General features: G+C 49.7%; 112 protein-coding genes, 6 tRNA genes and 1 other RNA gene (2 of these 119 cut by a window edge). 50 read left to right on the top strand and 69 right to left on the bottom strand.

What is annotated here, in order from left to right; translation table 11 throughout:
* The 32 genes from rplX to dacB form a co-directional block, all read right to left on the bottom strand.
* Window positions 1–181: the 5' portion of a 50S ribosomal protein L24 gene (gene rplX / locus BRW83_RS00320; RefSeq protein ID WP_005882607.1), read on the bottom strand. 134 nt of this gene lie to the left of the window's left edge; the window shows 181 of its 315 coding nt (coding positions 1–181); it begins with the start codon at window positions 179–181; its stop codon lies beyond the left edge, outside the window.
* A gap of 10 nt (window positions 182–191) precedes the next feature.
* The gene (gene rplN / locus BRW83_RS00325) at window positions 192–560 is read right to left on the bottom strand and encodes a 50S ribosomal protein L14 (protein WP_005882604.1); all 369 of its coding nucleotides are present in this window, start codon (window positions 558–560) and stop codon (window positions 192–194) included.
* Between the two features lie 183 nt (window positions 561–743).
* On the bottom strand, window positions 744–1,016 hold the full coding sequence (gene rpsQ, locus BRW83_RS00330) for a 30S ribosomal protein S17 (protein ID WP_005882602.1): 273 nt from the start codon (window positions 1,014–1,016) through the stop codon (window positions 744–746).
* Window positions 1,016–1,207: a 50S ribosomal protein L29 gene (rpmC, locus tag BRW83_RS00335; RefSeq protein ID WP_005882600.1), complete on the bottom strand. Its 192-nt coding sequence runs from the start codon at window positions 1,205–1,207 to the stop codon at window positions 1,016–1,018. Before rpmC ends, rpsQ begins: the two co-directional genes overlap by 1 nt.
* Before the next feature lie 11 nt (window positions 1,208–1,218).
* Entirely contained in the window at window positions 1,219–1,638 is a 420-nt protein-coding gene (rplP, locus tag BRW83_RS00340; protein ID WP_005882598.1) for a 50S ribosomal protein L16, read from the bottom strand.
* 2 nt (window positions 1,639–1,640) lie between these two features.
* A complete protein-coding gene (rpsC, locus tag BRW83_RS00345) occupies window positions 1,641–2,489 on the bottom strand; it encodes a 30S ribosomal protein S3 (protein WP_005882596.1) in 849 nt (282 codons plus the stop codon).
* Between the two features lie 10 nt (window positions 2,490–2,499).
* Window positions 2,500–2,832, bottom strand: coding sequence for a 50S ribosomal protein L22 (gene rplV, locus BRW83_RS00350; protein WP_005882594.1), 333 nt, complete (start codon window positions 2,830–2,832; stop codon window positions 2,500–2,502).
* A gap of 5 nt (window positions 2,833–2,837) precedes the next feature.
* Window positions 2,838–3,113, bottom strand: a complete 276-nt coding sequence (rpsS, locus tag BRW83_RS00355) for a 30S ribosomal protein S19 (RefSeq protein WP_036603357.1) — start codon at window positions 3,111–3,113, stop codon at window positions 2,838–2,840.
* 10 nt (window positions 3,114–3,123) lie between these two features.
* A complete protein-coding gene (gene rplB, locus BRW83_RS00360; RefSeq protein WP_005882590.1) occupies window positions 3,124–3,951 on the bottom strand; it encodes a 50S ribosomal protein L2 in 828 nt (275 codons plus the stop codon).
* A complete protein-coding gene (rplW, locus tag BRW83_RS00365; RefSeq protein ID WP_005882588.1) occupies window positions 3,951–4,268 on the bottom strand; it encodes a 50S ribosomal protein L23 in 318 nt (105 codons plus the stop codon). Before rplW ends, rplB begins: the two co-directional genes overlap by 1 nt.
* A complete protein-coding gene (gene rplD / locus BRW83_RS00370; protein ID WP_005882586.1) occupies window positions 4,265–4,885 on the bottom strand; it encodes a 50S ribosomal protein L4 in 621 nt (206 codons plus the stop codon). Before rplD ends, rplW begins: the two co-directional genes overlap by 4 nt.
* A 3-nt stretch (window positions 4,886–4,888) precedes the next feature.
* Window positions 4,889–5,557, bottom strand: a complete 669-nt coding sequence (rplC, locus tag BRW83_RS00375; RefSeq protein ID WP_005882584.1) for a 50S ribosomal protein L3 — start codon at window positions 5,555–5,557, stop codon at window positions 4,889–4,891.
* A 133-nt stretch (window positions 5,558–5,690) separates the two neighbouring features.
* Entirely contained in the window at window positions 5,691–6,002 is a 312-nt protein-coding gene (gene rpsJ, locus BRW83_RS00380) for a 30S ribosomal protein S10 (protein ID WP_086131723.1), read from the bottom strand.
* Window positions 6,003–6,076: 74 nt separating this feature from the next.
* Window positions 6,077–7,267: an elongation factor Tu gene (gene tuf, locus BRW83_RS00385; RefSeq protein WP_086131724.1), complete on the bottom strand. Its 1,191-nt coding sequence runs from the start codon at window positions 7,265–7,267 to the stop codon at window positions 6,077–6,079.
* Between the two features lie 59 nt (window positions 7,268–7,326).
* The gene (gene fusA / locus BRW83_RS00390) at window positions 7,327–9,429 is read right to left on the bottom strand and encodes an elongation factor G (RefSeq protein WP_036603351.1); all 2,103 of its coding nucleotides are present in this window, start codon (window positions 9,427–9,429) and stop codon (window positions 7,327–7,329) included.
* 133 nt (window positions 9,430–9,562) lie between these two features.
* Window positions 9,563–10,033 (bottom strand): 30S ribosomal protein S7, encoded by a 471-nt coding sequence (gene rpsG / locus BRW83_RS00395; RefSeq protein WP_005882581.1) that lies wholly within the window; start codon window positions 10,031–10,033, stop codon window positions 9,563–9,565.
* A gap of 90 nt (window positions 10,034–10,123) precedes the next feature.
* Window positions 10,124–10,507: a 30S ribosomal protein S12 gene (rpsL, locus tag BRW83_RS00400; RefSeq protein ID WP_005882579.1), complete on the bottom strand. Its 384-nt coding sequence runs from the start codon at window positions 10,505–10,507 to the stop codon at window positions 10,124–10,126.
* A gap of 289 nt (window positions 10,508–10,796) precedes the next feature.
* The gene (rpoC, locus tag BRW83_RS00405) at window positions 10,797–15,032 is read right to left on the bottom strand and encodes a DNA-directed RNA polymerase subunit beta' (RefSeq protein WP_005882577.1); all 4,236 of its coding nucleotides are present in this window, start codon (window positions 15,030–15,032) and stop codon (window positions 10,797–10,799) included.
* Between the two features lie 86 nt (window positions 15,033–15,118).
* Window positions 15,119–19,225: a DNA-directed RNA polymerase subunit beta gene (gene rpoB / locus BRW83_RS00410; protein ID WP_005882575.1), complete on the bottom strand. Its 4,107-nt coding sequence runs from the start codon at window positions 19,223–19,225 to the stop codon at window positions 15,119–15,121.
* A gap of 209 nt (window positions 19,226–19,434) precedes the next feature.
* A complete protein-coding gene (gene rplL / locus BRW83_RS00415) occupies window positions 19,435–19,815 on the bottom strand; it encodes a 50S ribosomal protein L7/L12 (RefSeq protein WP_005882573.1) in 381 nt (126 codons plus the stop codon).
* 77 nt (window positions 19,816–19,892) lie between these two features.
* On the bottom strand, window positions 19,893–20,390 hold the full coding sequence (gene rplJ, locus BRW83_RS00420; protein ID WP_036603348.1) for a 50S ribosomal protein L10: 498 nt from the start codon (window positions 20,388–20,390) through the stop codon (window positions 19,893–19,895).
* A 277-nt stretch (window positions 20,391–20,667) separates the two neighbouring features.
* Window positions 20,668–21,363 carry a 50S ribosomal protein L1 gene (gene rplA / locus BRW83_RS00425; RefSeq protein ID WP_005882569.1) on the bottom strand — a complete coding sequence of 232 codons (696 nt, stop codon included), beginning with the start codon at window positions 21,361–21,363 and terminating at the stop codon, window positions 20,668–20,670.
* The gene (gene rplK / locus BRW83_RS00430; RefSeq protein ID WP_005882567.1) at window positions 21,364–21,795 is read right to left on the bottom strand and encodes a 50S ribosomal protein L11; all 432 of its coding nucleotides are present in this window, start codon (window positions 21,793–21,795) and stop codon (window positions 21,364–21,366) included.
* A gap of 94 nt (window positions 21,796–21,889) precedes the next feature.
* Window positions 21,890–22,477 (bottom strand): transcription termination/antitermination protein NusG, encoded by a 588-nt coding sequence (gene nusG / locus BRW83_RS00435; RefSeq protein WP_086131725.1) that lies wholly within the window; start codon window positions 22,475–22,477, stop codon window positions 21,890–21,892.
* On the bottom strand, window positions 22,477–22,860 hold the full coding sequence (secE, locus tag BRW83_RS00440) for a preprotein translocase subunit SecE (protein ID WP_036603345.1): 384 nt from the start codon (window positions 22,858–22,860) through the stop codon (window positions 22,477–22,479). The genes nusG and secE overlap by 1 nt, the downstream gene beginning before the upstream one ends.
* Before the next feature lie 32 nt (window positions 22,861–22,892).
* Window positions 22,893–22,968: transfer RNA gene (locus tag BRW83_RS00445), tRNA-Trp, on the bottom strand.
* 61 nt (window positions 22,969–23,029) lie between these two features.
* Window positions 23,030–24,220 (bottom strand): elongation factor Tu, encoded by a 1,191-nt coding sequence (gene tuf / locus BRW83_RS00450; RefSeq protein WP_086131724.1) that lies wholly within the window; start codon window positions 24,218–24,220, stop codon window positions 23,030–23,032.
* 92 nt (window positions 24,221–24,312) lie between these two features.
* Window positions 24,313–24,387, bottom strand: a tRNA-Thr gene (locus BRW83_RS00455).
* A 22-nt stretch (window positions 24,388–24,409) separates the two neighbouring features.
* Window positions 24,410–24,483 (bottom strand) — tRNA-Gly (locus tag BRW83_RS00460).
* Window positions 24,484–24,512: 29 nt separating this feature from the next.
* Window positions 24,513–24,598 (bottom strand) — tRNA-Tyr (locus BRW83_RS00465).
* 192 nt (window positions 24,599–24,790) lie between these two features.
* The gene (locus tag BRW83_RS00470) at window positions 24,791–25,093 is read right to left on the bottom strand and encodes a hypothetical protein (protein ID WP_081442208.1); all 303 of its coding nucleotides are present in this window, start codon (window positions 25,091–25,093) and stop codon (window positions 24,791–24,793) included.
* Window positions 25,094–25,399: 306 nt separating this feature from the next.
* Complete coding sequence (dacB, locus tag BRW83_RS00475) at window positions 25,400–26,821, bottom strand: D-alanyl-D-alanine carboxypeptidase/D-alanyl-D-alanine endopeptidase (RefSeq protein WP_005882562.1); 1,422 nt, start codon at window positions 26,819–26,821, stop codon at window positions 25,400–25,402.
* A 130-nt stretch (window positions 26,822–26,951) separates the two neighbouring features.
* Between dacB and BRW83_RS00480 the strand changes: the two genes are divergently transcribed.
* From BRW83_RS00480 to groL, 5 genes are all read left to right on the top strand, one after another.
* The gene (locus BRW83_RS00480) at window positions 26,952–27,254 is read left to right on the top strand and encodes a FeoA family protein (RefSeq protein ID WP_005882561.1); all 303 of its coding nucleotides are present in this window, start codon (window positions 26,952–26,954) and stop codon (window positions 27,252–27,254) included.
* A 23-nt stretch (window positions 27,255–27,277) separates the two neighbouring features.
* Window positions 27,278–29,110, top strand: coding sequence for a ferrous iron transporter B (gene feoB, locus BRW83_RS00485; RefSeq protein ID WP_036603343.1), 1,833 nt, complete (start codon window positions 27,278–27,280; stop codon window positions 29,108–29,110).
* A gap of 2 nt (window positions 29,111–29,112) precedes the next feature.
* A complete protein-coding gene (locus BRW83_RS00490; protein WP_036603340.1) occupies window positions 29,113–29,379 on the top strand; it encodes a hypothetical protein in 267 nt (88 codons plus the stop codon).
* Between the two features lie 257 nt (window positions 29,380–29,636).
* Window positions 29,637–29,927 (top strand): co-chaperone GroES, encoded by a 291-nt coding sequence (gene groES / locus BRW83_RS00495; RefSeq protein ID WP_005882559.1) that lies wholly within the window; start codon window positions 29,637–29,639, stop codon window positions 29,925–29,927.
* 64 nt (window positions 29,928–29,991) lie between these two features.
* Window positions 29,992–31,638 carry a chaperonin GroEL gene (groL, locus tag BRW83_RS00500; RefSeq protein ID WP_005882558.1) on the top strand — a complete coding sequence of 549 codons (1,647 nt, stop codon included), beginning with the start codon at window positions 29,992–29,994 and terminating at the stop codon, window positions 31,636–31,638.
* 56 nt (window positions 31,639–31,694) lie between these two features.
* On the opposite strand, the gene BRW83_RS00505 is transcribed toward groL, so the two are convergent.
* Window positions 31,695–32,195 (bottom strand): MarR family winged helix-turn-helix transcriptional regulator, encoded by a 501-nt coding sequence (locus BRW83_RS00505; protein ID WP_005882557.1) that lies wholly within the window; start codon window positions 32,193–32,195, stop codon window positions 31,695–31,697.
* Between the two features lie 42 nt (window positions 32,196–32,237).
* Between BRW83_RS00505 and BRW83_RS00510 the strand changes: the two genes are divergently transcribed.
* A complete protein-coding gene (locus BRW83_RS00510) occupies window positions 32,238–33,629 on the top strand; it encodes a chloride channel protein (protein ID WP_232451492.1) in 1,392 nt (463 codons plus the stop codon).
* A gap of 69 nt (window positions 33,630–33,698) precedes the next feature.
* Here BRW83_RS00510 and fur read toward each other — a convergent pair whose 3' ends face one another.
* A complete protein-coding gene (gene fur, locus BRW83_RS00515; protein ID WP_005882555.1) occupies window positions 33,699–34,127 on the bottom strand; it encodes a ferric iron uptake transcriptional regulator in 429 nt (142 codons plus the stop codon).
* A gap of 109 nt (window positions 34,128–34,236) precedes the next feature.
* Between fur and BRW83_RS12100 the strand changes: the two genes are divergently transcribed.
* The 9 genes from BRW83_RS12100 (at window position 34,237) to BRW83_RS00560 (ending at window position 46,261) form a co-directional block, all read left to right on the top strand.
* Window positions 34,237–35,487, top strand: coding sequence for an outer membrane protein assembly factor BamE (locus BRW83_RS12100; protein WP_005882553.1), 1,251 nt, complete (start codon window positions 34,237–34,239; stop codon window positions 35,485–35,487).
* Window positions 35,484–36,290: a 4-hydroxy-tetrahydrodipicolinate reductase gene (dapB, locus tag BRW83_RS00525; RefSeq protein WP_005882552.1), complete on the top strand. Its 807-nt coding sequence runs from the start codon at window positions 35,484–35,486 to the stop codon at window positions 36,288–36,290. The genes BRW83_RS12100 and dapB overlap by 4 nt, the downstream gene beginning before the upstream one ends.
* 190 nt (window positions 36,291–36,480) lie before the next feature.
* The gene (leuS, locus tag BRW83_RS00530) at window positions 36,481–39,123 is read left to right on the top strand and encodes a leucine--tRNA ligase (protein ID WP_086131726.1); all 2,643 of its coding nucleotides are present in this window, start codon (window positions 36,481–36,483) and stop codon (window positions 39,121–39,123) included.
* 31 nt (window positions 39,124–39,154) lie between these two features.
* A complete protein-coding gene (locus BRW83_RS00535) occupies window positions 39,155–39,754 on the top strand; it encodes an LPS-assembly lipoprotein LptE (protein ID WP_005882550.1) in 600 nt (199 codons plus the stop codon).
* Window positions 39,755–39,759: 5 nt separating this feature from the next.
* Window positions 39,760–40,770 carry a DNA polymerase III subunit delta gene (holA, locus tag BRW83_RS00540; protein WP_005882549.1) on the top strand — a complete coding sequence of 337 codons (1,011 nt, stop codon included), beginning with the start codon at window positions 39,760–39,762 and terminating at the stop codon, window positions 40,768–40,770.
* A 62-nt stretch (window positions 40,771–40,832) separates the two neighbouring features.
* Window positions 40,833–42,098 carry a glutamate-5-semialdehyde dehydrogenase gene (locus BRW83_RS00545; RefSeq protein WP_005882548.1) on the top strand — a complete coding sequence of 422 codons (1,266 nt, stop codon included), beginning with the start codon at window positions 40,833–40,835 and terminating at the stop codon, window positions 42,096–42,098.
* Window positions 42,099–42,134: 36 nt separating this feature from the next.
* Window positions 42,135–43,358: a THUMP domain-containing class I SAM-dependent RNA methyltransferase gene (locus BRW83_RS00550; protein WP_186447491.1), complete on the top strand. Its 1,224-nt coding sequence runs from the start codon at window positions 42,135–42,137 to the stop codon at window positions 43,356–43,358.
* A 19-nt stretch (window positions 43,359–43,377) separates the two neighbouring features.
* A complete protein-coding gene (gene pabB / locus BRW83_RS00555) occupies window positions 43,378–45,465 on the top strand; it encodes an aminodeoxychorismate synthase component I (RefSeq protein WP_005882546.1) in 2,088 nt (695 codons plus the stop codon).
* Window positions 45,466–45,481: 16 nt separating this feature from the next.
* Complete coding sequence (locus tag BRW83_RS00560; RefSeq protein ID WP_231284527.1) at window positions 45,482–46,261, top strand: aminotransferase class IV; 780 nt, start codon at window positions 45,482–45,484, stop codon at window positions 46,259–46,261.
* Window positions 46,262–46,273: 12 nt separating this feature from the next.
* Here the strand turns inward: BRW83_RS00560 and pmbA are convergent, their stop codons facing one another.
* Window positions 46,274–47,626 (bottom strand): metalloprotease PmbA, encoded by a 1,353-nt coding sequence (gene pmbA, locus BRW83_RS00565; protein ID WP_005882541.1) that lies wholly within the window; start codon window positions 47,624–47,626, stop codon window positions 46,274–46,276.
* 87 nt (window positions 47,627–47,713) lie between these two features.
* Here pmbA and yjgA point away from each other — a divergent pair, with 87 nt between their 5' ends.
* The 3 genes from yjgA (at window position 47,714) to BRW83_RS00580 (ending at window position 49,649) form a co-directional block, all read left to right on the top strand.
* Window positions 47,714–48,322, top strand: coding sequence for a ribosome biogenesis factor YjgA (gene yjgA / locus BRW83_RS00570; protein ID WP_005882539.1), 609 nt, complete (start codon window positions 47,714–47,716; stop codon window positions 48,320–48,322).
* On the top strand, window positions 48,306–48,905 hold the full coding sequence (mog, locus tag BRW83_RS00575; RefSeq protein WP_036603337.1) for a molybdopterin adenylyltransferase: 600 nt from the start codon (window positions 48,306–48,308) through the stop codon (window positions 48,903–48,905). The genes yjgA and mog overlap by 17 nt, the downstream gene beginning before the upstream one ends.
* A gap of 72 nt (window positions 48,906–48,977) precedes the next feature.
* A complete protein-coding gene (locus BRW83_RS00580; RefSeq protein WP_036603336.1) occupies window positions 48,978–49,649 on the top strand; it encodes an alpha/beta hydrolase in 672 nt (223 codons plus the stop codon).
* Window positions 49,650–49,692: 43 nt separating this feature from the next.
* Here the strand turns inward: BRW83_RS00580 and BRW83_RS00585 are convergent, their stop codons facing one another.
* Entirely contained in the window at window positions 49,693–50,241 is a 549-nt protein-coding gene (locus BRW83_RS00585; protein ID WP_005882533.1) for a YaeQ family protein, read from the bottom strand.
* 110 nt (window positions 50,242–50,351) lie between these two features.
* Between BRW83_RS00585 and BRW83_RS00590 the strand changes: the two genes are divergently transcribed.
* A complete protein-coding gene (locus BRW83_RS00590; protein WP_005882530.1) occupies window positions 50,352–51,425 on the top strand; it encodes a mechanosensitive ion channel family protein in 1,074 nt (357 codons plus the stop codon).
* On the opposite strand, the gene BRW83_RS00595 is transcribed toward BRW83_RS00590, so the two are convergent.
* From BRW83_RS00595 to BRW83_RS00615, 5 genes are all read right to left on the bottom strand, one after another.
* A complete protein-coding gene (locus BRW83_RS00595) occupies window positions 51,411–53,123 on the bottom strand; it encodes an ABC transporter ATP-binding protein (protein ID WP_036603334.1) in 1,713 nt (570 codons plus the stop codon). The two genes, BRW83_RS00590 and BRW83_RS00595, sit on opposite strands and share 15 nt — an antisense overlap.
* Window positions 53,120–54,253 (bottom strand): ABC transporter permease, encoded by a 1,134-nt coding sequence (locus tag BRW83_RS00600; RefSeq protein ID WP_005882527.1) that lies wholly within the window; start codon window positions 54,251–54,253, stop codon window positions 53,120–53,122. The genes BRW83_RS00595 and BRW83_RS00600 overlap by 4 nt, the downstream gene beginning before the upstream one ends.
* 5 nt (window positions 54,254–54,258) lie before the next feature.
* Window positions 54,259–55,197 carry an ABC transporter permease gene (locus BRW83_RS00605; protein ID WP_005882525.1) on the bottom strand — a complete coding sequence of 313 codons (939 nt, stop codon included), beginning with the start codon at window positions 55,195–55,197 and terminating at the stop codon, window positions 54,259–54,261.
* A gap of 80 nt (window positions 55,198–55,277) precedes the next feature.
* Window positions 55,278–57,299 carry a M3 family metallopeptidase gene (locus tag BRW83_RS00610; protein ID WP_005882523.1) on the bottom strand — a complete coding sequence of 674 codons (2,022 nt, stop codon included), beginning with the start codon at window positions 57,297–57,299 and terminating at the stop codon, window positions 55,278–55,280.
* A gap of 57 nt (window positions 57,300–57,356) precedes the next feature.
* A complete protein-coding gene (locus BRW83_RS00615) occupies window positions 57,357–58,979 on the bottom strand; it encodes an ABC transporter substrate-binding protein (protein WP_231284526.1) in 1,623 nt (540 codons plus the stop codon).
* A gap of 423 nt (window positions 58,980–59,402) precedes the next feature.
* Here BRW83_RS00615 and BRW83_RS00620 point away from each other — a divergent pair, with 423 nt between their 5' ends.
* A complete protein-coding gene (locus BRW83_RS00620) occupies window positions 59,403–60,188 on the top strand; it encodes a peptidylprolyl isomerase (RefSeq protein WP_036603332.1) in 786 nt (261 codons plus the stop codon).
* Between the two features lie 82 nt (window positions 60,189–60,270).
* On the opposite strand, the gene nudB is transcribed toward BRW83_RS00620, so the two are convergent.
* The 9 genes from nudB to BRW83_RS00665 all read right to left on the bottom strand — a co-directional run bounded on the left by nudB (window position 60,271) and on the right by BRW83_RS00665 (window position 69,015).
* On the bottom strand, window positions 60,271–60,756 hold the full coding sequence (gene nudB / locus BRW83_RS00625) for a dihydroneopterin triphosphate diphosphatase (RefSeq protein ID WP_005882516.1): 486 nt from the start codon (window positions 60,754–60,756) through the stop codon (window positions 60,271–60,273).
* Between the two features lie 35 nt (window positions 60,757–60,791).
* Window positions 60,792–62,609 carry an aspartate--tRNA ligase gene (gene aspS, locus BRW83_RS00630; protein ID WP_005882514.1) on the bottom strand — a complete coding sequence of 606 codons (1,818 nt, stop codon included), beginning with the start codon at window positions 62,607–62,609 and terminating at the stop codon, window positions 60,792–60,794.
* Window positions 62,610–62,727: 118 nt separating this feature from the next.
* The gene (locus tag BRW83_RS00635) at window positions 62,728–62,985 is read right to left on the bottom strand and encodes an FmdB family zinc ribbon protein (RefSeq protein ID WP_005882512.1); all 258 of its coding nucleotides are present in this window, start codon (window positions 62,983–62,985) and stop codon (window positions 62,728–62,730) included.
* A 55-nt stretch (window positions 62,986–63,040) separates the two neighbouring features.
* Complete coding sequence (locus BRW83_RS00640; protein WP_005882509.1) at window positions 63,041–64,480, bottom strand: high affinity choline transporter 1; 1,440 nt, start codon at window positions 64,478–64,480, stop codon at window positions 63,041–63,043.
* 157 nt (window positions 64,481–64,637) lie between these two features.
* Window positions 64,638–66,200, bottom strand: coding sequence for a ubiquinone biosynthesis regulatory protein kinase UbiB (gene ubiB, locus BRW83_RS00645; protein WP_005882507.1), 1,563 nt, complete (start codon window positions 66,198–66,200; stop codon window positions 64,638–64,640).
* A gap of 188 nt (window positions 66,201–66,388) precedes the next feature.
* A complete protein-coding gene (locus tag BRW83_RS00650) occupies window positions 66,389–67,306 on the bottom strand; it encodes a Tim44 domain-containing protein (RefSeq protein WP_005882506.1) in 918 nt (305 codons plus the stop codon).
* 9 nt (window positions 67,307–67,315) lie between these two features.
* Window positions 67,316–68,050: a bifunctional demethylmenaquinone methyltransferase/2-methoxy-6-polyprenyl-1,4-benzoquinol methylase UbiE gene (gene ubiE, locus BRW83_RS00655; RefSeq protein ID WP_005882504.1), complete on the bottom strand. Its 735-nt coding sequence runs from the start codon at window positions 68,048–68,050 to the stop codon at window positions 67,316–67,318.
* 15 nt (window positions 68,051–68,065) lie between these two features.
* A complete protein-coding gene (locus tag BRW83_RS00660; protein ID WP_005882501.1) occupies window positions 68,066–68,500 on the bottom strand; it encodes an HIT family protein in 435 nt (144 codons plus the stop codon).
* A gap of 23 nt (window positions 68,501–68,523) precedes the next feature.
* The gene (locus BRW83_RS00665; protein WP_005882499.1) at window positions 68,524–69,015 is read right to left on the bottom strand and encodes a YqaA family protein; all 492 of its coding nucleotides are present in this window, start codon (window positions 69,013–69,015) and stop codon (window positions 68,524–68,526) included.
* A 145-nt stretch (window positions 69,016–69,160) separates the two neighbouring features.
* Between BRW83_RS00665 and ilvA the strand changes: the two genes are divergently transcribed.
* The 5 genes from ilvA (at window position 69,161) to rapZ (ending at window position 74,047) form a co-directional block, all read left to right on the top strand.
* A complete protein-coding gene (gene ilvA / locus BRW83_RS00670; protein WP_036604117.1) occupies window positions 69,161–70,693 on the top strand; it encodes a threonine ammonia-lyase, biosynthetic in 1,533 nt (510 codons plus the stop codon).
* A 23-nt stretch (window positions 70,694–70,716) separates the two neighbouring features.
* Window positions 70,717–71,556, top strand: a complete 840-nt coding sequence (gene queF / locus BRW83_RS00675) for an NADPH-dependent 7-cyano-7-deazaguanine reductase QueF (protein WP_005882495.1) — start codon at window positions 70,717–70,719, stop codon at window positions 71,554–71,556.
* Between the two features lie 91 nt (window positions 71,557–71,647).
* Window positions 71,648–72,124, top strand: coding sequence for a PTS sugar transporter subunit IIA (locus BRW83_RS00680; RefSeq protein WP_005882492.1), 477 nt, complete (start codon window positions 71,648–71,650; stop codon window positions 72,122–72,124).
* A 25-nt stretch (window positions 72,125–72,149) separates the two neighbouring features.
* Complete coding sequence (hprK, locus tag BRW83_RS00685; protein WP_005882490.1) at window positions 72,150–73,097, top strand: HPr(Ser) kinase/phosphatase; 948 nt, start codon at window positions 72,150–72,152, stop codon at window positions 73,095–73,097.
* Window positions 73,098–73,174: 77 nt separating this feature from the next.
* Window positions 73,175–74,047 (top strand): RNase adapter RapZ, encoded by an 873-nt coding sequence (gene rapZ, locus BRW83_RS00690; protein ID WP_005882487.1) that lies wholly within the window; start codon window positions 73,175–73,177, stop codon window positions 74,045–74,047.
* Between the two features lies 1 nt (window position 74,048).
* Here the strand turns inward: rapZ and mutY are convergent, their stop codons facing one another.
* Complete coding sequence (gene mutY / locus BRW83_RS00695; RefSeq protein ID WP_005882485.1) at window positions 74,049–75,182, bottom strand: A/G-specific adenine glycosylase; 1,134 nt, start codon at window positions 75,180–75,182, stop codon at window positions 74,049–74,051.
* 154 nt (window positions 75,183–75,336) lie between these two features.
* On the opposite strand from mutY, the gene lolB reads away from it, so the two are divergent.
* The 7 genes from lolB (at window position 75,337) to BRW83_RS00730 (ending at window position 80,055) form a co-directional block, all read left to right on the top strand.
* Entirely contained in the window at window positions 75,337–75,978 is a 642-nt protein-coding gene (gene lolB / locus BRW83_RS00700) for a lipoprotein insertase outer membrane protein LolB (RefSeq protein ID WP_005882483.1), read from the top strand.
* A 12-nt stretch (window positions 75,979–75,990) separates the two neighbouring features.
* Complete coding sequence (ispE, locus tag BRW83_RS00705; RefSeq protein WP_005882481.1) at window positions 75,991–76,878, top strand: 4-(cytidine 5'-diphospho)-2-C-methyl-D-erythritol kinase; 888 nt, start codon at window positions 75,991–75,993, stop codon at window positions 76,876–76,878.
* Between the two features lie 53 nt (window positions 76,879–76,931).
* Window positions 76,932–77,008 (top strand) — tRNA-Gln (locus BRW83_RS00710).
* A 117-nt stretch (window positions 77,009–77,125) separates the two neighbouring features.
* Entirely contained in the window at window positions 77,126–78,085 is a 960-nt protein-coding gene (locus BRW83_RS00715) for a ribose-phosphate pyrophosphokinase (RefSeq protein ID WP_005882479.1), read from the top strand.
* A 104-nt stretch (window positions 78,086–78,189) separates the two neighbouring features.
* The gene (locus tag BRW83_RS00720; protein ID WP_005882477.1) at window positions 78,190–78,819 is read left to right on the top strand and encodes a 50S ribosomal protein L25/general stress protein Ctc; all 630 of its coding nucleotides are present in this window, start codon (window positions 78,190–78,192) and stop codon (window positions 78,817–78,819) included.
* Between the two features lie 154 nt (window positions 78,820–78,973).
* A tRNA-Gln gene (locus BRW83_RS00725) sits at window positions 78,974–79,050 on the top strand.
* A 36-nt stretch (window positions 79,051–79,086) separates the two neighbouring features.
* Window positions 79,087–80,055 carry a ribose-phosphate pyrophosphokinase gene (locus BRW83_RS00730; RefSeq protein WP_005882475.1) on the top strand — a complete coding sequence of 323 codons (969 nt, stop codon included), beginning with the start codon at window positions 79,087–79,089 and terminating at the stop codon, window positions 80,053–80,055.
* Between the two features lie 65 nt (window positions 80,056–80,120).
* Here BRW83_RS00730 and pth read toward each other — a convergent pair whose 3' ends face one another.
* The 4 genes from pth to BRW83_RS00750 are packed head-to-tail and all read right to left on the bottom strand — an operon-like array spanning window position 80,121 to window position 83,374.
* The gene (gene pth / locus BRW83_RS00735) at window positions 80,121–80,708 is read right to left on the bottom strand and encodes an aminoacyl-tRNA hydrolase (protein ID WP_005882473.1); all 588 of its coding nucleotides are present in this window, start codon (window positions 80,706–80,708) and stop codon (window positions 80,121–80,123) included.
* Window positions 80,709–80,747: 39 nt separating this feature from the next.
* A complete protein-coding gene (locus tag BRW83_RS00740) occupies window positions 80,748–81,059 on the bottom strand; it encodes a DUF2288 domain-containing protein (protein ID WP_005882471.1) in 312 nt (103 codons plus the stop codon).
* A 15-nt stretch (window positions 81,060–81,074) separates the two neighbouring features.
* Complete coding sequence (locus tag BRW83_RS00745) at window positions 81,075–81,281, bottom strand: SlyX family protein (RefSeq protein ID WP_005882469.1); 207 nt, start codon at window positions 81,279–81,281, stop codon at window positions 81,075–81,077.
* A 35-nt stretch (window positions 81,282–81,316) separates the two neighbouring features.
* Window positions 81,317–83,374, bottom strand: a complete 2,058-nt coding sequence (locus BRW83_RS00750; RefSeq protein ID WP_005882467.1) for a UvrD-helicase domain-containing protein — start codon at window positions 83,372–83,374, stop codon at window positions 81,317–81,319.
* Window positions 83,375–83,576: 202 nt separating this feature from the next.
* Between BRW83_RS00750 and hslV the strand changes: the two genes are divergently transcribed.
* Together hslV and hslU are read left to right on the top strand one after the other, a co-directional pair.
* Window positions 83,577–84,113 (top strand): ATP-dependent protease subunit HslV, encoded by a 537-nt coding sequence (gene hslV / locus BRW83_RS00755; protein ID WP_005882465.1) that lies wholly within the window; start codon window positions 83,577–83,579, stop codon window positions 84,111–84,113.
* Between the two features lie 41 nt (window positions 84,114–84,154).
* On the top strand, window positions 84,155–85,486 hold the full coding sequence (gene hslU, locus BRW83_RS00760; protein ID WP_005882462.1) for an ATP-dependent protease ATPase subunit HslU: 1,332 nt from the start codon (window positions 84,155–84,157) through the stop codon (window positions 85,484–85,486).
* A 53-nt stretch (window positions 85,487–85,539) separates the two neighbouring features.
* Here the strand turns inward: hslU and BRW83_RS00765 are convergent, their stop codons facing one another.
* From BRW83_RS00765 to tkt, 3 genes are all read right to left on the bottom strand, one after another.
* Window positions 85,540–86,199 carry an NAD(P)H-dependent oxidoreductase gene (locus tag BRW83_RS00765; RefSeq protein WP_086131729.1) on the bottom strand — a complete coding sequence of 220 codons (660 nt, stop codon included), beginning with the start codon at window positions 86,197–86,199 and terminating at the stop codon, window positions 85,540–85,542.
* A gap of 137 nt (window positions 86,200–86,336) precedes the next feature.
* Window positions 86,337–87,350, bottom strand: coding sequence for a type I glyceraldehyde-3-phosphate dehydrogenase (gene gap / locus BRW83_RS00770; protein ID WP_005882458.1), 1,014 nt, complete (start codon window positions 87,348–87,350; stop codon window positions 86,337–86,339).
* A gap of 74 nt (window positions 87,351–87,424) precedes the next feature.
* Window positions 87,425–89,422, bottom strand: coding sequence for a transketolase (gene tkt, locus BRW83_RS00775; protein WP_005882456.1), 1,998 nt, complete (start codon window positions 89,420–89,422; stop codon window positions 87,425–87,427).
* A gap of 124 nt (window positions 89,423–89,546) precedes the next feature.
* Here tkt and BRW83_RS00780 point away from each other — a divergent pair, with 124 nt between their 5' ends.
* On the top strand, window positions 89,547–90,275 hold the full coding sequence (locus BRW83_RS00780; RefSeq protein ID WP_005882454.1) for a 16S rRNA (uracil(1498)-N(3))-methyltransferase: 729 nt from the start codon (window positions 89,547–89,549) through the stop codon (window positions 90,273–90,275).
* A 21-nt stretch (window positions 90,276–90,296) separates the two neighbouring features.
* Window positions 90,297–90,860, top strand: a complete 564-nt coding sequence (locus BRW83_RS00785; RefSeq protein ID WP_005882452.1) for a sugar O-acetyltransferase — start codon at window positions 90,297–90,299, stop codon at window positions 90,858–90,860.
* Between the two features lie 14 nt (window positions 90,861–90,874).
* Here BRW83_RS00785 and BRW83_RS00790 read toward each other — a convergent pair whose 3' ends face one another.
* Window positions 90,875–92,557, bottom strand: coding sequence for a peptide chain release factor 3 (locus tag BRW83_RS00790; RefSeq protein WP_005882450.1), 1,683 nt, complete (start codon window positions 92,555–92,557; stop codon window positions 90,875–90,877).
* Between the two features lie 155 nt (window positions 92,558–92,712).
* On the opposite strand from BRW83_RS00790, the gene ssrA reads away from it, so the two are divergent.
* Together ssrA and BRW83_RS00800 are read left to right on the top strand one after the other, a co-directional pair.
* Window positions 92,713–93,072: a transfer-messenger RNA gene (ssrA, locus tag BRW83_RS00795) on the top strand.
* A gap of 553 nt (window positions 93,073–93,625) precedes the next feature.
* A complete protein-coding gene (locus tag BRW83_RS00800) occupies window positions 93,626–93,898 on the top strand; it encodes a helix-turn-helix domain-containing protein (RefSeq protein ID WP_005882447.1) in 273 nt (90 codons plus the stop codon).
* Here the strand turns inward: BRW83_RS00800 and BRW83_RS12050 are convergent.
* A complete protein-coding gene (locus tag BRW83_RS12050; protein ID WP_257789316.1) occupies window positions 93,881–94,003 on the bottom strand; it encodes a hypothetical protein in 123 nt (40 codons plus the stop codon). The genes BRW83_RS00800 and BRW83_RS12050 overlap by 18 nt on opposite strands.
* A gap of 59 nt (window positions 94,004–94,062) precedes the next feature.
* Here BRW83_RS12050 and BRW83_RS00805 point away from each other — a divergent pair, with 59 nt between their 5' ends.
* The 4 genes from BRW83_RS00805 (at window position 94,063) to BRW83_RS00820 (ending at window position 96,462) form a co-directional block, all read left to right on the top strand.
* Window positions 94,063–94,317, top strand: a complete 255-nt coding sequence (locus tag BRW83_RS00805) for a hypothetical protein (RefSeq protein WP_005882445.1) — start codon at window positions 94,063–94,065, stop codon at window positions 94,315–94,317.
* 36 nt (window positions 94,318–94,353) lie between these two features.
* The gene (locus BRW83_RS00810) at window positions 94,354–95,301 is read left to right on the top strand and encodes a tetratricopeptide repeat protein (RefSeq protein ID WP_005882443.1); all 948 of its coding nucleotides are present in this window, start codon (window positions 94,354–94,356) and stop codon (window positions 95,299–95,301) included.
* Between the two features lie 130 nt (window positions 95,302–95,431).
* On the top strand, window positions 95,432–95,770 hold the full coding sequence (locus BRW83_RS00815; protein WP_005882441.1) for a CidA/LrgA family protein: 339 nt from the start codon (window positions 95,432–95,434) through the stop codon (window positions 95,768–95,770).
* On the top strand, window positions 95,767–96,462 hold the full coding sequence (locus tag BRW83_RS00820; RefSeq protein WP_005882439.1) for an LrgB family protein: 696 nt from the start codon (window positions 95,767–95,769) through the stop codon (window positions 96,460–96,462). Before BRW83_RS00815 ends, BRW83_RS00820 begins: the two co-directional genes overlap by 4 nt.
* A 19-nt stretch (window positions 96,463–96,481) precedes the next feature.
* Here the strand turns inward: BRW83_RS00820 and BRW83_RS00825 are convergent, their stop codons facing one another.
* A complete protein-coding gene (locus tag BRW83_RS00825; protein ID WP_036603324.1) occupies window positions 96,482–97,492 on the bottom strand; it encodes an MBL fold metallo-hydrolase in 1,011 nt (336 codons plus the stop codon).
* 71 nt (window positions 97,493–97,563) lie between these two features.
* Between BRW83_RS00825 and BRW83_RS11835 the strand changes: the two genes are divergently transcribed.
* Complete coding sequence (locus BRW83_RS11835; RefSeq protein ID WP_005882435.1) at window positions 97,564–97,740, top strand: hypothetical protein; 177 nt, start codon at window positions 97,564–97,566, stop codon at window positions 97,738–97,740.
* On the opposite strand, the gene BRW83_RS00830 is transcribed toward BRW83_RS11835, so the two are convergent.
* The 3 genes from BRW83_RS00830 to BRW83_RS00840 form a co-directional block, all read right to left on the bottom strand.
* Entirely contained in the window at window positions 97,734–98,393 is a 660-nt protein-coding gene (locus BRW83_RS00830) for a GNAT family N-acetyltransferase (RefSeq protein ID WP_005882433.1), read from the bottom strand. The two genes, BRW83_RS11835 and BRW83_RS00830, sit on opposite strands and share 7 nt — an antisense overlap.
* A gap of 105 nt (window positions 98,394–98,498) precedes the next feature.
* Window positions 98,499–99,785 (bottom strand): multifunctional CCA addition/repair protein, encoded by a 1,287-nt coding sequence (locus BRW83_RS00835; RefSeq protein ID WP_050757755.1) that lies wholly within the window; start codon window positions 99,783–99,785, stop codon window positions 98,499–98,501.
* 196 nt (window positions 99,786–99,981) lie between these two features.
* On the bottom strand, window positions 99,982–101,931 hold the full coding sequence (locus BRW83_RS00840; RefSeq protein WP_005882430.1) for a lytic transglycosylase domain-containing protein: 1,950 nt from the start codon (window positions 101,929–101,931) through the stop codon (window positions 99,982–99,984).
* A gap of 3 nt (window positions 101,932–101,934) precedes the next feature.
* Here BRW83_RS00840 and BRW83_RS00845 point away from each other — a divergent pair, with 3 nt between their 5' ends.
* Window positions 101,935–102,531 (top strand): 5-formyltetrahydrofolate cyclo-ligase, encoded by a 597-nt coding sequence (locus BRW83_RS00845; protein ID WP_005882428.1) that lies wholly within the window; start codon window positions 101,935–101,937, stop codon window positions 102,529–102,531.
* Between the two features lie 29 nt (window positions 102,532–102,560).
* Window positions 102,561–103,544: a lipopolysaccharide heptosyltransferase I gene (gene waaC, locus BRW83_RS00850; protein WP_036603319.1), complete on the top strand. Its 984-nt coding sequence runs from the start codon at window positions 102,561–102,563 to the stop codon at window positions 103,542–103,544.
* Between the two features lie 57 nt (window positions 103,545–103,601).
* Here waaC and BRW83_RS00855 read toward each other — a convergent pair whose 3' ends face one another.
* The 3 genes from BRW83_RS00855 to BRW83_RS00865 are packed head-to-tail and all read right to left on the bottom strand — an operon-like array spanning window position 103,602 to window position 105,275.
* A complete protein-coding gene (locus BRW83_RS00855; protein ID WP_050757803.1) occupies window positions 103,602–104,288 on the bottom strand; it encodes a BON domain-containing protein in 687 nt (228 codons plus the stop codon).
* Entirely contained in the window at window positions 104,275–104,871 is a 597-nt protein-coding gene (locus BRW83_RS00860) for a phosphoheptose isomerase (protein WP_005882423.1), read from the bottom strand. The genes BRW83_RS00855 and BRW83_RS00860 overlap by 14 nt, the downstream gene beginning before the upstream one ends.
* Window positions 104,872–104,891: 20 nt before the next feature.
* Window positions 104,892–105,275, bottom strand: coding sequence for a YraN family protein (locus tag BRW83_RS00865; protein ID WP_036603318.1), 384 nt, complete (start codon window positions 105,273–105,275; stop codon window positions 104,892–104,894).
* Between the two features lie 126 nt (window positions 105,276–105,401).
* Here BRW83_RS00865 and rsmI point away from each other — a divergent pair, with 126 nt between their 5' ends.
* Both rsmI and BRW83_RS00875 read left to right on the top strand, forming a co-directional pair.
* Entirely contained in the window at window positions 105,402–106,268 is an 867-nt protein-coding gene (gene rsmI / locus BRW83_RS00870) for a 16S rRNA (cytidine(1402)-2'-O)-methyltransferase (RefSeq protein WP_086131730.1), read from the top strand.
* Between the two features lie 113 nt (window positions 106,269–106,381).
* Window positions 106,382–107,164, top strand: coding sequence for an EFR1 family ferrodoxin (locus BRW83_RS00875; protein ID WP_036603315.1), 783 nt, complete (start codon window positions 106,382–106,384; stop codon window positions 107,162–107,164).
* Between the two features lie 108 nt (window positions 107,165–107,272).
* On the opposite strand, the gene BRW83_RS00880 is transcribed toward BRW83_RS00875, so the two are convergent.
* On the bottom strand, window positions 107,273–109,693 hold the full coding sequence (locus tag BRW83_RS00880; RefSeq protein ID WP_005882414.1) for a sensor domain-containing diguanylate cyclase: 2,421 nt from the start codon (window positions 109,691–109,693) through the stop codon (window positions 107,273–107,275).
* A 216-nt stretch (window positions 109,694–109,909) separates the two neighbouring features.
* Complete coding sequence (locus BRW83_RS00885; protein WP_005882412.1) at window positions 109,910–111,787, bottom strand: potassium transporter Kup; 1,878 nt, start codon at window positions 111,785–111,787, stop codon at window positions 109,910–109,912.
* 228 nt (window positions 111,788–112,015) lie between these two features.
* Here BRW83_RS00885 and ettA point away from each other — a divergent pair, with 228 nt between their 5' ends.
* From ettA to mlaE, 3 genes are all read left to right on the top strand, one after another.
* Window positions 112,016–113,683 carry an energy-dependent translational throttle protein EttA gene (ettA, locus tag BRW83_RS00890; protein ID WP_005882410.1) on the top strand — a complete coding sequence of 556 codons (1,668 nt, stop codon included), beginning with the start codon at window positions 112,016–112,018 and terminating at the stop codon, window positions 113,681–113,683.
* An 88-nt stretch (window positions 113,684–113,771) separates the two neighbouring features.
* A complete protein-coding gene (locus BRW83_RS00895; RefSeq protein WP_036604109.1) occupies window positions 113,772–114,575 on the top strand; it encodes an ABC transporter ATP-binding protein in 804 nt (267 codons plus the stop codon).
* Window positions 114,572–115,343 carry the 5' portion of a lipid asymmetry maintenance ABC transporter permease subunit MlaE gene (mlaE, locus tag BRW83_RS00900; protein ID WP_005882405.1) on the top strand. 5 nt of this gene lie beyond the right edge of the window, so 772 of the gene's 777 nt are visible here — the first part of the coding sequence; it begins with the start codon at window positions 114,572–114,574; its stop codon lies off the right edge, out of view. Before BRW83_RS00895 ends, mlaE begins: the two co-directional genes overlap by 4 nt.

Genomic DNA, 115,343 nt, shown 5'->3' on the forward strand with positions numbered 1-115,343 from the left:
TCAGCTTGTCAACGATACCACCTGTCGCACCCGTCATTGGATTTGGCTTGGTCGTTTTTTTGGCAACGTTCACGCCAGCAACAACAACCCTGTCTTCAAGACATTGTTGCACCGCTCCACGCTTGCCCTTGTCCTTGCCAACCAGGACAATCACTTCGTCGCCTTTACGTATTTTGTTCATAAAGATCCCCTTACAATACTTCTGGCGCAAGTGAAACGATTTTCATAAATCTTTCAGTACGCAACTCACGAGTTACCGGCCCGAAAATACGGGTACCGATTGGCTCCAATTTACTGTTGAGCAAAACTGCAGCGCCTTCGTCGAATTTAACCAGCGAACCATCCTGACGACGAACGCCCTTGGCAGTGCGCACGACAACAGCATTGTAAATTTCGCCTTTTTTAACTCTTCCACGCGGAGCAGCACTCTTGACCGTTACCTTAATGATGTCACCGATCTGAGCATAACGACGCTTGGAACCACCAAGCACCTTGATGCAAAGAACTTCTCTGGCACCAGTATTGTCGGCCACTTTTAAACGACTTTCAGTCTGAATCATAATTTTTCTTTCCCAACTTAATTCACCAAAATCCTGGCGATCAGTCTTGGTCCTGCCAGCTGCAAGGTTTGCAACTGATTAGGTGCGTGATATATAAGAACTTCGCATCAATCCGCAAATAATGCATGAGGATGATGCGAAGTGTTGGATTATTGCATTAACACAGGGCAAATGCAATCTTTTTTATATAGTTTGTGCAACCTGGACAACTTTGGTAAGGACCCAAGATTTATTTTTAGAAATTGGACGACCCTCCTGAATTTCAACGGTATCGCCAATTTTTGCCTGGTTGGTTTCGTCATGTGCCAGATATTTTTTCGAGCGACGAATAATTTTTCCATACAAAGGATGTTTTACTCGACGTTCAATCAAGACAGAAACTGTCTTGTCCATCTTGTCGGACACAACTTTACCAGTCAGAGTGCGTTTCAACGCGGACTTTTCCTGATCGCTCATTATTCTTTACCTTTAGAATTCATGACTGTCTTAACCCGGGCAATATCTCTTCTCACTTTTTTAAGTTGAGCAGTATTGTTCAGTTGCTGGGTTGCAATTTGCATGCGCAGACCAAATTGGGCTTTCAAAAGATCATTCAACTCAGTTTTCAACTCAGCCTGGTCTTTGGAACGCAGTTCGGATGCTTTCATATTAACTCCTCTTATTGGCCAATCTGACGGGTAACGAATACCGTCTGCAGTGGCAATTTGGCAGCAGCCAGACGGAACGCTTCACGAGCCAGCGCTTCATCCACTCCGTCCATTTCATAAAGAACTTTACCAGGTCTGATTTCGGCAACGTAGTATTCCGGATTACCTTTACCGCTACCCATACGAACTTCAGCCGGTTTTTCAGAAATTGGCTTGTCCGGGAAAACGCGGATCCAGATACGACCACCCCTCTTGATGTGACGGGTCATCGCACGACGTGCAGCTTCAATCTGGCGAGCCGTAATACGACCCCTTCCAACTGCTTTCAGGCCGAAGTCGCCGAAAGATACCTTGGTACCTCTTTCATGAGAAATACCGGTATTGCGACCCTTCTGCTCTTTTCTATATTTTCTACGTGATGGTTGCAACATAATTATTCTCCTGCTGTTTCAACCGACGAAGCGTCAGTCGCTGTTGCAGCATTGTCAGCTTTTTTCGCACGAACCCGTTTTGCGCCTGCCGAAGGGGCTTCAGAAGCAGCACCGTCAGCTTTTTTGACACGCTGTCTTCCGCCTGGACGGCCGTCTTCACGACGTGGGCCACGGCGTTTCTTGTCTTCTTCAGCCGGAGCTTCAATCTTTGGAGCTTCACCGTTTTCCAGACGATCACCCTTGTAAACCCAGACCTTGACGCCGATGATACCGTACGTGGTTTGCGCTTCGGAGAAACCGTAGTCGATATCGGCACGCAGAGTATGCAGAGGCACACGGCCTTCGCGATACCACTCCTTGCGGGCGATTTCGATACCGTTCAAACGACCGGAAGACATGATCTTGATACCGACAGCACCCAGACGCATGGCATTTTGCATGGCGCGTCTCATGGCGCGACGGAACATAATGCGTTTTTCGAGCTGCTGTGTGATCGAGTCAGCGATCAGCTGGGCATGAATTTCAGGTTTGCGAACTTCTTCGATATTGACATGTACCGGTACGCCCATGATTTTGGACAAATCGGATTTCAATACTTCAATATCCTCACCTTTTTTACCGATAACGACACCTGGACGCGAGCTGTAAATGGTAAAGCGTGCGTTTTTGGCCGGACGTTCGATAACGACCTGACCGACGGATGCGTTTTTCAGTTTTTTCTTCAGATAAGCACGTGCTTTCAGATCTTCGTTCAACATGCCGGCAAAGTTGGTATTGCCTGCATACCAGCGAGAAGACCAGTTACGAGCTACTGCCAGACGGAAACCTGTTGGATGTATCTTTTGTCCCATCGTGACCCCCTTAATTACCGACAGTCACATAAATGTGACATGTTTGTTTAGAAATACGGTCACCCCGTCCTTTTGCACGAGCCGAGTAACGTTTCATAAAAGTTCCTTTTTCGACGTAAATCGAAGAAACTTTCAATTCATCAATATCAGCACCGTCATTATGTTCGGCATTGGCAATTGCAGATTCCAATACCTGTTTGATAATGACAGCAGCTTTTTTTGGTGTGAAAGCCAAAATATCAAGCGCCTGATCAACTTTTTTGCCACGAATCAGATCGGCAACCAGACGACCTTTTTGCGCTGATAAATGCACACCACGAAGAGAAGCTTTAGTTTCCATCATTGGTCCTATTTCTTAGCTTTTTTATCGGCGGCATGACCCTTGAAAGTTCTGGTCAATGCAAATTCGCCCAACTTGTGACCAACCATATTTTCGGAAATATAGACGGGGACGTGTTGTTTGCCGTTATGAACGGCAATTGTCAACCCGATAAAATCCGGCATAATTGTTGACCGACGAGACCATGTTTTAATTGGCCGTTTATCCTTGGATGCCTGTGCGGCTTCAACCTTGTTTACCAAGTGAGCATCGCAAAAAGGTCCTTTTTTCAACGAACGTGTCATATGCTACCCCTTATTTCTTATTGCGGCGCGAAACGATCATCGAAGTCGTACGCTTGTTACTACGCGTTTTCAGACCCTTAGTCTTCTGACCCCAAGGCGTTACTGGATGACGTCCACCGGATGTTCTGCCTTCACCACCACCATGCGGGTGATCGACCGGATTCATAACAACACCACGAACGGTAGGACGAATACCACGCCAGCGCGTTGCACCCGCTTTACCCAATTTACGCAGATTCTGTTCGGAATTGCCGACTTCGCCAACGGTGGCACGGCATTCGATGTGCACACGGCGAACTTCACCGGAACGCAGACGAATCTGTGCGTAAGAACCTTCACGAGCCATCAGAACGACTGCAGCACCTGCCGTACGCGCCATTTGCGCACCTTTGCCCGGCAGCATTTCGATACAGTGCAATGTGGTACCAACCGGAATGTTGCGCAATGGCAGGCAATTGCCAGCCTTGATCGGTGCTTCGGAACCATTCATGACCTGGTCACCAACGGACAATCCTCTTGGAGCCAGAATGTAACGGCGTTCACCATCTGCATAACAGAGCAATGCAATGTTTGCGGTACGGTTTGGATCGTATTCAATACGTTCGACCTTGGCAACGATGCCATCTTTGTTGCGAACGAAATCGATTACACGATAATGCTGCTTGTGACCACCACCCAGATGACGGGTTGTGATATGTCCGTTGTTGTTACGGCCAGCACTTTTGGATTTCTTTTCAATCAGAGCAGGTAAAGGACGACCTTTGTAAAGATCAGGATTTACCAGCTTGACCATTCCCCGACGTGCAGGAGAAGTCGGCTTGACTTTAACGAGAGCCATTATTTACCCTCCTCAGTAAAATGAATCTCCTGACCAGGCTTCAGACTGACATAGGCCAGTTTCTGATTGTTTTTGCGTCCCATCGTTCTTCCGGAACGTTTCTGCTTGCCCATACGGTTCAATACCTGAACAGATTCAACTTCTACTTTGAACAGATTTTCAACCGCAGCCTTGATTTCAGGCTTGGTTGCACTTTTCAAAACACGAAAAATGACTTGTTCGTATTTTTCAGCAACGAAAGTCGCTTTTTCCGAAATAACCGGAGCCAGCAATACTTTCATGATGCGTTCTTCACTAATTTTCATGACTGCGCTCATGCCAGCATCTCCTCAATCTTACCCAGAGCTGCCTTGGTGATCAGTACATCCTTGAAATGTACCAAAGAAACAGGATCTGCCTGGTGTGGTTCGACCACCAATACATTAGGCAAATTGCGGGAGGCCAGATAAAGATTTTCGTCGAACGAATCTGTAATGACCAACACGGAGCCAAAGCCGAACTCTTTCAGTTTCTGAGCCAGCATTTTCGTTTTTGGCGCGTCAATTGCCAACTGATCGATAACGGTCAGTCTGTCTTCGCGTGCAAGCTGGGACAAAATGGAACAAACGCCTGCGCGATACATTTTCTTGTTAACTTTATGAGAAAAGTTCTGGTCAGGCGAATTCGGGAAAGCACGACCACCTCCACGCCACAAAGGGGAGGAAGACATACCGGCGCGGGCACGACCCGTGCCTTTCTGACGCCAGGGTTTCTTGGTGGTATGCGCTACCGTTTCACGGTTTTTCTGCTGACTGTCAGCAGTTCTTGCGTTGGCCTGGAAAGCGACGACGAGCTGATGAATCAGCGCTTCGTTGTAATCACGTCCGAAAATGGTATCCGGAGCGTCGACTTTGCCAGCAGCCTGGTCATTTCCATTCAGGAGCTTCAATTCCATCTGTTATGCCCCCTTGCTAACTTTGGTTTTGACTGCAGGGCGAACAATAACCTCTGCATTCTTGGCACCCGGAACAGCACCTTTAACCAATAGCAGATTGCGTTCTGCGTCGATTCGTGCAATTTCCAGATTCTGTATGGTTTTGGTGACGTCACCCATGTGACCGGTCATCTTTTTACCCGGGAAAACGCGGCCTGGATCTTGGTTCATACCGATGGAACCAGGAACGTTATGGGAAAGAGAGTTACCGTGAGTAGCACGACCGGATGCAAAATTATGACGTTTGATGGTACCGGCATAACCTTTACCAATTGAAACACCCTGAACGTCAATCTTCTGGCCAGCTTCAAACATGGTGGCAGGCAATACATCGCCAGCCTTGACTTCTGCTGCTTTAGATTCATCCACCGTGAATTCGCGCAAAACAGTTCCAGCCTCGACACCTGCTTTCGCAAAGTGACCGGCTGCAGCTTTATTGACGCGGGAAGGACGGCGTTTTCCAAATGCGACTTGAACGGCGGTATAACCGTCGGTTTCAGTCGTTTTGACTTGCGTAACACGGTTGTCAGACACGTCTACCACGGTGACAGGAATAGAATCCCCCTCATCCGTGAAGATACGCATCATACCAACCTTACGCCCGATAAGGCCTAGGCTCATTTTTTTCTCCATTCCTGCCTACGATTGGGCAGGGCTGTTTATCAACATACTTAAAACAAAAGCAAAAACAATCTCTTGCCATGTTAAGCGGCGCATTATATCCCGCATGCGCCGTTTAGACAACCACTAAATAACTGCCAGGCAATTATTGCAGTTTAATTTCAACATCGACACCAGCAGGCAAATCCAGTTTCATCAATGCATCAACTGTCTTGTCTGTCGGATCGATGATGTCCATCAGGCGCTGGTGTGTTCTGATTTCGAACTGGTCACGGGACGTTTTGTTAACGTGTGGGGAACGCAGAATATCGAAACGCTGAATACGGGTTGGCAGTGGAACCGGGCCTTTGACAACAGCACCGGTACGTTTGGCTGTATCGATGATTTCCTGTGCAGACTGGTCGATCAGTTTGTAATCGAACACTTTCAGACGAATGCGAATTTTTTGGTTTTGCATAATATCTTTCCAAAGAACGAGCTGCGAATGGTCGAGCCATTCGCAGCATTTAATAAATTACCGACGCAACAAAATTACTCAGTGATTTTAGCGACGACGCCAGCGCCGACGGTTCTGCCGCCTTCACGGATGGCGAATCTCAGGCCTTCTTCCATGGCGATCGGGCTGATCAACTTGACGCTGATGCTGACGTTGTCGCCTGGCATGACCATTTCTTTGTCTTTCGGCAGTTCGATGGCGCCTGTTACGTCTGTTGTACGGAAGTAGAATTGCGGTCTGTAGTTGTTGAAGAATGGGGTGTGACGTCCACCTTCTTCTTTGGACAGTACGTAGACTTCTCCTTCGAAGTTCAGGTGTGGTTTGATGGAGCCTGGTTTTGCCAGGACTTGTCCACGTTCGACTTCTTCTCGTTTGGTGCCGCGCAGCAATACGCCGATGTTGTCGCCTGCCTGTCCCTGGTCGAGCAGTTTTCTGAACATTTCGACGCCGGTGCAGGTGGTTTTGGCGGTTTCTTTGATGCCGACGATTTCGATTTCTTCTCCGACTTTGATGATGCCTCTTTCTACTCGGCCGGTTACGACGGTGCCGCGTCCGGAGATGGAGAATACGTCTTCTACTGGCATCAGGAAGGCGCCGTCTACGGCACGTTCAGGGGTCGGAATGTAGCTGTCTAATGCGTCTGCCAAGGCCAGGATGGCGGTTTCGCCAAGTTCGCCTGCGTCTCCTTCGAGGGCGAGTTTGGCGCTTCCTTTGATGATTGGGATGTCATCGCCCGGGAATTCGTAGCGGGACAACAGTTCACGGACTTCCATTTCGACGAGTTCCAGGAGTTCTGCGTCGTCGACCATGTCGCATTTGTTCAAAAATACGATGATGTATGGCACACCTACCTGACGGGCGAGCAGGATGTGTTCGCGGGTCTGTGGCATCGGACCGTCTGCTGCGGATACGACGAGGATGGCTCCGTCCATCTGGGCTGCGCCGGTGATCATGTTTTTGATGTAGTCGGCGTGACCCGGGCAGTCTACGTGGGCGTAGTGTCTTGCTGCGGTTTCGTATTCGACGTGGGAGGTGTTGATGGTGATGCCACGAGCTTTTTCTTCCGGCGCCGCGTCAATCTGGTCGTAGTCTTTGGCTTCTCCACCGAATTTCTTGGACAATACGGTCGCTATCGCCGCTGTCAGGGTGGTTTTTCCATGGTCAACGTGACCAATTGTTCCTACGTTTACGTGCGGCTTCGTCCGCTCATACTTGCTCTTTGCCATTTCAAATTTCCTTCAAAAAGAACGATTTATTAAATAATTTAGCTCAAACGCCTATTAAATCACTTTGCACGTGAGCTGACAATTGCCTCGATAATATTTTTTGGTGCTTCAGCGTAATGCTTGAATTCCATGGTGTAGGTTGCACGACCCTGGGTTGCGGAACGCAGGGAAGTTGCATAACCGAACATTTCAGACAATGGAACCTCTGCCTTGATGATCTTGCCACCACCGACCATATCTTCCATACCCTGAACCATACCACGACGGGAAGACAAGTCACCCATAACGGTACCGGCATAATCTTCAGGTGTTTCAACTTCAACCGACATCATTGGTTCAAGGATAACAGGATCGGCCTTGCGGCAACCATCTTTGAATGCCATCGAACCGGCCATACGGAACGCGTTTTCATTCGAATCGACATCATGGTAGGAACCGAAGAACAGGGTTACCTTGACGTCAACAACCGGATAACCAGCCATGACACCGGAAGTCAGGGTTTCACGAACACCTTTTTCGACTGCAGGAATGAATTCGCGAGGAACGACACCGCCTTTGATGGCGTCAACGAATTCAAAGCCCTTGCCTGGTTCCTGTGGTTCGATCTTCAGGACAACGTGACCGTACTGACCACGACCGCCGGACTGCTTGACGAATTTGCCTTCGATTTCATCACAGACCTTGCGAACCGTTTCACGATAAGCCACCTGAGGTTTACCGATAGTCGCTTCAACGCCGAATTCACGGCGCATACGATCAACCAGAATGTCCAGATGCAATTCACCCATACCGGCGATAATCGTCTGACCGGATTCTTCATCGGTGTAAACACGGAAAGAAGGATCTTCCTGAGCCAGACGGTTCAGTGCGATACCCATTTTTTCCTGATCGGCCTTGGTTTTCGGTTCAACTGCCTGAGAAATAACCGGTTCCGGGAATTCCATTTTTTCCAGAGTGATCGGAGCACTTGGATCACACAGTGTTTCACCCGTGGTGGCTTCTTTCAAACCGACCGCAGCCGCGATATCACCTGCCATCACTTCCTTGATTTCTTCACGCTGGTTGGCGTGCATCTGCAGAATACGACCGATTCTTTCCTTTTTACCCTTGATCGGATTCAAAACGGTATCACCGGATTTGACCACACCGGAATACACGCGGAAGAAAATCAGCTGACCAACGAATGGATCGGTCATGATCTTGAATGCCAGAGCCGCAAATTTTTCATCGTCCGTTGCCTTACGGGTGATAACGTTATCGTTTTCATCCGTACCTTCGACAGGAGGAATATCAACAGGAGACGGCAGATATTCAATAACCGCATCCAGCATGGCCTGAACACCCTTGTTTTTGAATGCCGTACCGCACATCATCGGAACGATTTCACTGTCAATGGTTCTCTGGCGAAGCGCTTTCTTGATATCTTCTTCCGGCAGATCACCGTCGTTCAGATATTTGTCCATCAGTTCTTCACTGGATTCAGCAGCCACTTCAACCAGTTTTTCACGCCATTCCTTGGCCTGATCCATCAGATTGTCAGGAACGTCACGATATTCAAATTTGGTACCCTGGGAAGCGTCATCCCAATAAATCGCTTTCATCTTGACCAGATCAACCACGCCTTCGAAGCTGTCTTCTGCGCCAATTGGAATCTGCAGGGGAATCGGATTCGCTTTCAAACGGGCACGCATCTGGTCGTAAACCTTGAAAAAGTTTGCGCCGGTACGGTCCATCTTGTTAACGAATGCCAGACGAGGCACTTTGTATTTGTTAGCCTGACGCCAAACGGTTTCAGACTGCGGCTGAACGCCACCCACAGCACAGTAAACCATACAGGCACCATCCAGAACACGCATGGAACGTTCAACTTCAATGGTGAAGTCAACGTGACCCGGGGTGTCGATGATGTTGATACGATGGTTCGGGAAGTTACCAGCCATACCGCTCCAGAAGCAGGTGGTTGCAGCCGATGTAATCGTAATGCCGCGTTCCTGTTCCTGTTCCATCCAGTCCATGGTAGCCGCGCCATCATGAACTTCGCCCAACTTGTGGTTAACCCCAGTGTAAAAAAGAATACGTTCTGTCGTCGTCGTCTTACCTGCATCGATATGAGCAGAAATACCAATGTTACGGTAGCGTTCGATCGGAGTCTTGCGAGCCATAATCAATCCTAAAACTTTTTAATAAACAAAACCGAGCGGCATTTTTCGAGTAAATGCGCCCGGCTTGCCAGATATTTTTCTCGAGCAACGACATAAACGAAAAACATTTTGTCGCCGCTCACTCATTTCAATATTAGAAACGGAAGTGTGAGAAAGCCTTGTTGGCTTCTGCCATCCGATGCACTTCATCGCGCTTTCTCATGGCGCCGCCACGACCTTCGGCAGCTTCCATCAGTTCAGCAGCCAGACGCTGAGGCATGGATTTTTCGCTGCGTTTCGCAGCAGCTTCACGCAACCAGCGCATGGACAAAGCCATACGACGAACCGGACGGACTTCAATAGGCACCTGATAGTTGGCACCGCCGACACGACGCGATTTCACTTCAACCAGAGGTTTGCAGTTATTGACTGCCAGATTGAAGATTTCCAGAGGATCTTTTCCGGATTTGCCTTCGATAAGCTCGAAAGCACCATAAATAATGTTTTCAGCAACCGATTTCTTGCCCGACAACATCAACACATTAACGAATTTAGCTACATCAACATTGCCAAACTTTGGATCCGGCAAAATCTCGCGCTTGGGAACTTCACGACGACGAGGCATTTCTTTTCCTTTCTTTCTTCAGCTGAGTGCACGCACTCACGGTGTGCCATCATAGCCCACCACTTACTCGATCATACGACCGACCAGTTATTATTTACTTGCAGGTTTGGCGCGTTTTGCACCGTATTTGGAACGAGCCTGCTTACGATCTTTAACACCCTGGGTATCCAGAGAGCCACGAACCATATGGTAACGAACACCAGGCAAATCCTTTACACGACCACCACGCAGAAGAACAACACTGTGTTCCTGCAGGTTATGACCTTCACCGCCAATGTAGGAAATGACTTCAAATCCATTGGTCAATCTTACCTTGGCCACTTTTCTCAAAGCGGAGTTAGGTTTTTTTGGTGTCGTGGTATAAACACGGGTACATACGCCACGCTTTTGCGGACAATTATCCAACGCAGGCGACTTGCTTTTAGCTTTAACGCTGACGCGAGGTTGGCGAATCAGTTGATTGATGGTTGGCATCGATTTAATAATCCAACTAAAAAATTACAAGACAATCCCGACTACGCGAATAACCGGGGACTCTATGGATAAGAAACCATCCACAGGATGAGCATCCAAATCACAATAAAAAGTTTTTTATTGATTTTACAGACACTAAAGACCGTGGATTCTAAACTGTCTCCTCTTCAAAGTCAATTGCTTCAAAGACATACAGCATTCTTCCACATCAAAAACAACAATGATCCGGATGTGGATAAAAAAGTGGCATTCCACTAAAAAATGGAATGCCACTTCAGTCGATCATGATTTATTCATGTTCGGGATTTTCACTGACAACGTCTGAAATATCCTGCATCGGTTCTTCCTGTGGAAGTTCCTGTTCAGCACGTTGCAGGGCAGCGCGTTCTTCCTGCTCCCAGACTGATTTCTGTTTGCGGGCACGATGCATTGCCAGACCGGTACCGGCCGGAATCAAACGTCCGACGATGACGTTTTCTTTCAGACCACGCAGTCCGTCTTTCTTGCCCATGATCGCCGCTTCGGTCAGAACACGGGTCGTTTCCTGGAAGGAAGCGGCCGAGATGAACGAATCGGTAGACAGGGATGCCTTGGTAATGCCCAGCAGAACGTTTTCGTAAGTTGCCGGTCTCTTGCCTTCGGCGATCACGCGATCGTTTTCGTCCAGCAGTTCGGAACGTTCGACCTGTTCACCGGTGATATAGCTGGTATCGCCAGCATCGACGACATTCACACGGCGCAGCATCTGGCGAACGATGACTTCAATATGCTTGTCATTGATCTTCACACCCTGCAGACGATAAACATCCTGAACTTCATCGACAATATAACGTGCCAGCGCTTCGATACCCAACAGTCTCAGAATGTCCTGAGGATCGGCAGGACCGTCAACGATCATTTCGCCTTTATTGACAACCTGACCGTCATGGACCAGAACCTGTTTGTCCTTGCCGATCAGGAATTCATGACGATTGCCGTCCATATCGGTAATTTCAAGACGCTGTTTGCCCTTGGTTTCCTTACCGAAAGCGACCGTACCGGTCACTTCTGCCAGCGTACCGGCATCTTTTGGTGAACGGGCTTCGAACAGTTCGGCAACACGTGGCAGACCACCGGTAATATCACGGGTTTTCTGCGATTCCGTTGGAATACGCGCCAGAACTTCACCGACGGATACTTTCTGGCCATCCTGAACCATCAGAAGAGCGCCAACCTGGAAGCTGATCGTCACCGCATGTTCGGTACCGGCAATCTTCACTTCTTCACCACTGTCATTTAACAGCTTGACCTGTGGACGTGCCGATTTGGTCGATGTACCGCGACGTTTCGGATCGATAACGACCAGCGTTGAGAGACCGGTCACTTCATCGACCTGTCTTGCCACGGTCACGCCTTCTTCGACGTTTTCGAAACGGATCGTTCCCGCGTATTCCGTAATAATCGGACGGGTCATCGGATCCCAGGTCGCCAATACCTTACCGGCCTTGACAGGCAAGCCGTCATTGACCAGCAAGGTTGCACCGTAAGGCACTTTATGACGTTCGCGTTCGCGGCCGACATCGTCGGTAATGATGATTTCGCCCGAACGGGAAATGACAATCTGGTCCCCCTTGTCGTTCGTGACGTAACGCATTGTCGACGTAAAGTGAATCGTACCGTTGGAACGGGCTTCGACACTGGAAGCGACAGCAGAACGGGAAGCGGCACCACCAATGTGGAAAGTACGCATCGTCAGCTGGGTACCCGGTTCACCGATGGACTGTGCAGCGATAACGCCGACTGCTTCACCGGAATTGACCAGACTTCCCCGGCCGAGATCGCGGCCATAACACTTGGCACACATGCCATAACGTGTTTCGCAAGTCAGCGGCGTACGAACCTTGACTTCGTCAATACCCAGACGTTCGATTTCCTCGATCTTGTCTTCGTCCAGCAGCGTACCCGCTTCGAACAGCACTTCGCGCGATTCCGGATTGATGATGTCATTGGCAGAAACACGACCCAAAATGCGATCGCCCAAGGCTTCGATCACTTCACCGCCTTCGATCAGCGCTTTCATGACCACGCCTTCGTGCGTACCGCAATCGTCTTCGATAACGACGAGATCCTGTGTCACGTCAACCAGACGACGGGTCAGGTAACCCGAGTTTGCCGTCTTCAACGCTGTATCGGCCAGACCTTTACGGGCACCGTGAGTCGAGATGAAGTACTGGAGAACGTTCAGGCCTTCACGGAAGTTCGCGGTAATCGGCGTTTCGATAATCGAACCGTCCGGCTTGGCCATCAGGCCACGCATACCTGCCAGCTGGCGAATCTGTGCAGCGGAACCGCGAGCACCAGAGTCAGCCATCATGTAAATGGAGTTGAAGGATTCCTGCGTACCGGTCGAGCCGTCACGCTTGACGACGTCCTGAACTTTCAGCTGATCCATCATGGCCTTGCCGACGGAATCACCTGTTTTGCCCCAGATATCGACAACCTTGTTATATCTTTCGCCAGCGGTAACCAGACCGGAAGCGTATTGCTGTTCAATCTGTTTGACTTCCTGTTCGGCAGTCGAAATCAGGTCGACTTTCTGTTTCGGTACCAGCATGTCATTGATACAGATGGAAATACCTGCCTTGGTTGCCAGACGGAAACCGGATTGCATCAGACGGTCGGCAAAAACGACAGTCGCACGCAGGCCGCATTTTCTGAATGAGGTATTGATCAGGCGTGAAATTTCTTTTTTCTTCAGCGGCGTGTTCAATACGGAGAACGGCAGGCCTTCAGGCAGAATTTCAGACAGCAATGCACGACCGACAGTGGTTTCATAACGCATGAGGCGTTTGACCATTTCACCGGAGAGAGGATCTTTTACATAATCCGGCAGACGAACCGTAATACGGGTAGCCAGTTCAACTTCCTTGTTGTCGTAGGCGCGCTGGACTTCGGAGATGTCGGTAAACATCATGCCTTCGCCCTTGCCGTTGATTTTTTCACGGGTCGCATAGTACAAACCGAGCACCATATCCTGCGAAGGCACAATCGATGGTTCGCCATTCGACGGGAACAGGATATTGTTGGATGCCAGCATCAATGTGCGGGCTTCCAGCTGGGCTTCGATGGACAATGGGACGTGAACCGCCATCTGGTCACCGTCGAAGTCGGCGTTGAACGCTGCGCAAACCAGTGGATGCAGCTGGATGGCCTTGCCTTCGATCAGAACCGGTTCAAACGCCTGAATACCCAGTCTGTGCAGAGTTGGCGCACGGTTCAACATGACCGGATGTTCGCGAATGACTTCTTCCAGAATATCCCAGACAACCGGTTCCTGGATTTCAACGAGACGTTTGGCTGCCTTGATGGTCGTAGCCAGCCCCATCAATTCCAGCTTGTTGAAAATGAACGGTTTGAACAGTTCCAGAGCCATCAGTTTCGGCAAACCGCACTGATGCAATTTGAGCTGTGGACCGACGGTAATAACGGAACGGCCGGAATAGTCGACACGTTTACCCAGCAGGTTCTGACGGAAACGACCGCCTTTACCCTTGATCATTTCAGCCAGTGACTTCAGCGGACGTTTGTTTGCGCCAGTCATGGCTTTGCCACGACGGCCATTGTCCAGCAGGGAATCGACCGCTTCCTGCAACATCCGTTTTTCATTACGGGTAATGATTTCAGGAGCGCGCAGTTCCAGGAGACGTTTCAAACGGTTGTTTCTGTTGATGACGCGACGATACAAATCGTTCAGATCGGACGTGGCGAAACGGCCGCCATCCAGTGGAACCAGTGGACGCAGTTCAGGAGGCAGAACCGGCAGCACTTCCATGATCATCCATTCCGGTTTGATACCGGAACGCTGGAAAGCTTCGAGAACTTTCAGACGTTTTGCATATTTCTTGATCTTGGCTTCGGACTTGGAATCTTTCAGTTCGTTACGCAACAGTTCCGCTTCGGCATTGATGTCGATCGAGCGGAGCAGTTCACGAATGCCTTCCGCACCCATCGAAGCGGAGAACTCGTCACCGAATTCTTCGTATTTGGCAGCGTAATCGTCTTCGGACATGATCTGGCATTTCTTCAACGGGGTCATGCCAGGATCGGTAACGACGAAAGCTTCGAAATACAGGACGCGTTCGATATCGCGCAGCGTCATATCCAGCACCATACCGAGACGGGATGGCAGGGATTTCAGAAACCAGATATGGGCAGCAGGAGACGCCAGTTCAATATGGCCCATCCGTTCACGACGGACTTTGGCCAGCGTGACTTCAACGCCACATTTTTCACAAATAACACCACGATGTTTCAACCGTTTGTACTTGCCGCACAAACATTCATAATCCTTGATCGGTCCGAAAATCTTGGCGCAAAACAGGCCGTCACGTTCCGGTTTGAAGGTACGATAGTTGATTGTTTCCGGTTTCTTTACTTCGCCGTAAGACCAGGACCTGATTTTTTCTGGCGATGCCAGACCAATTTTGATGGCATCGAATTGTTCATCTTGCTGAACTTGCTTGAATAGATCGAGCAGTGCTTTCATATTTCACTCCAATTGGGTGAGAACTACGGCCAAAAATTCCATACCGGACGAGGTGGCCACGCGCCCCGTCCGGATTTAAATGTTGCTTAATCGCGTTCCAGGTCGATATCGATACCCAGAGAGCGAATTTCCTTGACGAGCACATTGAAGGATTCCGGCATGCCGGCATCGATCACATGATCGCCCTTGACCAGATTTTCATACACTTTCGTACGTCCGCTGACGTCATCGGATTTAACCGTCAACATTTCCTGCAGAACGTAGGACGCGCCATAAGCTTCAAGTGCCCAGACTTCCATTTCACCGAAACGCTGACCGCCGAACTGTGCCTTGCCGCCCAATGGCTGCTGGGTAACCAGCGAGTATGGGCCGGTAGAACGGGCATGCATCTTGTCGTCAACCAGATGGTGGAGTTTCAGCATGTGCATGTAGCCCACCGTCACAGGACGTTCGAATGCTTCACCGGTACGACCGTCAAACAGGGTCACCTGATTTTTCGCTTCAGTCATACCCAGCTTGCTGGCGATTTCATCCGGATAAGCCAGATCCAGCATGCGACGGATTTCAGCTTCCTTGGCACCGTCAAAAACCGGCGTTGCAAACGGAACACCGTTTTTAAGGTTGTCTGCCAGATGCAATACTTCTTCTTCCGTCAGACTGTCGAGATCCTCAGGTTTTCCACTATCGAGATAAATCGATTTCAGGAAAGTTCTGAGTTCTTCAACTTTCTGTTTGGCCTGAAGCATTTCACCGATACGCAAGCCGAGACCTTTGGCAGCCCAGCCCAGATGCGTTTCAAGAATTTGACCGACGTTCATACGGGAAGGCACGCCCAGAGGATTCAGAACGACGTCCGCAGGAGTACCGTCGGCCATGTATGGCATGTCTTCAATTGGAACGATCTTGGAAACCACCCCTTTGTTTCCATGACGACCCGCCATTTTATCACCGGGTTGCAAACGGCGTTTGACGGCCAGATAAACCTTGACCATCTTCTGGACACCAGGCTGCAATTCATCGCCCTGCGTCAGTTTCTTGCGTTTTTCTTCGAATGCGATATCGAACTGATGGCGTTTTTCCTCGATGGATTCCTTGATGGCCTCCAGTGCCATAGCGGTATCTTCATCCGATGGACGAATGTCGAACCAGTGATATCTTTCCAGATCAGCCAGATATTCCTGCGTGATTTCAGCGCCACGAGCCAGTTTCTTCGGACCGCCGTTCACTTTCTTGCCGATCAGCAATCTGGAGAGACGCTGGAAGGCATCGCCTTCGACAATACGCATCTGGTCATTCAGATCGATACGATAGCGTTGCAGTTCATCGTCGATAATCTGCTGCGCACGCTTGTCGCGAACCAGACCTTCACGGGTAAAGACCTGAACGTCGATCACGGTACCGACCATACCGGATGGAACACGCAGGGACGTATCTTTAACGTCAGACGCTTTTTCACCGAAAATGGCGCGCAACAGTTTTTCTTCCGGAGTCAGCTGGGTTTCTCCACGAGGAGTGACCTTGCCGACCAGAACGTCACCGGCTTCGACTTCAGCACCGATGTAAACGATACCGGATTCATCCAGCCGGGCCAGCTGATTTTCAGCCAGATTGGAAATATCACGGGTAATTTCTTCAGGCCCCAGTTTCGTATCGCGGGCAACAACCGACAATTCCTCAATGTGAACCGAGGTATAACGATCATCTTCAACGACTTTTTCCGAAATCAGGATCGAATCTTCATAGTTCAGGCCGTTCCAAGGTGTAAACGCGACCAGCATGTTCTGGCCAAGAGCCAGTTCACCCAGATCGGTTGAAGCACCGTCAGCAATAACGTCGCCTCTTTCAACCCGGTCACCTACCTGAACGATAGGACGCTGGTTGATGTTGGTATTCTGGTTCGAACGTGTATATTTGATCAGATTGTAAATATCGACACCGACTTCACCTGCTGCCGCTTCGTCATCGTTAACACGAATAACCACACGGCCTGCATCGATATAATCGACAACACCGCCACGCAGAGCCTGAACAGTCGTACCGGAGTCGACTGCACAGGTACGTTCCACACCGGTACCGACAAACGCTTTTTCAGGACGCAGACAAGGTACTGCCTGACGTTGCATGTTGGCGCCCATCAAGGCACGGTTCGCATCATCGTGTTCCAGGAAAGGAATCAGCGATGCAGCAACGGAAACGATCTGGCCTGGCGCAACGTCCATATACTGGACACGTTCCGGAGAGACCAGAATGGTTTCACCTGCTTCACGGGAAGAAACCAGTTCATCGATCAGTTTGCCGTCTTCATCGATCGTGCTGTTTGCCTGAGCGATGATGTATTTGCCTTCTTCGATAGCGGAAAGATAATCGATTTCATCCGTTACGTGACTGTCGACAACCTTGCGATACGGTGTTTCAAGGAAGCCGTATTCGTTCAGGCGCGCATACATAGCCAGCGAGTTGATCAAACCGATGTTTGGACCTTCAGGCGTTTCAATCGGGCAGACACGACCGTAATGGGTGGGATGCACGTCGCGGACTTCAAAACCGGCGCGTTCACGCGTCAGGCCACCCGGGCCAAGAGCGGAAATACGACGTTTATGGGTGATTTCCGACAGCGGGTTGGTCTGATCCATAAACTGCGACAGCTGCGAGGAACCGAAGAACTCACGGATAGCAGCAGAGATCGGTTTGGAATTGATCAGATCATGCGGCATCAGATTGTCAGCCTCAGCCTGTCCCAGACGTTCCTTGACGGCACGTTCAACACGAACCAGTCCGGCACGGAACTGGTTTTCAGCCAGTTCACCGACACAACGCACACGACGATTGCCCAGATGGTCGATATCGTCTATTTCACCACGACCGTTACGGAGTTCAACCAGAATCTTGATGACAGACAGAATGTCGTCATTGGACAAGGTCATGGTGCCTGTCAATTCTTCACGACCGATACGGCTGTTGAATTTCATGCGGCCGACAGCGGACAGATCGTAACGTTCTTCGTTATAGAAGAGGCCATTGAACAAGGCTTCAACCGATTCTTCAGTCGGTGGTTCACCAGGACGCATCATACGGTAGATAGCGATTCTGGCGGCCATCTGATCGACGGTTTCATCGATACGAAGGGTCTGGGAAATATAAGCGCCCTGATCCAGATCATTGGTATACAAGGTCTGGATTTCCTTGACATTCGCTTCGCGCAAACGGGTCAGCAATTCTTCCGTGATTTCATCGTTGGCTTTGGCGATTACTTCGCCGGTATCCTGATCGATGACGTTTTTTGCCAGCGCACGGCCATACAGGAAATCTTCCGGTACGGAAATACGGGTAATGCCGGCAGCTTCGATTTCACGAATGTTTCTGGCATTGATACGTTTGTCTTTTTCTACCAGAACCTTGCCTTCCTTGTCGACAATGTCGAAACGGGCGATTTCGCCGCGCATTCTCGACGTGACGAATTCCATTTCAGCGCCTTCCGGACGCAGCAGGAAATCGTCGAAAACGAAGAAATTCTCGAGAATTTCTTCAGAAGACATGCCGATGGCTTTCAACAGGATCGTGACAGGCATCTTGCGGCGACGGTCGATACGGAAGAACAGGATGTCTTTCGGATCAAATTCAAAGTCAAGCCATGAACCACGGTAAGGAATGATACGGGCGGAAAACAGCAGTTTTCCGGACGAATGCGTCTTGCCCTTGTCGTGTTCGAAGAAAACGCCAGGAGAACGATGCAACTGGGAAACGATGACACGTTCCGTGCCATTGATAACAAAGGAACCGGTTGTCGTCATCAGAGGCAATTCGCCCATGTAGACTTCCTGTTCCTTCATTTCCTTGACGACCGGTTTCGTCGGCGATTCCTTGTCAAGGATAACGAGACGAACCTTGGCACGCAAAGGTGCGGCCAAAGTCAATCCACGCTGTTGACATTCCTTGACGTCAAACGGAGGATCACCTAGGGTATAAGAAATAAATTCGAGTCTTGCAAAACCATTATGCGACACGATCGGAAAAATAGACGTGAACGCTGATTGCAAGCCTTCATTTTTTCTCTTCAACGGAGGTACATCAGCCTGAAGAAAACTTTCATAAGATTCAAGCTGTGTAGCCAGCAAAAAAGGGACTTGGTGAACATTGTCGCGCTTTGCAAAAGATTTGCGGATGCGCTTCTTCTCAGTAAATGAGTAGTGCATGGACACTCCATGAGTGGCTGAAGGATAGAAAATTCAGTTTTATGTTTTATTCGTTTCAGGCGAAAACATAAAACTCAAGCCTCGATTCCGTCAAAATTCCTGTTGAAAATCTTCAGATACATGAAACACAATTGAGTCAAAGCTGGATCGCCACTTCAGGCGATTCAGCAATGACTCGGATACTGCCAAAACATTCGGCAAAGACGAAATTATTTGATTTCGACTTTTGCGCCAGCTTCTTCCAGTTTCTTCTTGGCTTCTTCAGCATCAGCTTTGCTGACGCCTTCCTTGATTGGCTTCGGTGCGGAATCAACCATGTCTTTGGCTTCTTTCAGACCCAGACCGGTGATTTCACGAACGGCTTTAATAACGCTAACCTTGTTGGCACCGAATTCAGCCAAAACGATGGTGAATTCAGTCTGTTCTTCAGCAGCAGCGCCACCGGCAGCACCGGCACCAGCAGGGCCGGCAACAGCCATTGCAGCAGCGGAAACGCCAAATTTTTCTTCGAATGCCTTAACCAGATCATTCAGTTCCATTACAGACATCGCGCCTACGGCTTCCAGAATGTCTTCTTTGCTCATTGCCATTTAAAACTCCTAATTCTTTATTAAATATGATGGTTGGTACAAATCTCTAACAAACAAAATCAGAACACAGGATGCCATCAGGCAGCCGTTTCTTCTTTCTGTTTTGCCAGAGCAGCCAATCCACGAGCAAAGCTCGCAACTGGCGCCAACATAACGCCCATAAGTTGAGAGAGCAGCACTTCACGACTTGGGATGCTTGCCAGAGCGACAACACCCGCTTTGTCGAGTTGTTTGCCTGCATAGCAACCACCCCTGATAACCAGACTGTCGTTGCGTTTTGCGAATTCCTGTACAACTTTCGCAGCAGCGACAGCATCCTTTGAAATGGAATAAATCAAAGGACCGGTCATTTCAGAAGCCAGTTCTGCAAATGGAGTTCCCTCAACAGCACGACGTGCCAGCGTGTTTTTCAATACACGCATGTATACGCCGTTTTCACGTGCATTTGCACGCAATTGCGTCATGTCACCAACCTGGATACCACGATATTCAGCCAGAACAATCGTCTGCGCTTCAGCAACTTCTGCGCTGACTTCTGCTACAACGGCTTTTTTGTCATTCAGATTGAGACCCACGGTCAACCTCCAAAAATGATATCCGATCGACTATAAAAATCGAAGGATACCGGTTCTAACACGGTGTCCAATGTTAGGAGTTCATTGCCAGGCAATAAAACCAGCCTTGAAACTACAAAACTGAATTGGGTTCACCATCTACGCTGGGTAAATTCTTTTAACACTCGAAAAATTTCTTGCGCCCAGCGGTCTTTGACTGCCCATACCATCAGAAAAAGTGTCAGGTATGGCCCAAAGTTCTGCCCCCGTAAAATTACGGGGGTCTAGTATTTTACACTTAAACGGCAATCGTTGCTTGATCAACGCGAACACCTGCACCCATCGTCGAGGAAATCGAGATTTTACGGATGTAAGTACCCTTGCTGCTGACAGGTTTTGCCTTGTTCAATGCATCGATCAACGACGACAGATTGGACTTCAGGTCAGCATCACTGAAAGATTTGCGGCCAATGGTTGCATGAATGATACCGGCACGATCTGTTCTGTACTGAACCTGACCGGCTTTGGCGTTCTTGACGGCTGTTGCAACATCAGGGGTAACCGTACCGACCTTCGGATTTGGCATCAGGCCGCGTGGTCCCAGAATCTGACCCAGGGTACCGACGATACGCATGGTATCAGGCGATGCGATAACGATATCGAAAGGCATGTCACCGCCCTTGATCTGGGCAGCCAGTTCTTCCATACCAACGATATCCGCACCAGCTGCTTTAGCCTGATCGGCTTTTTCACCCGAAGCGAAAACAGCGACACGAACCGTTTTACCAGTACCGGCAGGCAGAACAACGGAACCACGAACAACCTGATCGGATTTTTTAGGATCCACGCCCAGCTGGACAGCAACATCAATGGATTCGTTGAATTTCGCGGTAGCGAATTCTTTCAACAGAGCCAGTGCGTCATCGATTGGATAAACCTTGGTGGAATCCAGTTTTTCCTGGAAAGCGCGTACTCTTTTAGAAGCCTTGGCCATTTATACACCCTCCACAGTAATACCCATCGATCTGGCAGAGCCGGCAATGGTCTTGACGGCAGCTTCCATATCGGCAGCGGTCAAGTCAGGTTTTTTCATGGTGGCGATTTCTTCAGCCTGGGCACGAGTAATCGATCCGACTTTTTCAGTATTCGGTCTTTGAGAACCCTTTTCAATGCCGGCAGCTTTCTTGATCAGGAAAGTTGCAGGAGGGGTTTTCATTGCAAACGTAAACGATTTGTCTGCGTAAGCGGTAATGACAACAGGAATAGGCATACCCGGCTCGAAACTTTGAGTTTGAGCATTGAATGCTTTACAGAATTCCATGATGTTCAATCCACGTTGACCCAGAGCCGGGCCAATTGGAGGAGATGGGTTGGCTTTACCAGCAGGCACTTGCAGCTTGATAAAACCGGCAATTTTCTTAGCCATTTTATTTTCCAGGTTAGTGAGTCATAGCGCCCGTCTATGAGACGAGCTCCTCTTGCCAGATAAAAAACAAACGCTCTGGCTTGCGTTTAAAAATCTAGACTTTTTCGACCTGACCGAATTCCAGCTCGACTGGCGTGGAACGACCGAAGATGGTAAGCGAAACTCTCAGACGGGACTTTTCGTAATTCACTTCTTCTACATTGCCATTGAAATCGGCAAATGGGCCTTCCTTGATACGAACCAGCTCACCGACTTCATAGGAAATTTTCGGACGTGGTTTGGCAACGCCATCCTGCATCTGCTGCAACAGCTTTTCCATTTCCCGATGCGGGATTGGGGTCGGCTTGTTCGATTTACCGCCAACAAAACCGGTTACTTTTCCAGTATCCCTGACCAGATGCCATGTTTCATCGGTCATTTCCATTTCAACGAGAATATATCCTGGAAAGAACCGACGTTCCGTAACGGATTTTTGACCACCCTTTACTTCAACAACTTCTTCAGTCGGAACCAGAATCTCACCGAATTGATCCGTCATCCCCATCCGTTCGATTCTTTCCATCAGGGCGCGACGTACGCTTTTTTCCATGCCGGAATAGACATGCACAACATACCAGCGCATCGTTGACGACGCACTGGCAGCTTTTTCCGTACCAGCCTGATCCTGGCTATTTTCACTCATTATTTTTTCCAGCCAAGTATGAAGTTATAAAGGACGAATTCCAATACCTTGTCTGTGCCCCACAGGAAGATGGCGATCATAAGCACAAAACCAAAAACGATGCCCGTCAAACGGATAGCATCGTTACGCGGAGGCCAGACAACCTTACGGGTCTCACGATAGGATTCTTTTGCAAACGCAATGAATTCGCGTCCCGACGCAGAGAACCATGCCAGCACAGCACCCACGACAAGACCCGCTACCAGAACGCCAACACGCGTCAGCGTTGGTTTGCCCGCAAGAAGATAAAAACCAACGATACCAGCCAGAATTGCGACAACCGCACAGGCAACCTTTACTCTGTCGCCCAGGCCACCCTCGGCTTGCACAGGTTGGTTAGACATATGAATTACCTTCTATCATCGAACATCAAGAATGGCAGGGGAAGAGGGCCTCGAACCCCCGACCTTCGGTTTTGGAGACCGACGCTCTGCCAATTGAGCTATTCCCCTACTTCAAAAGCCTGATGTTGAATATTAACCAAATGCCCCCTCAAAAGAGGGGGAACAAAAATTACTCAGTGATTTTAGCGACGACGCCAGCGCCGACGGTTCTGCCGCCTTCACGGATGGCGAATCTCAGGCCTTCTTCCATGGCGATCGGGCTGATCAACTTGACGCTGATGCTGACGTTGTCGCCTGGCATGACCATTTCTTTGTCTTTCGGCAGTTCGATGGCGCCTGTTACGTCTGTTGTACGGAAGTAGAATTGCGGTCTGTAGTTGTTGAAGAATGGGGTGTGACGTCCACCTTCTTCTTTGGACAGTACGTAGACTTCTCCTTCGAAGTTCAGGTGTGGTTTGATGGAGCCTGGTTTTGCCAGGACTTGTCCACGTTCGACTTCTTCTCGTTTGGTGCCGCGCAGCAATACGCCGATGTTGTCGCCTGCCTGTCCCTGGTCGAGCAGTTTTCTGAACATTTCGACGCCGGTGCAGGTGGTTTTGGCGGTTTCTTTGATGCCGACGATTTCGATTTCTTCTCCGACTTTGATGATGCCTCTTTCTACTCGGCCGGTTACGACGGTGCCGCGTCCGGAGATGGAGAATACGTCTTCTACTGGCATCAGGAAGGCGCCGTCTACGGCACGTTCAGGGGTCGGAATGTAGCTGTCTAATGCGTCTGCCAAGGCCAGGATGGCGGTTTCGCCAAGTTCGCCTGCGTCGCCTTCGAGGGCGAGTTTGGCGCTTCCTTTGATGATTGGGATGTCATCGCCCGGGAATTCGTAGCGGGACAACAGTTCACGGACTTCCATTTCGACGAGTTCCAGGAGTTCTGCGTCGTCGACCATGTCGCATTTGTTCAAAAATACGATGATGTATGGCACACCTACCTGACGGGCGAGCAGGATGTGTTCGCGGGTCTGTGGCATCGGACCGTCTGCTGCGGATACGACGAGGATGGCTCCGTCCATCTGGGCTGCGCCGGTGATCATGTTTTTGATGTAGTCGGCGTGACCCGGGCAGTCTACGTGGGCGTAGTGTCTTGCTGCGGTTTCGTATTCGACGTGGGAGGTGTTGATGGTGATGCCACGAGCTTTTTCTTCCGGCGCCGCGTCAATCTGGTCGTAGTCTTTGGCTTCTCCACCGAATTTCTTGGACAATACGGTCGCTATCGCCGCTGTCAGGGTGGTTTTTCCATGGTCAACGTGACCAATTGTTCCTACGTTTACGTGCGGCTTCGTCCGCTCATACTTGCTCTTTGCCATTTTCAACTCCTAACTAATGAAGAGAATATCAAGACCCACGCCCGACTTCTACGCGATGCAAACAAAACACCATTTTTGAAAAGCACAATCTGTGGTGCCCTTGACGTGGATTGAACACGTGGCCTCTCCCTTACCAAGGGAGTGCTCTACCACTGAGCTACAAGGGCAACTAATCTTTAGCAAAATGACTGGAGCGGGCGAAGGGAATCGAACCCTCGTCTTAAGCTTGGAAGGCTTCGGCTCTACCATTGAGCTACACCCGCACTCGCTACTTTCATTTTGCCTAATCTTGTGGTGGAGAGGGCTGGATTCGAACCAGCGTACTCGTAAGAGGGCAGATTTACAGTCTGCTGCCATTAACCACTCGGCCACCTCTCCGCAAGGAACCTCGAATTATGTCAGATACAGCAACACAAGTCAACGCACCTATTTCAGATAAACAACAATTTGATTTGATTTTCGCGCAATTATACGCCTCAAATGGCCTTTGAACGCTTTAAGGTTGAATCCGGACTCGTCGAATCGTCGCTTTTAACAAAAAAACCACAATAATCCTGCACAGACATCTATTTAGCGATGACCACGGTGATATCCGCGATGGCCGCGATATCTTCCACGGTAATAATGAGGAACCGGATGCCGGGACACGACAACGCCCGAAACATAAGGGTATACGACCGGAGCAGGCTGAACGACGGTGGTTACGGGTACCACCGGTGCGCTATACACGACTGCAGGCACAGGTGACGCTACCACGACAGGAACGCCAATATTGACCGACCAGTTTCCTGCACTGGCAGTAGCCGGCAATAGAAAAGTACCCGCAGCCAGCACTATTGAACCGAGATATGAAAACAATTTTGCATTTCCCATGATTTTCTCCACTTGGAAAAGAATGTCATGAGATACATTAAAGCGGAATTGGTTACGCCAGCCTATTCATATACTGTAAGATATGTAACAGAATTTTTCACCGGCGCCGTCTTTCACATACCGGCTCCGGTGAAAAAGACAGCCCGTTCAAAACAATCAAACGACAAAAAATGGCTCAGGATAAACAACCCAAAAAAACCGGATGGATGACGACCTTTTTACGAGGCCTTGCCATCTTTTTTCTCATTATGGGCGTCTACTACTTCGCCAAGGCATGGCTTTTCAACTAGAAACAACTGTTGAAATTCAGTTATTTTCATAAGTCCAGTTCAACAGTTCGTTAAGCATATTGCGTGAAAGCTTCGCGTTCGGATCGTTGACCATGCAAACGACAATATAGCGCCGTCCGCTTTTTGCCAGAACGTATCCAGCTATTGCCCTGACATTGTCGATCGCTCCGGTTTTGATATGGGCTTTCCCGGCAATCGCATCTTCTTTCAGCCGTTTTGACATCGTCCCGTCTTTACCCGCAATAGGAAAAGAAGACATCAATTCAGGCATCACCGGGGAATGAAATGCCGCCTTCAGAATCCGGCTCATCGTCAAAGGCGATATTTTTTCCAGACGGGACAAGCCCGAACCATTCTCGATAACCAGATCGCCGGAAGAAATATTTTTGCTTGCCAGCCAGTTTTTTATAGCCTTAATGCCCATTGATTCATCGGCATTATCACCCAATTCGTGATGCCCGATACCCAGCAACAACTGGCGTGCCATGACATTGTTGCTGTGTTTGTTTACGGTTGACACAACGGAAGACAGTTCCGGAGAACGCCACTCTGCAATTTTTAATGCCTCCGGCGGCAATGTGCCGTCGACAAACCTTCCTTTGAAACGTCCTCCCGCTTCTTTCCAAAGCGTTGAAAAGACACTTTCGAAATAACGTGTGTTACTCATTTGATATGGCAGAACAGACCAGATTTTTTCCTGACAGGTACTGGAATATATTCCATCGAAATTGGCATGCCGGTCATCGAATTGAAGAACGATGTCTTTTTTCCAGTTACCGCACTCCCCATTCGATAACAGTGGAGGCGTGATTTTCACTCCATCCAGACGTGGTTCGAAAACCACTTTGACCGTATTTTCCGATTCATTCGGAACCAACCTGACATCGATTTTCTTTTCATTCAAAAGAAGGGCGTCAGGGCCTGCATTATAGGGTTTTAAAGGTTCGGCATCGAAAGCGGCAGCATCGAAAGACCCGGTTTTGAAAACGCTTCTGTCTAAAATGACATTCCCCCGGATATCACGAACCCCTGCATCCTGTATCTGGCGTATGAACAGCCATAACTCTTTTTGTGAGAAAACAGGATCTCCGCTGCCTTTTATAATCAAATCCCCATATAAAACACCATCTTCAGGTTTCCCCGAGATGTATGCACCGGTTTCCCATGTATAAGAAGGGCCCAGCAATTCAAGCGCAGCATAGGTGGTAAGCACCTTCATTGTCGAAGCCGGTGCAAAAGCGATATCGGCGTTATGAGTCAATCGCGAGACATTTGAGTCCACTTGTTCAACCACAATCCCGACAGAATTTTCCGGTATACCTGCCAGTTCGAGTTCATATTTAACCGAAGACGGCAATTGCTGTGCAAAAACAGGCAATGCCAGAATAAAAAACAATCCGGAAAACCATTTTCGACAGAATGTACTTAGCTTTCTCATTTTCTAACGTTGTTTCAAGGTTATTTGTCAGCTGGCCCGCTCACTTTATCGCAAGCTTAGCCCTGCCTGTTGTATTTTACAAAGAGAAACGTTTATAATTGAGAATAATTATCATTTAAAATATAAATTCATGGGCCTTGCTCTACTAAAAAACTTGTCCGCCCCTGTTGATACGCCGATAGACAATCTGGCTCAACTCAAAAAAGGCGATTCTGCAATCATTATCGGCTTTGCCGATGATGAGGAGACTCTTTTTATGAAGACAAGGCTGCAGGAACTTGGTTTCTTGCCAGGTGAAAAAATAGTGGTTCACGCTGAAGCTTTTCCCGGAAGAGACCCGATGGCTATTCGTGTCGGCAATTCCATTTTTGCACTTCGTCGTTCTGAAGCCGAAAAAATCCGCATCGTACAGGCCAGCAACGACGCTGACTGATCCGTTCTGGAAACTCATTCGCAATGAATCATCCTCTTTCCATTGCCCTGATCGGCAATCCCAATTGCGGAAAAACTGCCCTTTTCAACCGTCTTACCGGTTCTCATCAAAAAGTCGCCAATTACGCCGGTGTCACGGTCGAACGCAAGGAAGGTTCTCTCACAACTGAAGCCGGGCGGCAATTTCATATTATCGATCTGCCCGGAATATACAGTCTGACACCATTGTCCCAGGACGAAGAAATCACGCGCAGTGCGCTGATCGACAAGACAAAAGACATTCCCATCGATCTGGTTGTTTTCGTTGCCGATGCAACGAATCTGAAAAGAAGCCTGAAACTGATCATCGATGTCATTCAATTGGGTTATCCCACTGTTCTCGCATTGAATATGACTGACCTTGCCAGAAAAAGCGGGCAGGTCGTCGATCTCGACATATTGCAAAAAGAACTGGGCATCCCGGTTGTCGAAACCACCGCCATTCAGTCGGATGGCATCAAGTCGCTTCTCGACATTCTAGACAAGCCGGAAGACCTGATAAACCGTCCGTCTGTCCGGAATCCCGATGAGTCAGCCGACATAAAAAAAATACTGGGTGCGGCCATCAGGAAAAATGCCGATACCTATTCACTGAATCAGCGCATTGATGCATTTGTCTTGCATCCCTTGCTGGGGTTCCCCATTCTTCTGGCTATCCTGTTTTTCATGTTTCAGGCTGTTTTCAGCTGGGCAGAATTTCCGAAAGAATGGATCGAGGCCGGAGTTGAAAGTGTCGGCAGTCTTTTCACTGTCATGCTTCCGGACGGAATTTTGCGCAGTCTTGTCGTCGACGGAGTTATTGCCGGGATGGGCAGTATTGTCGTTTTCCTGCCGCAAATCCTGATCCTGTTCTTTTTCATTCTGGTTCTGGAGGAATCAGGCTACCTGCCACGTGCAGCCTTTATGCTCGACAAGCTGATGAGCAGCATCGGCCTTTCCGGTCATGCGTTTATTCCTTTGCTTTCCAGTTTTGCATGCGCTGTCCCGGGCATTATGGCCACCCGGACAATCAGAAACAAAAAAGACCGGATCATTACCATTCTGATCGCACCTTTGATGACTTGCTCGGCACGCCTTCCCGTATATTCGCTCATTATCGGCGCTTTCATTCCAAACAGGACATTGGGACTGTTCAATCTTCAGGGACTTGTTCTCTTCTGCCTGTATATTTGCGGTATCGTAGCCGCAATTTTCGTTGCCTGGATCATGAAACAGCTCGTCGGGAAAAACGAATACCAGCCTCTTCTGATGGAACTTCCCTCCTATCATCTGCCTCAAATCAGAAATGTAGCGATAGGGCTCTGGATTCGCGCACGAATATTTCTGATCAGAGTCAGTACGATCATTTTCGCCACGTCCGTATTGTTATGGGCCTTGTCAACGTTCCCGTCGCCTCCTGAAGGAGCTGTCGGACCGGCCATTCAGTACAGTTTTGCGGGACAACTCGGACATTTACTGGAATATATTGTCAAACCCATCGGTTTCAACTGGCAAATCGCGGTTGCCCTGATTCCGGCAATGGCCGCAAGGGAAATCGCGGTAAGTGCGCTGGGAACCGTTTATGCGCTTTCAGCGAGTGGAGATGATCTGTCTGTCGTGCTATCCTCGCTCCTGTCTTCGAGCTGGAGTTTGCCGACTGCTTTATCGTTGCTGGCATGGTTCGTTTTTGCGCCACAGTGTTTTGCGACTTTGGGTGTCATCAAGCGTGAGACGAATTCATGGTGGGTCATGATATTTGCAGCGGTTTACCTGTTTTGTCTGGCCTATCTGGCTTCATTCGCGACTTACCATATTGCCGGATTTTTCCTGGGTTCGTGAATATGCAGAATCTGATTGTCACATGTATCATCATTTTATCGGTCTGTATTCTTTACCGGTACGGGGCTTCTTATGCGCTAAAATACCGTATCCGCAGCAGCCTCTTCAGACTGTTCACATGGATGAATGCGGAAGGACTGGCAAAAAAAATGAATCCCGACCAGTTGAAAAACAATCTTCCCAACTGCTGTGGCTGCAGCAAATGTCCTCCGCAAAAGGAAAACGTTCATCCCATCCGTATTGTCAAAAAAACGGATATGGACAAATAAATTTCCGGACTCAAGCCCCTGATCTGCTTTCTAATTTCCATCTATCGCCATATTTTGTGTTTTCGCACAAAGAGAAAAAAATATTTTCTTATATCTTGAAATCTTTATGTGCCGCCCATATACTTAGCACTCATTAGAAGAGAGTGCTAACAACATGCTCTCTTGATCCTGATGACAGGACAAAAGATTTAAGGTGGCCTGAAGCGTTCAGGCCGTTATCTATAAAACATAAAACTTTGATTTATAAGGAAATCACTATGAAACTTCGTCCTTTGCAAGATCGTATCATTGTCAAACGCGTCGACCAGGAAAAAACCACCGCTTCCGGAATCGTCATTCCTGATAACGCGGCAGAAAAACCTGATCAAGGCGAAGTCATCGCCGTTGGCAATGGCAAAGTACTGGAAGATGGCAAAGTTCTGCCACTCGACGTAAAAGTCGGCGACATCGTTCTTTTCGGAAAATATTCGGGCCAGACCGTCAAGGTTGAAGGCGAAGAACTGCTCGTCATGCATGAATCCGATGTCATGGCAATTGTCCAGAACTGATCAACATGCAAAAGCCTCAAAAGGCTTTCCACAGGCATACAAACATTTAATTTAGGAGAATTTCATGTCAGCTAAAGAAGTCGTATTCGGCGATAGCGGCCGTAACAAAATGGTTGAAGGCGTCAATATTCTGGCAGACGCCGTCAAGGTCACACTGGGCCCTAAAGGCAGAAACGTTGTTCTGGAACGCACCTGGGGCGCCCCGACCATCACCAAGGATGGCGTTTCCGTTGCCAAGGAAATCGAACTGAAAGACAAGCTCATGAACATGGGCGCACAGATGGTCAAGGAAGTCGCTTCCAAAACCAGTGACAACGCAGGTGACGGTACCACGACCGCTACCGTTCTGGCACAGGCCATCGTTCGCGAAGGTATGAAATACGTTGCTGCAGGTATGAATCCAATGGATCTGAAACGCGGCATCGACAAGGCTGTTGAAGCCACCATCGAAGAACTGAAAAAAATCGCCAAACCTTGCACCACCAGCAAGGAAATCGCACAGGTCGGTTCCATTTCCGCCAACAGCGACCACTCCATCGGTGAACGTATCGCCGAAGCTATGGAAAAAGTCGGCAAGGAAGGCGTCATTACCATTGAAGACGGCAAATCCCTGAATGACGAACTGGATATCGTCGAAGGTATGCAATTCGACCGTGGTTATCTGTCTCCTTACTTCATCAACAATGCAGAAAAACAGACTGTCACGATGGACAATCCTTACATTCTGCTTTGCGAAAAGAAAATCTCCAATATCCGCGATCTGCTGCCGGTTCTGGAACAAGTCGCCAAAGCCAGCCGTCCGCTGCTGATCATCGCTGAAGACATCGAAGGTGAAGCTCTGGCTACGCTGGTTGTCAACAATATCCGCGGTATCCTGAAAACCTGCGCAGTCAAGGCTCCCGGTTTCGGTGACCGTCGCAAGGCCATGCTGGAAGACATCGCTATCCTGACGGGTGGACAGGTTATTGCAGAAGAAGTCGGCCTGACTCTGGAAAACGTCACACTGGAACAACTCGGCCAGGCAAAACGCATTGAAGTCAACAAGGAAAACACCACCATTATCGATGGTGCCGGTCAGGCTGATGCGATCGAAGCCCGTGTCAAACAGGTTCGCGTCCAGATGGAAGAAGCCACTTCCGACTACGACAAGGAAAAACTGCAGGAACGTATTGCCAAACTGGCTGGCGGTGTTGCCGTCATCAAGGTCGGTGCCGCTACCGAAGTTGAAATGAAAGAAAAGAAAGCACGTGTTGAAGATGCATTGCACGCAACCCGCGCTGCCGTTGAAGAAGGTATTGTCCCTGGCGGCGGTGTTGCCCTGCTGCGCGCCCGTGCCAACGCCAAGGTCAAGGCTGACAATGCCGACCAGCAGGCAGGTATCAACATCGTTATGCGTTCCGTTGAAGAACCACTGCGCATGATCGTTCACAATGCCGGCGAAGAAGCTTCCGTCGTAGTCAACAAAGTTATGGAAGGTTCCGGAAACTTCGGCTACAACGCAGCCAACGGCACCTATGGCGACATGGTCGAAATGGGTGTTGTCGATCCGGCCAAGGTTACCCGTTCCGCACTGCAGAATGCCGCTTCCATCGCCGGATTGATGCTGACCACGGATTGCATGGTCTATGACATCCCTGAAGAAAAACCGGCACCTGATATGGGTGGCATGGGCGGTATGGGTGGAATGGGAGGCATGGGCGGAATGATGTAATTCAACCTCTCAAACCCGCATTACGCAAAAGCCTGCAGGTTTTCCTGCAGGCTTTTTTACATCGTAAACGGCAACGGTTGCATTGCAAATTCTTCGTCCACCTGCTGAATGCTGTGCAAGAGAACGTCCATGGACTCACCCAGTCGCATGAGATCGTCGTCCTTCATTTGGGACAAGGCTTCCGGCAATAAGCCCCTGACGGGTTCCGGCGCTTTTTGCATCAATGATCGTCCTTTTTCGGTGAGCGTCAGGTTGACGATTCTCTGATCCGTTTCCTGACGGCTCTTGCAAATCATTTCTTTCTTTTCAAGCGCATCCAGAAGATTGCTGGCCGTCGTCTGGTGAATCGCGAGTTTTTTTGCCACTTCCCCGACACGCAGTCCGGGACTCACATCGATTTCTTTCATGATCCAGAGCTGTGCCCCAGTCACCCCAAGCTGTTTTTCCACCCGCTGGGAATATTTCTGGGCAGCACTCACAATAATCCGGAATTTCTGAAGAATTCCCAGATGCGGGAGTTCACGTGAATGCTGTACCGATTTAGGTTTTCCGCTCATTAAAAATATTGCCTTGAATAGCCAGATAAGCTTGAAATATATTTGTCCAAATATAATAATACGCAAAACACACGATTACTAGCCATTATGTCTTTCCCGCATTTCAGTCATCACCATCCGACCAAAAGGGTTATCGTTCAAAAAACCGCCCGTTACTGGCGACGTACCTGCGCATGGATACTCGCGCCAGTCCTTATCGGTCTGGCAGGCGTCGGCATGGCTGAATCGAGCAATTACGCATTCGATCTCAATCAGTGGATAGTTAATCACGTTCCCTGGGCAGCACTCTTTTACATGCCTGCCGGATTTGCACTGATCGCCTGGATCTCGAGACGTTTTTTTCCGGGTACGCAAGGTAGCGGTATTCCGCAAACAATCGCCGTCATCGACGACCCTGATCACACAAAAAAAAGCAATCTGCTTTCGATAAAAATCCTGTTCGGCAAAATAGCCATGCTGCTTGGGGGCTTGACGATCGGTGCTTCCATCGGTCGTGAAGGGCCTACCGTACAGGTTGGCGCCTCCATCATGCACGCTTTCTATGGATATGGCACCCTGAAAACGGCTGAACAACGCCGCACTCTGGCTCTTGCAGGTGGTGCAGCCGGTATCGCAGCCGCTTTCAATACCCCTCTGGCAGGCATTATGTTCGCCATGGAAGAACTCACCAAAAAATATGTTTTCAAAGCCCACAGTTCGACATTGTTGACGGTTATTCTTTCCGGTCTGGTCTCGATTGCCTGTGTCGGCAACTATACCTATTTCGGTAAAACTGACGCGACCATGACCTTGCTGGGTAATGTTCCGGCTGTTCTCGTATGCGGAATTGCCGGGGGGCTGATTGGCGGCCTGTTCAGCCGGATAGTCCAGATTATCTCGGTCACGCCACCTGAAAAAGTGAAACGGGTCGTACGAAGCCACCCCGTCCTTTTTGCGGCTGCCTGCGGCCTGATCGTGGCTATTCTCGGACTGATGACTGACGGCCTTGTTTACGGCACCAGCTACCAGCCTACCCGCATGACACTGGAAAGCGACACAAACGTCCTCGTCTGGTTCTATGGCATCGCCAAATTCATCGCCACGCTTGTATCGACACTAAGCGGCATTCCGGGAGGCCTGTTTGCACCGACCTTGTCGGTTGGTGCTGGCATTGGTGACAATATCTTCGCACTGTTTCCTGGACTGGCGCCACATGGGGCCGTGATTATTCTGGTGATGGCTGCGTACCTCTCTGGGGTCACCCGGTCTCCGCTGACTTCTTTTATCATCACCATGGAGATGACAGGGAGCAGCCACATGCTGTTTTCACTGATGACGGCAGCCTTGCTCGCAAGTTATGTTTCAAAATTCGTGTCTCCCGTTCCGCTTTACCATGCTCTTGCCAAGAATTTTGAATATCCGGAACCAAAAAAAAGCGGGTCTGCGCCATCCTGAACAAGCATTAAAAAAGCCGCTTAAAGCGGCTTTTTTAATATTTCTGTCAAAAGAACGAATCTTGCCTGTTCACTTTTTGTGTTTGCAGTCCGGTTTTACACAGTGCCCGTAAATTGCCAGAGTATGATCGACAATCTCGAAACCATGTTTATCCGCAATTTCATGCTGTCTTTTCTCGATTTCATCATCCTGAAACTCTTCAACCCGACCGCAATCGAGACAGACGATATGATCGTGATGCGATCCTTCATTCAATTCGAACACGGCTTTACCGGTTTCGAAATAATTTCGTGATAATATCCCAGCCTGCTCAAATTGCGTGAGAACCCGATAAACCGTTGCCAGTCCGATTTCGAGGTTTTCCGACAGAAGCAAACGATAGACATCTTCGGCACTCAAATGACGCACGGAATTCTTTTGAAAAATTTCAAGAATTTTCAATCTTGGGAGAGTCGCTTTAAGACCCGTTGCTTTCAATTCGGCAGGATTATTGCTCATTGTTTTGAGAATGATATGAGTTTCTGAATTGGTTCTGTATTAATATCTGCTTTATCATATAGTGTTTGTTAAATCTGCTCAATCATTGCTACTAGGATCGAACTTCGTAATGCATACCAAAATAGCCAGCCTGTGGCGGTTCATTCGCACACCTGTACTGCTTGCATCAACAACCGTTTTGCTGATCAGTTGTGCCTCAAAGAATCCTCTCATTGACGAAGTTGAACAGCCGGAAAATAAAAAATCTGTTGTTTCGGCAGCAACAGATGAAAAACCGGTCAAGACAATTGAAGCGGATAAACCTGTACCGAAAACAAAACCTGCTGTTACCAGAACAGAAAACGAACCTGTTGGCGAAAACGATAACGAGCTGAACAGGCAGCCGGAAGGCATGAGAAAATGGATCAGTAAGCTGACCCCATACAAAGTCGATATCCAGCAGGGTAACTTCGTATCGTCGGAGATGCTTTCCAAACTGAAACCCGGTATGACGAAAGAGCAGGTCCGTTTTGTTCTGGGTACTCCTTTGTTGACCGACATGTTCCACGCCAACCGCTGGGACTATCTCTTCAGGCTTCAGAAACCGAACGGCGCATTGACGACAAACCGGGTAACGGTATTCTTCAAGGACAATCTGGTCGATCGCATCGTCCACGACAATTTGCCGGATGAAGCACAATATCTTTCGAATATTGCCGGCGACAAGGTTCCGACAGAAAAACAGAAGAAGAGTTCAACTGATGAGTACAAGGCATCAGAAAAGAAAGTTCCAGATGTAACTGAAACGGAAACGGTACCGAAATCACAAAAAGAAGCCGAACTGTCCACAGCTCCGGACGAACCCGTCAGCAAGCCTGCGCCCGTAAAGACAGCTGAACCAATTGAAGTGGTTGAACCCGTCAAAACGGTTGAACCTGTCAAAGCTACCGTTCAAGCAGCTGAACCAGCCAAAACTGCAGAACCGGTTAAAATTGTCGAACCAGTCAAGACCGTAGAGCCCGTAAAGGCTGCCGAGCCTGTCAGAATGTTTGAACCGGTCAAAGTTGTTGAACCAGTTGAAACCGTTGAACCGGTCAGAGTTGTCGAACCTGTCCAGACTCCCGCATCGGTGAACCAGCCCGTGCCTGCCAGTATTCCTGCGGAAACAGCCAATCCTTCTGTCACGACATCCGAACCTGAACCGGCACCACGCATGAAACGTCTGGAAAGAGCGAAACCGGTTCAGGCCGATAGCACTGACGATGAAGCATCCTCTTCCCAAAATAACATAAAGACATTCGAACCTATCAGTATTCCCAGCCGGACTGGCAAAATGCTCCCGGCTTCCCCGAATGATCAGTTGATCGGAAACATTCAATGAGTAAAATGAAAATCGCAATTGCTGGCGCCAATGGCCGCATGGGCCATATGCTGATCGAAGCCGTCCTGAAAGCGGACGATGCCGTTTTAACCGGTGCGCTCGATGTACCGGATTCTCCCAATCTCGGCAACGACGCCGGTATGTTTCTCGGGGAGAAAACAGGAGTTACAGTTGAATCGGATATCTCCAGGGCATTGGAAGGCGCTGAATATCTCATCGATTTCACCCGTCCGGAAGGAACTCTGAAACATCTGGATTATTGCGTCAAAAACAATATCAAAATCATTATCGGCACAACAGGCTTTGATGAAGCAGGCAAGAAAACCATCGCAAAAGCAGCCGAAACCATTTCCGTGGTATTCGCGCCGAATATGAGTGTTGGCGTCAATGTGACGATGAAACTCCTCGAAATCGCTGCAAAAAACTTTGCCGAAGGTTACGACATCGAAGTGATTGAAGCCCATCATCGACACAAGGTCGACGCTCCTTCGGGAACCGCCTTGAAAATGGGCGAAGTCATTGCCAATGCCATTGGCCGCGACCTTAAAGAATGTGGAGTCTTTTCCCGGGAAGGCATCACTGGCGAACGTGATCCATCCACCATCGGATTTTCAACCATTCGTGGTGGCGATATCGTCGGTGACCATACCGTTCTTTTCGCCGGTACTGGCGAACGTATCGAAATCACTCACAAATCCGCCAGTCGCGCGACTTACGCGCAAGGCAGCCTCAGGGCATGCCGCTTCCTCGCCGACAAGAAAAACGGCCTTTTCGACATGCAGGACGTTCTTGGCCTGAAGTAATACTCCATACCGTTCCCCCTCATTTCCGGAATACGTTTTGCGGAAATGAGGGAAATAAAAAGCATATTTTCAACGGAATGACGTGAATGCCATGTAAATATCCCGGAATGAGTGGCATATCGTGCTACTCGTATTATCATATGATCTTCCGTCAAAAACCGAACGTTAAATTTTCCTATCGTTAGCCATCATGCAAGACAGATATAACCATGCAGAGGTAGAAAAATCTGCACAAGAACACTGGGAATCAACAGAGGCATACAAAACCGTCGAAAACGATCCCCGTTTCCCGAAAGGCAAATTTTATGCCTGTTCCATGCTGCCATACCCGTCAGGTCGGCTTCATATGGGACACGTCCGCAACTACACGATCAACGACGTGATGTATCGCTATCTGCGCATGAACGGTTATAACGTTTTGATGCCGATGGGCTGGGACGCTTTCGGCATGCCCGCTGAAAACGCTGCGATGGCGCATGGCATTCCTCCCGCAGAATGGACTTACTCCAACATCACCCATATGAAAGGACAGATGGCTTCCATGGGGCTGGCGATTGACTGGTCACGTGAAATGACGGCTTGTAAACCGGATTATTACAAATGGAACCAGTGGATGTTTTTGAAGATGCTGGAAAAAGGCATCATTTACCAGAAAACAGGAACTGTTAACTGGGACCCGGTTGACCAGACTGTTCTCGCCAATGAACAGGTGATTGACGGCCGTGGCTGGCGTTCGGGTGCATTGATCGAAAAACGTGAAATCCCGATGTACTACGCCCGCATTACCGATTATGCGGAAGAACTGCTGGACTACGTCACGGACAAGCTCCCGGGCTGGCCTGAACGGGTCCGCACCATGCAGATCAACTGGATCGGCAAATCCGAAGGCGTCCGTTTCGCTTTCACTCACGACATTCATGATACGGACGGACAATTGATCGGCGACGGAAAACTCTGGGTTTTCACGACCCGCGCCGACACGATCAAGGGGGTCACTTTCTGTACAGTTGCACCCGAACACGATCTTGCCCGTTTCGCTGCAAAAGACAATCCTGAACTGGCGGAATTCATTGAAGAATGCAAACGGGGCAGTGTCATCGAAGCCGATATGGCCACGATGGAGAAAAAAGGGATGCCAACCGGTTTGTTCGTCAATCATCCCCTGACCAACCAGCTGGTTGAAGTCTGGGTCGGTAACTACGTGTTGATGAGCTACGGTGACGGCGCTGTCATGGCAGTACCTGCCCACGATGAACGCGACTTTGAATTCGCCCATAAATACGGCTTGCCGATCCGTCAGGTTATCGACGTCGATGGCCAGCCGTTCATGGAAAATGAATGGCATGAATGGTATGCCGACAAGGAACACGGCAAGTGTATCAATTCCGGTCGTTTCGACGGGTTGAACTATCAGGAAGCAGTCGATGCCGTCGCAGCCGTTCTGGCAGAAAAAGGTCTGGGTGAAAAGAAAGTGACTTATCGCCTGCGTGACTGGGGCATTTCCCGGCAGCGTTACTGGGGCACACCGATTCCGATCATTCATTGCCCGGACTGTGGAGCCGTACCGGTTCCTGAAAAGGATTTGCCTGTTCTCTTGCCGGAAAATTGCATTCCTGATGGCAGTGGCAATCCGCTGGCCAAAGATGAAAAATTCGTCAATACGACATGTCCGCATTGCGGCAAACCGGCTCGTCGCGAAACCGACACGATGGATACCTTCGTCGATTCCTGCTGGTATTTCATGCGCTACTGTTCGCCGGGTTCCGACAAGGCCATGGTCGATGAACGTATCGATTACTGGATGCCGATGGACCAGTATATCGGCGGTATCGAACATGCCGTCATGCACTTGCTGTATGCCCGTTTTTACACCAAGGTCATGCGCGACCTCGGCCTGATCAAATTTGACGAACCGTTCGTCAAACTGCTGACTCAGGGTATGGTTTTGAATGAAACCTATTTCAGGGAAGACAGTTCCGGCAAGAAGAGCTGGTTCAACCCTGAAGAAGTCGAACTGCAACTCGACGACAAGGGCCGTCCTGTTTCCGCACAACTGAAGGAAGACGGAAAAGCGGTCAACATCGGCGGCATCGAAAAAATGTCGAAATCGAAAAACAACGGTATCGACCCGCAAACACAAATCGAACAGTACGGTGCCGATACGGCCCGTCTGTTCACCATGTTCGCGTCCCCTCCTGAACAGACGCTTGAATGGTCCGGTTCCGGGGTCGAAGGCGCCAGCCGCTTCCTGCGTCGCGTATGGGCTTTTGCTTTCAAAAACAAGGAAATGATTGAAAAAGCGGCAAACCAGCCTCTTCCGAAAGACCTGCCTGAATCCCTGAAAACATTGAGACGTGAAATCCATCAGGTTCTGCAGCAGGCCAATCAGGATTATGCCCGCATTCAATACAACACGGTCGTGTCGGCATGTATGAAAATGCTGAACACGCTTGAAGCCGCGAAATCCGACAACTCGCCGGAATTTGCCGCTGTCATGCGCGAAACCCTGTCGATTTTCCTGAGAACGCTCTATCCGGTCGTGCCACACATCACTTATGTTTTGTGGCAGGAACTCGGATACGAAAAAACGGATGGTGACCTGTTAAACGCAGCCTGGCCTGAAGTCGATGCATCCGCCCTTGAACAGGATGAGATTGAAATGGTCGTTCAGGTCAATGGCAAGCTTCGCAGCAGCATTCATGTACCGAAAGCGGCTGACAAGGCAACTATCGAAAAGATCGCAATGGAAAATGAAAACGTCCAAAAATTCATTACCGGAACGCCGAAGCGTGTCATTGTCGTTCCGAACAAGCTGGTGAATATTGTCGTTTAAAATATTGATTTACTTTCAAATGGAAGCCGAAATGAAATATAAACGTTTATACAACTGGATATTTCTGCTCTTTGCAACCACGTTATTGGTTGCATGTGGCTTTCATTTAAGAGGGACGAATGGCATAGGCGGCGATCAGCTTTCTTTTTCAAGCATTTATATCGACTTTCCTGCTGATTCCCAGACATCTGCACGTCTCAAACGACTGATCAAAGGCATGAAGCTGACGAAGTTAGCCAATAATCCCAAAGAGGCTGAAGTTATCTTGTCAGCTATCTCTGAAAAGAAAAACAAGGATTATCTTTCCCTGAATGCCCAGGGACGTGTACGTGAGTATTCACTGGATTACATACTGGAATTCACCGCCAGAACTCCACAAGGGAAAATCCTGATCGAACCAACCAAGTTGGCTCTTCGCCGGACAATGACGTACAACGATAATGAAGCCCTGTCCAAGGAAAATGAAGAACTGATGCTTTACAAGGACATGCAATTCGATATGGCTCATCAGCTTTTAAGAAGATTGTCGGCCATTAAAATGTCAGCCATTAACGGGTCTGAAGATCAGACAACAGAAAACACAACCAGTCTGGACAGGCAACCTGAACATCAACCCGGAACGCCTGATTAACGTTTATGTTTCTGAAATACGAAGCCTTAGAGTCTCACCTTCAGAAAGAACTGGCCCCTTTGTATATACTGACAGGGGATGAGCATCTTTTGGCGCTCGAAGCGGCCGATAGGATACGGCATGCCGCCAGAACCCGCGATTTTACCGAGCGTGAGGTCTTGACGGTCGAACGCAGTTTCAAGTGGGGCCAGCTTCAGGCGACGAACAACGCCATGTCGCTTTTCGGAGACAAGAAACTGATCGAATTGCGTATTCCGACCGGCCGTCCCGGTAAAGAAGGGAGCACAGCTTTACAGGAATACGTCGCCGGACTGAATCCCGACAATATCACCCTGATTACCTTGCCGAAGCTTGACTGGACAACCCAGAAGTCCGCATGGGTTTCTGCCTTGCAAAAGCATGGCATTTATATAGACGTTCCGACAATCGACTTGTCCCGTCTGGGAAACTGGATTTCCTCACGCCTTGCAAAACAGAAACAGTCCATTGACAGAGAGGGCATCGACTTTCTTGTCAACCGGGTGGAAGGCAATCTTCTGGCAGCGCATCAGGAAATCCAGAAACTGGCACTCCTGTTCCCGGAAGGGAAGTTGAGTTTCGAACAGGTTTGCAGCTCTGTATTGAATGTCGCACGATATGACGTTTTCAAGCTGACCGAAGCGATGCTGGGAGGCAATCGCACCCGTTTCATCAAAATGGTCGAAGGCCTGAAAGGGGAAGGTGAACCGCTTCCGCTGATACTCTGGACGGTAACAGATGAGATCAGGACTCTTTTGAAATGCAAAATGGCTCTGGAAGAAGGACAGGCGTTTGCCTCTGTTTCAAAAAGCCTGCGTTTGAGAGGACCGCGCGAAAGATTCATCCAGTCGACTGTAAACAGGCTGGACAAAAACAACTTGCAGAAAGCTTTACAGCAAACGGCACAAATCGATAAGATCATCAAGGGATTGCGTTCCGATTCCATGATGGACGATGCATGGGATGCCCTGACCCAGCTGGGCCTTTCCATAGCATAAACTTGAACTGAAACCGGGGGAATGTTAACGTTGTCATTCCCCGAGATAAGCGATTGACGACGATGGAAATCAAAAGTTACATGACCCGGATCGGACAACAGGCCCGGGAAGCGGCCAGCCTGATGGCAAAAGCCGATACGGCGACCAAGAACAGGGCTTTGCTGTTTATTGCACAGGCAATACGCCGGGAAGTTGCCCTTTTGCGCGCGGCGAACCTGAAAGATCTCGATATCGCAAAAGACAATGGCCTTGAAGCGGCACTTCTGGATCGGCTGACCTTATCCGACAAAGCAATCGAAACAATGGCAACCGGCCTTGAACAGATTGCGTCTCTCGACGACCCGATCGGGGCCATTTCAAATCTTAAACTGCTTCCATCTGGTATTCAGGTCGGACAAATGCGTGTGCCTTTGGGTGTTATCGGTATCATTTACGAAGCCCGCCCGAACGTAACGGTCGATGCGGCAGGCTTGTGCATCAAGAGCGGTAACGCCACCATCCTGCGGGGCGGTTCTGAAGCCATTCACTGCAATCAGGTTCTTGCCGGTCTGGTCAGGGAAGGCCTTGCCAAGGCCGGACTGCCCGAACAGGCTGTCCAGGTTGTCGAAACGACTGACCGTACCGCAGTGGGCGAACTGATTACGATGACGGAATACGTCGATGTTATTGTTCCCCGTGGCGGAAAGGGATTGATTGAGCGGCTCATGCGCGAATCTAAAATCCCGATGATCAAACATCTGGATGGCATCTGCCACATTTATATCGATGACAGCGCAGACCTCGACAAGGCGGTTGAAATCGGTTTCAACGCCAAATGCCAGCGTTATGGAACCTGCAATACCATGGAAACGCTTCTGGTATCGGAAAACGTCGCTGCCGATGTCTTGCCGCTTCTGGCAACGCGCTATCGTGACGAAGAAGTTGAACTGCGATGTGACGAAAAGGCATTCCAGATATTGGGCGCTTATCCTTATCTCGCCAAAGCATCGGAAGAGGACTGGCAAACGGAATATCTCGCCCCGATACTGGCTGTCCGCGTTGTCAGCGGTCTGGATGAAGCCATCGCTCATATCAACCGTTACTCATCCAAGCATACCGACGCCATCATTACGGAAGACTACAGCCATTCACTCCGCTTTTTGCGCGAGGTGGATTCGTCTTCCGTCATGATCAATGCATCCACACGCTTTGCCGACGGTTTTGAATACGGTCTCGGCGCGGAAATCGGTATTTCCAACGACAAGCTGCATGCACGTGGCCCGGTCGGTCTTGAAGGATTGACCTCACTGAAATATGTCGTTTTCGGACATGGCGAAATACGAAAATAATTTTTTAAAAACAATTACGGTCAAAAGGTAACCTGTATGTCTACGAGCTACTCCTATTTCTGTCCATGCCCGAGAGGCATGGAAGACGCTCTCGCTGAAGAACTGAAAGAAATCGCTGAAAAAAGCAAGACGCTGGCGATTCACCAGACCATTCCGGGTGGTGTCCATTGTTCTGGAATGATTGAAGATTGCTGGCTGATCAATCTGTATTCCCGTATCGCTTCACGTGTTTTGCTCAGGATTGCACAATCGAGCTACAAGAGCGAAGAAGACATTTACCGGCTGGCAGTCAAACAGCCCTGGGAAAGCTGGTTCGACGTCCAGAATACCTTGCGTATCGATATAACAGCCATCAAATCACCTTTAAAAAGCCTGAATTTCACGACGCTGCGCATCAAGGACGGGGTCGTCGACCGTTTTCGAAGCCAGAACGGCATTAGGCCATCCATCAACACACATGCGCCGGATATCCGGATCGCCGGGTTTCTCGATGCCCATAACGTCACTCTTTATCTGGATACGTCCGGTGAAGCGCTCTTCAAGCGCGGCTGGCGACTTGAAACGGGTGACGCGCCTTTACGAGAAAATCTGGCTGCCGGCCTGTTGAGAATATCGGGCTGGAAACCGGGTATCCCTCTACTCGACCCGATGTGTGGTTCCGGGACTATCCTGATTGAAGCCGCCCGGATGATGATGGGCATTCCTCCGGGATACAAACGGTCTTTTTCGTTTGAAAAACTCAGCAACTTCGATGCTGCAAAATGGAAAGCACTGAAAGATGCCGTCAAGGTGAATCCGGTGCCGGATAACCCGATGATATATGGAAGCGACATTTCCGGCGACATGCTGACCATGACCCGTCATAATCTGCAGGAAGCGGGCGTTCCTTTCGACATTCCGCTGCATCAGATCGAAGCGCAGGAAATCAAAATGCCGGTCGACAAACCGGGCATTATCCTGACTAATCCACCGTATGGCGAACGTATCGGCGTGCGCGGCAACCGCAATCTTGAAGCCGACGAGCTCGCCAGCCAGTTCTATCAGGCTTTGGGTACCACCCTGAAACAGCGATTCCCGAACTGGTCAGTTTTCCTGTTTACCGCAGACCTGTCTGTCCCGAAAATGCTTCGTCTGAAAGAAGCCCGGAAGACACCGTTTTATAATGGCCCTATTGAATGCCGCCTGTTCCGCTTCGATATGGTTGCCGGTTCGAACCGGCCACGCCAGTCCAGAACGTTCAGGTCAGAAGATCAGAAATAATGTGATGGTCGAGGCGTAAGTGATTAGAACTCTGCTGATCGATAATTACGATTCCTTCACCTACAATCTTTATCATTTGATCGCAGCCGTTAACGGCTGTCCTCCGCTTGTGATAAAAAATGACGATCCGGACTGGGATGCTGACATGGTTTACGGTTTCGACAACGTCGTCATTTCACCGGGGCCGGGACGGCCGGACAAACGGGCTGACTTCGGCATTTGTCCCGATGTGATTGCGCAAAAAGATATTCCTGTTCTGGGAATCTGCCTCGGACATCAGGGTATATGCCAGTTTTACGGCAGCCGGATCGATCTGGCGACGGAAGCACGTCATGGACGGAAATCGCTCGTTAGGCACGATGGCAGCGATATTTTCAGGAACATCCCCTCCCCCTTTCCAGTCATCCGCTACCATTCCCTCGCGGTTTACGACATTCCGGATGCACTGGAGGTAACGGCGCGAGCCGAAGACGGGACCATTATGGGAATCCGTCACCGGATTTTCCCTCAATGGGGAGTCCAGTTTCATCCGGAATCGATTTGTACGGAATACGGCTTGCAAATCTTTGAAAATTTCAGAAAATTAACCGAAGACCGACAAAACGAAAAAGCTAAAGTATCTGCTACTCTGTCTTTGCCTTTCAAACCGGCTCAAGCACAAGCTACACAAAAGCAAGCCAGGGAAAGCCTTATTCTCCTGCATAAACAGCTGGCGCTGGACATCGATTCCGAAACGGTTTTTGAAAAATGTTTCAAAAACTCGGAATACGCCATCTGGCTCGACAGCAGCAGACAGGACTATGGTTCGGGACGATTTTCTTATCTGTGCAAGGCAGAAGGTTTGCTGGGTCGTATCGTTTCTGTGGATGTCAAAACTCATGCCATTCATGTGACGGGCAAAAACGGCGATCAGGAAACAAGGGGTAATTTTTTCGACTGGCTGGAAAATGACCTGAACCGTTTTGAAATTGACTTGCCGGAAATGCCTTTTGAATTCGCTCTCGGATGGCTCGGCTATATCGGATACGAAATGAAAGGAGATTGTGAGGCTGGAAGTATCCATCGATCTCCTTACCCTGATACGGTCATGGTATTTTGCAACCGCGGCATGGTTATCGACCATCAGGAAAAACAGGTTCATCTGCTGGGGCTTGCCCGATATGACGCTCAATCCGAATCAGAAAAATGGATTGAAGACACGTCCATGCTCCTTACAGACATGGGGCCTGCGCATCAGGATGAACCTGACAATCTGCCGGAATCGCTTTCCCTTGAGAAGCCGTTCGTTCTCCGGCACGACCGGGAAAAATACATCGGACTCATCGAAAAGAGCAAGGAATATATCCGGCAGGGAGAAACTTACGAGGTCTGTCTGACGAATATGGCAACGGCACGATCCGGTGCCGATCCCTGGACTGCTTACCGGATGCTTCGACGTTCCAATCCGACCCCTTACAGCGCCTATCTTCAACTGAAAGATATTTGCATACTGAGCTGTTCACCCGAACGTTTCCTTTCCATTTCCGATGAGCGCATAGCCGAATCGAAACCGATCAAGGGAACCCGTGGCCGATCGAACGATCCGGCAGAAGACAAAATACTCCATGATGAACTGGTTGCCAGTGAAAAAGAGAACGCCGAAAACCTGATGATCGTCGATCTGGTACGGCATGATCTTGGAAAAACCGCTGAACTGAACAGTGTTGAAGTCACGAAACTGTTTGCCATCGAATCTTATAAAACCGTTCACCAGATGGTCAGTACCATCCGCTCGAAAATAAGGCCGGACGCATCCCCATGCCAATGCATCCGCGACGCTTTTCCCGGCGGCTCGATGACGGGAGCGCCGAAGCTTCGGACTATGCAGATCCTTGACAGTCTGGAAGAGGGTGCACGTGGCATTTATTCCGGCGCCATCGGCTATTTTTCCTTATCCGGTGCCGTCGATCTGAGTATCGTCATCCGCACTCTGGTCATGTCTCACAGCGAACTCTCGTTTGGCGTCGGGGGCGCGATTACCGCCCTTTCCGATCCGGAAGAAGAATTCGAGGAAATCCGGGTAAAGGCAAAAGCGTTTCTTGACCTGTTCAACACCGATTTTACCTAGCATGGGAACTGTCATCGTGTCGAACGAATCCATTTTTCAATACACAACGGAAAAAGAACTGGTCATTGCCGGCAAACCGGAAGAAAAGCTTCTGGCAGCCGATTCATGGCTTGTCAAGGATGGCTATGTCCGTGCATTAGACATGCATCGGCAACGTTTCTTTTCAAGTTGCATGGAACTTGCAGGAACCAGTCCGGATATCCTCAATGATTTCTGGAACTCGGCTATTGGCAAGCTGCCGAAAACCGGTTCATGGTTTCCGCGTATCGAACTGGCCGGAAATTTATCTTGCCCCGTTCTCCAGATCCGTATCCGGCCTGCGCCTGCCACTCATTCAACGATCCGGCTGATTGATTATCAAAACGAAGATTTCAGAAAACTGCCCAGACACAAGGGCCCTGATCTGGCGAAATTAATCTCTGCAAGGAAGAAAATTGCCGGGCAGGGCGCTGATGAAGCCATCCTGACGACCCCGAAAGGATTTTTACTTGAAGGACTGACGACGAGCATTTTATGGTGGGAAGGGTCTGTGCTGTGCACTACACCATCATCGCAGCGTATACTGCCGGGCGTGACCAGCCAGCTGCTCCGTTTGATTGCGGAACAGGAAAACATTCCCTTCGCTTATCGTTTTCGTAAAACCGCTGATCTGAATGGCTGCGAAGTCTGGGCCGTCAATGCACTTCACGGAATCCGTCGAGTCGTTGACTGGGAAAAATCCCCATTCAAGACGTCCAGCGATATCGACATCGATTACTGGCGACAAAAACTGGACGAGTTCAGCAAACCGGTCTGAATCCTGTACTGGTCAAACACCAGCGACAGTCATTTCCCCTATCAGGATCGATCCGGACTTCTTGGCTCCCCGTATCTGCGTATCCGCACCGATCGCGACAATTTGTCTGAACATCTCTTTCAGATTTCCGGCAATCGTAATTTCCTCGACCGGATACTGGATGACGCCGTTTTCGACCCAGAATCCCGACGCACCTCTGGAATAATCGCCGGTGACGTAATTGATACCCTGTCCCATCAGATCGGTCACGACAAGCCCTGTCCCCATCTTTTTCAGCATCGCTGCATAATCGTCGGTTTCTTCCGTCAGTTTCGAACCCAGTATCAGATTATGGGAACCACCGGCATTTCCCGTCGTTTTCATACCCAGCTTGCGCGCAGAATAGGATGAAAGGAAATAGCCTCTCACAATGCCATTCTCGACAATCTGACGACGGCTTGTTTTGACCCCTTCATCATCAAAAGGTGCCGAACCGCTCGCTCCGATGACATGGGGATCTTCCAGCAAACCGACATGGTCAGGAAAAACCTGTTTATCCATCGAATCCAGCAGGAAGCTGGATTTACGATACAGGGCACCACCGGAAACCCCGTAAACGAATGAATTCAGCAAACCGATGGCAAGCGGTGCCTCGAAAAGAACTGGACATTTGCGGGTACCGATCGATCGTGCATTCAGGCGGGCAAGCGCGCGCTCGGCCGCGTAACGGCCGACTTCTTCAGGAGATTTGAGCTCAGCCGGATTTCTGGAAGAGGTATACCAGTAATCCCGTTGCATATTGCCGCCGGAACCTGCAATCGGTGCAACAGAAAACGAATGACTGGAATAAGGATAACCGCCGATGAATCCGTCACTGTTGGCTGAAATGAAATGCGAATGGCTGACATTGACGCTGGCGCCTTCCGTATTGGAAATCCGCTTGTCGGTTTCAAAGGCTGCCGCTTCACAGCGTTTTGCCAGTTCAACGGCTTCCTCGGTATTGATCGGCCAGCGGTAATACAGTCCGAGGTCACGCGGATGTCGTTCAAGCATGTCGGTATCCGGCAAACCCGCCGCATCATCCTCCGAGGTAAATGTCGCGATGTTATAGGCCGCTTCAACGGTTTGTTTCAGGGATTCTTTTGAAAAATCGGACGTTGTCGCATTACCGCGTTTTTTTCCGACAAAAATCGTGACTCCGATTCCCTTGTCCTGATTTTTCTCAATTGTCTCGATTTCCCCCTTGTGCACACTGACAGACAGGCCACTGCCTTCACTGATGCCTACGGCAGCGCCCGACGCTCCCTTTTTACGTGCGTATTTCAATACGTCTTCAGCAATTTGTTTCAACTGATCGTCACTGGACACAAAATCGGAATCGTTCATGAGATTATCTTTTTCAAGGTTCTGTTAAGGCTGTTATGATAGCAGCCAATAAGAAACGAGTTAATGACCTTACACAGAAGTACGATTATGCCAAATTCAAACAGAGGTTCCTGTGGTTTCCGTTCCAGTGATCTGGAAGAAGAATACGACCGTCCATCCAAATCGCAATTGAAGCGTGAAATGACCGCCTTGCAAAAACTGGGCGAACAACTGGTCAATGAATCAGCCGACCGCTTGAAGCGCGTTCCCATGCCGGACAAACTTCGCGACGCCATCATGGAATGCCAGAAAATCAGGCACAACGAAGGCAGGAGAAGGCAATTGCAGTACGTCGGCAAAATCATGCGTTCCCTGGATGAAGATGCGGTTGCACAGATCAACAACACGCTCGACAGCTGGAAAGGCCTGCTGAAGGCGGATACCGTTTTGATGCACGCCATCGAGAACCAGCGTGAAAAACTGTTGTCTGACGGTTCTGCACTGACTGAATTCGTGCAACGATATCCAGCTGCCGATATCCAGCAATTGAGAACACTGATCCGGAACGCAAAAAAAGAAGCGGCCGAAAACAAACCGCCGAAATCGTACCGTGAAATTTACCGACAATTGAAGCAACTCATGTCACCGCCATCCATTTCAACCGAAAATAGTGATGAAATTGACGAAAGTGAGGAAGCTGATGAAGAAAAATCCTGAAGACATATCGATCGGACTGGTTTCCGTTTCGGATCGCGCCTATGAAGGAAGCTATCCGGATCTGGGTATTCCCGCACTGGAGGCATGGCTCACTTCGGCCATCAAATCCCGCATCTGGCTGGAAAAACGCCTGATCCCGGACGAATATGAACAGGTCGAGAAAACCCTGCACGAACTGGTCGACGAAGACCGTTGCTCGCTCATTCTGACGACCGGAGGCACCGGCCCCGCCAGACGAGACCGGACACCGGATGCGACACTGGCGGTCGGCACAAGGGAAATGCCGGGATTTGGCGAACAGATGCGTCAGATCAGCCTGCATTTCGTTCCAACAGCCATTTTATCACGTCAGGTCGCTGTTATTTGTGAACGGCCCGAGCATGCCTCCCTGATTTTGAATCTCCCGGGACAACCGGCTGCCATCCGCCAGACACTGGAAGGCGTCCGCGACAAGGACGGGAATATCATCGTGCCGGGAATTTTTACCGCCGTTCCCTACTGTATCGACCTGATCGGTGGTCCTTATATCGAAACGAATGAAGCTGTCTGCCAAGCCTGGCGTCCGAAAAAAGATGCATCGTAAAACAGGATGTACTGACTGAATCATTGCCAGCTTTTTACCGCCTCTTAACAACCTTAACCGACGAGAAAAACAATGAGCTCATTTTTGCAATACAGCCAGGCCGATACCGGCCCGGATCCACAAGTCTCCGTCATCTGGATGCATGGTCTGGGAGACCACGGTTCCAGTTTCGTGCCACTGGTAAAAGAATTCGACCTCTCTGGATGCCCTCCTATCCGCTTTATCTTTCCACACGCTCCGGAACGTAACATCACGGCCAATGGTGGCTATTTCATGCGGGCATGGTTCGACATTTATGCCGGTTTCGAAGATTCGGACATGGAAGATTCCGAAGGCATCATCGAGTCGCGCGACCAGATTATCATGCTGATCGAACAGGAAAAAAGAAGAGGCGTACCTGCAGACAAAATTTTTCTGGCGGGCTTTTCACAGGGATGTGCGATGGCCCTTTATACCGGTTTGTGCTATCCGGAAAAACTGGCGGGCATCATCGGCCTGTCCGGTTACATGCCACTCATGTATTCTTTCCCCGACGACAGGAATCCGGCCAACCAGAACACCCCGATTTTCCTGGCTCATGGAACACAGGATGAAGTCGTTCCGTTCTCACGCGCCGAAGATACCATGAAACTGCTGGAATCACTCGGTTACAAGGTCGACTGGAACGCCTATCACATGGGCCATACGATGTCGTTGCCTGAAGTGCAAGACCTTTCCGCCTGGCTGACCAAATTGCTGGCCTGATGCGGTTTCAATGGCAATCCCTGCTTTCAGGGCAGGGATTGTTTCATTCGAACGCCTGTCGCGTACATCCCTGTAAATCCACTTCAAAACTTCCGTCTTTTCCGATCAGGCTCATCTGGCCGTCCTGTATCAGACACTGCCATTCCATCGACCTTTCGACATGACGTGAAATGGATTCAGTGAGTTCAACCGGCAAAATCACCACTTCAAGATTGCGGACTTTCTCCAGATCGGCCTTGCTCTTTTTCCACCACAACTCGGCATTGCGACCATATCCGAAGACAACGATTTTTCTGGCTTGCCGACTTTTCGACACAATGCGCTTGACGGTCGGAGCCCCCACTTCAACCCACAAATCCGTCTGGCCGGTCAGATCCTTTATCCATAAATCGGGTTCCTCGGTATCAGACAGCCCTTTCGTGAAAACAAGGCCTTCATCGGCATAACGCATGAAGGCGATCAGGCGCGCGATCATCCGTTCATCCGTCTCTGACGGATGCCGTGCCAATGTAAGGGAATAAGTCGAGTAATGCTGCCTGTCCATATCGGAGAGCTGGACGTTCGTTTTGAAAATCGATGCGGAAAAAGCCATAAGAACGGAAACAGGAATCTGAAAATAGAAGAATCTGGATTTATATCAGACTGCCGGCTTCATAAAAGGTGTCTAGTAGAACTATTACATAAAAATTGAACCCAAACGATATGAGACATCTGAAAATCATCTATTTCAGCAACTCCTGGGAACATCTGCTGGCTGCCGGGCTGGTCATTCTGGCACTGTTTCTCATTCTATATACAACCAAACAGTTCGTCAGTGCAAGGCTGTTCAAAAAAGCCAGCACAACCACGACGCACTGGGACGACATCCTCGCCGAAACCGTCAAGTCCACGAGTGTCATCACGATTTTCGTTTTTTCCCTCTTGTGTGGCGTTTACATTCTCGATCTTCCGGACGAGGTCAATACCGTCAACGCCCATCTGGCAGCGGTTGTCTTCCTGTTCCAGTGCGGCTTGTGGATCAGCAAGGCGACATCGTCATGGCTGGCTTACAAGGCATCCCCTGAATTCGGGAAAGATACGCGACATCAGGTAATGAACATGCACATTATCGGGTTCGCCACCAAACTCGTCATCTGGACCATCGCACTGCTTCTGATACTCAGCAATCTCGGCATCAACATAACGGCACTGATCGCCAGTCTGGGTATTGGCGGTATCGCCGTCGCGCTGGCAGTCCAGAACATCCTTGGTGATCTGTTCGCCTCGCTTTCCATCGCGATAGACAAACCTTTCGAAGTCGGCGACGCAATCGTTATCGACGATCTGAACGGTACCGTAAAATACGTCGGCCTGAAAACCACCCGGCTGACCAGCATTTCGGGTGAAGAACTGATTATCTCCAATGCCGACCTGCTGAAAAGCCGGATTCATAATTTCAAGAAAATGCAGGAAAGGCGTATGGTCTTTTCCATCGGCGTCACATTCGACACACCCCCCGAAAAATTGCATCGTATCAACCGGATTATAGAGGACATCTTCAGCAAGATTCCGACAACACGGCTTGACCGGGTTCACTTTAACACTATCGGGCAATCCAGCCTGAATTATGAAATCGCCTATTATGTGAAAAGTGCGGATTACAGTGTTGCTCTGGATGCCCAGCAGGAAGTCAACTTGTCACTGATCGAGCATTTTGCTGCCGAGAAAATCGAGTTTGCATTTCCTACACGAACCTTGTATCTGTTCAAGGATGAACCAGTATCAATCAGTCAGTGAACCGTATCTGTCTTTCGGAATGGCCGCCAGCAGCGTTTGTGTATAAGGGTGACGCGGATTGCGGTATATTTCGTCCGAACCGGCCATTTCGACGACTTCGCCATTTTTCATGACCATGACCTGATCGGCCATGTATTTCACAACCGACAGGTCATGGGAAATAAAGAGATAGGAAAGGCCGAATTCGTCCTGCAGGTCCTGCAAGAGGTTCAGAATCTGCGCCTGAACGGAAACGTCGAGCGCCGAGACCGATTCATCGCAAACCAGCACTTCAGGCTGCATGGTCAGACAACGGGCGATGGCAATACGCTGGCGCTGCCCCCCCGAAAATTCATGCGGATAACGAAAGAACGCTTCAGGTGGCAAACCGACCTTTTTCAGCCAGTCGAACGCCATTTCCTTGCGTTCGGAAGAAGACGCGCCTATCCGGTGAATGGCAAGCGGCTCCATCAGAATCTGCCCGACCGTAAAGCGCGGATTCAGTGAAGCGTAGGGATTCTGGAAAATGATCTGGATACGGCGCTTGTACGGCAAAAATTCCTTTTCCGTCATCGACAGGATGTCCTTGCCGTCAAAGAAAACCTGACCGGTACTGGCGGCATGCAATCTCATCAGGGTCAGTCCCAACGTGGTTTTTCCCGAGCCGGATTCACCGACAATACCCAGCGTTTTCTTGCGCGGCAAAACGAAAGAGACGTCTTTGACTGCCGGGAACAGTTTCTTTTTGAAAAAACCGGACCGGATTTCGAAGTTTTTGCTTAAATGCTTAACGTCCAGAACAGGTTCATCGTCCGGCGAATATCCCTTTACCCTTTGCGGAAAATTTTCATGAGGCTTGCCTTCGGCCTGCATGACGTCGTCGATAACCGGCAAATGAAATGGCCTTTCGTTTATGGGTGGACGGCACAACAACAGGGCTTTCGTATAAGGATGGGATGGATGAACGAAAACGTCGCTTGCGCTCGCCTGTTCCTTCACGTCACCATACCGCATGACGATCACTTCATCGGCTATTTCCGATACCAGCTGCAAATCATGCGTAATGAAAAGAACCGACATGTGATGCCGCTGTTGCAGTGACTGGATCAGTTCGATAATCTGTCGCTGTATGGTTACGTCCAGCGCGGTCGTCGGTTCATCCGCAATTAAAAGGCGTGGTTCGCAGGCGATAGCCATTGCGATCATGACCCGTTGTTGCTGCCCTCCGGACAACTGGTGTGGAAATGCATCCACTTTGGTCGATGGATCGGGAATGCCGACTTCATCCAGCAATTCAGTCGTCCGTTCCCGGGCCTCCCTCCCGGTCATGCCTTTATGAAAACGCAGTACTTCCCCGATCTGGTAACCGACGGTAAAAACCGGATTCAGGGATGACATCGGTTCCTGAAAGACCATCGAAATTTTCGAGCCGCACAACTGCCTTCTTTGCCGGCCGGTCATGTCAAAAAGACTGTTTCCTTCGAACAGGATTTTTGAGGACGGATCGATAATCGTATTGCCTTCCGGCAGCAGGCCCATGACTGCCAGTGCACTGACCGATTTTCCACTACCGGATTCACCGACCAGTGCAACCGTCCTGTTTACCGGAATATCGAAGGAGATGCCCTTGACCGCTTCGAAAACCGTGTTTTTATCAACCCGGAAAGAAACACGGAGATTGTCGACACGCAGGAGGATGTCAGATTCCGGCAAGGTCATAAATCCCCCTGTTTCAGTTTCGGATCAAGCGCGTCCCTCAATCCATCGGTAAACAATGACAGCGCCGTTACCAGAATCGCCATGGATATCGTCACGGCAACGAGTTGCCACCATTTGCCGAGAATAAGCTCGTTCTGTGCTTCGTTCAGCATGCTTCCCCATGATACGACCCCGACCGGAACACCGAACCCCAGAAAACTCAGAATAACTTCTGACTTGATGAAACCGACTGAGAGGATCGACATCTGGACAAGCGATATATGGCTGACGTTCGGAAAAATATGGACGAACATCCTTCGCCAGTTGGACGCGCCGATCGTGTTGGCCGCCAGAACGTATTCACGTTCCTTGTGCTTGATGTATTCTGCCCTGACAAGACGGAACACGCCAGTCCAGCCAGTCAGACCGAGAATCAGGATGATAGTAAGCACTCCCTTGCTTTGGAGGACAGCAGCCACCGCCAGAATCAGGAGAAGATAGGGAATCGATGTGAAGACGTTATAAAACCAGTTCAGAAAATCGTCTATCCAGCCGCCGAAATACCCGGCGAATGCCCCGAGAAAAGTCCCCAGCACGGTGGCGACAAATGCGGCAATCAGACCGACCAGAATGGACGTTTCCGATCCCTTGACCGTTTTCTTGATAATGTCATGTCCCCATTTGTCCGCGCCGAACGGAAGGGTTTTCAAGCGGCCGGAGTCGTCGGAAACAGCTGTTTCTTCCAAGCTTTGCTGGCTGCGGATTTCATCCATTTCCGTTTTCAGCGGGTCTTCGATGCCGTAGGTTTCGGTGGAAGGCTGTCCTTTTGAGACTTCCTTTCTCAAATCGCGGATGATATCTTTCAGGGGATCGACCGGATTTTCCGGGGGAATTTCACGCACCGGCACGGCATCTGTTTCTGCCAATTCATCAGCAGTATAGCTCGATTGGCTACCGACAAAATCAGGAGGAGCGTAGTGAACGCCCACTTCTTTCGACCAGTCGGATGCAACGAACCCGGATGCAGAGAAAACCAGCAATCCCAGAAACAGGACGACGATACCCAGAGAAAACATGGCAAGCCGGTCTGCTTTCAGACGCTTCCATGTCAATGCCCACAATCCTTCGGATGAAATCGACTGATTCGCCATGACATTCACCGCAAGCGGACACGCGGATCGATCTTCTGATAAAGCAGATCCGCCAACAGATTGAAGAACATCGTCGCTATCGCAACATAGACGGTAATCGCCTTGATTACCGGGAAGTCACTCCGTTCAACAGCCAGAATGATTTCACGGCCGATCCCCGGTATCGAAAAGAAGCGCTCGACCAGAAAAGCGCCGATCAATAAAGACGGCAGATTCGACATCACGTAGGTAATGATGGGAATCGTCGCATTGCGCAAGACGTGAACCCATAAAATCCGTTTTTCCGACAATCCCTTGGCTCTTGCCGTGCGGACGTAATCCTGACCGATTTCGTCAAGCATGAATGTTCTGTACAGACGCAAATTGGGTGCAATGCTGACGACAAGCAGAATCAGGATCGGAAGCGAAGAATATTTGAAAAGATCCTGAACCCAGTTTTCACCCCAGCCCTGCACGGGAAACCACCCCAGTTTATAGGCGAGCAGATACTGGAAAACGATGATGTAAACCAAAATACTGACCGACATGCCGACTGTACAGACGATCATGATCATCCTGTCGGTTAACGATCCACGAACGTAGGCAACGGCCAGTCCCAGCGCGATGGCGAGGCCGGTTTCAAGAAAGGTCAGCGGAATCAAAAGCGTCAGCGAAGGCCCGAGTCTTGAGAGCAGAATGCTCGAAACCGATTCACCCGTACTCCAGCTGTTGCCGAAATCGAAACAGATTGTCTGTTTCAGGAATATCCACAGCTGCACGTAAACAGGTTCGTCTATCCCGAGCTGGTGCCGGATATTGGCAATCTGTTCCGGATTGGAAATTTTACCCGCCAGTACATAGGCCGGGTCGCCGCCGACCCAGTTAAACAGAAAGAAAACCAGCAACAATACCCCCAGTATGGTCGGTATCATCTGCCAGAGGCGTCGAATCAGATAGGAAAACATGTTGTGCGACAGTCCTGTTCAGCGAATAATGCGTCCTTCACAAAATAACGCGACCGTTTTTGCATCACGGCCGCGCCATTTCATTTCTTGCCCGATGCATTGCCACTGATGTCTTCATAAAAAGCGGTACTGTCCGGGGCACGTCCCAGAAAATACCTGACCATCCTGTCGGCAGGCAATTCACTGCCCTTTTCCAGAATCGTTTTTCTGTAAAACTGTCCGACTTGTGGGTCCATCAGGTTGCCGTTGAAACGGGACAGCATATCCAAAGCCAGAACTTTCGACCAGAGATAGCCGTAGTATCCTGCCGAATAACCGCTGACGACATGGCTGAACTGTCCCGGAAATTGCGTACCCGGATCGTAACCCTGAACCGTATCGCCTTCCATTTCCATCCATGTCTTCATGACATCGCCCGGCTTGTCGCTGTGCAAGGCCATGTCATATTTGGCGTACAGAACCTGACGGGAATACAGGATACCCTGACCGAATTTTCGGGATTCATTCAGGCGTTTCAACATATCCGCATCAACTGTCGGACAAGCGTTCGTGCAATACGCCGGCAGGGTGGAAAGCGCCTCGTAATTGTGTGCCCATTCCTCATACATCTGGGAAGGAGCCTCGACAAAGTCCCTTTCCACGCTGGTACCTGCCTGATCGACATAACGCGTATTGGACAAGACACCATGCAGGACGTGTCCGAACTCATGAAGCATTGTTTCCAGCTCGTCCAGATCCAGCCCATTGCGGTTGAAATTGGCGACCAGAACCGAAATCGGCTGACGGTTTTCCGTGGTGCTCGATCCCTGAACCGGGAAAGCCGCCGCATGTCCATACTTGCCATCGCGCGGGAAAATATCGAGATAAATGCCACCGAGCTGTTTGCCTGAAGCCTTGTCGATCACATCGTAATAAACGACATCCGAATGCCAGACCGGAACGTCGGCTTTTTTGAATTCAATGCCGTACAGCTTGCCGGACAATCCCATGACCCAGTCCATCGAAGCCTGCGTCGGAAAGTATTGGCGCAATTTGTTCTGGTCGATGTTATAGCGTGCTTCCTTGACCCTTTGCTGCCAGTAATTGGTATCCCAGTGCTTGATTTCAGATTCCGAGAAAAGGATGCCGCGCTGTTGTGCCTTGAAAGCCCGCAATTCATCCAGTTCCTTTTTCTCGGCAGGGACGACGATCTCCTGGACATTGTCCAGAAACTTGTTGACCGGCCCCGGTTTTTTCGCCATCCGCCTGCGCAAGGCAAAATCGGCATAGCTGCGATATCCGGAAAGCACGGCCATTTCATGTCTCAAATTGACCGCTTCCTGCAACAGCTGGATATTGGCAGGCGTGCCACGATTGATGAATGCAAAACGATAGCGTTCCCGTGCCTTGTCGTTATCCGCATACTGCATGAAAGGAATGTATTCGGGATAGGAAAAACCGAGCAGATAATTGCCTTTACCGTCGCGCTGGATATTGGCCAGGTATTCTTTCGACAAGCCCTGCATCTCTTCGGGCGAAAAAACCAGTTTTGTCTTGTTGTCGCGTATATTGCGCGAAAATTCCTGATCGATTTCCGTCAGTCTTTCCAGTATCTCTTTCACCCGGTTACGTTTGTCTGCCGAAAGCGAAACACCGGCATCCTCATAGGCGCTGACGATGTCCTGCCGCAATTTCCGTTCTTCGTCGTCGTTCACCCGCATGATGCGCATGTTCCGGTAAAGTTTTTCATTCTGGAACATGTCGGTGATGAAACGCTGCACGTTCATGGAACAGGCATCGGCATTTTTCCGGACACTGGCGTCCGGTGACACCTGGCTTAAGAGCGCCATCGGCCCCTGCAGATTTTCCACTGCGATCTGAAGACTGTTCCAGCCCTTCAGGAATTCGGCTGCACCTTCCTCGGACTGCGATTGTATTTTTTCCAGAGCAGAGATTTGCTGGCCCAGATCGCTCAGCCCCTGCTGGCAACGCGGCCCGATTTCATCGGCCGACGGTAAAGGCAAAACAGGACGATCCGTGGAAGCCAAAGCGGGAATGGAAACAGTCAGTGCCAGAGATACGGCACAGACGAGAGACTTGAAAACAGGAACTTTTTTCTTCATGGTTTCTAAAACTCTTTAGGTTCGAAGAGGCAATAATAGACCGTTATAACGGCAAACTCACCTTTTGTCATTGTCGATATCGATATATATCCATTCATTATGCATGACTGGATGCTTCTTGTAACCGATCACGTAGGGTTGCAAGAGCATATTCCGGTATCGGGCATAACCGATACGTGTTGGCGCATATACTTCCAGAAGTCGCGTCATCTTGTGATAAAGAAGATCTCTTTCATGTCCGTCCGGCAACGCAACCGATTGCTCATACAAGCGATCATACTGTGGAATTCTGGTGCAGCCGTTGTTGCTTTGTCCGGTATGTGGGCCATAGAACAATTGCATGAAATTGCTGCCGTCTGGATAATCCGCAATCCACGGACTCGTCCGCATCATCAGCCGACACTGTTTTTCGGCTTTTAACAGATCAGGGAAAAGCCGCTTGTCGCTCTGCATCTTGATGCCCAGTTTGTCGAACGTCTTTTTCCACATCTCGAGCTGTTGCTGCCCGGTAGAATCCGCCCGGGCCGAAAAAACGATCACCAGAGGTTTTCCGTTCGGCATTCGACGATATCCATCTGCCCCTTTTTTATAACCGAATTTGTCCAGCAAGGCATTGGCGATTTTCGGCTCATAACGGACGCTGCTTTTATATTTGGCATCATGCCCGATAATACCGGGTGGTATGGGATATTCCAACGGAATGGCTTCACCGTTCCAGACAACATTGATTTCTTCTTTCACGTTATGCGCCATGGCAATCGCACGCCTCAATGCGATTTTCTCTTTCGAGAGACCACCGACGACCTCATTTTGCATATTGAAATAGAACTGGGAAAGTTCCGGTTCGATAATTCGTGAGAGCCGGACACCTTTCGATGCCAGTTCCGGCCTTAAATGCCCTTTTTCAAGCGCTCTCGGAGCCAGTGGACCGTCCAGATTGAAAAGGTCGACCTCACGGTTTTCAAACGCCAGCCATCTCGACTGGTCCTCCGGGATAACGGCAATCTCGACACGCCCGATCTGCGGCATCCGTTTGCCCTTCATTTCTTCGACGATCCGTTTGTCTTCCGGATCGCTTCCTGCCCTGAAATCCCAGATAAACCCCCTGTAAGCAGGATTGGCATCCAGAATCATCTTTGAACCCCGTTGCCACTCGGTCAGGACATAAGGGCCTGTTCCCACCGGGTGTGCCATGATCTGTCCATTGCCATCCGTGTATTTGTCGACAATTTCATGAGCGACAGCACTTGTCGGATAATGGGCCAGTACATGAGTCAGGTTATAGTCCGGTTTGTTTAAATGAATTCTGAATGTATACCGATCGACCAGTTCGAGCCCGCGAATTGGTTTTGCATAGTCCAGATGTCCTGTTTTTCTGGCCTGTTTTGCCAGCGCATCCAGACCAATGACTTTTCCTTCCAGAAGCCAACCCCAGGTCGATCTTACCGCCGGATCCATGAGGCGTTTGAGAGAATAGATGTAATCCGACGCCGTCAATTCCCTTTTTTTTCCACCAAAAGCAGAATCGTCCGTAAAGTAAATGCCTTTTTTCAGCGTGATGGTATAGGTTTTTCCATGATTGCTTACGACAGGCATGGACGCGGCGGTTGATGGCACCAGTTTTGCCGGCCGTGCGAGATAATCGTATGCATAGAGGGTTTCATATATCGACCTGATCACTTGACCAGAATACATGTCATGGGCAACAGCGGGGTCAAACCCAGTCTCCGGCGAAGGAAAAACATAATGGAGTACCTTGTGCGAATCGGCCGCATGCACGAAAGGCAACACCATGCCAATAAATAATATCAACAATGATTTCTGGAATCGGCCAATAATGGACATGTCAAAAAAATCAGCTTTTCTCTGGAAAAATTTTACCAAATCAATATTCTTTTATTTGAAACGACAAAAATTTAAATAATGAAAAATAGTTAACCGATTTTTAATTCTTCAATCTTTTTTCAACATTCAGAAAAAAAAAGGTATAGTTAAAAGATTATTTGTCAGCTCAAAAGTTTTGTAATTTTTTGAAACAAAATGAAATCGTTTTGAAATTTCATTCTATATTTTCTCACTGTATTGACTTTACTAGGAACTCTTATGATTAAAAAAGCACTGGTTTTAAGCACTTTGTCGCTTTCTTTCGTTTCCTTTGCTGCATTCGCTCAAAACGTGGCTGTTGTAAATGGCAAGGCCATCCCATCCTCTTATTCCGATGAAGCGGTCAAGGAGGTCGTCAAACAGGGAGGAAAAGACACTCCTGAGTTGAGAAACAATATCAAGACTCAGCTAATTGTTGGCGAAGTACTGCTGCAGGAAGCTGAAAAACAGAACCTGGCATCAACCGACGCCGTCAAAAAACAGATGGAAATGGCAAGACGCTCCATCCTGATCGATACCTTAAGAAACAACTATGTCACGAAGAATCCGGTCAGCGACAATGAAGTCAAGGCCGAATACGACCGTCTTGTCAAAATGCAGAAAGGCCAGACGGAATATCACGTCAAGCACATTCTGGTCAAGGACAAGGCCACAGCCGACAGCATCATTAAACAGGTAAGCAAAAACCCAGCCAGCTTTGAAAAACTGGCACAGGAAAAATCCCTGGATAAGGCATCCGCTGCCCGGGGCGGCGACATGGGCTGGGCCACTGCTGGCGATCTCGTCAAGCCATTTTCCGATGCAATGGTATCGCTGAAAAAAGGCCAGGTCAGCAAGACCCCTGTTCAAACCGAATTCGGTTATCACATCATCAAGGTAGTCGATTCACAGAAAGTGAAAATCCCGACTTATGAACAGATCAAGCCTAAACTGAAAGCCTCCATGCAGTATAGAAAATGGCAGGAATATGAAATGGGCCTGATGAAAGAAGCGAAAATCCAGTAAGTTTCTTCCTGAACAAAAAAACCAGCCTTCATTGAGGCTGGTTTTTTACATTCCCTTTTCGTCCGTCCTGCACTTCAGCATATCATTTTACGTGCTCCGGCAAACGCAAAATGGCGTCTTTATTGGTATGGGAAAAGCATTTTTCCGCCGCTTCCCTGTATGGCAACCATATCGAATTCAAATGTTCCCTTGGCGCGAGTACCACCGGGAATTTTTCAGGAACCTGCAAACCGAAAACATGTTCTGTATTTTCGGTAACTCCGGGTGCGAAACGATGTCTCCAGACCGAGAAAATTTCAAACACATTGTCGATTTTCCAGTCTTCGAGACAATCAAGAGACACTTCATGATCGGATACGCTTTGAACTGACTGGACAACCTTGATGCCGGTTTCTTCAAACACTTCCCTCACCGCCGTCTGTTCAAGCGGTTCCGACAGCGAATCCCGCGAACCAGTCACCGATTGCCAGAACCCCGGGCGATCGGCACGCTCGATCAACAGGACATCCAGTTCTTTCGTGTAAATGACGACCAGAACCGATTGTGGAATTTTGTAGTTCACGTTCAAGATGAAAGAAGGGAGCGTTCAAGCTCCCTTTCCTCTTAGGCTGGTTGAGTGGTTTCTATTTTTCTCAAGCGGATATGCAGTTCCTGCAACTGTTTTTCACCGACTTCAGACGGTGCCTGCGTCAACAGACATTGCGCACGCTGTGTTTTCGGGAATGCAATCACATCACGAATGGAATCGGAGCGCGTCATCAGGGTTACCAGACGATCCAGACCGAAAGCCAGGCCACCATGTGGAGGGGCACCATACTGGAGCGCATCCAGCAGGAAGCCGAATTTTTCCTGTGCTTCGGTGTCACTGATCTTCAATGCCCTGAAAACCTTGCTCTGGACTTCTTCCTTGTGAATACGGATTGAACCGCCACCCAGTTCCCAACCATTCAGAACCATGTCATAAGCCTTGGAAAGGCAACGGCCCGGATCACTTTCAAGGTAGTCTTCATGACCGTCTTTTGGTGACGTGAACGGATGATGGCAGGCAGCCCAGCGATTATCGCTTTCGCTGTATTCGAACATCGGGAAATCGATAACCCACAATGGAGCCCATGCTTCGTCGAACAGGCCGTTTGCATGACCGAAGTCGGAATAGCCGATTTTGTTTCTCAAGGCACCCATGGCATCGTTGACGACCCGTGCCTTGTCGGCACCGAAGAAAATCAGGTCGCCATTTTTGGCACCGGTGCGTTCAAGAATCTGTTTGATGGATTCTTCCGTCAGGTTCTTGACGATAGGCGATTGCAGGCCAGCCGCACCTTTTTCGATATCGTTAACGCGGATATAGGCCAGACCTTTCGCGCCGTAGATACCGACGAACTGGGTATAGGAATCGATTTCCGAACGCGGCATGCCGGAACCTTCAGCGGAGCCACCCGGAACGAGAAGGGCGACAACGCGACCGCCCTGCATGTTGGCGGCATTGGAAAATACCTTGAACGGCACGTCTTTCATGACGTCGGTCAGCTCGGTGAATTCCAGTTTGACGCGCAGGTCGGGTTTGTCGGAACCATATTTGGCCATCGCCAGTTCATGCGTCATGACCGGGAATGGATTCGGCAAATCGACGTCCATCGTTTTCTTGAAGATGCCACGGATCATGTTTTCAAACAGATCGCGGATTTCCTGTTCTTCAACAAACGACATTTCGCAGTCGATCTGGGTAAACTCCGGCTGGCGGTCTGCACGCAAATCTTCGTCGCGGAAACATTTCGTGATCTGGTAATAACGGTCGAAACCGGCAACCATCAGCAACTGTTTGAACAGCTGTGGCGATTGCGGCAAAGCGAAAAATTCACCCGGATTGACACGGGAAGGAACCAGATAATCGCGGGCACCTTCCGGTGTCGATTTCGTCAACATCGGTGTTTCGATATCGATAAAGCCGTTTTCATCCAGATATTTGCGCGTTTCCATCGCAACCTTGTAACGCAAACGCAAATTGTTCTGCATTTGCGGACGGCGCAGATCGAGAACACGGTGCGTCAGACGGGTCGTTTCGGAGAGGTGTTCATCATCCAGCTGGAACGGAGGGGTAACCGACGGATTCAGCACTTCCAGTTTTTCACAGAACACTTCAATACGTCCCGAGGTCAGGTTTTCATTGACCGTGCCCTGTGGCCGTTCGCGAACGATACCGGTCACCTGAAGACAGAATTCGTTACGAACCGATTCAGCCACCTTGAAAACGTCCGGCCTGTCCGGATCGCAGACAACCTGAACCAGACCTTCACGGTCTCTCAAGTCGATAAATATGATCCCGCCATGATCACGGCGCCGGTGCACCCAGCCGCATAGTGTTACAGTCTGACCGAGCATCTTCTCGGTAGTAAGGCCACAATAATTTGTTCGCATGGACATAAATATCAACTTTTTATCAATAAGGTTTCAACTTCAGGGCGATACCGGAAAACAGAACGCCCTTTCATATAATTCTGAAATCAGTTAGCAGGCCCGGTAAAAACGGACCTGCCATAAATCAACCGCAAGATCCCGTGTCCGGATTACTCATGGGACAGCAACTGCAACCTGAACCTGCGGAATGATCACTGCCGCTGTTCTTGAAGTCGGTTTCATACCAGCCGGATCCTTTCAGCTGAAACGATGCGCAGGTCAATTGTTTCTTGAAGCTCTCTTTACCGCAGGAAGGACAAATCGTAAGCGGTTGATCAGACAATTTTTGCAGTACATCCTTGGAAAAACCGCAATCATCACAACGATAAGCATAAATTGGCATTTTTTTACTCCAAAAACTCCCGAAATCCTGAAATTATAGTTCTTTTTAAAAAGAATTACACCGATACGTTTCGGGCTTCGGTTTCCTTGCGCAATTTAAGAGACACAAGTGAACCGGCAATCATGCCGATCACGCTCATGACAAGCCCAACCAGTTGTGGGGGCATCGTCCAGTCCGGACAGAGAATTTCCATGCCGATCCATGATACCAGTCCTGCAATCATGGAAGTCAGTGCACCATGCCGGTTTGCGTATTTCCAGAAAAAACCGGCAACCAGTGGCACGAATGCGGCGACAAGTGTAATTTTATAGGCATCCTCCACCATTTCGAAGATACTCGAATTGGAATTCATGGCGAATACCGTCACGATTACCGCAAATACCAGCACGACCAGACGCATCATCAAAAGCGACTGCTTGTCGGAAAGATTAGGCAGAATTTCCTTCATCACATTTTCGGAAAAAGTGACGGATGGAGCCAGCAAGGTAGCGCTTGCGCAGCTCTTGATTGCGGACAGCAAGGCACCGAAAAACATGACCTGTGCGAAAACCGGCATATAGGTCATGATCATCATCGGCAGGATCATCTGTGAATCCTTGTCGATCAGACTTTCCACCAGAACCGGGTCGATCAGCATGGCCGAATAACACAAGAACATCGGGATCAGGGCAAACAGAAGATAGAACACGCCCCCGACAATCGATGCGTTTCTCGCCACGTTTTCATTTTTGGAAGAAGCGACACGCTGGAAAACGTCCTGTTGGGGAATCGAACCGAACATCAGGGTAACCCACGCCCCGAAGAACCAGAGGATATCCCTTAACTCGGGTTTGGGCCATATCCGCAACTTGCCCGCTTCTGCCGCATGGCGCACGACCATCTCGGCACCGCCCACCATTCCGGACACTTCCCAGCTGATGTAGATGATACCGATCACAATGATGATCATCTGGAGAAAATCGGTAATGGCAACTGACCACATGCCCCCCATCAGGGTGTAAACCAACACACTGACCGAACCGATGATCATCCCGGTATTCATGGAAATGGCGCCTCCGGAAACGACATTGAAGACCAGACCGAGCGCCTTGATCTGGGCAGCCACCCAGCCAAGATAGGAAATGACGATACAAAGGGAAACGATAATCTCGACGGCGCGACCGTAACGATTCTTGTAATAATCGCTGATCGTCATCAGGTTCATCCGGTACAGACGTTTTGCAAAAACGAGACCGACGATGATCAGGCACATGGCCGAACCGAACGGATCGGCAATGACCCCTACAAACCCTTTTTGAACGAATGTGGCAGGAATGCCGAGAACCGCTTCAGAACCGAACCAGGTGGCAAAAACCATTGCTGTTACAACGGCCATGGGCAAGGAACGCCCCGCAACGGCAAAATCTTTTGAATTCCTGACATAACGCGCCGCATAAATACCTATACCGACGGAAACGATCCAGTACAGGACTACGAACCAGATGAGAGTATTCATATGAAAGCATAAAAAGAACGACGCGTTGAAAACGCTGCAAATTATACTGTCAGATGAGAAATTTAATGCGAAAAAAAACGCCTGATTTCATGGTTTTAGAGGAACCGAAATCAGAGGCCGTTGTTTTATTTTGACAAATGGAAACAGGCTGAAATTTTTACAGAAAAAATCGCCAGTTAAACAGGATTTTGACAAGCAGGATTCCGAACAGAAGACCTCCTGCAAAATACAGGAAACTGTTCAGCCGTCCATTGATTTTCTTTTGCTCGACAATCAGCTGGTCGAGCAATTCGCTTCTGTCATCCGGTTTGGCAACATTTTTCAGCGCTTCGGCAAGCAATCGCGGTAACTGGGGAAGAATCTGCCCGTAATTGACCGCCTCCAGCTTGAAACGGTCGATCATGCCACGAACACCGACCTGCCGGTCCATCCAGTCTTCAAGGAAAGGCTTGGCTGTTTTCCAGAGATCCAGATCGGGATCGAGCTGACGTCCAAGCCCTTCGATATTCAGCATGGTTTTTTGTAACAGAACCAGCTGGGGCTGGACTTCGATATTGAACCTGCGCGAAGTCTGGAACAACCGCATCAAGACCAGCCCAAAAGAAAAATCTTTAAGAGGACGGTCGATCATGGGCTCACAACACACGCGAACGGCCGCTTCCAGCTCTACCACACTGGTTCCCGGAGGAGCCCAGCCGGATTCAATGTTCGCCTCGGCAACCATTTTGTAATCGCGCCGGAAAAAAGCCAGAAAATTCTTTGAAAGATATTCCTTGTCAAAATCGTCCAGCATTCCGACAATCCCCAGGTCGAGCGCGACATACTTGCCGTAGGTGGACGGTTCAGTTGAAATGAGGATGTTGCCCGGATGCATGTCGGCATGAAAAAAAGCATCCCTGAAAACCTGCGTCAAAAAAATCTCTACGCCGTCATTCGCCAGTTTTTTCAGATCGAATCCGGCTTCCTTCAGGCGATCGATCTGCGAAATGGGAATGCCATACATCCGTTCCATCACAATGACATTGGTAGAGCAGTAATCCCAGAATATTTCAGGCACGACCAGGGTTTCGGAATCGGCAAAATTACGACGCAACTGGCTGTAATTGGCCGCTTCGCGCATCAGGTCAAGTTCATCGTGAAGGGATTTGTCGAACTCGTGAACCACAGCAGACAGGCGCAGGCGCTTGCCGTCTTTCCAGAATTTTTCCCCCAAAGCCGCAAAAACATACATCAGTTCGATGTCACGACCGATCCGCTTTTGCATTTCAGGGCGCAATACCTTGACGGCAACCTCATGCCCGTTATGCAATTTCGCAAAATGAACTTGTGCAACGGAAGCGGATGCAACCGGGATTCGGTCAAAAGATGCGAACAACTCTTCCGGAGGCGCGCCAAGATACCGGGTTATCTGCTCGACGGCTACATTGGAATCGAAAGGTGGAACCCTGTCCTGAAGTTTTGACAATTCATCCGCAATGTCACCGGGCAGCAAATCCCTCCGGGTTGACAGCATCTGTCCGAATTTGATGAATATGGGCCCGAGATTTTCCAGCGCCAGCCTCAGTCTGACCCCCGGTGGAACCGACAGATTCCGCCAGAAAAACACTCGCCGGTAAAAGAAGACAAAACGCTGGCTCGGGATGTACGAAACAGCCATTTCGTCCAGCCCATATCGGAACAGGATGTAAAAAATAACGATCAGTCGCCAGACTTTTCGCATTACTCAATCACTCCCATCAGCATTGTTGTCGGTATTCGATCACTCATCCGGATACGATATGTTATTTTCCTGTGAATGACTACCGGTTTTGTCGGCAAAAAACAAAGAATTTGCATTCCCCGAAAAAAATAAAACCGTCCGCGTTTGATGATCGGACGGTTTTATCACGGCATACGTCAGGCCATTTTTCAGGACAGCTGCTGAATGCCTGCCAGAACCCAGCCACCTTCTTTTGAAATCGGGCGCGTCATATTCCAGACTTCCGCAAACGGCTCAGCCGGAGCCCCTTCGGATTCCCTGATCATTCCCGAGAATTTCACGCTGGCCATATATTCATTGTTCAGCGTTTCAATACCGAGCAATTCGGCATCCAGAGAAACGACATCGGTGATGTTCGGACCCGGTCCACGTTCCTGCAACTGAAGCTTCATTTCAGCAAACATTTCAGGCGTCGTGAATTCATGGATATCATGAATATCCGCCTTGTCCCAGGCTGCCTGCATCCGGATGTAATACGATTTGGCCGCGCGCAGGAAAGCGGGCACATCAAAATCAACCGGAATTCCCCAGTTGTCGTTTTGCATTCCGGAACCCGTATTTACAGTCTGGTTTCCTGCATATTGATGCGGCAATCCCGAACCGATTTCCGGAGTGGACGACTGGTTATAGCCGTTGTCATTATATTGTGACGCATAAGCTGTCTGATCCTGCGGCTTACCCCTTCCGGTAAAACGACGCATGAGGAAGCGGATGGCAAAGAAAATGAGAGCGAGCATCAATACCGTGCTGATCATGCCTGCAAAATCGCCGCCAATGCCCATATGACTTAACAGCGCTCCCAGCCCGAGGCCGAGCAATGCACCGCCCAGAATACCACCCCAGCGGCTGGCCGGTCTGGCCGCATTGGCTGCCTGCGACTGATTGGCTGCACGCTGGGCCTGCTGAGCCTGCTGGTTCGGCATGCTCCTTTGCATCGGTGCGATTCTGCCGATATTGGAAGACTGGCGTCCGAACGAGCCGCCTCCAAATCTTCTTGCATGAACGTCCGTCATCACCATTGACGACAAACTGGCTACCAGAACGAATGCAAGCAAAAACTTTTTCATAAATCTCCTTTATAACTTCATGCCTGTATGAAGGGCGACCACTCCTGCGGTCAGATTGAAAAATCTGGCACAAACAAACCCGGCATCTTCCATCATTTTCTGTAAAGTTGCCTGATCCGGATGAACCCGTATGGATTCTGCCAGATAGCGGTAGCTATCCGCACTTTTCGCCACATGCTTTCCAAGCCATGGCAGTACGGAAAAAGAATAAATATCGTACAGGTTCTGCAGGGGCTTCCATACTTTAGAAAACTCCAGAACCAGCAATTTGCCCCCGGGTTTCAATACACGATTCATTTCAGACAGGGCCTGTTCTTTATGAGTCATATTCCGGAGACCAAAGGATACTATAACACGATCGAAATAATTGTCGGGAAAAGGCAATTTTTCCGCATCGCACACCAGTGTCGGAACCAGCACTCCCCTGTTCAGAAGCTTGTCGCGTCCGCATTGCAGCATGGTTTCATTGATATCAGTCAGCCAGACTTCGCCGGTGTCACCGACCTGTTTCGAAAACGACCAGGTCAGATCGCCCGTACCGCCTGCGATATCCAGTACCCTGAAGCCTTCTTTCACACCCGCCTGCGATACGGCAAACGCCTTCCACAAGCGGTGCATCCCGCCCGACATCAAATCGTTCATCAGGTCGTAATGCTGCGCAACGTGATTGAATACGTCGGCTACTTTACCCGATTTTTCTTCTTCATTAACTTTTTGATAACCAAAATGCGTCAGTTTCGTCATGACAGCCGATTCAATTTACATAAACTGTTTTTCAAGAGCATGACACAGGGCATTTTTCAGTCCGGATGCACGCGCCATTCTTTCATTCATCACATTCACATCGACGGCACGCCTTGTCTGCGACCAGATGGAATCCGGGAAATTTTTGTCGTTTTCAAAACGCGGAATCACATGCCAGTGGAGATGCGGCACCATATTGCCCAGTGAAGCGAGATTGATTTTATCCGGCTGCATGACGTCCCTGACGATTTTCTCAACCGTCCAGATGGCATTCATCAATTCGAGCCGGTCTGCAACGTCAAGATCGGTCATTTCACGAACATGTTCATTCCAGATTACCCGGCAAAACCCGGGATAGTCCCTGTCGCTTACCTGAATCACACGCCATTTTGCATTCGAGAAAACCGTGTCTTCAGGTTTGAACGAACACAATACACAATCATTTTTCATTTTCGGAATTTTTTTTCCTGCCATTACCCCAGCAAGCGCGCAAATTCGCGCCAGGTTTCATTGGGAATGTACAACAATAACCAGGTCATTAAAAGATAACGTATAAATTTGCCTATGGTCATATACCAGACACAGGGCCAGAAAGGCAATTTCAGCCATCCACCCAATGTACAAAGTGGATCACCGATCCCGGGCATCCATCCCAGCAACATGGTCTTGGCACCGTATTTTTCCAGCCAGCCGAACCAGCGTGTTTTTCTCTCCCTGGCAAATGCTTCCTTGGCGCCGTACCCTATCCAGTAATTCAAAATGCCGCCTAATGTATTGCCGATCGTGGCGACAATCATAACCGGCCAGAACATCGAAGGCGAAGAAGCGATGACAGCAAACACTGCCGGTTCTGACCCCATAGGCAATAACGTCGCCGACACAAAACAGATGATAAAGACTGACGTCAGCCCGATCTCGGGAATAGCCAGATACGACATTAACCAGTGAACGGCAGATTCGACCATTTTATAAAATTTCCAATTCTTTCCATCGAAAACCGTTACGATCCGATGATGTCGTGAAAACACACTGACCGGGATACGAAAAAAAACAAGGGGTCTTTAACGCGGATTATAATGGTGCGTAAAATTACAGGCCTTGTCCAGCATCATTATGACTGATTACTTAAAAAAAATTCTCACCGCACGTGTATACGACGTCGCAACTGAATCACCTCTTGAATTCGCACCCGGTCTTTCCGCCCGTACGGAAAACCGGATTCTATTGAAACGTGAAGATGTCCAAAGCGTTTTCAGCTTCAAATTGAGGGGTGCCTATAACAAGATGGCCAATCTCTCCCCGGAACAACTGGCGAAAGGCGTCATCTGTGCGTCGGCAGGCAACCATGCACAAGGCGTCGCGCTGTCGGCAAAACGACTTGGCTGCAAGGCCATCATCGCGATGCCGACGACAACCCCTCCATTGAAAATCGATGCCGTGAAGGCTCACGGCGGGGACAACGTGGAAGTCGTTCTTCACGGCGATTCCTTCTCGGACACCTGTGAACACGCCCTGATGCTCGAAAAGAAACACCATCTGACCTTCATTCATCCTTTCGACGATCCTGACGTGATCGCCGGACAAGGCACCATCGGGATGGAAATTCTGCGCCAGCACTCCAAACCCATCCACGCCATTTTCGTTCCGATTGGCGGCGGTGGCCTGATTGCCGGGATTGCCGCCTATGTCAAACAGATTCGCCCCGATATCAGGATTATCGGTGTTGAAACGGCGGATTCCTGTGCCATGAAACAAAGCCTCGAATCCGGCAGCCGGGTAAGCCTGCCAGACGTGGGACTGTTTTCGGACGGTACTGCGGTCAAGCTGGTTGGAGAAGAAACTTTCCGTATATCGAAAGATTATGTTGACGATATCGTCCTCGTCGATACGGATGACGTATGTGCCGCCATCAAGGATGTTTTTCTCGACACCCGCAGTATTCTCGAACCGGCCGGTGCACTGGCCGTTGCCGGTATCAAAAACTATGTCGAGCAAAACGAGGAGGCCGGTCGCCCTGTAAAAGGTGAAACCATGGTGGCCGTTACTTCCGGTGCCAACATGAATTTCGACCGTTTGCGTTTCGTCGCGGAACGGGCCGACGTCGGCGAAAACAGGGAAGCCGTTCTGGCCGTTACCATTCCGGAAGAACGGGGCAGTTTCAAACGCTTCTGCGAACTGATCGGGAGAAGACACGTCACCGAATTCAATTACCGGATCAGCGACGAAAAGGCGGCTCACGTCTTTGTCGGTGTCGAAGTCAAGAACCGCAGGGAAAAGAAAGAAATCATCGAGTCACTCGAGCAGAACAATTACAGGACAATCGACCTGAGCGACGACGAACTCGGCAAGCTGCATATCCGCTACATGGTCGGCGGCAAGAGTCCGTTCGCAAAAGACGAATTGCTCTACCGTTTCGAATTCCCGGAACGTCCTGGCGCCCTGATGCGTTTCCTGTCTTCGATGGCTCCGGACTGGAATATCAGCCTTTTCCATTATCGCAATCATGGCGCAGACTATGGACGTGTGCTGGTAGGCTTGCAGGTTCCGGAAAAAGACATGAACGCTTTCGGCGAATTTCTCTCCAACATCGGGTATCCTCACTGGAATGAGAGCGATAATCCTGTTTATCGTTTATTCCTGTAAACATTATTTTTACGGATCAGCCCATGACAAGCAGTGACAAGACGAAAAATTCACCACTCGGCAAATCGACGACTTATCCGACACAGTACGACCCGTCGCAATTGTTTCCGATAGAACGGAAACCGATGCGCGAAAAACTGGGTATTACCGGTTCATTGCCCTTTTTCGGCCTCGACTTCTGGAACGCTTACGAGCTTTCATGGCTTAACCTGCGTGGAAAACCACAGGTCGGGATCATGAATTTTTCCGTCTCGGCCGATTCCCCCAATATCGTTGAATCGAAATCGTTGAAGCTTTATCTGAATTCATTCACCCAGACCCGGATGGATGAAGCCGGTGACCTGATCCAGATTCTGCGGACTGATTTGAGTGACGCTTTCGGCTCACCTGTTCAGGTCTCTATCCGGCAACCGGATGTTTTTCCTGCAACCAGACTGGAAGAGCTGAACGGCCTGTCGCTTGACCGGCTGGATATCGGCACAGACAAGTACACTCCCGATCCATCTTTCCTGAAAAGCAATGAGGAAGAATTTCCGGTTGAAGAAACGCTGGTTTCCAACCTGCTGAAAACAAATTGCCCGGTAACCGGCCAGCCGGACTGGGCCAGCCTGCAAATTCATTATGCCGGCCCGCAAATCGATCAGGAGGGATTGCTGAAATACATTATCAGCCTGCGCTCATCCGAAGATTTCCATGAACAGTGTGTCGAGCGGATTTTTCTGGATATCCTGAAAATGTGCAAACCGCAAAGCCTGACGGTTTACGCCCGCTACACTCGTCGTGGCGGCATCGATATCAACCCCTGGCGAAGCAATTTCTCATCAGGGAAAAGACCGCAAACACTCCGGCATGCGCGCCAGTAAAACGGATGATCGGCAAAACATCTTGAGAATCGACATGGCCTGTATCGATCAATGCGTTTTATAATTCATTTCCTACAATACCGGATTATTTATGGTAACGAACCTTTCCAAAATCCTGCCTTCTGAAAACGTTGTTCTCGATCTGGAAGTATCGAGCAAGAAACGGGTATTCGAACAGGCAGGTCTCATTTTCGAAAATAATTGCGGTATTTCACGATCCGATGTGACCGATAACCTTTTTGCCCGTGAAAGTCTGGGTACGACAGGTCTCGGTTACGGCGTGGCCGTCCCGCATGGCAGAATCAAGGGGCTGAAAACACCGGTCGCAGCTTTCGTCAGACTGGCAAAGCCGATTCCTTTTGAAGCTCCCGATGGAAAACCGGTCAATCTCCTGTTTTTCCTTCTGATCCCCAATAACGTTACCCAGCAACATCTGGAAATCCTGTCTGAAATCGCAGCCATGTTTTCCGACGGGACATGCCGGACATTCCTGTCGAATGAAGCCAATCCTGAACGGATTCACGATGTTATCGTAAACTGGGAACCCGGACAGCAACTTCCTTCCTGAGTTCACCTGATAAACGGACCATGCCATGTCGACACCCATTTCCCTGACCATCCAGCGTTTATATGCGAACAACAGAGATGCACTGAAATTGACCTGGTTTGCCGGTCTCGATGGCGGTAACCGTCAGGTTTCCAGCGGTAGTGGACTGGCCGCCGATCAGGTCGGGCATCTGAACCTGATTCATCCAATGCGTATTCAGGTTTTCGGGCGTCAGGAAATCAATTATTACGAAAGGCTCTCGCCGGAATCCCGCGCTTATCTGGTCCATGAAATTGCCGATTGCAATCCTCCTGCGCTGATCATCGCACGTGATCTCGACGTTCCTCCGGACATCCTTGCCATTTGTAACGAAAACAATATTCCGCTTTTCACCACGCCACTGGCCGCAGCAGAAGTGATCGATTACCTTCGTGTCTATCTTTCAAAACAGCTCGCCCTGCGGATCATCATGCACGGCGTATTCATGGACGTTCTCGGGGTCGGCGTTTTGATTACCGGCGATTCGGGCCTGGGTAAAAGCGAGCTGGGTCTCGAGCTGATCACCCGAAATCACGGCCTTGTGGCTGACGATGCCGTTGAATTTTCCCGGATTGCGCCGAATGTCATCGAAGGTCGCGCTCCGATGCTTTTGCAAAATCTTCTGGAAGTTCGTGGACTGGGATTGCTCGACATCCGTGCCATCTTCGGTGAAACGGCCGTTCGCAGAAAAATGCAGTTAAAACTCATCGTGCATCTGACGCGCATGAGAACGGGTGATGAAGACATCGATCGTTTGCCAATCCATTCCCCGACACAGGAAGTTCTGGGGCTTCCCATCCGCAAGACAGTCATTCCCGTCGCAGCGGGCAGAAATATCGCTGTTTTGCTGGAAGCGGCCGTTCGCAATACCATCATGCAATTGCGTGGTTTCAATACCATGGAAGAATTCATGGAACGCCAGAGAAAAGCCATGATGAAAGACGAACCCTTTTAATCAAACGCTCCTTTTTGCCAAAGCGATGTGGTAGGCTGTCGAAAGTGGCATGACTTTTATTTCAACGCGCGCATAGCATGCAAATCATTATCATCACCGGTATATCGGGTTCCGGAAAATCAGTGGCCTTGAATGCACTGGAAGACGCCGGTTATTTTTGTGTCGATAATTTGCCGCCAGTCCTGCTTTCCAGACTTGTCGAAACCAGACTGGAAGACAATGAGGACAAACTGGCAGTTGCCGTCGATTCCAGAAGTGCAGCTTCGCTGACCGACCTGCCGAAAAGTGTTATCGAACTCAAGAATCAGGGACATGCTGTTCACGTCCTGTTCCTGACAGCCGACGACCATTCGCTGATTACCCGTTTTTCGGAAACAAGGCGCAGCCATCCCTTGTCCCATCGTCTGCCAAAAGGCACCAGCTTATCCGATGACCGGACGCTTGTGGAAGCCATCCGGGAAGAACGTGCCATGATGTCTGACATCCAGATGATCGGGCAAGTTATCGATACGTCGAATTCCAATTCCAACCAGTTGCGTAACCGGGTCAAGGAACTGGTTGAAATCGAACAGTCACCGCTTACGCTGCATTTCGAATCCTTCGGTTTCAAATTCGGCGTTCCGCTCGATGCCGACATCATCTTTGACGTGCGAAGCCTGCCGAACCCTTATTACGACGTGCGTCTGAGGCCACTGACAGGCAAAGACAAGCCTGTCATCGAATTCCTTGAATCGCAAGCTGACGTTGCCGAATTATTGAAAGACATCCGGGACTTTGTCGAAAAATGGCTGCCATCCTTCCGTCGCGACAACAGGAGTTACCTCACCGTTGCGCTCGGCTGCACGGGTGGCCAGCACCGTTCCGTCTACATGGTTGAACAGCTTGCCCGCCATTTCATGAAAAAAGAACAGGTCGTTACCCGGCACAGGGAATTGACCGGTTCACGATAAATCAGTCGGCCAGGTTCAATACCTGCTGGCGCAAGGAATCATTCAACAGTTTTCGCACAGGTGCAGGCAAGGGCGCCTCATCCAGCCGGTTCATATCGTACCAGACATACTTTTCTTCTTCTGCCCGCAATTGACGACTGTCCAGTCCGATCAGACAAGGCGTTATCTGGAGACGGAAATGGGAGAAAACATGTGTAAAGGGTTCCAGAAACCGGAAAGAAGACGTTTTTCCAAAAGAAGAAGCCACCGATTTCAGCCGGGATACATCCGCAATCTCTTCATCACCGGCATCTTCAGGCAATTCACATTCCGGCAAGGATAGCAGGCCACCCCAGATACCGGCTTCAGGCCTTTTTTCCAGCAGGACTTTCCCTTCTGAAAGCAAAACCAACATAATCGTTTTCCGGGTCGGGGAAACTTTTTTCGTTTTTTTGGCAGGGAGTTCTTCGATCCGGTTTTCTGCCAATGCGATGCAGGAAGTCGAAAAAGGACATATTGAACAATCCGGCCGGCTTCTCACGCATACAGTCGCGCCCAGATCCATCAAACCCTGTGTATAGGCTTCCAGATCGGACTCGGGCAATAATTCATAGGCAAGCTGCCATAATTTTTCTTTCGCTTTTTTGTCGCTGGCCTGTTCGGCAATACCGAAAATACGGGAGAAAACACGCACGACATTGCCGTCCAGAATGGCCGCACGGACACCGGAAGAAAAAACGGCTATCGCCGCTGCAGTCGATTTGCCGATTCCCGGTAAATCTTCAAGCAAGACCGGATCGGAAGGAAAAATGCCTTTGTATTCTTCAACGATAATTTGAGCACAGCGATGAAGATTTCTGGCTCTGGAGTAATAACCCAGTCCGCTCCAGTACGACATCACCTCTTCCTGTTCGGCATACGCCAGTGCGGATACATCTGGAAAACGTTCCAGAAAGCGCAAATAATAAGGAATCACCGTTGCCACCTGAGTTTGCTGCAGCATGATTTCAGACAGCCATATCCGGTACGCATTCCGGGTGTTCTGCCAGGGAAGGGAATGCCTTCCATGCCTTTTTTGCCAGGCAACGAGCGTTTCCCCGAATGAAATGGAAGAAATGGCGATACCGCCAGAGTCAGACAAATTTTCCTTGATCATATAAAAATCCGGTATCGCTCAACAGACCATTCGCGATTTCGTCAAACCGGCAACACAATTTTACAAATTGATATTCCCGTATGTTATAGAATGCTTTCCAATATCCAATCAGGCAGCATCCCGATTTTATCCTGCCATTTATTTTCAAATAAAGATGAAAAATATTTTTTCCCATCTGCTGAAGAAAACGGGGCTTTTCACCGTCATTGTAATCACTCTCGGTCTAACGGGTTGTTCCACGATGCAATCCATCAACCCTGTCAATCTTTTCTCCACCGAGACTGCACGCAGATGTGTCGATAAAGTCAATATCAAGGGACGTTTTTCCATCCTGTACAAGCTGGACGACAGGGAAGAGTCGCTTCACGGCAAATTCGGCTGGGAACAATCCCCGGAAAATACCGTCGTGACATTGATGTCTCCTCTCGGACAAACGATAGCAAAAATAGAAATCACGCCTCAAATGACGACATTCACCGCTCCCAACAGGGCACCGGCAAGCGCGCCTGATGCTGAAGAACTGATCAAATCCCAGCTCGGCTGGACATTGCCGGTTTCAGGCATGAAAGGCTGGTTACAGGGTTGTGCAACGGATTCCCGCGGACAATCTTTTATCGCCACACCTGAATCGACACAAGTTTTCACCAGAGATGGGTGGCAGATCAATTACGCGAGCTGGATCGATGGACCGACGATGCCGCTTCCGAAACGGATTGACCTGATCAAGGGCAATCAGGACTCGCTAAACGGCGTCGACATCAATCTGAAACTGGTTATCGACGAATGGAATTTCTGATCGGCAATGAACATGTCGAAATCTTTTTTACATAATTGTCCGGCTCCGGCCAAACTCAATCTTTTTTTACACGTTACCGGTCAACGGCCAGACGGTTACCACCTGCTGCAAAGCGTCTTCCAGTTGATTGACCTGTGCGACATCCTCCATTTCGATCGTCGCGATGACAGTCAAATCAGACGTCTGACCGATAACGACCAGATACGTGAAGAAGACGATCTGGTGATACGCGCGGCAAAACTGCTTCAAAAGGCCGCCAGTAATAAAAAAAACGGATTTCTTCCCGGCGTCGATATCCGGATTGAAAAAAACATTCCCATGGGTGGCGGACTGGGTGGAGGTTCCTCCGACGCAGCGACGACCCTGCTTGTTTTGAACCGGCTCTGGAATTGCAATTTCAGCCGGGAAGAACTGATGGCATTAGGAGTCCAATTGGGTGCCGATGTACCCTTTTTCATTTTCGGTGAAAACGCCTACGCCGAAGGCATCGGAGAAAAATTGACACCGGCAGCGACACACGACGGATATTTCGTTGTCATCAAACCACCCGTTTCCGTTCCGACAGCGGCGATATTTCGCTCCAAAGAATTGACAAGAAACACGGAACCCATCAAAATAGCGAACTTTCCCGGTATCTATAAAAATTTACCCGATTTCGGTAAAAATGATTTGCAAGCAGTCGCAATCAGACTTTTTCCGGAAATCGCAACGGCTCTCGATACATTGGGCCGGTATGGAAAAGCCCGAATGACCGGGTCCGGAGCATGTGTTTTTGCCCGATTCGGAAATAAAACGGAAGCTGAAGAAGTGGCCGCCAGCCTTTCCCGAAAATGGGAAGTCTGGACAGCCAAAAGTTTGCAAAATCATCCACTTGAAGCTTTGTTCGGCAGTAAAAGTTGATGATATCGTTTTTTCCGGCGCTCGGTTATAATACCGTGCACTGGAAATTCAGCAGGGGAATCGCCAAGCTGGTTAAGGCACAGGGTTTTGATCCCTGCATGCGAAGGTTCGAATCCTTCTTCCCCTGCCACTCCTTTTGCAACGCCCGCCGCCAGGCGTGCAGCACTGATTGTCGGCAAGTACACAACGGGATGCGTTACACCTTATGTGACTTTTAACCCAGTAACGAGAATGTCGCAGAAAACTCATGTCCGACAATAATTTAATGATCTTCACTGGCAACGCCAATCCGGCTTTGGCCGCCCAGGTTGCCAGCAAACTCGGTATCCCTCTTGGCAGGGCTTTCGTTTCCAAATTCTCCGATGGCGAAACCACTGTCGAAATCAATGAAAACGTTCGCGGCAAGGATGTCTTCGTCATCCAGTCCACCTGCGCTCCCACCAACGATAACCTCATGGAAATCGTTTTGATGGTCGATGCCTTGAAACGCGCTTCTGCCGAACGCATTACCGCCTGTATCCCTTATTTCGGCTACGCCCGTCAGGACCGCCGCCCGCGTTCCACCCGCGTCGCCATCTCGGCCAGGGTCATCGCCAACATTCTTGAACACATCGGTGTTGACCGTGTGCTGATCATGGACGTCCATGCCGACCAGATCCAGGGATTCTTCGATATCCCGGTCGACAATATTTACGCATCCCCTATCCTTTTGAAAGACCTGCAAAAGAAAAATTACAAGGATTTGCTCGTCGTTTCTCCCGATATCGGCGGTGTCGTTCGCGCCCGGGCGCTGGCGAAACATCTGGATTGCGACCTGTCGATTATCGACAAACGCCGTCCCCGTCCGAATGTTTCCGAAGTGATGAATATCATCGGGAACGTCGAAGGCAGAAACTGCGTGATTATGGATGACATGGTCGATACGGCCGGTACCCTGACACAAGCGGCTGAAGCCCTGAAAGAAAAGGGCGCCAAAATGGTTGTCGCCTACGCCACCCATCCTGTTCTGTCCGGCCCTGCCGTCAAACGCATTACCAGCTCTTCTCTTGACGAGCTCGTCGTAACCGATACGATTCCATTGTCGGATGCAGCGAAAGAATGCAAGAAAATCCGCCAGCTTTCCTGTGCCGAACTTCTTGCCGAAACATTGAAACGCATTAATTCCGGCAAATCCGTTATGTCTCTTTTTAACGAGGCTAATGTATAATTGCGCCTTTTACCGGATTCGGTAAACCGTTTTCACCAAGCCTCTGGTCGCGGAGGCTTTTTTCAACTAGAGGTTTTCAACCTCGTTTTATTGGAGTTTTATAAATGAAGATCATTGCATACACGAGAGCAGAGATAGGGTCCGGAGCGAGCCGCCGCCTGCGTGCTGCTGGTATGGCACCTGGCATTGTCTATGGTGGTAACAGCGAACCTCTCAACATCAAACTGGATCACAATGCCCTTTTCTACGCACTGAAAAGAGAAGCATTCCATTCCTCCATTCTCGATCTCGAAATCGATGGCAAGAATCAACAGGTTCTGTTACGTGATTTTCAGGTTCATGCATATAAACCTGTCGTGCTGCACGTTGACTTCCAGCGTGTTGACGCCAACCAGAAGATCAACGTCAAGGTGCCTCTGCACTTCGTCAACGAAGACGCTTCTTCTGCCAAGAAATCGGGTGTTGTTCATCACGCTGTCACCGAACTGGAAATTTCCTGTCTGCCAGCCAATCTGCCAGCCTTCATCGAAGTCGATCTGGGCAATCTGGAAATCGGCCAGACCATTCATCTGGGCGACCTCAAACTGCCAGAAGGCGTTACGGCAATTTCCCATGACGAATCGATGCCGATCGTTACAGCTACCGCTGCAACCGAAACAGCCGAAGCCGCTGATGAAGATGCACCGGCAGCAGACGCTCCTGCAGCAGACGCTGAAGCAAAAGATAAAGAATAATTTATCGAAAACAAAAAACCTGCCTTTTCGGCAGGTTTTTTGTTGGTTTTATCCAATACAATATCATGCTGATACGATAAAAAGGGCAACAAAATCCCTTTTAAATATGTCGTTTTTTTCAATGGTCAGTTATAATATCGTTCTGTAGTTCAACAGGGGAGTCGCCAAGCTGGTTAAGGCACTGGATTCTGATTCCAGCATGCGAAGGTTCGAATCCTTCTTCCCCTGCCATCACTTTCAAAGCACCCAACAGGCGTGCAAAAAATCATGTCCGACAATAACTTAATGATCTTCACTGGCAACGCCAATCCGGCTTTGGCTGCCAAGGTTGCCAGCAAACTCGGCCTTCCTCTCGGTAAAGCATTCGTTTCCAAATTCTCTGACGGCGAAACCACTGTCGAAATCAATGAAAACGTTCGCGGCAAGGATGTCTTTGTCATCCAGTCCACCTGCGCTCCCACCAACGATAACCTCATGGAAATCGTTTTGATGGTCGATGCCTTGAAACGCGCTTCTGCCGAACGCATTACCGCCTGTATCCCTTATTTCGGCTACGCCCGTCAGGATCGCCGCCCGCGTTCCACCCGCGTCGCCATCTCGGCCAGAGTGATTGCCAACATCCTGGAAAATATCGGTGTTGACCGTGTACTGATCATGGACGTCCACGCCGACCAGATCCAGGGATTCTTCGATATCCCGGTCGACAACATCTATGCTGCGCCATTGTTATTGAATGACCTCCGCAAAAAGAACTACAAGGATTTGCAGGTCGTTTCCCCTGACATCGGCGGTGTCGTTCGTGCCCGGGCGCTGGCAGAACATCTGGGATGTGAATTGTCGATTATCGACAAACGCCGTCCCCGTCCGAATGTTTCCGAAGTGATGAATATCATCGGGAACGTCGAAGGCAGAAACTGCGTGATTATGGATGACATGGTCGATACGGCCGGTACCCTGACGCAAGCGGCTGAAGCCTTGAAAGAACGCGGTGCAAAAATGGTCGTCGCCTACGCCACCCATCCTGTTTTGTCCGGCCCTGCCGTCAAACGCATTACCAGTTCCTCTCTTGACGAGCTCGTCGTAACCGATACGATTCCATTGTCGGACGCAGCGAAAGAATGCAGCAAGATTCGCCAGCTTTCCTGTGCCGAACTTCTTGCCGAAACATTGAAACGCATCAATACGGGCGATTCGGTCATGTCCCTGTTAAAAGGCATGTACGATTCCGATCACTGATCGATTGCATTGACAAAAAAACCGCTCATTTCATAATTGAGCGGTTTTTTTATTTTCAGAACAGATCAGCGATTCGTATGCAAATCCTTCATTGCCTTGTCGAACTGCCCATCGCACAGCAAAGGGATGATCTGCATGCCATGCCCGATAGCCTCATTGATCAGGTTCTGGTCTTCATGCCGGGGACGCTGAAGCACGTAATCGATGACGGGAGACTTCAGATTCTGGTTTCTGGGATGACCCACTCCGATACGCAAACGCCAGTAATCCTGTCCGCCCAATGCTGAAGTGATGTCTTTCAGGCCGTTATGCCCGGCACTCGAGCCTCCCCGTTTCAGTTTTGCCAGTCCCGGATTGATGTCCAGATCGTCATGAACCACCAGAATGTCTTCAGGTGCTATCTTGAAGAAACGAGCCAATGCTCCGACCGCCTGACCGGAACGGTTCATGAATGTCTGCGGCTTCAGCAACCAGACATCGTTGCCGTTTATTTTCGTTTTTGCGACAAAGGCCGAAAACCGGGCTTCCTTTTGCCAGCGTCCGCCCTGACTGGCGTTCTCAAGATTGTCTACGAACCAGAAACCTGCATTATGCCGGGTCTGTTCATACTCTGGACCGGGATTGCCCAGCCCGACAATAAGCCGAATACTCATAATAGAAAAAATCGGGAATAGTAAAAATTGGAATAAAAATCAGTTGGCGCGTTGCTGGACAAGAATCCAGGGCCTGACCACAACAGCCCATAAACTGGCGTCCGTTTCGGACCAGATTTGTGCCTGCCCGTCAGTTACCCGCTCGATCTGTTTATTTTCCAGCATGTCCGAAATGGCCTTTGCATCATCGTTAGCCATCAGAGTGGCCACCTGAATCATATCGACGGAATCGTCCACTGATATGATTCGACCCGCGGCGAAAAAACGTTCCAGTTCTTTCCATGGGATTTGGGCTGTTTCCAGATTGATTTTGGCGTACAGCACTTCATCTTTTTCAGGATTGCTTGTCATAAGAATTCAGGTCAATTAGTAATGGGGCGGTCTTTCATTGATCGTTCTGTCGTTTTCCAGCTCGATGATCCGTTTCGCCATATCTTTCAGAACAGCTTCCAGCTGGTCGATTTTGACCTGCTGCTGATAAACCAGCTTGTTCAATTCATCGATCATGTCTTCCTGATGGCTGATTCTGATCTCGAGATCGACGAAGCGTTCTTCCATTTTTGCAGTTTCCATAAAGTTTTGGAATAAAAATCGGATAATGTTCCAGTTTATGCCGCTTTTGGTTTTTGTAACAGGGCTTTCAAATTGGCCAGCCGGTCTTTAGGGGTAATAATTTCATCTTCTTTCGGAGGCGCGTCGCCTTCATCCAGCTTCATCTCTTCGATAAATCGCGACGGCTCACACTGCACGATTTCGCGTCCCCGCTTGCGTTTTTTGCACCATGAAATATGAAGCGTCCGTTGCGCACGGGTAATGCCGACATACATCAGTCGACGCTCTTCCTGTATCCGTGTCGCCAGCTGTTCGGCTGGCGTATCCGGATCACCCAGATGAGGCAGGATGCCTTCTTCCACACCGACCAGAAATACATGAGGAAATTCGAGACCCTTTGCCGCATGCAAAGTGGATAAATGAACGGCATCCGGTTCCTGATCCCGGCCTTCGAGCATCGTCATCAAGGCGACCATCTGGGTCAGTTCAAGCAGGTTTTTCTCCGGTCCGTCTTCATGTTTGCCACCCTTGCTTTTATCTTTGAGCCAGTTGGTGAATTCAAGCACGTTCTGCCATTTCGTCTTGGCTGTCCGTTCATCGAAATTGTCGTACAGATAGGCTTCATAAGCAATTTCATGCATCAGCTCATCGAGGAGGGCTGCTGCATTCTCGCCTTTTCCGGACGCTCCCGGACGGCTCGCCCGTTCCTCGATCTGGTTAATGAAATCACAGAACTCCCGTAAAGGCGTCAACTGCCTTGGCGCAAGCTTGGCTTCGATCCCGCCCTTGAAAACCGCTTCGAAAAGGGAACACTGCCATTGACCGGCGAATGCCCCAAGCGTTTCCAGCGTCGATTGTCCGACACCTCGTCTTGGTGTCGTCACTGCACGGATGAAAGCCGGATCGTCATCCAGATTGGCGATCAGGCGCAGATAGCTGATGATATCCCGAATTTCAGAGCGTGCGAAAAAACTCTGGCCGCCGGAGATGGTATAGGGAATATTGTCCCTTCTCAAAGCCGTTTCGAAAATACGGGCCTGATAATTGCCCCGGTAAAGAATGGCATAGTCGGAAAATTTGGCATGGCGTTCAAACTTGTGTGCAGACAGCTGCATGACGATCTGCTCCGCTTCCTGTTCGTCATCCGGCATACTGGACACTTCAACGGGCTCGCCGAGTCCATGTTCCGACCACAAGGTCTTTTCGAAAAGTTTCGGATTGTTTTTGATGACCGCATTGGCTGCCTGTAAAATGCGTGTCGACGAGCGGTAATTCTGTTCAAGCCGGATGATTTTCAAGTCGCTGAAGTCATCCTGCAAGGTCTTCAGATTTTCTATCGTGGCACCGCGCCACGCATAAATCGCCTGATCGTCATCGCCCACTGCGGTAAACATCGGTTTCTTCCCTGCGCCCGTCACCAGAAGCTTCACAAGTTCGTACTGGCAGGTGTTGGTATCCTGATATTCATCGACGAGCAGATAACGCAATCTTCTTTGCCATTTTTCGCGTACCTTGTCATTCGAGCGGAACAGCTCGACCGGCAAACGGATCAGGTCGTCGAAATCGACTGCCTGATAAGCGGATAGCGTCGCCATGTAATTCTGGTAAATCCGTGCAGCCTGAGCCTCTTCGTCATCGACGGCGTTTTTCAGGGCGACAACCGGATCGACCATCCCGTTTTTCCAGAGCGAGATAACACCCTGAATCCTGCGGATAGTCTGTTTGTCGGTCGTTACCGCCAGATCCTGAACCAGAGAAAAACAGTCGTCACTGTCGAGAATGGAAAAACGGTCTTTCAGGTTCAGCTCTGCCGCTTCCTGCCGCAATATTTTCACGCCAAGAGAATGGAAAGTCGAAATCGTCAGTTGCGACGCCTGTTTCGGTTCGGTCAGCAACTTCGATATACGTTCCTGCATTTCTGCAGCGGCCTTGTTGGTGAAGGTCAGGGCAGCAATATTTTTCGCTTCATAAACGCCACTGTCGATCAGATGGGCGATTTTCTGGGTAATGACACGTGTTTTTCCCGAACCGGCTCCGGCCAGTACGAGACATGGGCCATCCATATAAGTCACCGCATCATGCTGCTGGGCATTCAACCTGGCTGGCGCATTCATTGATTTATCCAAACGTTTTCATAAACAATAGAGGGGTGCCATTATAGCAGCGGACAAGAGAACCATCTCCCCCCGGTTCGGGTTAAACTGTAAACTTATGCGATTTGATAACACTTGCAAATGGGAAAACAAACCCCATATTCTGCAGAATGAACGCTAGGGAAATTATTCAGCTGTCCGATTAATCATCACAGGAATCCAAATGGAACAATTTCACGGGACAACCATCGTATCAGTCCGGCGCGGCAGTACCGTCGCACTGGGTGGAGACGGTCAGGTCACACTCGGCAATATCGTTATCAAGGGAACCGCAAGAAAAGTCCGCAAACTGTATAACGGGCGCGTTCTCGCCGGTTTTGCAGGCGGAACCGCCGATGCCTTTACCCTGATCGAACGTTTTGAAGCCAAACTCGAAAAACATCAGGGCAACCTGCTCCGTTCGTCCGTCGAACTGGCAAAAGACTGGAGAACAGATCGCATGCTTCGCCGTCTGGAAGCCATGCTGCTGGTTGCCGACAGGGAATCCACGCTTGTCATTACCGGCAATGGCGATGTACTGGAACCCGAAGAAGGTGTCGGAGCCATCGGTTCCGGCGGAGCCTATGCCCAATCCGCTGCACTGGCTCTCGTACGCAACACCGATTTGCCTCCGGCTGAAATCATCAGCAAGGCACTCGGCATCGCAGGCGACCTGTGCATCTATACCAATCAGGCGCACATCATTGAAACACTGGATTAATCCCGCTTTTCAGAAATTATTTTTTCCGCAGAAAACAAATCATGAATTTAACCCCGGATCAGATTGTCACTGAACTCGACAAACACGTCGTCGGTCAGTCAAAAGCAAAACGTGCCGTTGCCATCGCCTTGCGTAATCGCTGGCGCCGTCAACAGGTCGCGGAACCATTGAGACACGAAATCACACCCAAAAACATCCTGATGATCGGACCTACCGGCGTCGGCAAAACCGAAATTGCCAGACGGCTCGCCCGTCTGGCTGAAGCCCCGTTCATCAAGATCGAGGCAACCAAATTCACCGAGGTCGGCTACGTCGGACGTGACGTCGATACCATCATTCGTGATCTCGTCGATATCAGCATCAAACAGACCCGTGAAGCGGAAATGAAAAAAGTCCGCACCAAAGCCATCGATGCGGCTGAAGACAGGGTACTGAATATCCTGATTCCGCCTCCACGTGACTTCGGCTTCAACTCGAACGAATCGAATGCTTCCTCTGGTGAAAACACAAGGCAGGTTTTCCGAAAAAAACTCCGTGAAGGCAGCCTTGACGACAAGGAAATCGAAATCGAGGTGGATGAATCCGGCCCGCATATGGAAATTATGGCGCCTCCCGGCATGGAAGAGATGACGGAACAGATCAAATCCATGTTTTCCGGTATGGGTAGCGGCAGGAAGAAAAGCAGGAAAGTCAAAGTACGCGACGCCATCAAACTGCTTATCGAAGAAGAAGCGGCCAAACTGGTCAATGAAGACGAACTGCGCCAGAAAGCCATCACGAATGCCGAACAAAACGGTATTGTCTTTCTGGACGAAATCGACAAGATCGCGTCCCGTTCGGAAATCGGTGGCGCCGACGTATCGCGTGCCGGTGTTCAGCGTGACCTGCTTCCCCTGATTGAAGGGACGACGGTCAATACAAAATATGGCATGATCAAGACCGACCATATCCTGTTTATCGCTTCAGGAGCATTCCAGTTGTCAAAACCGTCCGACCTTATTCCGGAATTGCAGGGGCGTCTTCCAATCCGTGTCGAACTGGAATCCCTGTCGATTGAAGATTTTGAACAGATATTGACCAGCACGGAAGCCAGCCTGATCTCGCAATACAAGGCATTGCTGGCAACCGAAGGCATGCAACTGGAATTCGACAACGAAGCCATCAGACGACTTGCTGAAATTTCCCATACCGTCAACGAACGCACCGAGAACATCGGCGCACGCCGGCTTTATACGGTCATGGAACGCTTGCTTGAAGAAATTTCCTTCACAGCCGTCGATTACAATGGAACCCTTACGATAGACAAGGCCTACGTCAATGAACGGCTGGAAGCCTTGTCCACCGACGAGGATCTTTCCAGATACGTACTTTAAGTCTGGCCAGCCAATAAAAAGGGGGTGCTTCCTGCATGAAAGCCCCCCTTTTTTTATTTTACCCAGACAATGACGTCTTCCGGAGCCTGCCGTGTTTTTTCAGCAGGGTCTTTCAAACGATAACCGAACGCCACCATAACGCCCAATCCGAACTGGCCGTTATCGGTCAGGCCGTTTTTATCCAGCACTTCTTCAATCGCTGCCATATTGCCACCTTCGATGGCGCAGGAGTCGATTTTCAACAGGGCGGCTGTCGTCATCATATTGCCCAGTGCGATATAAGCCTGTTTGACAGCCCAGTCGAAAAGGGCTCTGGACGTCGCACTGATACCGTTTTCTTCCAGAAACTGGCGAAAACGTTCCCGTTTCATTTCAGCCGTTTCGGCAGGAAGATGCTGCACGTCTTTCATCATGTGCGTGATGAAAGGGGAATCGTGACGCATGCCATCCTTGCGACATAAAATGGCAACGTAATGGCTGGCTGTCGGCAATTGCCCCTGCGCTCCCCACGTTACCGGCTTCAGTTCTTCCCTCAGTTCCCTGTTCTGTATCACGACGAAACGCCAGGGTTCAAAACCGAAAGAACTCGGTGAAAGCCTGCCGGATTCGAGAATGACATTGAAATCCTCTTCGCTGATTTTTTTCGACTCATCGAATTTCTTGGTCGCATGACGGAATTTGAATGCATCGAGAATATCTTCACGGGTAACCATAACACCTCCGTATTATTTGAATTGATTCGTCACCATAAAGCCTAAAAACCTGTCATTCGGTGACCTTTATCTGAAACAAAAAAGCGCATCCGGAAAAGATGCGCTTTTTATCAGTGCCAATCTAACTGTTCGGCCCCTTATCTGGCATTCCACAGCGCTTGTGCCGTGTCCAGCATGCGGCAGGAGAAGCCCCATTCATTGTCGTACCATGACAGAACCTTGACCAGAGAACCGCCAATGACACGGGTCTGGGTCGAGTCGAAAATGCTGGAAGCCGGATTGTGATTGAAGTCCGTCGAAACCAGCGGTTCAGTATTGTATTCGAGAATACCTTTCAACTTGCCTTCGGAAGCGGCTTTCATGACCGTGTTCACTTCTTCAACACTGGTATTGCGGGACGCATTGAAGGTCAGATCGACGACAGAAACGTTAATGGTCGGAACCCGAACGGCAAAACCGTCCAGTTTGCCATTCAGCTCAGGCAGGACGAGACCCACAGCGGCTGCAGCGCCCGTTTTGGTCGGGATGATGTTCAGGGCGGCGGCACGGGCACGTCTCGGATCGTTGTGATAAACGTCGGTCAGCACCTGATCGTTGGTGTAGGAGTGGATGGTCGTCATCAGGCCGTCAACGATGCCAAGGCCATCATTCAAGGCCATAGCAAGCGGTGCCAGACAGTTCGTCGTACAGGAAGCATTCGAAATGACCGTGTCGCTGGCTTTCAGAACGTTCTGGTTGACGCCGAAAACGACGGTTGCATCGACATCCTTGCCGCCCGGAGCGGAAATGATGACTTTTTTGGCACCTGCACGGATATGCGCGGAAGCGGCTTCCTTGGTGGTGAAAAAGCCGGTGCATTCCATGACGATGTCAATGTTCAGTTCTTTCCATGGAAGGTTTTCAGGATTACGGTCGCCCGTCACACGAATGCGGTCACCATTGACGATCAGATAATCGCCATCAACAGACACTTCAGCCGGAAATTTGCCATGAGCGGTATCGTATTTGGTCAGGAGGGCGATAGTATCGATATTGCCTGGATTGTTGATGGCAACAATTTCAATATCGTGATGCTTGCCGTATTCATAATGAGCGCGAAGAACGTTTCTGCCGATACGGCCATAACCATTGATTGCCACACGGATAGTCATAAATTAGCTCCTGAGATAGTGTTAAATCTGTTAATCCGCATGCGAGTGTAGCACTCGCATGCCATAAATTCAGCTTATTTGCTCAAAACGGATTCGACTTTGGAAACGACGTTTTCCACGGTGAAACCGAAATGTTTGAAGAGTGTTCCTGCCGGTGCGGATTCACCGAATGTCGTCATGCCGACAACGTCGCCATCCAATCCGACATATTTGCGCCAGTAATCCGAAGCAGCCGCCTCAATGGCGACTCTCGGCAATTCTCTCGGCAAAACGCTGTTTCTGTACAGCGCGTCCTGCTTGTCGAAAATATCGGAAGACGGCATGGAAACGACCCGTGCAGGAATGTTTTTCTTCGCCAGTTCATCGGCCGATTTCATTGCCAGCTCGACTTCCGAACCGGTCGCGATCAGAATCACTTTGGCGTCCGGTGCGTCTCTCAATACATAGCCACCCTTGCTGATATTGCCGATCTGTTCTTCGGTTCTTTCAAAATAAGGCAGGTTCTGGCGCGACAGGATCAGTACACTAGGTGTTTTCCGTTTCTTCACGGCATTGCCCCACGCGACGGCCGTTTCAACGGTATCGCATGGACGCCAGTTTTCCAGACCCGGGATGAGCCGCAGGCTGGCCGTCTGTTCGATTGGCTGATGGGTCGGGCCGTCTTCGCCGACACCGATGGAATCATGTGTGAACACGTAAATCGTGCCGATCTGCATCAGGGACGACATTCTGATCGCATTACGGCAATAGTCGGAAAAAGTCAGGAACGTCCCGCCGAACGGGATGAAACCGCCATGCAAAACGATACCGTTCATGATTGCGGACATGCCGAATTCACGGACACCATAATTGATGTAGTTGCCTTCCTTGCCTTCACGGACAGGAACACATCCTTTCCAGTTCGTCAGATTCGAACCGGTCAGATCGGCCGAACCGCCGAGGAACTCCGGCAATGCCGGTGCCAGTGCATCGATGGCGTTCTGGCTGGCCTTGCGGGTGGCAATCGTTTCTTTTTTGGCATTGCAATCGGCAATGTAATTGCGAACGACTTCATCGAAATCGGCTGGCAACTGGCCGGAAATGCGGCGCACCAGTTCGCTGGCTTCTTTCGGATATTTTTCGCTGTATTTGGCAAACAGATCATTCCATGCGGATTCCAGTGCATTTCCACTCTTGCGGGCATCCCATGCGGTATAAACGTCTTCCGGAATGTCAAATGGAGGATAATCCCAGCCGATTGCCTTGCGGGTAGCCGCGATTTCCTCGTCTCCCAGAGGCGAGCCATGTGCCTTGTTCAGTCCGGCCTTGTTCGGGGAACCTTTGCCGATCACGGTCTTGCAGCAAATCAGTGTCGGTTTGTCGGATTTCTGTGCAGCAACGATCGCTGCGTCAACGGCATTCACGTCATGACCGTCCACATCGCGGATAACGTGCCAGCCATAAGCTTCGAAACGTTCCGGCGTATTGTCGGTAAACCAGCCTTTGACATCGCCATCGATGGAAATGCTGTTGTCGTCGTAAAGGGCAATCAGTTTGTTCAGCTTCCACGTACCGGCCAGAGAACAGGATTCATGGGAAACGCCTTCCATCAGGCAACCGTCGCCGAGGAAAACGTAGGTGTAGTGATCGACGATATCGAAACCGGGCTTGTTGAATTCTTCAGCCAGCAGCTTTTCAGCCAGTGCCATGCCGACACCGTTCGAAATACCCTGTCCAAGAGGACCGGTTGTGGTATCGATACCCGGGGTCAGGTGGACTTCAGGATGTCCCGGTGTTTTTGATCCGAATTGACGGAAGTTTTTGATATCTTCCATCGTGAGGTCGTATCCTGTCAGATGCAGCAAAGCGTACTGGAGCATCGAACCGTGGCCATTGGACAGGATGAAACGATCACGGTTGAACCAGTTCGGATTGGCCGGATTGTGACGGTAGTGTCCCGACCACAACGCAACGGCTATATCCGCCATGCCCATCGGCATGCCGGGGTGTCCTGAATTCGCTTTTTGAACTGCATCCATCGCCAGTGCGCGGATAGCGCTGGCCATTTTGGTAACAGGTAATGTAGTGTTCATATCTGCCAAATAAATGAAAGATTAAAGGCATAATGGATGAATCATTATGCCAACCGGGCTTTTCCCTGTATTCTATCAGAGACTAATCCCCAGATTAAAATCAATCTATCCGCCCTGATTTGACATGACCCGTCTTTTTTGCGATTTTCCACTTGTTGTCGGTACAAATATTGATCTCCCCAAAGAGACATCCAGACATATTCAGGTTCTGCGCCTGACTGAAGGAAACGAAATCGTTCTTTTCAATGGAGAAGGGGGCGAATATTCAGCACGAATTATTTCACTTGACCGCACAAAGACAAACGTCAAAATCCTTTCCCGCCATGATCGGGAAGTGGAATTGCCATATGACATCACACTCGCACAAGCCCTTCCTGAAGCAGGAAAAATGGACTGGATCATCGAAAAAGCTGTCGAGCTGGGCGCGGCGGGAATCCAGCCGTTGGCGGCACAGCGTTCGGTCGTTCGCTTAAATGCCGATCGCGCTGAAAAAAGACTGGCCAGATGGCAGACCATCGTTACGGCCGCTTCAGAGCAGTGTGGCAGAAACACACTTATGGAAATAAGCGAACCAGTCGCTTTCAATACTTTTATCGACAATTCCGGAGGATGTCTCAGGGTCATGTTCACGCCACGCGCCACCGAAACCCTTTCAGGCTGGGCGAGGAAACAGGCACCTCAAGCCATTACCATCATGATCGGCCCTGAAGGAGGATTCTCTCCCGAAGAAGAGGAACTTGCCATTCAAAACGGAGTCATTCCCTTGTCTATGGGGTCCAGAATACTACGAACGGAAACGGCAGGAATGGCAGCTATTTCAGCCATCAATGCCATCTGGGACAACGGAAACTGATTCCTTCGGAAAGGAAAGATCATGTCGGTAAAAAGTGAAAAAGACAAAATGCTGGCAGGAGAACTCTACTATTCCAACGATCCCGTTCTGGTCAGAGAACGAGACGCTGCTTTTGCCCAGTCCAGACGCTACAATTCTCTGGGAGTGTCGCAAAAAGAGGAAAAACTGGATATTCTGAAAGCGCTTTTTGGAAGCTGTCCTGACGATCTGGAACTCGTGCCGGCCTTTCATTGCGACTACGGCTACAACATCTATCTCGGACATCATTTTTACGCCAACACCAATTGCGTGTTTCTTGATTGCGCCGAAATCAGGATCGGCAATTATGTATTTCTGGGCCCGAACGTCCAGCTTTACGCGGCAACCCACCCTCTCGATCCGGAATGTCGCCGTCAGGGAATCGAATCGGCACATCCCATTACCATAGGCGACGATGTCTGGATAGGCGGCAATACTGTCATCAATGCTGGCGTAACCATCGGTCCCGGCACGACCATCGGTTCCGGCAGCGTCGTCACGAAAGATATCCCGCCCAACGTTCTGGCTGCCGGGAACCCTTGCCGGGTCATACGGCAACTGAAGTGAAGCGGGTCACCATCCTAACCGGCGTCGTTCAACGAAGCCGAATGTTCGCGGGTGGCATGGAACCTGACTTTCGGCCAGCGTTCTTCGGTCAGCCTGAGATTCACGCCTGAGGTTGCCAGATAAGTCATATTGCCTGCAGCATCGTAGGCGACATTGTGCGCCAATGACCGTTCAAAATCGGACAGCATCTTTTTGTCTTCGCAGGAAACCCAGCGGGCACTCGTCGTACTCGTGCTTTCGAAAACCGCATCCACCCCGTATTCATTCATCAAACGGCTGGCAACGACTTCGAACTGCAGCACACCGACGGCTCCCAGAATCAGGTCGCTGCCCATAACAGGTTTGAAAACCTGAACGGCACCTTCTTCACCCAGCTGCTGCAAGCCCTTGTGCAATTGCTTGACCTTCAGTGGGTTGCGAATCCGGACACTGCGGAAAATTTCAGGGGCGAAGAAAGGAATGCCCGTGAATTGCAGGACTTCGCCTTCCGAAAAGCTGTCGCCGATCTGCATATTGCCGTGATTGGGCAAACCGATGATATCGCCTGCATACGCTTCTTCGACCTGTTCACGCGAAGATGCCATAAAAGTAACCACACTCGACACCTTGATATCCCGATTCAATCTCAGATGTTTCAGGCGCATTCCGCGCTCGAAACGGCCTGAAGTCACCCTCATGAAAGCGATACGATCCCGGTGGGCAGGGTCCATGTTGGCCTGAATCTTGAAAACGAAACCGGAAAAAGGCGTTTCCGTCGGTTCGACTTTTCGCTGGATCGCTTCCCGTCCCAGAGGTGGGCGCGCCCAGTCGAGCAAGGCGTTCAATACTTCACGGACACCGAAATTATTGATGGCCGAGCCGAAGAATACCGGAGTCAGTGTCCCGGCAAGGAATTCTTCCAGCACAAACGGATTGGATGCCCCCTTGACCAGCTCGACTTCCATTTGCAACTGTTCCATTTCCATCGGAAACATTTCCATCAGGCGTGGATTGTCGATACCCTTGATAACCTCGAAAGTCTGGTCTGCCTTTTCATTGCCCGGCGCAAACAGCATGATTTCATCGTTCAGCAAATGATAGACACCCCGGAAATTCTTGCCCATACCAATTGGCCAGGTTACCGGTGTCGAACGGATATTCAGCACCGTTTCCAGTTCGTCGAGCAATTCAAGCGGGTCGCGCGCTTCACGATCAAGTTTGTTCATGAACGTGATGATCGGCGTATTGCGCATCCGGCAGACTTCAAGCAACTTGATCGTCTGCGCTTCCACACCATGCCCGGCATCGATTACCATCAGCGCCGTATCGACCGCCGTCAGAACGCGATAGGTATCTTCTGAAAAATCCTGATGGCCCGGCGTATCCAGCAAATTGACGATATGGTCGCGATACTCGAACTGCATCACCGAACTGGCGACCGAAATGCCACGCTGCTTTTCGATCTCCATCCAGTCAGACGTTGCATGCCGTGCACTTTTGCGTGCCTTGACCGTACCCGCCATCTGGATTGCGCCAGAAAACAGCAACAGCTTCTCTGTCAGTGTCGTCTTTCCTGCGTCAGGATGGGAAATAATACCGAAAGTGCGGCGGCGGGCGACTTCGCGGGCGATTTTCCTGGATAAATTGTCTCTGGATTCAGAAGTTGAAGCGACTTCATCGACAACTCCCGGATTTTCCGGATCGGAAGGAACAGTCATGGTGCCTTAAAGATTTACGTGAGCTAAATTTGACAAGTTTAGCGTTTCTTCAAAAGAAAGTGAATTCAATCAGTTAAAACGCGCGATAAAATGTATAATAATAAATTGCTTCAGACTTTTCTGTAACGAAAAGCCAATACTCTTCATCAGGACATGGGGGCGACTTGGATTCGACAGGGGTTGCAAAGCAGAACAGGGCATATCGAGGGCTGGTGACCTCGTAAATCCATCCAGAAAAAAAGTAAACGCTAACGATAATAGTTACGCATTAGCCGCTTAATCCCGGCTATCCCTACACTGTTTCTTTCCTGGGGCAGGCCGCAAGGCACGTAGGGTCATATACAGGAAATCGCTTCGGGTCGGGTTACTTGGCCAGAAGTTAAATAATAGGTAACTCGTCTGATTGCAGCGTGCGTGTCCGCGTCAGTCAGATCAAATCAAATGGCAACGCTAAATATGTAGAACTGTCTGTAGAGGACTTCTGGACGCGGGTTCGAAACCCGCCGCCTCCACCATTCAATTTTCCGTTCACCGTCTCTTCGCGCTTCGGCGATGTGACTGTACATGAGTGCCGTTTTTCTTGTTATATGATTTAACGTAAACTGTTTTCGAACGTTTTGTTACGGATTTCCCCCGTGGACTCTTTGCTGCATAGGCAGGCAAAATAAACGACAGAGATAACAGAACAATCAATATGCGTTTCATCTTGTTTCCTTATGATTAACAAAATTGTTTTGTTTCCTATGATAAATTTATGTCACATAGAATTCATTTTTCAAACTTGCCAGAGGATGTCTGTCACAAACTCCATTGAACATTTATGTGGATTTATTTTCTCCTGAATCCGGTTGAGTGTTTCGCCAACATGATACGACATTCACTTATATTGCATAATTTTCAACAGTTTTCTACCGATTCTTCTTAAAAACTGATGCACATTTCTGTGACATTGCAAATATTGCCCGCCAGAAAACATATTTAAAAACAATCACTTCCTGTTTTAATCCATATCAAGAATATTCCAAATCCGGATATCGAATATTTTGTATCAGGTTATAGGATACGGATATGGCACATCCGATACACTCATATCCATACAATCTGCTGGCCGAGCTTTTGATAGCGCGGCGGCAGGAACTCGGTCTCCTGCAAACAGAAGTGGCCGAACGTCTCAACAAGCCCCAATCTTTCGTTTCCAAATATGAAAATGTCGGAAGACGTCTGGATGTCATCGAACTGATCGCGGTTCTGAAAGCGCTTGACATGACTCCTTATGAATTTTTCGACCTTTTTTTATCCAAAATCGATAAAAAAAAGTTGCCTTCAGATTTTCTTATCTGAATCTGCCGTCGGAATATCAGGACATTTCCGAGAAATATCAAACCCGGCAATGGATTCTTTGTTTCCTGTCCCCATAAGCTGCGCCTGTGCAACAATCTTTTCCATTATCATGGTATTGTTATTCCTGTTCAGTTCTTTTAGTCATTTAAAGGGTTCATCATTCTATGGAAATTGCTAAAATTCGTACTCTTGTTTCGCGTTCTGGAGAAATTCAGGGTGTTTTCGTTGTCGATCTGGTTTATATCGATGGTGTTCCCTATGCTGTTTTCGAATGGGAAAACAAGGAAGACGCGGAACCGACACCTTTATACAAAGTCCGCCTTGATCCACGTGGTCTGATGCAGTTGCCTCCGGGAGGATCGAATGGGGAAACCTATCAGTATCGTGTTTCTGTCGAAGACCCAAGACCTTTTTCCTGATCTGTATAAACCTTAACGCTTTGGCACTGGTGAATTATGGTTACGCCCGAATCGGATAATGAAATCGACGACATCATCTGGTCAGAAATTGAATCCAGTGATTCGCACGGTGATTTCGTCTGCTATGCCGTTCACGCTCCATATAAGGCAAAATATCTGGAGAATGCCAAAGCTCGTATCGAATCCGGAAAATATCTGGACAACCTCGCTCCTGTCCGCTATCTGAAGGCTGTTGAACGTATTGAAAAACTGGCCGGAACGGGCGACCCGGCGGCAACATTCCACATGGGAAAAATATATGCCATTGGCATTGCCGTTCCGCAAAATGTACCCAAAGCCGTTGAATGGTATGAAAAGGCCATCGCACTCGGAGAACCCAGAGCTTACGCCAATCTCGGCTGGTTTTATCAATCGGGTTACGGTGTTCCGACTGACAAATCGAAAGCTTTCGAATTGCTGTCGTTCGGTGCTGAAAACGGAGTTTTGTCTGCAAAGGCTGCCATCGGCATGATGCTTTTGAACGGGGAAGGATGTACCCTGAATCCGGAACTCGGGTTTCAGAAACTTGAGGAATCGTTCAACAGCGGTTATCTGAATGCGGGCAACCACATTTCTGATGTGTATTTTGAAGGCAAACTGGTTCCAGGGGATATCGAGCTTGCCCATGAATGGCTACAGAAAGTGGCGGATAGCGGCGATGAAAGATCAATGGCGATCCTTGGCCACTATCTTGTGACAGGAAGTCATGGAAAGACAGACACGGCAAAAGGGCTTGATTTGCTTGAGCAGGCAACCCGACTGCAATATCTGCCTGCCTATTTATGGCTGGGTACCTTGTACAAAAAAGGGCTTGGCGTTGAGCTGGATGCCGAAAAAGCCATTGAATGGTTCAAAAAGGGCATCAAGGCGGGCTGTCGCGACTGCCAGATAGCACTTACGATGATGTCCATGCCTGAAACGGACAATCCGAAGTCGTATCATTAACTGGCTGATTCCGGCGTCAACTTCGATATTTCCATACGAAAGTTTCGTTATTCCCTAATGTTCTGAAACGCAAATAGTGCTATCGTATGCACGAGTTTCAGATTTGTTTCTAGATTAGGAATCGGAAAAAATGCTTCGCCAGTGTTCCATCATCTTCATTTGCCTTGCGATCGCCGAATTGATCGTTCACGCCACACACATCAACTTCCCCTCGTCCCTGCTGGGCATGCTGATCCTGACTTTCTCGCTTAAAACAGGTCTGGTCAAACTGGAATGGGTAAAGGGTTTTTCCGACTTTTTGCTTTCCCATCTCGGATTGTTCTTTGTGCCCCCGGGTGTCGCCCTGATGCTTTATTTCGGTGTCATTCAGGCACAACTCATTCCTATCGCCCTTGCCACACTGGGAAGTATGTTGCTTGTTCTGCTCACAACAGGATGGACTTACCAGCTTATCCGTAAAATCCTATGAACGAATTCCTGCATAGTGAACTGTTTGCCGTTACCCTGACAGTCGGCCTTTTCTGGGGCGCACAACTGGTTCAGAAACGACTGAAATCGATCATATTGAATCCCATTCTCGTTGCCATCATCCTGATCATTGTGGTGCTTAAAATGGGAAATATTTCGTATGAAACGTATTATGCAGGAGGCAAGTATGTCGAGTTCCTGTTGAAACCGGCAATTGTCGCTCTGGGCGTTCCTCTCTATCTCCAGATCGAGCAAATCCGGAAACAGGCGTTCCCGATTCTTGCGTGCCAGCTTGTCGGCTGTATTGTCGGTGCGACTTCCGCCTATCTGATCGCCCTTCACCTTGGGGCATCTGCCGACGTTGCGATCTCACTGGCGCCGAAATCGGCGACGACCCCGATCGCCATGGAAGTCTCCAAACTGACCGGCGGCATACCGTCGTTAACGGCCATTATCGTGATTCTGACGGGTATTTTAGGCGCTATTTTCGGACGTGCTTTTTTGAAACTGGTACGGGTAAAAAGCCCGATTGCACAGGGGCTTGCGCTGGGAGCGGCAGCGCACGCCGTCGGAACGTCCCATGCGATGGAAAAAAACGTCAAACTGGGCGTCTATTCAAGTCTCGGGCTGATTATCAACGGTACGCTGACAGGTCTTTTGACGCCGTACATCCTTCATATGTTCGGCGTTTAGGCTCTTTCAGCCATATCTCTCATGATCTGACGAACCTGACAGGATCGCCTTCGATGCGCACCAGCTTTTTCTGTTCTTCAAGATAGTTCATGTGCGCGATCGATTCCCCCATCGCAAACATGCATTGATGGGTATCGACAATATCCCGCTCAAACAAGACCGGTAAAATGTCGCAGGCTGTTTTCGGAACGGAACAGGCATCAAGCAAGACCTCGCATCTTTTCTGATGATGCTTTTCAAGTTGATTGACGCGCAAATGAATTCCGATAAATGGACGTCCGTGCGATGGCAGTACCAGTGTATCTTCGGGCAAATCCGGATACCGTCTCAAGGAAGTCAGGAAATCTTTCAGCGGATTGCCATAGGGATTGGCCGCCTTCACTGGAATGTTGGTTGAAATGCTCGGCAAAAGCATGTCACCGGAAATCAGGACATTCCGTTCTTTGCAGTAAAAGGAAGCATGCTCGGGAGCGTGGCCGTATCCGACAATCACTTTCCACTCATGCTCACCTATTGTGATCATGTCATTGTCGAAAATTCTGCGATATGTTGACGGAATGAGAGGAAAACCTTTTTTGTAAACATTTCCACGCTGTTTCAAGGCATTTAGGCGGTCATCATCGAGCCCATGCCGACGGAACAATTTGACCATCGCCCCGATGGAATAACTCCTCATGTCATTTGCCAGAGCAAGACCACAGAGGTATTCGCCCTGCGTCATCCATAAGGACGCGCCCGTTTCCTGTTCCAGCCACCCGGACAATCCGACATGATCAGGGTGATAATGCGTCACGATCTGACGCGTTAACGGATATTTTTTTAACCACTCTCGCCAGAGTTCCCTGGCCTTGTTCCAGGTCACTCCGGTATCGATGACGCTCCAGCCGTTCCCATCTTTAATCAGCCATAAATTGACGTGGTTCAATACGAAAGGCAAGGGCATGCGCAACCATAAAATGCCCGGAGCGACCTCCATTACGGAGGAACCTTCCGGAACCATTCTGTCAAACGGGTAAGTGATTTCTGTCATGAATCGGGCTGCCAATCATCAAAAACAGAATTGTAGCCTTATGGCCTGATGGATACAAAAGGAGAAAAAGCATGCCTGACACGAAAAAAGCGGTAAAGGATAATCAGGACGATCTGAAAAGTATCGATGATTATCTGGATGAAGCCCTGGAGGAAACGTTTCCGGCAAGCGACCCTGTCGCAATCAGCCGACCGGACAAAAAGACGCCATTAAACAGGGACAGAAATAAAGAAACAGGGCTTCAGTGATGATCGGACGACGTTTTCGAGGCGTCATGCTTTTCCGGCGAGATGATCCTCTTGATCCACTTCATCGCTTCCTTCATTTTGCCATTCAGGGCGTAATCCAGTATGGCGGCCCTTTCCTCCGCATTTTCCTGCCGGATGCTGTCCGTGTCCGGGTGGGGCAGTTTCAGATAGCCATCCACTTCCCCGTGGTCTTTATGAATTTCCATTCCCGCCTTTTCAGCAATGCAGATCATGGGCCGGTTCGAGGCAAGGCAATGGATATACAGGGTATTGATATGCTTGTTCCGGCAATGAATGGCCGCACGGTCAAATAGCTTGGTACCCACGTTTTTCCGGCGCATGGGCGCGGAAACGGAAACGCCGAATTCGGCGACACGGTTTGGCTGCACGTCCTCACTGGGAGGCAAATTTTCTGGCAATGGAAAAGCAAGGTGGCCGACGCCGACAAGATTGAATGTACTTTCGTAGACACCGAAAATGGTATCCCTGTTGAAGTCGATGGCATTGACGTATTTCGTGACCGCTTCATCCGGCAACGCCGCACCGAAACGCAATCTTCTGTCTGCAGGACTCAATCCCAGAAAATGGTTCAGCATGAAAGGACGATCCTGTTCAGACAGTTCCTTGATGAATACAACAGGATCTTCCTTCATACCGTTTTCTCCAGCGAAAAACTTTAAATCGAAAGCATCAATCTTTGACTGCAACAATTCATTTTAAGTGGAGACTTTACCTGAAATTCTGACAATTACAAATAATTATTGTGCAGATGTACTGGCTTCTGCAACACTGGCCTTTTTAATGTGTCCGAACCGCCAGGCATTGACGGCATCGGCCGCCGCATCGGCTCGGGCATTGTGCAATGCACGCGGTATTTCTTCCGAGGCGTCGTCCATAGACTGGATAATGGCTGCCGCGTCAATACTTCTGGCGGCGTTCAATACCATCATCCAGTAAGCCCTTTGCGGAAAATCGATGTCCTCAAAGCTGACCGTATCGGATTTCCTGCCGCGCAAATCACATTCCGTCGCATTGATCACGTCGATAAAACGTTCCGGTCGCCTGAATGCATCGCAGCGCTCCAGCACCATGACCGCCGTTTTGGAACGCAATTCCGAACTCCTCCGGATGTTGCCATGTTCCCTCGCCGTCATCACGGCAATATCCCTCAACATCTTGGAAACGTGCAGGCGACGGCAAACATTGTCGACAATGGAAGCCCCCCGTTCTTCATGGGCGCGATGATGAGGCCACTGGTTCGGCGGAGTCGTTCCTTTTCCGAGATCATGCAATAAAACGGAAAAGCGAACCGTCAACGGATAATTCATTTTGGCAGAGTAATCCAGCGCCAGCAGGGTATGCTTGCCCGCATAAATTTCCGGATGGTATTTTTCCGGTTGCGGGACTTCCCACAAAGCCTCGATTTCCGGGAAAATGCGCTCGAGTGCGCCACAATCGTGCATGATCTGGATCATCCGTGACGGCATTGACTCCATCAGTCCCTGCGACAGCTCTTTCCAGACCCTTTCCGGAACCAGTGCGTCCACTTCGCCATCGGTCACCATTTTCTTCATCAGTTCCATGGTTTCGGGCGCAACACTAAAGTCCCTGAAACGGGCGGCAAACCGGGCCAGTCTCAGAATCCGGACAGGATCTTCGGCAAACGCTTCCGATACATGCCGAAATACCCGATTTTCAATATCCCTGCGGCCTCCGAACGGATCAATGATTTCGCCTTCTTCAGACATGGCCATCGCATTGATCGTCAGGTCTCTACGCAACAGATCTTCTTCCAGTGTCACGTCCGGGGAAGCGTGAAAAACGAACCCCCTGTAGCCCGGCGCGACTTTCTTTTCCGTACGTGCCAGCGCGTATTCCTGTTTCGTTTCAGGATGGAGAAAAACCGGAAATTCCTTGCCGACAGGCGTAAATCCCAGCGAAAGCATTTCTTCAACAGTCGAGCCGACAACGACATAATCCCTGTCGTGCACAGGCAAGCCCATGATCGTATCTCTTACAGCCCCACCAACGGTATATATTTTCATGATTTTTCGATATCGCTAAAGTGAGTCGGGTTCATCACAATGAACCTGAAAAAACAGTCCACCTCCCAGTTTAAACGATTACTTGCCGTTTCGTTGTAACAAGAAGTGACAATCACTTTGAAAGGTGAATCTGGCCGTTTTGACTATTATGCGGCATGTTTGCAAAACATGCCGGACACGGACATGGCACGGCCAATTATGGATAAATGCGTCCAAGCCGCTGTTTCAGGGATTGAGGCTGGTTTTCGAACAAGGCGGCATAGTAGGTCGCGTTCGACATGACGTTTTTGACGTAGTCCCGCGTTTCGGTAAACGGAATCGTTTCAGCAAAAATGGCACCGTCAACCGTTCTGGACAAAGTGGAACGCCAGGCCTTCGGTCTTCTCGGCCCGGCATTGTAAGCTGCCGTTGCCAGTACTTGCGAACCGCCCAGATCATTCAAAACCATATTCAGGTAATTCGTCCCCAGCAATATATTGGTATCGACACTGTTGATTTTTCCATGATGATAGTCGGCCAGACCGATTTTTTTGGCGACATATTTGGCTGTCGCAGGCATCACCTGCATCAGGCCGGATGCGCCAACCGAGGATTGGGCTTTCATGACGAAACGGGATTCCTGCCGGATCAGCCCGTAAGTCCAGGCCATGTCCAGTCCCAGCTGATTGGTTGCCACCTTCATGTTTTCCTTGAACGGCGTCGGGAAACGCTGGTTGAAATCCACTTCTTTTTTCGTGCGATCGGATGTATTGACCATTCTGTCAAGAAGATTGACTTCTTTGGCATATTCCGCTGCGGCCAGTAACTGGCGTTCGTTCATTTTGCGCAGTTGCCAGTTCCATTCCCGTGTACCTTCAAAGCGCCAGTTCATCCTGAAAAATTTCTGGGCCAGCTGAAAACCCGGATTGGCGGCCATCGTCGCAATTTCAGAACGGTTCAGGGGATGTTTGTTGACAGGGGAAACGATTTTCTTGCCCAGTTCTTCCAGTGCAAGCTGTCCATAGAAATGATATTGGTCGGCAATCGACGCAAACAGTTTATGTGCCCTGTCCCTATGTCCCATCGCCAGCTGCGCACGTCCTTTCCAGTAAATCCATGAAGGTTCTCTCTGAAGTGAAACCGGCATCTGGTTGATCCATTCATTGACCAGTTTCCAGTCTTCCTTGCGCAGGGCCGTCCTGACTTTCCATTCATGAGCGTAAGGGGAAATACTGGCCGACTGCGCCTTTTTCCAGTATTCCAGCGCATTGGTGGACAAGGCAATCGAAGCAGGCAGGGCGATCACGGACCAGCCGATAGCCTGTTCTTTTTTGCTCAAAACAGGAGAGGCGTCATTCAGGTATTGTGCAGCCAGTCCCTGATCTTTCTTGGCGACTTTCTGAAGTGCCAACAGAAATTTTTCATGAGACAAACGGTCCGAACCTGCGCCCCGGCTCAATACGGTTGCAGGCAATTCGATCGCTCTGGAAATATCCGTTTTTTCCGCACCAGCCAGAACACCGAAGCGCGCCGCCAGAGCCGTCATGCTGGATTCGCCTGCCAGCCTGCTCTGGTACCAGACGTCGTCATCGTTGAACTGTTTTTTAGCTGCCAGATCGGACACCAGTGTGTAACAGGCTTCACCATATTTTTTGGGCGTCGTTAACAGTTTGCGTGCCTCATCGGCAACATTCTGGCCTTTTGCAGAGGCAGACAGCAGCGCATAACACTTGACCTGGGTATCGTCAGCCAGCTCGAAAAGGGGAAAGTGTCTGTCGAAACTGGCCCAGTTTTCATTTTTGCCCTGAATCAGCAACCAGTCGTTTCTCAAACGGTCGGCAATGGCTTCTCCCTTGTATTTGTTCAGGTAAGCGTCGACTTGTGCTTCACTGGCATTGCGCAAATCCGACTTCAGACGATAATAATCGACGTACGATGGAACCGGGTAGGTTTGCAGACTGTCTGCCAGACGACTTGCACGTGCGACGTCCTGTTTTCTTGATGCGTCACGCAATTGACGGAATGCTTCATCCTGTGCAGAAGTGGTCGTTAAATCCTGCGAAGCCTGCGCAAAGGGTAAAATCATAAACACCATTGCAAATAACAAATAGCTCCTGATTTTTGCACACATGACCGACCTCTCAATTTTATTCTGGATGATTACCATTTTATGAGTTTACCACCATCAGACAGCAACAAGCACGGTGAGCCGTCGACGACCGCTGGCGATAAACGGACATTGCGTCGCTCACTTTTGAAGTTACGAAGCGAAATCAAACCGGACGAACGCAAGCATTTTGATCGGAAAATCAGCCAGCAAGTTTCAAAATACCTGGAGTCCTTTGCCTTTTCGTCACTGGGCGTTTATCTGCCGATCAGAAACGAACCTGAACTTGACGTCCTCTATGCCGGATTATCCACAAAAATGGCTTTGTCATTGCCGATTACATCAGGAAAAGAACAGCCTTTGCAATTTTTCAGCTGGTCACCCGGCGATGAACTGGTCGTGGGTGACTATGGCATAGCGGTTCCGAAAGTATTGAAACCTGTACCCATGCCTGTCGCCATGCTGATTCCCTGTGTGGGATTTACTGAAAAACGCTTCCGTCTTGGATACGGCGGCGGTTTTTTTGACCGGACACTGGCACTTTATCCGGAAACACATAAAATCGGAGTCGCCTATTCCTGTCTGGCGACAACGTTCGATGCAGAGGAAAACGACATTCCGCTCGATTGCGTTATTACTGAACAGGGAATTGTGCTTTAATTCTCTTTTTACCAATTGTTGAAGTCCTGATGCGAATTCTCATTGTCCGTGTCTCTTCTCTGGGAGACGTAGTCCATAACATGCCGGTACTGGCCGACATCCATCGTCATTATCCGGATGCCATCATCGACTGGGTTGTTGAGGAATCTTACGTGGGTCTGGTCAGGCTGAACAAACATGTCAATGAAGTGATTCCATTCGCGTTGCGCCGGTGGAAGAAAAACATTTTTTCCTCTTCAGTCCGGAAAGAATTCAGTCTTTTCCTGAACCAGTTGAGAAGCCGCTCTTACGATTACGTTTTCGATACACAGGGGCTGATCAAGACGGGTCTGGTCATGGGTTTTGCCAATACCACAAAAAAAGGCAAGAAAATCGGACTGGCTCACAAGACGGATGGTTCGGGATATGAACCCTTGTCCCGCATTTTTCACGACAAAAGCATTTCGGTTGAAAAACATATACACGTCGTCCAGCGTGGGCGTGAAATTGTCGCCCAGGCCCTTGGCTATACCGTCGATACCCCACCGGACTTTGGTTTGACCGTACCTGACGGACATCCGGATTGGCTTCCATCCGAACCTTATGCGGTTTTCTTCCACGGAACGTCGCGTGATTCCAAGAAGTGGCCAAGGCAAAACTGGATCGAGATCGGGCAATTGCTGGAAAAATCGGGACTTGGCATTCTTCTCCCCTGGGGTTCGGTGCAGGAATTCGATGAAGCCACATCATTGGCGGCATCATTGCCCAATGCAAAAGTCCTGCCGCGTCTTTCCATTATGGATGCGGCTTTACTGACCGGAAAGGCCAGCTTTGTCGTGGGGGTCGACACAGGCCTCTCGCATCTGGCTGCCGCATATGACAAACCGACCGTCCAGATCTATTGCAATATCCCCCGATGGCGGACATGTGCCGACTGGTCTGACAATATCGTCAGTCTTGGGGGGCCCGATGAAGTGCCGACACTGGCTGAAGTGAAAACAACAGTCGAAACGCTGCTTTCAAAAATCCAATAAAAAAACTGCCGCAACCCTATTGAACCGTTGCGGCAGTTTTTGTCAAAAAGAACAGCCTTACTGGGCGTACTGCCTAGTGTCAGTCGAAGCCGGTTTTGCTTGCTCGTTATTGGGTGCCGACAGTGTCGAAAGCTTTTGCAGCTGTTCGTCGCTGATATATTCGAAAACCTTGACCACTTTCTGAACACCATTGACGCCACCCGCAACTTGTGCGGCACGATTGCCTTCACGTTCGGTGACGAGTCCCATCAGGTAAACCGTTCCGCGTTCAGTCACTGTTTTCAGTGAATTCGAAAACAGATCCTTGGCATCGACGAAACTGGCGGACACCTTACCTGTAATGAACGCATCGTTGGACCGCGATGTGAAACTGGAAGGCGCCAGAATCGCGAGTTCGTTGACGACGGATTCCACATTGTCGATCCGGGAAATAGCGTTTCCGACGGCCTGTTTCATCGCCTCGTTCGGCACTTCTCCCGTCAGCAGGACTTTACGATTGAAACTGGTCACGCTGACGTGTCCCTTGTCCCCGACAATATTGGATGCCTGATTTTCACCCTTGAGATTGATCACCTTGTCTTCCGTCTGGGCTCCCAGTGTACGGCGGTCGGTTGCCGCCATCGAACCGCTGACGGTTCCACCTACCATCATGACCGGAACGCAGGCCGACAATGAACACAACATTGCACCGCCCAGTACCAGCGCAGCCAGACGATATTTCCAGACCCCTTTAATCATCGACATCCTCCCCGAATAATGCAGCATCGATTCCATCGCAAATGCAATGGATCACCAACAAATGAACTTCCTGAATCCGTGCCGTCCTGTCGTGCGGCACACAAATATGCACGTCATTTTCGGTCAACATCTGTCCAATCGCACCACCACCTTTTCCGGTCAGCGCGACAACGGTCATTTCCCTGTCGTGAGCGGCCTCGATTGCATCCATGACATTGGCGGAATTTCCGGAAGTTGAAATGGCCAGCAACAAATCACCGGGCTGGCCAAAAGCCTGAACCTGTTTCGTGAACACATCCCTGAAACTGTAATCATTGCCGACCGCGGTCATAATTGACGAATCGGTCGTCAATGCCATGGCAGGCAAAGGGAGACGCTCCTTTTCGAACCGTCCGACCAGTTCCGCAGCAAAATGCTGGCAATCGGCAGCCGACCCCCCGTTACCACATGCCAGAATCTTGTTTCCCTGCGTCAGGACCGAAAACATCAGGTCGGCCGCATTCCCGATCGGATCGGCCAGCACTTCAGCCGCCTGTTTTTTCAACTCGGCACTTTCAAGAAAATGCCCTAATATTCTCTGGTTTCTCATTTAATTTCTTGTAAAAGGTTCTATTCGGCTTCAATGACATTTTTCAGCCACTGACATTTGTCACCTTCCATCGCAATCACGTCGAACCGGCAGGCTGGAGGATGCCTGTATTTCATCAGAAAATGCTTTGCCGTTTTGATCAGTCTGGACTGCTTGGCATACGAAACACTCTGGGCCGCGCCTCCGAAATCCATGTTTTTCCGTTTGCGGACTTCGACAAAGACAAGCTCATCTCCATCCTGCATGATCAGATCGATCTCGCCGAAACGGCACCGGTAATTCCGCTCAAGAAGATTTAGTCCGTTCCGAAGCAAAAATTGTAACGCATCTTCTTCAGCCTGACTTCCAATACCTTGTTTATCCGTTGAAATTTTACAGGATGAAATCACTTGCCACGCTTTCATTAACAAATCGATACAAACGACCGGATCATATTTTCCGCTTGTATTTAGCGAAGAGCTCGGGGAAAATCTGTCAATGATAGCCAAACCGGTCTGAAAAAGGAGTCACTCTTGTCCATCCAACAGTTAATGGAATCTTTATCTCATCAGAATGTTCCTGCTTCAACATTATATGTGATCGCCACTCCTATCGGAAACATCGGTGACATCAGCCTGAGGGCATTGCATATTCTTGGACTGGCCGATCTGATCGCCTGCGAAGATACGCGGACAAGCAAGCAGCTGCTTTCCGGCTATGGCCTGTCTTCCGAATTAGTGAGCGCTCACAAACATAATGAGAGGGAAGCGGCCGGCTACCTGATCGAACGCCTGAAACGGGGAGAACGTATCGCGCTTGTTTCCGATGCCGGGACGCCTGCCGTGTCCGATCCGGGCGCCAGAATCGTCGATGCCGTCAGGGAAGCAGGACTGAATGTCGTCCCTGTTCCGGGCTCTTCAGCTGCCATCACGGCACTCTCGGCTTCAGGATTACTGGATGAGCATTTCCTGTTTTACGGTTTTTTACCGACAAAAAATGCGCAGCGTAAAGACGCCCTGAAAACCCTGACTGACACCCGTGCGACCCTTATTTTCTATGAAGCGCCACACCGGATTGAAGAAACCCTGAATGCACTGGCCGATATTTTCGAGCCTGCACGCCGGATCGTCATTGCACGCGAACTCACCAAGCTGTTCGAGGAAATCCATCGCTGCACAATGGCTGAAGTCATGGACTGGTTCAAAAGCGATCCAAATCATAAAAAAGGGGAATTTGTATTATTGGTCGAAGGTGCCCAACCCGTTTCCGACGACATCAATACCGAATCGCACCGCGTATTATCCATACTGATGCAAGAATTGCCTGTCAGTACCGCAGCCAGCCTTGCGGCAAAAATTACCGGTGACAAGAAAAACCGCCTTTATGAACTTGCCCTGCAATTGAAACAGGAGGAATGAATTCCTGAATATTGTCTGTAAAATAAATTTATAAACGACACCGATTGTCATAAGCGACAGCCCGGATAATCTTGAAAAACCCATTTTCGACAACCATTCGCAAGGAGACGGTTATGCATTTCAGCAACGCGGAACTCATTTATTTCAGTGCAACGGGAACCACCCGAAAAGTTGTCGAAACCATAGGCAATACCATTTCCGACATCAACAACAGGCGCAACCTTCTTTTACAGCCATATAAGGAAGAAACCGTCGTTCCGTCAGAAAACGTGGCGGTTGTCGCCATGCCGGTTTATAACGGGAGACTGCCCGTCATCTGCAGTGAGAGTCTGACCCATCTGAAAGGCAAAAATACACCGGCCATTGCCGTTGTCGTTTATGGAAACCGGGAATATGACGATGCACTCCTGGAACTGAAAAACCGGCTGGAAGCCAACGGTTTTTTTGTCGTCGGGGCAGGCGCATTCATCGCACGCCACTCCATCTTCCCGGAAGTCGCTGCCGACCGTCCGGATGACAGCGACCTGAAAGTGATTGAAGAATTCACAAAACGCTGTCTTGAAAAACTGGAAGCGCTTACTTCTCCTTCCGATCTGTCACCCCTCGATATCAAAGGCAATTTTCCCTACAAGGAAGTCAAATCTGTCCCGATGAAACCTTCCTCAGGGGACAATTGCAGTGTTTGCGGAACCTGCGCTGACATTTGCCCGGTAGAAGCGATTACCCTGACCGATGTCTCGACTTCAACTGATGAGAACCTGTGTATTTCCTGCGGCGCCTGTATCTCGGTCTGTCCCGATGAATCCAGACAATACCGTGGGGCGGATTATGAAAAATTCAGGAGCAAATTCATCGAGCGGTTCAGCCAGCGAAAGGAGCCTGAAGTGTTTGTATAAACACAATAAAAACGTAGCAAACAGACACTGGGCCAGATTCGAAAACATCTGGCCCTTCAGCCGATAAAGTGACATGCAGCTGTCCTGAAGCAATCCGGTGCATCCCTTTCACCGGATCAGGGATGAATGACCATCATCGTTTGCGTCATATATTGCATACTGGTTGCGTCCTTGCTGTTTTGCCTTGTACAAGGCAATATCGGCATGATGAAACAGTTTGTCATAAGCGGTTCCATCCGCTGGTGAAATAGCGATCCCTATGCTCAGCGTTGAATAGATCGTCTTGCCTTCGCCTGTTTCAAATGGCGTCTTGCTCCAGATTTCAGACAATCGTGCGATTTTATTGATGACCCCTGTTTCCCCGGAGCTTATCTTGCAACAGATGGCGAATTCATCCCCTCCGATCCGCGAGACAAGGTCATCTTGCCTGAAGTTTTCACGCAAACAGTCTGCCAGTGCACTCAATACCTTGTCCCCGGTCAGATGCCCATATGTATCATTAACCAGTTTGAAGTGATCACAGTCGATAATGGCAAGCATAACGCCATGTCCGTCCGTCAGGCTTCTCTGCAAGGTTTCCATGGCGCGCATCTCGAATGCACCGCGGTTCAGAAGCCCTGTCAAACCGTCAGATTGGGCCTGTTTCGTGGCGTCACCCAATCGTCTGTAGACCCAGACAGTCGCCAGCAGAGAACTGATGGCCTGAAGCGTTTCCACATCACTGCTTCCGAGGCGGGACAAAAACGGGGGCATTTCTTCCATGCGTCCGGTAATCAGGATGGCGACGACCTCATTTTCAATCACAACAGGCACGGAAATGAAGTAAGGCAGACCTAAAGTGTCACGAAGAACGGAAAAACGTCCTGGATTGTCCTCTGCCGTGACGAGTACAGCCTTCTCCGGATCAAAAAACTCTGTATCCATGACAATCGGCTGTCCCGCAAGCGCGTCTTTTTCATCCGGACTGTATCCCTGCAAGACATGTGAAACAAACTGTCCTTCCTTGTTCAACAGCAGAACCGCGGTTTTTTGCATGTTCAGCGCTGCATTGATACGTTGCGTGGCCAGCATGAAAATATCTTCCGTTGCCGTTCCCTGTCGAAGGGATACCGACAACTCTGCCAACAGGCTGAACCCGCGGCGCTTGTGTTCCAGTTCATGGCGAATGGCAATGGAACGGGTGTCCAGCTCCAGTATCTTGGCCGCATTTTGCTCACATAGCTTTAAAACAGCCTCAAGCGGAATTTCCTGTGACTTGTCTGACTTGACCGCATCCGTTTCCCAGCGTATTCCGCTCTCTTTCCCCAAGGCGCTTGCCTTGCCAGTCCTGTCTTTTGAAAACACACAAAAAACACCCGTCCAGTCCAGCCCGCGGGGACGGCCACCAATCGACGAAATTTCCGCCCCGGTATAAAGGCCCAGAAGAGGAACCCGATCCTTTACAATTTCCTGGACAACATGGGCATCCTCAATGTCGATACCGCCATATCCCGCACAACGTCCGGCACAATCTATATAAACGGCGAAAACAGGTTCACGTCCATTCAGCCGTGAAAAAACACTCTCGATTCTCGGCCTCATGTAATCCAGTTCCAGAGAGCGATACATAAGCCGGAACTCGGTTCCTTCCGTCATATCCGGCTCAAACATGATAATGGCGCCCCGCTCTTTATCAATATCAAGGCAAAGCCTGCTGGCGTAATGATCTTCACTGTATTCTCCCCAACGTTCACCATGGTTGAGCCCGAACAACAGGAAAAATGGATAGTTTTCAGGTGCCACAGCAGAGTTCAACAACTCATCCATAAACTGGAGTGCGGGCTTTCCGTTAATTTCAAGAATGGCTGACCCATCCGCCTTTGTGACGGTATAGTAGGGAGAAGCAGGACGACAGCCATGAACGATAACGCTGTCCATCCGGATATCATCGGAAAAAGCCATGGAAATCACGGCATGTTTGTCCATTCCTCCCCCGGTATATTGCCGGGTTGCACTACAGGCATGATCGCCCTGAATACCTGCACCATTCACATCCGGAGAAAAACCAAGGCCCTGTTCCAGTCCTTCTACCAGCCATGTCGCCATGAGCAGGCGGACATCCCCATGCGACCGGTTTACTGCATCATAGAAAAGCAGCATTGGGGAAGAAGAAGTAACGCCAGCGTCTGAAAGACGTTTTCCAAGGCGTATGCCGGTCTCTTTTTCTCCCTGATCCAGGTCATTTTCCACCAATATCGTGCAGGCACTATCCTCAAGCCAGAAGCAGACAACACCAACCTGATCGCCAGCATAACCGAACTTGTCATTGGTAATAATTCCAACGGCTCCGCCCCCGTAAATGGGTTGGGATAGCCCGACAACCGAGATGACGCCGTCCCGAAGACTTTGCTGGTCATGGCGTGCGGTGCAAAAAAGCAAAACAAAATCGCATGGCTTGACCTGTCCTGCTTTTGAAAGCGCTTCTGACGCTGCCTGTTTTCCTGAAGCAAAACTGTCCGGATTATCGCTGTAACCGATTCCTACCCGCATTTCTGGAATTCCTTTCTCTCACGCAACTTTTTTCGGTCATTTCACCACAAAACAAATCTTTTGCCTATGATGTCGTCCTGTTTTCATAAAAGGCTTATCCATTACAGACGAAGTAAATACAGACACGGGCGAAACAACCTCCTCCAGACGTATAACGGAGAGTTTATTCAATTGCGACAGGGAGTCTTTTCAGGGAAATTGATCGTGAGACGCTTTTTAAATCTCAACCCGTGCGCCAAGCTCGATAACCCGGTTTGTCGGAATCTGGTAATAGTCTGCCGCACTGCGTGCATTGCGCGAAATCCAGATGAAGAGGTGTTCACGCCATTTGACCATCCCTGATTTTGGTGACGGGATCAACGTCTGTCTTGAAACAAAAAACGAGGTGGACATCATATCGAAGCTGTAACCGTGTTCCTGACACAGTTCGAGCACTTTTGGAATGTCCGGTTCGTTTTTGAAACCGTAATGTACGTCGATCTGATAGCACTGATGGCTCAGTTCCCTGATCTGTACACGTTCCCATCGAGGAACCCAGGGCACTTCTTCCGTATGAATGGTCAGGAAAAAGACCCGTTCGTGCAAAACCTTGTTATGGGAAAGATTGTGCAGCAATGCCTGCGGAACACCGTCGTTTTCACCTCGAAGGAAAACAGCCGTTCCCTTGACGCGCTGTGGCGGTGAAAAGAACAGTGACTGCAAAAAGGAATCCAGTGGAATGGCATGGCGTTTCTGGCTTTCGCCGACCAGTTTTCTGCCGCGCCGCCATGTCAGCATCAGGATATAGAGCGCAACACCCAGTGCCAGCGGGAACCAGCCTCCGCTCATGATCTTTAAAACGTTGGAAGAAAAGAGAAAAATGTCGACGAAGAAAAAACCCGCCGAAATCAGCAGGCACGGAAAGAGTTTCCATTTCCAGTGATAATGCATCACGAAAAACAGCAACACAGTCGTAATCGTCATCGTTCCGGTCACAGCAATACCGTATGCCCCGGCCAGATTGTCGGAAGAGCCGAATCCGATAATTGCCAGCAAAACCGCTATCATCTGAAGCCAGTTTACAGTCGGCATATAGATCTGGCCGATTTCAGAAGCGGATGTGTGGATAATTTTCATTCTGGGAAACAATCCCAGACCGATTGCCTGACGGGTAATGGAAAAAGCGCCTGAAATGGTCGCCTGAGATGCAACCACAACCGCAATGGTTGAAATGAAAACCAGCGGATAAATGCTCCATGAACCGAGTTGCTGGAAAAACGGGTTGGAAATGGCCGCCGGATTGGAAAGCAACAAGCCACCCTGACCAAGATAATTCAATGAAAGGGCAGGAAAAATGAGCATGAACCATGCCCGGCGAATCGGGCCGGCCCCGAAATGACCCATATCGGCATATAAAGCCTCGGCTCCGGTAAAAGCCAGAACGATCGCACCCAGCGCAACGAAGGCGACTGTTGCGTTATTGTGGACGAATACCCAGGCATTGACCGGATTCAGTGCAACCAGAATCTGCGGCGATTCGATAATATTGGCGATCCCCATTGCGGCAAGTGCGAGAAACCAGATCACCATGACCGGTCCGACAAATTTGCCGATACCGGCCGTACCGGTCGATTGAACGGCATAAAGCACCACCAGAATGGCAATGGCAATCGGAACAATATAGGGTTTGAAAAAAGGAGTGGCGACCTCAAGACCTTCCGTTGCCGAAAGCACTGAAATGGCGGGTGTAATCACACTGTCGCCGTAGAAAAGGGCGGCTCCGAAAACCCCGAGCATCAGGAGAGGCAAGTGCCATTTCGACTTGTCGGGAAGGGACTTGTGTGCCAGAGAAACCAGCGCCAATATGCCGCCTTCGCCCCGGTTGTCGGCCCGCAGCATCATATAGACGTACTTTAAGCCGACGACAAGAATCAGCCCCCAGATAATCAGTGAAATAATCCCGATAATATTTTCCGGAATCAGGGCAAGACCGTGCTCTTCAATGAAAACAGCTTTCATTGTATAAAGGGGGCTGGTCCCGATATCGCCGTAAACGATCCCGATCGCGGCGATCGTCATTGCGGCCATGCCATGTTTTTCCGGTTTTATCGCCAATTCCGTACCTGATCCTTACTGTAACGTTCGCACGATAGGATAAACTCGCACGAAATGCAAATTAATACAGTCTATTTTTATTTAAATATACATGAATGTATCCTATTTGCTGTAAAACACGACATCATTATTATGTTTGCGCAAGTGAGCAGCGCATGATATTTTTAAAGTTTTCCGGCTGAATCAAATTCAGTACGGCATGATTATTTCACCCATTTTTATTCCACCATGGCTCAATACGTTTATACGATGAACCGTGTCGGCAAGATTGTGCCGCCGAAACGTCAGATTCTGAAAGATATTTCACTCTCCTTTTTTCCCGGTGCCAAAATCGGTGTACTGGGTCTGAATGGCTCGGGCAAATCAACCCTCCTGAAAATCATGGCGGGTCTTGATCAGGAAATAATCGGCGAAGCCGTTCCGATGGCTGGCCTTAAAATCGGTTATCTGCCGCAGGAACCACTGCTCGATCCGGAGCAGACCGTCAGGGAAGCCGTTGAAGGCGGACTCGGTGAAATAATCGAGGCACAGCAAAAACTGGATGCCGTCTATGCTGCCTATGCCGAACCCGATGCCGACTTCGACGCATTGGCCAGCGAACAGGCAAAACTGGAAGCGATTATCGCTGCCGCGGATGGCAGCAAAATCGAGCAGCAGATGGAAATGGCAGCAGACGCATTGCGCCTGCCTCCTTGGGATTCAAAAATCAGAATTCTGTCCGGTGGTGAAAAAAGACGCGTTGCACTTTGCCGCCTCCTCCTGTCACAACCGGACATGCTGTTGCTTGACGAACCGACCAATCATCTCGACGCCGAGTCCGTCGAATGGCTTGAACAATTCCTCCACCGTTTCCCGGGTACGGTCGTTGCCATTACCCATGACCGGTATTTCCTCGACAATGCCGCCGAATGGATTCTGGAACTCGACCGGGGACAGGGTATTCCATGGAAAGGCAACTACAGTTCATGGCTTGACCAGAAAAACATCCGTTTGAAGCAGGAAGAACAAAAAGAATCGGCTCGCCAGAAAACAATAGCCAAGGAACTGGAATGGGTCAGGCAAAACCCGAAAGGGCGGCAGGCGAAAAGCAAGGCCCGTCTTTCCCGTTTCAATGAACTCTCCGAATACGAATACCAGAAACGGAATGAAACGCAGGAAATCTTCATTCCCGTGGCTGAAAGGCTGGGCAATGACGTCATCGAATTCAAAAACGTCAGCAAGAGTTTCGGGGACCGCCTGTTGATCGACAATCTGAGTTTCATTATTCCTGCGGGTGCCATCGTCGGCGTCATCGGCCCGAACGGAGCCGGTAAATCGACATTCTTCAAAATGATTACCGGAACAGAAAAACCGGATCAGGGAGAAATACTGATCGGCAAAACGGCGAAAATATCGATGGTCGACCAGTCACGGGAAACGCTTGAAAACGAAAAAACCGTTTTTGAAGACATCAGCAACGGTTCCGACCTGATTACCGTCGGACGCTTCGAAATGCCTGCCCGCGCCTATCTGGGACGCTTCAATTTCAAGGGAAGCGACCAGCAAAAGAAAGTCGGCCATCTTTCCGGTGGTGAAAGAGGCCGTTTGCATCTGGCCAAAACACTCATGATGGGTGGAAATGTCCTGCTTCTGGACGAACCATCAAACGATCTGGATGTCGAAACATTGCGTGCGCTGGAAGACGCCCTGCTCGAGTTTGCCGGCAGTGTCATCGTGATTTCCCATGACCGCTGGTTCCTTGACCGTATCGCGACGCATATCATTGCTTTCGAAGGTGATTCGCAGGTGACATTCTTCGAAGGCAATTATCAGGAGTATGAGGAAGACAAGAAAAAACGTCTGGGTGAAGAGGGGGCAAAACCGAAACGGATTCGTTACAAACCCGTGACGCGTTAAATTTAAGCAACTGTCAATTGTAAAACTTTGCTGCTTTTGCAGGCACTGGATTACAATACAAGATTATTCTTTGAAATCAGAACATACCGTGTCCAATATAGTCGAAATTCGCGATCTGGTTTTCGGTTACGGAGACCGCGAGATCCTCTCTGGCATCAACATGACTTTTCCACGTGGAAAAGTAATTGCCATCATGGGTGGTTCCGGCTCGGGAAAAACGACTATATTGCGCCTGATCGGTGGCCAGTTGCTTGCCAGGGCGGGACAGGTTATGGTCGATGGAGAGGAAGTCAATGGCCTTGATACGGCTGAACTGTACAAATTGCGTCGTAAAATGGGGATGCTGTTTCAATATGGCGCACTCTTTACTGATTTGTCCGTTTTTGAAAATGTAGCCTTTCCCCTGCGGGAACAGACCGACCTGCCCGAAGAACTGATCCGGGATCTCGTCCTGATGAAGCTGAATGCGGTCGGACTGCGCAATGCAGCCCAACTGGAACCGGGTGAAATTTCCGGTGGTATGGCCCGACGTGTCGCACTGGCGCGTGCCATTGCACTTGATCCCCAGCTTATTCTTTATGATGAACCGTTTGCCGGTCTGGACCCTATCTCGATGGGTGTCACGGCAAACCTGATCCGCAAGTTAAACGACGCACTTCATTCGACGTCCGTTCTGGTGTCACACGATGTCACGGAATCATTCTCCATTGCCGACTACGTTTATTTCATCTCTTCAGGAAAAATCGTGGCAGAAGGCACACCGGCTGAAATGATGGAATCGGCCGATCCTTATGTACGGCAATTCGTCCATGCCGAAACCGACGGTCCGGTTCCTTTCCATTACCCGGGTCCCTCTTTTGCAGAGGACCTCGGACTGGAGAAAGCATCATGAGCAATTTCGTCAGCAATCTGGGGTACAAGACACGAAAACTGATCGACAACATCGGTTACGCCACCCGTATTTTCGCGACAATGTTTAAGGCACTCCCCCAGATTTTGAAACGGCCGCGGCTCATTACTGACCAAATTTTTTTCATCGGTAACAAATCGCTCCTGATTATCTGTGTATCCGGCCTGTTCGTCGGTTTCGTTCTCGGGCTTCAGGGCTATTACATCCTGATCCGTTACGGTTCCGAACAGGCTTTGGGGGTTATGGTTGCGCTTTCACTCACACGTGAACTGGGGCCTGTCGTAACGGCCCTGCTTTATGCAGGACGTGCCGGAACCTCGCTGACAGCCGAAATAGGATTGATGAAAGCCGGGGAACAGCTGGCTGCCATGGACATGATGGCCGTCAATCCGGTAGATCGCATTCTTGCTCCACGCTTCTGGGCCGGTATTATCTCAATGCCCTTGCTGGCGACCCTGTTCAGTGCAGCCGGTGTGATCGGCGGCTACATTGTCGGTGTCGTATTGATCGGGGTGGACGATGGTGCTTTCTGGTCACAAATGCAGCAGGGTGTCGATATATGGAACGATATCGGTAATGGTGTGATCAAAAGTCTTGTATTCGGTTTTGCCGTCACCTTCATGGCCCTGTTTCAGGGATACGAAGCCCGGCCGACTCCTGAAGGTGTTTCAAGCGCGACAACAAGAACTGTTGTGTACTCGTCTTTACTTGTTTTGTGGCTGGATTTCATCATGACAGCCTTAATGTTTA

The sequence above is a fragment of the Oxalobacter formigenes genome (assembly GCF_002127965.1).
GTDB lineage: Bacteria > Pseudomonadota > Gammaproteobacteria > Burkholderiales > Burkholderiaceae_D > Oxalobacter > Oxalobacter formigenes.

Coding starts and splice junctions, on each gene's coding strand:
- BRW83_RS11835 (WP_005882435.1), top strand. CDS start 97,564: ATGCCTGACACGAAAAAAGCGGTAAAGGATAATCAGGACGATCTGAAA.
- BRW83_RS00815 (WP_005882441.1), top strand. CDS start 95,432: ATGCTTCGCCAGTGTTCCATCATCTTCATTTGCCTTGCGATCGCCGAA.
- BRW83_RS00715 (WP_005882479.1), top strand. CDS start 77,126: ATGTCCGACAATAATTTAATGATCTTCACTGGCAACGCCAATCCGGCT.
- rplA (WP_005882569.1), bottom strand. CDS start 21,363: ATGGCCAAGGCTTCTAAAAGAGTACGCGCTTTCCAGGAAAAACTGGAT.
- BRW83_RS00745 (WP_005882469.1), bottom strand. CDS start 81,281: ATGGAAACTGCAAAAATGGAAGAACGCTTCGTCGATCTCGAGATCAGA.
- BRW83_RS00595 (WP_036603334.1), bottom strand. CDS start 53,123: ATGACCTTGCCGGAATCTGACATCCTCCTGCGTGTCGACAATCTCCGT.
- BRW83_RS00480 (WP_005882561.1), top strand. CDS start 26,952: ATGGGCCTTGCTCTACTAAAAAACTTGTCCGCCCCTGTTGATACGCCG.
- ubiB (WP_005882507.1), bottom strand. CDS start 66,200: ATGCGAAAAGTCTGGCGACTGATCGTTATTTTTTACATCCTGTTCCGA.
- BRW83_RS00720 (WP_005882477.1), top strand. CDS start 78,190: ATGAAGATCATTGCATACACGAGAGCAGAGATAGGGTCCGGAGCGAGC.
- groL (WP_005882558.1), top strand. CDS start 29,992: ATGTCAGCTAAAGAAGTCGTATTCGGCGATAGCGGCCGTAACAAAATG.
- rpoB (WP_005882575.1), bottom strand. CDS start 19,225: ATGCACTACTCATTTACTGAGAAGAAGCGCATCCGCAAATCTTTTGCA.
- rplB (WP_005882590.1), bottom strand. CDS start 3,951: ATGGCTCTCGTTAAAGTCAAGCCGACTTCTCCTGCACGTCGGGGAATG.
- dacB (WP_005882562.1), bottom strand. CDS start 26,821: ATGAGAAAGCTAAGTACATTCTGTCGAAAATGGTTTTCCGGATTGTTT.
- holA (WP_005882549.1), top strand. CDS start 39,760: ATGTTTCTGAAATACGAAGCCTTAGAGTCTCACCTTCAGAAAGAACTG.
- BRW83_RS00855 (WP_050757803.1), bottom strand. CDS start 104,288: ATGTCGATGATTAAAGGGGTCTGGAAATATCGTCTGGCTGCGCTGGTA.
- tuf (WP_086131724.1), bottom strand. CDS start 7,267: ATGGCAAAGAGCAAGTATGAGCGGACGAAGCCGCACGTAAACGTAGGA.
- ubiE (WP_005882504.1), bottom strand. CDS start 68,050: ATGACGAAACTGACGCATTTTGGTTATCAAAAAGTTAATGAAGAAGAA.
- rpsJ (WP_086131723.1), bottom strand. CDS start 6,002: ATGCAAAACCAAAAAATTCGCATTCGTCTGAAAGTGTTCGATTACAAA.
- nusG (WP_086131725.1), bottom strand. CDS start 22,477: ATGAGTGAAAATAGCCAGGATCAGGCTGGTACGGAAAAAGCTGCCAGT.
- fusA (WP_036603351.1), bottom strand. CDS start 9,429: ATGGCTCGCAAGACTCCGATCGAACGCTACCGTAACATTGGTATTTCT.
- BRW83_RS00765 (WP_086131729.1), bottom strand. CDS start 86,199: ATGGTTACCCGTGAAGATATTCTCGATGCATTCAAATTCCGTCATGCG.
- BRW83_RS00640 (WP_005882509.1), bottom strand. CDS start 64,480: ATGAATACTCTCATCTGGTTCGTAGTCCTGTACTGGATCGTTTCCGTC.
- BRW83_RS00665 (WP_005882499.1), bottom strand. CDS start 69,015: ATGGTCGAATCTGCCGTTCACTGGTTAATGTCGTATCTGGCTATTCCC.
- BRW83_RS12050 (WP_257789316.1), bottom strand. CDS start 94,003: ATGGAAAAGATTGTTGCACAGGCGCAGCTTATGGGGACAGGAAACAAA.
- rplD (WP_005882586.1), bottom strand. CDS start 4,885: ATGGAATTGAAGCTCCTGAATGGAAATGACCAGGCTGCTGGCAAAGTC.
- BRW83_RS00635 (WP_005882512.1), bottom strand. CDS start 62,985: ATGCCAATTTATGCTTATCGTTGTGATGATTGCGGTTTTTCCAAGGAT.
- BRW83_RS00790 (WP_005882450.1), bottom strand. CDS start 92,557: ATGACTGTTCCTTCCGATCCGGAAAATCCGGGAGTTGTCGATGAAGTC.
- BRW83_RS00610 (WP_005882523.1), bottom strand. CDS start 57,299: ATGAAGAAAAAAGTTCCTGTTTTCAAGTCTCTCGTCTGTGCCGTATCT.
- BRW83_RS00880 (WP_005882414.1), bottom strand. CDS start 109,693: ATGCGGGTAGGAATCGGTTACAGCGATAATCCGGACAGTTTTGCTTCA.
- BRW83_RS00835 (WP_050757755.1), bottom strand. CDS start 99,785: ATGAAAATATATACCGTTGGTGGGGCTGTAAGAGATACGATCATGGGC.
- hprK (WP_005882490.1), top strand. CDS start 72,150: ATGTCGACACCCATTTCCCTGACCATCCAGCGTTTATATGCGAACAAC.
- rapZ (WP_005882487.1), top strand. CDS start 73,175: ATGCAAATCATTATCATCACCGGTATATCGGGTTCCGGAAAATCAGTG.
- rpsS (WP_036603357.1), bottom strand. CDS start 3,113: ATGACACGTTCGTTGAAAAAAGGACCTTTTTGCGATGCTCACTTGGTA.
- BRW83_RS00600 (WP_005882527.1), bottom strand. CDS start 54,253: ATGGCGAATCAGTCGATTTCATCCGAAGGATTGTGGGCATTGACATGG.
- fur (WP_005882555.1), bottom strand. CDS start 34,127: ATGAGCAATAATCCTGCCGAATTGAAAGCAACGGGTCTTAAAGCGACT.
- BRW83_RS12100 (WP_005882553.1), top strand. CDS start 34,237: ATGCATACCAAAATAGCCAGCCTGTGGCGGTTCATTCGCACACCTGTA.
- leuS (WP_086131726.1), top strand. CDS start 36,481: ATGCAAGACAGATATAACCATGCAGAGGTAGAAAAATCTGCACAAGAA.
- BRW83_RS00585 (WP_005882533.1), bottom strand. CDS start 50,241: ATGGCTTTTTCCGCATCGATTTTCAAAACGAACGTCCAGCTCTCCGAT.
- rplV (WP_005882594.1), bottom strand. CDS start 2,832: ATGATGGAAACTAAAGCTTCTCTTCGTGGTGTGCATTTATCAGCGCAA.
- BRW83_RS00785 (WP_005882452.1), top strand. CDS start 90,297: ATGTCGGTAAAAAGTGAAAAAGACAAAATGCTGGCAGGAGAACTCTAC.
- ettA (WP_005882410.1), top strand. CDS start 112,016: ATGGCTCAATACGTTTATACGATGAACCGTGTCGGCAAGATTGTGCCG.
- queF (WP_005882495.1), top strand. CDS start 70,717: ATGACAAGCAGTGACAAGACGAAAAATTCACCACTCGGCAAATCGACG.
- ispE (WP_005882481.1), top strand. CDS start 75,991: ATGTCGAAATCTTTTTTACATAATTGTCCGGCTCCGGCCAAACTCAAT.
- hslU (WP_005882462.1), top strand. CDS start 84,155: ATGAATTTAACCCCGGATCAGATTGTCACTGAACTCGACAAACACGTC.
- hslV (WP_005882465.1), top strand. CDS start 83,577: ATGGAACAATTTCACGGGACAACCATCGTATCAGTCCGGCGCGGCAGT.
- BRW83_RS00605 (WP_005882525.1), bottom strand. CDS start 55,197: ATGTTTTCCTATCTGATTCGACGCCTCTGGCAGATGATACCGACCATA.
- rsmI (WP_086131730.1), top strand. CDS start 105,402: ATGGAATCTTTATCTCATCAGAATGTTCCTGCTTCAACATTATATGTG.
- aspS (WP_005882514.1), bottom strand. CDS start 62,609: ATGTCCATGCGAACAAATTATTGTGGCCTTACTACCGAGAAGATGCTC.
- dapB (WP_005882552.1), top strand. CDS start 35,484: ATGAGTAAAATGAAAATCGCAATTGCTGGCGCCAATGGCCGCATGGGC.
- rplP (WP_005882598.1), bottom strand. CDS start 1,638: ATGTTGCAACCATCACGTAGAAAATATAGAAAAGAGCAGAAGGGTCGC.
- rplL (WP_005882573.1), bottom strand. CDS start 19,815: ATGGCAATGAGCAAAGAAGACATTCTGGAAGCCGTAGGCGCGATGTCT.
- BRW83_RS00875 (WP_036603315.1), top strand. CDS start 106,382: ATGCATTTCAGCAACGCGGAACTCATTTATTTCAGTGCAACGGGAACC.
- BRW83_RS00840 (WP_005882430.1), bottom strand. CDS start 101,931: ATGGTAATCATCCAGAATAAAATTGAGAGGTCGGTCATGTGTGCAAAA.
- BRW83_RS00545 (WP_005882548.1), top strand. CDS start 40,833: ATGGAAATCAAAAGTTACATGACCCGGATCGGACAACAGGCCCGGGAA.
- BRW83_RS00650 (WP_005882506.1), bottom strand. CDS start 67,306: ATGAAAAAGTTTTTGCTTGCATTCGTTCTGGTAGCCAGTTTGTCGTCA.
- BRW83_RS00740 (WP_005882471.1), bottom strand. CDS start 81,059: ATGACAAGCAATCCTGAAAAAGATGAAGTGCTGTACGCCAAAATCAAT.
- rpsQ (WP_005882602.1), bottom strand. CDS start 1,016: ATGAGCGATCAGGAAAAGTCCGCGTTGAAACGCACTCTGACTGGTAAA.
- BRW83_RS00580 (WP_036603336.1), top strand. CDS start 48,978: ATGAGCTCATTTTTGCAATACAGCCAGGCCGATACCGGCCCGGATCCA.
- BRW83_RS00825 (WP_036603324.1), bottom strand. CDS start 97,492: ATGACAGAAATCACTTACCCGTTTGACAGAATGGTTCCGGAAGGTTCC.
- BRW83_RS00490 (WP_036603340.1), top strand. CDS start 29,113: ATGCAGAATCTGATTGTCACATGTATCATCATTTTATCGGTCTGTATT.
- BRW83_RS00505 (WP_005882557.1), bottom strand. CDS start 32,195: ATGAGCGGAAAACCTAAATCGGTACAGCATTCACGTGAACTCCCGCAT.
- BRW83_RS00805 (WP_005882445.1), top strand. CDS start 94,063: ATGGAAATTGCTAAAATTCGTACTCTTGTTTCGCGTTCTGGAGAAATT.
- rpsG (WP_005882581.1), bottom strand. CDS start 10,033: ATGCCTCGTCGTCGTGAAGTTCCCAAGCGCGAGATTTTGCCGGATCCA.
- BRW83_RS00810 (WP_005882443.1), top strand. CDS start 94,354: ATGGTTACGCCCGAATCGGATAATGAAATCGACGACATCATCTGGTCA.
- BRW83_RS00820 (WP_005882439.1), top strand. CDS start 95,767: ATGAACGAATTCCTGCATAGTGAACTGTTTGCCGTTACCCTGACAGTC.
- rplC (WP_005882584.1), bottom strand. CDS start 5,557: ATGGAGAAAAAAATGAGCCTAGGCCTTATCGGGCGTAAGGTTGGTATG.
- rpmC (WP_005882600.1), bottom strand. CDS start 1,207: ATGAAAGCATCCGAACTGCGTTCCAAAGACCAGGCTGAGTTGAAAACT.
- BRW83_RS00470 (WP_081442208.1), bottom strand. CDS start 25,093: ATGGGAAATGCAAAATTGTTTTCATATCTCGGTTCAATAGTGCTGGCT.
- rpsL (WP_005882579.1), bottom strand. CDS start 10,507: ATGCCAACCATCAATCAACTGATTCGCCAACCTCGCGTCAGCGTTAAA.
- rplK (WP_005882567.1), bottom strand. CDS start 21,795: ATGGCTAAGAAAATTGCCGGTTTTATCAAGCTGCAAGTGCCTGCTGGT.
- mutY (WP_005882485.1), bottom strand. CDS start 75,182: ATGATCAAGGAAAATTTGTCTGACTCTGGCGGTATCGCCATTTCTTCC.
- tkt (WP_005882456.1), bottom strand. CDS start 89,422: ATGAACACTACATTACCTGTTACCAAAATGGCCAGCGCTATCCGCGCA.
- yjgA (WP_005882539.1), top strand. CDS start 47,714: ATGCCAAATTCAAACAGAGGTTCCTGTGGTTTCCGTTCCAGTGATCTG.
- BRW83_RS00535 (WP_005882550.1), top strand. CDS start 39,155: ATGAAATATAAACGTTTATACAACTGGATATTTCTGCTCTTTGCAACC.
- BRW83_RS00750 (WP_005882467.1), bottom strand. CDS start 83,374: ATGAATGCGCCAGCCAGGTTGAATGCCCAGCAGCATGATGCGGTGACT.
- rpsC (WP_005882596.1), bottom strand. CDS start 2,489: ATGGGACAAAAGATACATCCAACAGGTTTCCGTCTGGCAGTAGCTCGT.
- rplW (WP_005882588.1), bottom strand. CDS start 4,268: ATGAGCGCAGTCATGAAAATTAGTGAAGAACGCATCATGAAAGTATTG.
- feoB (WP_036603343.1), top strand. CDS start 27,278: ATGAATCATCCTCTTTCCATTGCCCTGATCGGCAATCCCAATTGCGGA.
- BRW83_RS00865 (WP_036603318.1), bottom strand. CDS start 105,275: ATGAAAGCGTGGCAAGTGATTTCATCCTGTAAAATTTCAACGGATAAA.
- mog (WP_036603337.1), top strand. CDS start 48,306: ATGAAGAAAAATCCTGAAGACATATCGATCGGACTGGTTTCCGTTTCG.
- pth (WP_005882473.1), bottom strand. CDS start 80,708: ATGAGTATTCGGCTTATTGTCGGGCTGGGCAATCCCGGTCCAGAGTAT.
- BRW83_RS00730 (WP_005882475.1), top strand. CDS start 79,087: ATGTCCGACAATAACTTAATGATCTTCACTGGCAACGCCAATCCGGCT.
- BRW83_RS00860 (WP_005882423.1), bottom strand. CDS start 104,871: ATGAGAAACCAGAGAATATTAGGGCATTTTCTTGAAAGTGCCGAGTTG.
- BRW83_RS00550 (WP_186447491.1), top strand. CDS start 42,135: ATGTCTACGAGCTACTCCTATTTCTGTCCATGCCCGAGAGGCATGGAA.
- waaC (WP_036603319.1), top strand. CDS start 102,561: ATGCGAATTCTCATTGTCCGTGTCTCTTCTCTGGGAGACGTAGTCCAT.
- BRW83_RS00800 (WP_005882447.1), top strand. CDS start 93,626: ATGGCACATCCGATACACTCATATCCATACAATCTGCTGGCCGAGCTT.
- BRW83_RS00590 (WP_005882530.1), top strand. CDS start 50,352: ATGAGACATCTGAAAATCATCTATTTCAGCAACTCCTGGGAACATCTG.
- tuf (WP_086131724.1), bottom strand. CDS start 24,220: ATGGCAAAGAGCAAGTATGAGCGGACGAAGCCGCACGTAAACGTAGGA.
- rpoC (WP_005882577.1), bottom strand. CDS start 15,032: ATGAAAGCACTGCTCGATCTATTCAAGCAAGTTCAGCAAGATGAACAA.
- BRW83_RS00845 (WP_005882428.1), top strand. CDS start 101,935: ATGAGTTTACCACCATCAGACAGCAACAAGCACGGTGAGCCGTCGACG.
- rplN (WP_005882604.1), bottom strand. CDS start 560: ATGATTCAGACTGAAAGTCGTTTAAAAGTGGCCGACAATACTGGTGCC.
- secE (WP_036603345.1), bottom strand. CDS start 22,860: ATGTCTAACCAACCTGTGCAAGCCGAGGGTGGCCTGGGCGACAGAGTA.
- gap (WP_005882458.1), bottom strand. CDS start 87,350: ATGACTATCCGTGTGGCAATCAATGGTTATGGCCGTATCGGCAGAAAC.
- BRW83_RS00780 (WP_005882454.1), top strand. CDS start 89,547: ATGACCCGTCTTTTTTGCGATTTTCCACTTGTTGTCGGTACAAATATT.
- BRW83_RS00830 (WP_005882433.1), bottom strand. CDS start 98,393: ATGAAGGAAGATCCTGTTGTATTCATCAAGGAACTGTCTGAACAGGAT.
- BRW83_RS00660 (WP_005882501.1), bottom strand. CDS start 68,500: ATGAAAAATGATTGTGTATTGTGTTCGTTCAAACCTGAAGACACGGTT.
- lolB (WP_005882483.1), top strand. CDS start 75,337: ATGAAAAATATTTTTTCCCATCTGCTGAAGAAAACGGGGCTTTTCACC.
- pmbA (WP_005882541.1), bottom strand. CDS start 47,626: ATGAACGATTCCGATTTTGTGTCCAGTGACGATCAGTTGAAACAAATT.
- BRW83_RS00680 (WP_005882492.1), top strand. CDS start 71,648: ATGGTAACGAACCTTTCCAAAATCCTGCCTTCTGAAAACGTTGTTCTC.
- groES (WP_005882559.1), top strand. CDS start 29,637: ATGAAACTTCGTCCTTTGCAAGATCGTATCATTGTCAAACGCGTCGAC.
- BRW83_RS00620 (WP_036603332.1), top strand. CDS start 59,403: ATGATTAAAAAAGCACTGGTTTTAAGCACTTTGTCGCTTTCTTTCGTT.